General features: G+C 59.8%; 112 protein-coding genes, 4 tRNA genes and 1 pseudogene (1 of these 117 cut by a window edge). 73 read left to right on the top strand and 44 right to left on the bottom strand.

Annotation, left to right across the window (positions count from 1 at the left end; all coding sequences use genetic code 11):
* The first annotated feature begins 794 nt into the window (after positions 1 to 794).
* A complete protein-coding gene (locus AU074_RS10775; RefSeq protein ID WP_256576872.1) occupies positions 795 to 1643 on the top strand; it encodes a hypothetical protein in 849 nt (282 codons plus the stop codon).
* Positions 1644 to 1702: 59 nt separating this feature from the next.
* Positions 1703 to 3601 carry a hypothetical protein gene (locus AU074_RS10770; RefSeq protein WP_076014716.1) on the top strand — a complete coding sequence of 633 codons (1899 nt, stop codon included), beginning with the start codon at positions 1703 to 1705 and terminating at the stop codon, positions 3599 to 3601.
* On the opposite strand, the gene AU074_RS10765 is transcribed toward AU074_RS10770, so the two are convergent.
* Positions 3587 to 6895 carry an EAL domain-containing protein gene (locus tag AU074_RS10765; protein ID WP_076014708.1) on the bottom strand — a complete coding sequence of 1103 codons (3309 nt, stop codon included), beginning with the start codon at positions 6893 to 6895 and terminating at the stop codon, positions 3587 to 3589. The two genes, AU074_RS10770 and AU074_RS10765, sit on opposite strands and share 15 nt — an antisense overlap.
* A 63-nt stretch (positions 6896 to 6958) precedes the next feature.
* Complete coding sequence (locus tag AU074_RS10760) at positions 6959 to 7849, bottom strand: LysR family transcriptional regulator (protein WP_076014707.1); 891 nt, start codon at positions 7847 to 7849, stop codon at positions 6959 to 6961.
* A 145-nt stretch (positions 7850 to 7994) separates the two neighbouring features.
* On the opposite strand from AU074_RS10760, the gene leuC reads away from it, so the two are divergent.
* A complete protein-coding gene (gene leuC / locus AU074_RS10755; RefSeq protein WP_076014706.1) occupies positions 7995 to 9413 on the top strand; it encodes a 3-isopropylmalate dehydratase large subunit in 1419 nt (472 codons plus the stop codon).
* A 10-nt stretch (positions 9414 to 9423) separates the two neighbouring features.
* Positions 9424 to 10068, top strand: coding sequence for a 3-isopropylmalate dehydratase small subunit (leuD, locus tag AU074_RS10750; RefSeq protein WP_076014705.1), 645 nt, complete (start codon positions 9424 to 9426; stop codon positions 10066 to 10068).
* 2 nt (positions 10069 to 10070) lie between these two features.
* On the opposite strand, the pseudogene AU074_RS34465 reads toward leuD, so the two are convergent.
* Positions 10071 to 10160 (bottom strand): annotated as a pseudogene (locus AU074_RS34465) (outer membrane lipoprotein carrier protein LolA); the annotation flags it as partial.
* 39 nt (positions 10161 to 10199) lie between these two features.
* Here AU074_RS34465 and AU074_RS10745 point away from each other — a divergent pair.
* The 17 genes from AU074_RS10745 to AU074_RS10665 all read left to right on the top strand — a co-directional run bounded on the left by AU074_RS10745 (position 10200) and on the right by AU074_RS10665 (position 27177).
* Positions 10200 to 10964, top strand: coding sequence for a class I SAM-dependent methyltransferase (locus tag AU074_RS10745; RefSeq protein ID WP_076014704.1), 765 nt, complete (start codon positions 10200 to 10202; stop codon positions 10962 to 10964).
* Positions 10965 to 11017: 53 nt separating this feature from the next.
* Positions 11018 to 12100, top strand: coding sequence for a 3-isopropylmalate dehydrogenase (gene leuB / locus AU074_RS10740; protein ID WP_076014703.1), 1083 nt, complete (start codon positions 11018 to 11020; stop codon positions 12098 to 12100).
* 64 nt (positions 12101 to 12164) lie between these two features.
* Complete coding sequence (gene asd, locus AU074_RS10735) at positions 12165 to 13277, top strand: aspartate-semialdehyde dehydrogenase (RefSeq protein WP_010175747.1); 1113 nt, start codon at positions 12165 to 12167, stop codon at positions 13275 to 13277.
* A gap of 248 nt (positions 13278 to 13525) precedes the next feature.
* On the top strand, positions 13526 to 14536 hold the full coding sequence (locus tag AU074_RS10730) for an aspartate-semialdehyde dehydrogenase (RefSeq protein ID WP_076014702.1): 1011 nt from the start codon (positions 13526 to 13528) through the stop codon (positions 14534 to 14536).
* Positions 14537 to 14696: 160 nt separating this feature from the next.
* Positions 14697 to 17246, top strand: coding sequence for a FimV/HubP family polar landmark protein (locus AU074_RS10725; RefSeq protein WP_076014701.1), 2550 nt, complete (start codon positions 14697 to 14699; stop codon positions 17244 to 17246).
* 209 nt (positions 17247 to 17455) lie between these two features.
* On the top strand, positions 17456 to 18280 hold the full coding sequence (gene truA, locus AU074_RS10720; RefSeq protein ID WP_017478802.1) for a tRNA pseudouridine(38-40) synthase TruA: 825 nt from the start codon (positions 17456 to 17458) through the stop codon (positions 18278 to 18280).
* Between the two features lie 63 nt (positions 18281 to 18343).
* Positions 18344 to 18976 carry a phosphoribosylanthranilate isomerase gene (locus AU074_RS10715; protein ID WP_076014700.1) on the top strand — a complete coding sequence of 211 codons (633 nt, stop codon included), beginning with the start codon at positions 18344 to 18346 and terminating at the stop codon, positions 18974 to 18976.
* A 243-nt stretch (positions 18977 to 19219) separates the two neighbouring features.
* Positions 19220 to 20140: an acetyl-CoA carboxylase, carboxyltransferase subunit beta gene (gene accD, locus AU074_RS10710; RefSeq protein WP_076014699.1), complete on the top strand. Its 921-nt coding sequence runs from the start codon at positions 19220 to 19222 to the stop codon at positions 20138 to 20140.
* A complete protein-coding gene (folC, locus tag AU074_RS10705) occupies positions 20137 to 21444 on the top strand; it encodes a bifunctional tetrahydrofolate synthase/dihydrofolate synthase (RefSeq protein WP_076014698.1) in 1308 nt (435 codons plus the stop codon). Before accD ends, folC begins: the two co-directional genes overlap by 4 nt.
* The gene (locus AU074_RS10700) at positions 21428 to 22141 is read left to right on the top strand and encodes an SPOR domain-containing protein (protein WP_076014697.1); all 714 of its coding nucleotides are present in this window, start codon (positions 21428 to 21430) and stop codon (positions 22139 to 22141) included. Before folC ends, AU074_RS10700 begins: the two co-directional genes overlap by 17 nt.
* Positions 22142 to 22401: 260 nt before the next feature.
* On the top strand, positions 22402 to 22959 hold the full coding sequence (locus AU074_RS10695) for a CvpA family protein (RefSeq protein WP_003212681.1): 558 nt from the start codon (positions 22402 to 22404) through the stop codon (positions 22957 to 22959).
* Positions 22960 to 23000: 41 nt separating this feature from the next.
* Positions 23001 to 24506 (top strand): amidophosphoribosyltransferase, encoded by a 1506-nt coding sequence (gene purF, locus AU074_RS10690; protein ID WP_017478807.1) that lies wholly within the window; start codon positions 23001 to 23003, stop codon positions 24504 to 24506.
* Positions 24507 to 24692: 186 nt separating this feature from the next.
* The gene (locus AU074_RS10685) at positions 24693 to 25904 is read left to right on the top strand and encodes an O-succinylhomoserine sulfhydrylase (protein ID WP_076014696.1); all 1212 of its coding nucleotides are present in this window, start codon (positions 24693 to 24695) and stop codon (positions 25902 to 25904) included.
* Positions 25905 to 25915: 11 nt separating this feature from the next.
* Entirely contained in the window at positions 25916 to 26680 is a 765-nt protein-coding gene (locus tag AU074_RS10680) for an SDR family oxidoreductase (RefSeq protein WP_083676665.1), read from the top strand.
* A gap of 107 nt (positions 26681 to 26787) precedes the next feature.
* Positions 26788 to 26863, top strand: a tRNA-Val gene (locus AU074_RS10675).
* Positions 26864 to 26918: 55 nt separating this feature from the next.
* A tRNA-Asp gene (locus tag AU074_RS10670) sits at positions 26919 to 26995 on the top strand.
* 105 nt (positions 26996 to 27100) lie between these two features.
* Positions 27101 to 27177: transfer RNA gene (locus tag AU074_RS10665), tRNA-Asp, on the top strand.
* A gap of 164 nt (positions 27178 to 27341) precedes the next feature.
* Here the strand turns inward: AU074_RS10665 and AU074_RS10660 are convergent.
* Complete coding sequence (locus AU074_RS10660) at positions 27342 to 28625, bottom strand: FAD-binding oxidoreductase (RefSeq protein ID WP_076014694.1); 1284 nt, start codon at positions 28623 to 28625, stop codon at positions 27342 to 27344.
* A 184-nt stretch (positions 28626 to 28809) separates the two neighbouring features.
* Here AU074_RS10660 and AU074_RS10655 point away from each other — a divergent pair.
* Positions 28810 to 28886, top strand: a tRNA-Val gene (locus AU074_RS10655).
* Between the two features lie 109 nt (positions 28887 to 28995).
* Here the strand turns inward: AU074_RS10655 and AU074_RS10650 are convergent.
* The 10 genes from AU074_RS10650 to AU074_RS10605 form a co-directional block, all read right to left on the bottom strand.
* Complete coding sequence (locus AU074_RS10650; protein ID WP_076014693.1) at positions 28996 to 30132, bottom strand: tyrosine-type recombinase/integrase; 1137 nt, start codon at positions 30130 to 30132, stop codon at positions 28996 to 28998.
* Positions 30132 to 30365 carry a hypothetical protein gene (locus AU074_RS10645; protein WP_076014692.1) on the bottom strand — a complete coding sequence of 78 codons (234 nt, stop codon included), beginning with the start codon at positions 30363 to 30365 and terminating at the stop codon, positions 30132 to 30134. The genes AU074_RS10650 and AU074_RS10645 overlap by 1 nt, the downstream gene beginning before the upstream one ends.
* A 2-nt stretch (positions 30366 to 30367) precedes the next feature.
* Entirely contained in the window at positions 30368 to 30586 is a 219-nt protein-coding gene (locus AU074_RS10640) for a hypothetical protein (protein ID WP_076014691.1), read from the bottom strand.
* Positions 30587 to 30622: 36 nt separating this feature from the next.
* Positions 30623 to 30961, bottom strand: a complete 339-nt coding sequence (locus AU074_RS10635) for a hypothetical protein (RefSeq protein WP_076014690.1) — start codon at positions 30959 to 30961, stop codon at positions 30623 to 30625.
* 49 nt (positions 30962 to 31010) lie between these two features.
* Positions 31011 to 31781, bottom strand: a complete 771-nt coding sequence (locus AU074_RS10630; protein ID WP_076014689.1) for a site-specific DNA-methyltransferase — start codon at positions 31779 to 31781, stop codon at positions 31011 to 31013.
* Positions 31781 to 32098 (bottom strand): hypothetical protein, encoded by a 318-nt coding sequence (locus tag AU074_RS10625; RefSeq protein WP_143503573.1) that lies wholly within the window; start codon positions 32096 to 32098, stop codon positions 31781 to 31783. Before AU074_RS10625 ends, AU074_RS10630 begins: the two co-directional genes overlap by 1 nt.
* Positions 32099 to 32147: 49 nt before the next feature.
* Positions 32148 to 32696 (bottom strand): hypothetical protein, encoded by a 549-nt coding sequence (locus tag AU074_RS10620; protein WP_083676667.1) that lies wholly within the window; start codon positions 32694 to 32696, stop codon positions 32148 to 32150.
* A gap of 17 nt (positions 32697 to 32713) precedes the next feature.
* Positions 32714 to 33142, bottom strand: a complete 429-nt coding sequence (locus tag AU074_RS10615; protein ID WP_371916623.1) for a hypothetical protein — start codon at positions 33140 to 33142, stop codon at positions 32714 to 32716.
* Between the two features lie 80 nt (positions 33143 to 33222).
* Complete coding sequence (locus AU074_RS10610) at positions 33223 to 33582, bottom strand: hypothetical protein (RefSeq protein ID WP_076014686.1); 360 nt, start codon at positions 33580 to 33582, stop codon at positions 33223 to 33225.
* The gene (locus tag AU074_RS10605; protein ID WP_076014685.1) at positions 33579 to 34226 is read right to left on the bottom strand and encodes a DUF4406 domain-containing protein; all 648 of its coding nucleotides are present in this window, start codon (positions 34224 to 34226) and stop codon (positions 33579 to 33581) included. The genes AU074_RS10610 and AU074_RS10605 overlap by 4 nt, the downstream gene beginning before the upstream one ends.
* A gap of 72 nt (positions 34227 to 34298) precedes the next feature.
* Between AU074_RS10605 and AU074_RS10600 the strand changes: the two genes are divergently transcribed.
* Positions 34299 to 34535: a hypothetical protein gene (locus AU074_RS10600; protein ID WP_076014684.1), complete on the top strand. Its 237-nt coding sequence runs from the start codon at positions 34299 to 34301 to the stop codon at positions 34533 to 34535.
* A gap of 9 nt (positions 34536 to 34544) precedes the next feature.
* Here the strand turns inward: AU074_RS10600 and AU074_RS10595 are convergent, their stop codons facing one another.
* The 3 genes from AU074_RS10595 to AU074_RS10585 form a co-directional block, all read right to left on the bottom strand.
* Positions 34545 to 34922: a hypothetical protein gene (locus tag AU074_RS10595; protein ID WP_076014683.1), complete on the bottom strand. Its 378-nt coding sequence runs from the start codon at positions 34920 to 34922 to the stop codon at positions 34545 to 34547.
* 4 nt (positions 34923 to 34926) lie between these two features.
* Complete coding sequence (locus AU074_RS32770; protein WP_178106614.1) at positions 34927 to 35238, bottom strand: hypothetical protein; 312 nt, start codon at positions 35236 to 35238, stop codon at positions 34927 to 34929.
* A 65-nt stretch (positions 35239 to 35303) separates the two neighbouring features.
* Complete coding sequence (locus AU074_RS10585) at positions 35304 to 36056, bottom strand: phosphoadenosine phosphosulfate reductase family protein (RefSeq protein WP_076014681.1); 753 nt, start codon at positions 36054 to 36056, stop codon at positions 35304 to 35306.
* Between the two features lie 82 nt (positions 36057 to 36138).
* Here AU074_RS10585 and AU074_RS10580 point away from each other — a divergent pair, with 82 nt between their 5' ends.
* Positions 36139 to 36330: a hypothetical protein gene (locus tag AU074_RS10580; RefSeq protein WP_076014680.1), complete on the top strand. Its 192-nt coding sequence runs from the start codon at positions 36139 to 36141 to the stop codon at positions 36328 to 36330.
* Here AU074_RS10580 and AU074_RS10575 read toward each other — a convergent pair whose 3' ends face one another.
* The 5 genes from AU074_RS10575 to AU074_RS10555 all read right to left on the bottom strand — a co-directional run bounded on the left by AU074_RS10575 (position 36331) and on the right by AU074_RS10555 (position 38651).
* A complete protein-coding gene (locus tag AU074_RS10575) occupies positions 36331 to 36891 on the bottom strand; it encodes a hypothetical protein (protein WP_076014679.1) in 561 nt (186 codons plus the stop codon).
* Between the two features lie 57 nt (positions 36892 to 36948).
* Entirely contained in the window at positions 36949 to 37260 is a 312-nt protein-coding gene (locus AU074_RS10570; protein ID WP_076014678.1) for a hypothetical protein, read from the bottom strand.
* A gap of 81 nt (positions 37261 to 37341) precedes the next feature.
* Positions 37342 to 37656, bottom strand: coding sequence for a hypothetical protein (locus AU074_RS10565; RefSeq protein WP_076014677.1), 315 nt, complete (start codon positions 37654 to 37656; stop codon positions 37342 to 37344).
* Complete coding sequence (locus tag AU074_RS10560; RefSeq protein WP_076014676.1) at positions 37653 to 37934, bottom strand: hypothetical protein; 282 nt, start codon at positions 37932 to 37934, stop codon at positions 37653 to 37655. Before AU074_RS10560 ends, AU074_RS10565 begins: the two co-directional genes overlap by 4 nt.
* 405 nt (positions 37935 to 38339) lie before the next feature.
* Positions 38340 to 38651, bottom strand: a complete 312-nt coding sequence (locus AU074_RS10555) for a hypothetical protein (protein ID WP_076014675.1) — start codon at positions 38649 to 38651, stop codon at positions 38340 to 38342.
* 388 nt (positions 38652 to 39039) lie between these two features.
* Here AU074_RS10555 and AU074_RS10550 point away from each other — a divergent pair, with 388 nt between their 5' ends.
* A complete protein-coding gene (locus AU074_RS10550) occupies positions 39040 to 39357 on the top strand; it encodes a DUF1654 domain-containing protein (protein WP_076014674.1) in 318 nt (105 codons plus the stop codon).
* A gap of 50 nt (positions 39358 to 39407) precedes the next feature.
* On the opposite strand, the gene AU074_RS10545 is transcribed toward AU074_RS10550, so the two are convergent.
* Positions 39408 to 40256 carry an XRE family transcriptional regulator gene (locus AU074_RS10545; protein WP_076014673.1) on the bottom strand — a complete coding sequence of 283 codons (849 nt, stop codon included), beginning with the start codon at positions 40254 to 40256 and terminating at the stop codon, positions 39408 to 39410.
* An 88-nt stretch (positions 40257 to 40344) separates the two neighbouring features.
* On the opposite strand from AU074_RS10545, the gene AU074_RS10540 reads away from it, so the two are divergent.
* The 38 genes from AU074_RS10540 (at position 40345) to AU074_RS10370 (ending at position 68963) form a co-directional block, all read left to right on the top strand.
* Positions 40345 to 40524, top strand: coding sequence for a Cro/CI family transcriptional regulator (locus AU074_RS10540; protein WP_076014672.1), 180 nt, complete (start codon positions 40345 to 40347; stop codon positions 40522 to 40524).
* Between the two features lie 83 nt (positions 40525 to 40607).
* Positions 40608 to 41030, top strand: coding sequence for a phage regulatory CII family protein (locus tag AU074_RS10535; RefSeq protein WP_076014671.1), 423 nt, complete (start codon positions 40608 to 40610; stop codon positions 41028 to 41030).
* 68 nt (positions 41031 to 41098) lie between these two features.
* A complete protein-coding gene (locus AU074_RS10530) occupies positions 41099 to 41803 on the top strand; it encodes a phage regulatory protein/antirepressor Ant (RefSeq protein ID WP_083676664.1) in 705 nt (234 codons plus the stop codon).
* A gap of 11 nt (positions 41804 to 41814) precedes the next feature.
* Positions 41815 to 42591, top strand: coding sequence for a helix-turn-helix domain-containing protein (locus AU074_RS10525; protein ID WP_076014669.1), 777 nt, complete (start codon positions 41815 to 41817; stop codon positions 42589 to 42591).
* Entirely contained in the window at positions 42588 to 43271 is a 684-nt protein-coding gene (locus AU074_RS10520; protein ID WP_076014668.1) for a replication protein P, read from the top strand. The genes AU074_RS10525 and AU074_RS10520 overlap by 4 nt, the downstream gene beginning before the upstream one ends.
* Entirely contained in the window at positions 43268 to 43564 is a 297-nt protein-coding gene (locus AU074_RS10515; RefSeq protein ID WP_076014667.1) for a DUF1364 domain-containing protein, read from the top strand. Before AU074_RS10520 ends, AU074_RS10515 begins: the two co-directional genes overlap by 4 nt.
* Positions 43561 to 43992: a VRR-NUC domain-containing protein gene (locus AU074_RS10510; protein ID WP_076014666.1), complete on the top strand. Its 432-nt coding sequence runs from the start codon at positions 43561 to 43563 to the stop codon at positions 43990 to 43992. The genes AU074_RS10515 and AU074_RS10510 overlap by 4 nt, the downstream gene beginning before the upstream one ends.
* A complete protein-coding gene (locus AU074_RS10505; protein ID WP_076014665.1) occupies positions 43989 to 45269 on the top strand; it encodes a tyrosine-type recombinase/integrase in 1281 nt (426 codons plus the stop codon). The genes AU074_RS10510 and AU074_RS10505 overlap by 4 nt, the downstream gene beginning before the upstream one ends.
* A 19-nt stretch (positions 45270 to 45288) precedes the next feature.
* Positions 45289 to 45609, top strand: a complete 321-nt coding sequence (locus AU074_RS10500; RefSeq protein ID WP_076014714.1) for a hypothetical protein — start codon at positions 45289 to 45291, stop codon at positions 45607 to 45609.
* A 3-nt stretch (positions 45610 to 45612) separates the two neighbouring features.
* Complete coding sequence (locus tag AU074_RS10495) at positions 45613 to 46305, top strand: hypothetical protein (protein ID WP_076014664.1); 693 nt, start codon at positions 45613 to 45615, stop codon at positions 46303 to 46305.
* A gap of 129 nt (positions 46306 to 46434) precedes the next feature.
* A complete protein-coding gene (locus AU074_RS10490; protein ID WP_076014663.1) occupies positions 46435 to 46806 on the top strand; it encodes a chemotaxis protein in 372 nt (123 codons plus the stop codon).
* Positions 46806 to 47123 (top strand): hypothetical protein, encoded by a 318-nt coding sequence (locus AU074_RS10485; protein ID WP_076014662.1) that lies wholly within the window; start codon positions 46806 to 46808, stop codon positions 47121 to 47123. The genes AU074_RS10490 and AU074_RS10485 overlap by 1 nt, the downstream gene beginning before the upstream one ends.
* Before the next feature lie 13 nt (positions 47124 to 47136).
* The gene (locus tag AU074_RS34040) at positions 47137 to 47298 is read left to right on the top strand and encodes a hypothetical protein (RefSeq protein ID WP_159442629.1); all 162 of its coding nucleotides are present in this window, start codon (positions 47137 to 47139) and stop codon (positions 47296 to 47298) included.
* A complete protein-coding gene (locus AU074_RS10480; protein ID WP_076014661.1) occupies positions 47298 to 47612 on the top strand; it encodes an HNH endonuclease in 315 nt (104 codons plus the stop codon). Before AU074_RS34040 ends, AU074_RS10480 begins: the two co-directional genes overlap by 1 nt.
* A 180-nt stretch (positions 47613 to 47792) precedes the next feature.
* Entirely contained in the window at positions 47793 to 48269 is a 477-nt protein-coding gene (locus AU074_RS10475) for a TerS protein (RefSeq protein ID WP_076014660.1), read from the top strand.
* Positions 48269 to 49810, top strand: a complete 1542-nt coding sequence (locus AU074_RS10470) for a terminase large subunit (protein WP_076014659.1) — start codon at positions 48269 to 48271, stop codon at positions 49808 to 49810. The genes AU074_RS10475 and AU074_RS10470 overlap by 1 nt, the downstream gene beginning before the upstream one ends.
* Before the next feature lie 7 nt (positions 49811 to 49817).
* Positions 49818 to 51026, top strand: coding sequence for a phage portal protein (locus AU074_RS10465; RefSeq protein ID WP_076014658.1), 1209 nt, complete (start codon positions 49818 to 49820; stop codon positions 51024 to 51026).
* Positions 51013 to 51654: an HK97 family phage prohead protease gene (locus AU074_RS10460; protein ID WP_076014657.1), complete on the top strand. Its 642-nt coding sequence runs from the start codon at positions 51013 to 51015 to the stop codon at positions 51652 to 51654. The genes AU074_RS10465 and AU074_RS10460 overlap by 14 nt, the downstream gene beginning before the upstream one ends.
* Positions 51651 to 52859, top strand: coding sequence for a phage major capsid protein (locus AU074_RS10455; RefSeq protein ID WP_076014656.1), 1209 nt, complete (start codon positions 51651 to 51653; stop codon positions 52857 to 52859). The genes AU074_RS10460 and AU074_RS10455 overlap by 4 nt, the downstream gene beginning before the upstream one ends.
* A gap of 52 nt (positions 52860 to 52911) precedes the next feature.
* Positions 52912 to 53112, top strand: a complete 201-nt coding sequence (locus AU074_RS10450) for a hypothetical protein (RefSeq protein ID WP_076014655.1) — start codon at positions 52912 to 52914, stop codon at positions 53110 to 53112.
* Positions 53113 to 53412 (top strand): head-tail connector protein, encoded by a 300-nt coding sequence (locus AU074_RS10445; RefSeq protein ID WP_076014654.1) that lies wholly within the window; start codon positions 53113 to 53115, stop codon positions 53410 to 53412.
* Entirely contained in the window at positions 53412 to 53744 is a 333-nt protein-coding gene (locus tag AU074_RS10440; RefSeq protein WP_076014653.1) for a phage head closure protein, read from the top strand. Before AU074_RS10445 ends, AU074_RS10440 begins: the two co-directional genes overlap by 1 nt.
* A gap of 9 nt (positions 53745 to 53753) precedes the next feature.
* The gene (locus AU074_RS34150; protein ID WP_173860370.1) at positions 53754 to 53924 is read left to right on the top strand and encodes a hypothetical protein; all 171 of its coding nucleotides are present in this window, start codon (positions 53754 to 53756) and stop codon (positions 53922 to 53924) included.
* 3 nt (positions 53925 to 53927) lie between these two features.
* Positions 53928 to 54431, top strand: a complete 504-nt coding sequence (locus tag AU074_RS10435; protein WP_076014652.1) for an HK97-gp10 family putative phage morphogenesis protein — start codon at positions 53928 to 53930, stop codon at positions 54429 to 54431.
* Positions 54424 to 54810, top strand: a complete 387-nt coding sequence (locus AU074_RS10430) for a DUF3168 domain-containing protein (protein WP_076014651.1) — start codon at positions 54424 to 54426, stop codon at positions 54808 to 54810. Before AU074_RS10435 ends, AU074_RS10430 begins: the two co-directional genes overlap by 8 nt.
* Before the next feature lie 55 nt (positions 54811 to 54865).
* Complete coding sequence (locus tag AU074_RS10425) at positions 54866 to 55363, top strand: hypothetical protein (protein WP_046068872.1); 498 nt, start codon at positions 54866 to 54868, stop codon at positions 55361 to 55363.
* Between the two features lie 39 nt (positions 55364 to 55402).
* On the top strand, positions 55403 to 55732 hold the full coding sequence (locus AU074_RS10420; protein WP_076014650.1) for a hypothetical protein: 330 nt from the start codon (positions 55403 to 55405) through the stop codon (positions 55730 to 55732).
* A 92-nt stretch (positions 55733 to 55824) separates the two neighbouring features.
* On the top strand, positions 55825 to 55983 hold the full coding sequence (locus AU074_RS10415; RefSeq protein ID WP_371916622.1) for a hypothetical protein: 159 nt from the start codon (positions 55825 to 55827) through the stop codon (positions 55981 to 55983).
* 42 nt (positions 55984 to 56025) lie between these two features.
* Positions 56026 to 56361, top strand: coding sequence for a hypothetical protein (locus AU074_RS10410; RefSeq protein WP_076014648.1), 336 nt, complete (start codon positions 56026 to 56028; stop codon positions 56359 to 56361).
* 54 nt (positions 56362 to 56415) lie between these two features.
* Complete coding sequence (locus tag AU074_RS10405; protein WP_076014647.1) at positions 56416 to 59838, top strand: phage tail tape measure protein; 3423 nt, start codon at positions 56416 to 56418, stop codon at positions 59836 to 59838.
* Positions 59835 to 60287 (top strand): hypothetical protein, encoded by a 453-nt coding sequence (locus AU074_RS10400; protein WP_076014646.1) that lies wholly within the window; start codon positions 59835 to 59837, stop codon positions 60285 to 60287. Before AU074_RS10405 ends, AU074_RS10400 begins: the two co-directional genes overlap by 4 nt.
* Positions 60284 to 60766: a DUF1833 family protein gene (locus AU074_RS10395; RefSeq protein WP_076014645.1), complete on the top strand. Its 483-nt coding sequence runs from the start codon at positions 60284 to 60286 to the stop codon at positions 60764 to 60766. The genes AU074_RS10400 and AU074_RS10395 overlap by 4 nt, the downstream gene beginning before the upstream one ends.
* A complete protein-coding gene (locus AU074_RS10390) occupies positions 60766 to 61146 on the top strand; it encodes a nitrite transporter (protein ID WP_076014644.1) in 381 nt (126 codons plus the stop codon). Before AU074_RS10395 ends, AU074_RS10390 begins: the two co-directional genes overlap by 1 nt.
* Positions 61143 to 64160, top strand: coding sequence for a host specificity factor TipJ family phage tail protein (locus tag AU074_RS10385; protein WP_076014643.1), 3018 nt, complete (start codon positions 61143 to 61145; stop codon positions 64158 to 64160). The genes AU074_RS10390 and AU074_RS10385 overlap by 4 nt, the downstream gene beginning before the upstream one ends.
* A 56-nt stretch (positions 64161 to 64216) precedes the next feature.
* Positions 64217 to 66187 (top strand): SGNH/GDSL hydrolase family protein, encoded by a 1971-nt coding sequence (locus tag AU074_RS10380; protein WP_143503572.1) that lies wholly within the window; start codon positions 64217 to 64219, stop codon positions 66185 to 66187.
* A 31-nt stretch (positions 66188 to 66218) separates the two neighbouring features.
* A complete protein-coding gene (locus AU074_RS33185; RefSeq protein WP_143503571.1) occupies positions 66219 to 67856 on the top strand; it encodes an SGNH/GDSL hydrolase family protein in 1638 nt (545 codons plus the stop codon).
* A gap of 58 nt (positions 67857 to 67914) precedes the next feature.
* A complete protein-coding gene (locus AU074_RS10375) occupies positions 67915 to 68448 on the top strand; it encodes a glycoside hydrolase family 19 protein (protein ID WP_076014713.1) in 534 nt (177 codons plus the stop codon).
* On the top strand, positions 68445 to 68963 hold the full coding sequence (locus AU074_RS10370; protein WP_076014641.1) for a lysis system i-spanin subunit Rz: 519 nt from the start codon (positions 68445 to 68447) through the stop codon (positions 68961 to 68963). The genes AU074_RS10375 and AU074_RS10370 overlap by 4 nt, the downstream gene beginning before the upstream one ends.
* On the opposite strand, the gene AU074_RS10365 is transcribed toward AU074_RS10370, so the two are convergent.
* The 4 genes from AU074_RS10365 to AU074_RS10350 form a co-directional block, all read right to left on the bottom strand.
* Positions 68944 to 69300: a hypothetical protein gene (locus AU074_RS10365; protein WP_076014640.1), complete on the bottom strand. Its 357-nt coding sequence runs from the start codon at positions 69298 to 69300 to the stop codon at positions 68944 to 68946. The genes AU074_RS10370 and AU074_RS10365 overlap by 20 nt on opposite strands.
* 400 nt (positions 69301 to 69700) lie before the next feature.
* Positions 69701 to 70243: a GNAT family N-acetyltransferase gene (locus tag AU074_RS10360; RefSeq protein WP_076014639.1), complete on the bottom strand. Its 543-nt coding sequence runs from the start codon at positions 70241 to 70243 to the stop codon at positions 69701 to 69703.
* 199 nt (positions 70244 to 70442) lie between these two features.
* A complete protein-coding gene (locus tag AU074_RS10355; protein WP_076014638.1) occupies positions 70443 to 71615 on the bottom strand; it encodes a carboxylesterase in 1173 nt (390 codons plus the stop codon).
* A 175-nt stretch (positions 71616 to 71790) separates the two neighbouring features.
* Positions 71791 to 72126, bottom strand: a complete 336-nt coding sequence (locus tag AU074_RS10350; RefSeq protein WP_010175700.1) for a helix-turn-helix transcriptional regulator — start codon at positions 72124 to 72126, stop codon at positions 71791 to 71793.
* 58 nt (positions 72127 to 72184) lie between these two features.
* Here AU074_RS10350 and AU074_RS10345 point away from each other — a divergent pair, with 58 nt between their 5' ends.
* Positions 72185 to 73276, top strand: a complete 1092-nt coding sequence (locus AU074_RS10345) for an NADH:flavin oxidoreductase/NADH oxidase (protein ID WP_076014637.1) — start codon at positions 72185 to 72187, stop codon at positions 73274 to 73276.
* Positions 73277 to 73321: 45 nt separating this feature from the next.
* On the opposite strand, the gene AU074_RS10340 is transcribed toward AU074_RS10345, so the two are convergent.
* From AU074_RS10340 to AU074_RS10320, 5 genes are all read right to left on the bottom strand, one after another.
* On the bottom strand, positions 73322 to 74581 hold the full coding sequence (locus tag AU074_RS10340; RefSeq protein ID WP_076014636.1) for an FAD-binding oxidoreductase: 1260 nt from the start codon (positions 74579 to 74581) through the stop codon (positions 73322 to 73324).
* 3 nt (positions 74582 to 74584) lie between these two features.
* Complete coding sequence (locus AU074_RS10335; RefSeq protein ID WP_076014635.1) at positions 74585 to 76156, bottom strand: aldehyde dehydrogenase (NADP(+)); 1572 nt, start codon at positions 76154 to 76156, stop codon at positions 74585 to 74587.
* A gap of 177 nt (positions 76157 to 76333) precedes the next feature.
* A complete protein-coding gene (locus tag AU074_RS10330) occupies positions 76334 to 77281 on the bottom strand; it encodes a dihydrodipicolinate synthase family protein (RefSeq protein ID WP_076014634.1) in 948 nt (315 codons plus the stop codon).
* A gap of 38 nt (positions 77282 to 77319) precedes the next feature.
* Positions 77320 to 78246 carry a 4-hydroxyproline epimerase gene (locus tag AU074_RS10325; protein ID WP_076014633.1) on the bottom strand — a complete coding sequence of 309 codons (927 nt, stop codon included), beginning with the start codon at positions 78244 to 78246 and terminating at the stop codon, positions 77320 to 77322.
* Between the two features lie 30 nt (positions 78247 to 78276).
* Positions 78277 to 79893: an APC family permease gene (locus AU074_RS10320; RefSeq protein WP_076014632.1), complete on the bottom strand. Its 1617-nt coding sequence runs from the start codon at positions 79891 to 79893 to the stop codon at positions 78277 to 78279.
* A 211-nt stretch (positions 79894 to 80104) separates the two neighbouring features.
* On the opposite strand from AU074_RS10320, the gene AU074_RS10315 reads away from it, so the two are divergent.
* From AU074_RS10315 to AU074_RS10305, 3 genes are all read left to right on the top strand, one after another.
* Entirely contained in the window at positions 80105 to 80881 is a 777-nt protein-coding gene (locus AU074_RS10315; protein ID WP_173860371.1) for an AraC family transcriptional regulator, read from the top strand.
* A gap of 33 nt (positions 80882 to 80914) precedes the next feature.
* Complete coding sequence (locus AU074_RS10310) at positions 80915 to 81433, top strand: hypothetical protein (RefSeq protein WP_256576871.1); 519 nt, start codon at positions 80915 to 80917, stop codon at positions 81431 to 81433.
* Between the two features lie 63 nt (positions 81434 to 81496).
* Complete coding sequence (locus tag AU074_RS10305) at positions 81497 to 81922, top strand: GNAT family N-acetyltransferase (protein WP_076014631.1); 426 nt, start codon at positions 81497 to 81499, stop codon at positions 81920 to 81922.
* A gap of 3 nt (positions 81923 to 81925) precedes the next feature.
* Here AU074_RS10305 and AU074_RS10300 read toward each other — a convergent pair whose 3' ends face one another.
* On the bottom strand, positions 81926 to 82429 hold the full coding sequence (locus tag AU074_RS10300) for an SPOR domain-containing protein (protein WP_076014630.1): 504 nt from the start codon (positions 82427 to 82429) through the stop codon (positions 81926 to 81928).
* Positions 82430 to 82532: 103 nt separating this feature from the next.
* On the bottom strand, positions 82533 to 83078 hold the full coding sequence (locus AU074_RS10295; protein WP_076014629.1) for a DUF4410 domain-containing protein: 546 nt from the start codon (positions 83076 to 83078) through the stop codon (positions 82533 to 82535).
* Between the two features lie 332 nt (positions 83079 to 83410).
* Between AU074_RS10295 and AU074_RS10285 the strand changes: the two genes are divergently transcribed.
* Genes AU074_RS10285 through pcp form a run of 3 tightly spaced genes read left to right on the top strand, consistent with a single transcriptional unit; the run spans position 83411 to position 85726 of the window.
* Positions 83411 to 84124 carry a DUF969 domain-containing protein gene (locus tag AU074_RS10285; protein ID WP_076014627.1) on the top strand — a complete coding sequence of 238 codons (714 nt, stop codon included), beginning with the start codon at positions 83411 to 83413 and terminating at the stop codon, positions 84122 to 84124.
* On the top strand, positions 84121 to 85071 hold the full coding sequence (locus AU074_RS10280; protein WP_076014626.1) for a DUF979 domain-containing protein: 951 nt from the start codon (positions 84121 to 84123) through the stop codon (positions 85069 to 85071). Before AU074_RS10285 ends, AU074_RS10280 begins: the two co-directional genes overlap by 4 nt.
* Positions 85072 to 85078: 7 nt before the next feature.
* Complete coding sequence (pcp, locus tag AU074_RS10275; protein ID WP_076014625.1) at positions 85079 to 85726, top strand: pyroglutamyl-peptidase I; 648 nt, start codon at positions 85079 to 85081, stop codon at positions 85724 to 85726.
* Here pcp and AU074_RS10270 read toward each other — a convergent pair.
* The 5 genes from AU074_RS10270 to AU074_RS10250 form a co-directional block, all read right to left on the bottom strand.
* Positions 85719 to 87131 carry a heavy metal sensor histidine kinase gene (locus AU074_RS10270; RefSeq protein ID WP_076014624.1) on the bottom strand — a complete coding sequence of 471 codons (1413 nt, stop codon included), beginning with the start codon at positions 87129 to 87131 and terminating at the stop codon, positions 85719 to 85721. The two genes, pcp and AU074_RS10270, sit on opposite strands and share 8 nt — an antisense overlap.
* Positions 87128 to 87799 (bottom strand): heavy metal response regulator transcription factor, encoded by a 672-nt coding sequence (locus AU074_RS10265; RefSeq protein ID WP_063031680.1) that lies wholly within the window; start codon positions 87797 to 87799, stop codon positions 87128 to 87130. The genes AU074_RS10270 and AU074_RS10265 overlap by 4 nt, the downstream gene beginning before the upstream one ends.
* Positions 87800 to 87850: 51 nt before the next feature.
* A complete protein-coding gene (locus AU074_RS10260; RefSeq protein WP_076014623.1) occupies positions 87851 to 88108 on the bottom strand; it encodes a DUF2790 domain-containing protein in 258 nt (85 codons plus the stop codon).
* 111 nt (positions 88109 to 88219) lie between these two features.
* Positions 88220 to 88990 (bottom strand): alpha/beta fold hydrolase, encoded by a 771-nt coding sequence (locus AU074_RS10255; protein ID WP_076014622.1) that lies wholly within the window; start codon positions 88988 to 88990, stop codon positions 88220 to 88222.
* Positions 88991 to 89151: 161 nt separating this feature from the next.
* Complete coding sequence (locus tag AU074_RS10250; RefSeq protein ID WP_076014621.1) at positions 89152 to 89364, bottom strand: phage infection protein; 213 nt, start codon at positions 89362 to 89364, stop codon at positions 89152 to 89154.
* 243 nt (positions 89365 to 89607) lie between these two features.
* Between AU074_RS10250 and AU074_RS10245 the strand changes: the two genes are divergently transcribed.
* Positions 89608 to 90282, top strand: coding sequence for an HAD family hydrolase (locus AU074_RS10245; protein WP_076014620.1), 675 nt, complete (start codon positions 89608 to 89610; stop codon positions 90280 to 90282).
* A 60-nt stretch (positions 90283 to 90342) separates the two neighbouring features.
* Here AU074_RS10245 and AU074_RS10240 read toward each other — a convergent pair whose 3' ends face one another.
* A complete protein-coding gene (locus AU074_RS10240) occupies positions 90343 to 90603 on the bottom strand; it encodes a hypothetical protein (RefSeq protein WP_076014619.1) in 261 nt (86 codons plus the stop codon).
* A 169-nt stretch (positions 90604 to 90772) separates the two neighbouring features.
* On the opposite strand from AU074_RS10240, the gene AU074_RS10235 reads away from it, so the two are divergent.
* Positions 90773 to 91231, top strand: a complete 459-nt coding sequence (locus tag AU074_RS10235) for a DUF2214 family protein (protein WP_076014618.1) — start codon at positions 90773 to 90775, stop codon at positions 91229 to 91231.
* Between the two features lie 119 nt (positions 91232 to 91350).
* On the opposite strand, the gene csrA is transcribed toward AU074_RS10235, so the two are convergent.
* A complete protein-coding gene (gene csrA / locus AU074_RS10230) occupies positions 91351 to 91545 on the bottom strand; it encodes a carbon storage regulator CsrA (protein ID WP_003192511.1) in 195 nt (64 codons plus the stop codon).
* Between the two features lie 248 nt (positions 91546 to 91793).
* Here csrA and AU074_RS10225 point away from each other — a divergent pair, with 248 nt between their 5' ends.
* Positions 91794 to 92186 (top strand): penicillin-binding protein activator LpoB, encoded by a 393-nt coding sequence (locus AU074_RS10225; protein WP_076014617.1) that lies wholly within the window; start codon positions 91794 to 91796, stop codon positions 92184 to 92186.
* Between the two features lie 42 nt (positions 92187 to 92228).
* On the opposite strand, the gene AU074_RS10220 is transcribed toward AU074_RS10225, so the two are convergent.
* The 3 genes from AU074_RS10220 to AU074_RS10210 all read right to left on the bottom strand — a co-directional run.
* Positions 92229 to 92918: an endonuclease gene (locus AU074_RS10220; protein WP_076014616.1), complete on the bottom strand. Its 690-nt coding sequence runs from the start codon at positions 92916 to 92918 to the stop codon at positions 92229 to 92231.
* A gap of 4 nt (positions 92919 to 92922) precedes the next feature.
* Positions 92923 to 93174 (bottom strand): DUF1654 domain-containing protein, encoded by a 252-nt coding sequence (locus tag AU074_RS10215; RefSeq protein WP_008438695.1) that lies wholly within the window; start codon positions 93172 to 93174, stop codon positions 92923 to 92925.
* Positions 93175 to 93402: 228 nt separating this feature from the next.
* A protein-coding gene (locus AU074_RS10210) for an asparaginase (protein ID WP_076014615.1) crosses the window boundary here: on the bottom strand, positions 93403 to 93607 show its end. 884 nt of this gene lie beyond the right edge of the window; 205 of the gene's 1089 nt are visible here — the last part of the coding sequence; the start codon falls outside the window, past its right edge; its stop codon occupies positions 93403 to 93405.

The following is a 93607-nucleotide window of genomic DNA, read 5'->3' as shown; positions in this document are numbered from 1 at the left end:
ACGCCAGTTGTTCCCAACAGGCCAGTAACGCCAGGTGTTGATAACCAGGTACCAGTTGTTCCCAACAGGCCAGTAACGCCAGGTGTTGATAACCAGGTACCAGTTGTTCCCAACAGGCCAGTAACGCCAGGTGTTGATAACCAGGTACCAGTTGTTCCCAACAGGCCAGTAACGCCAGGTGTTGATAACCGGACGCCAGTTGTTCCCAACAGGCCAGTAACGCCAGGTGTTGATAACCAGGTACCAGTTGTTCCCAACAGGCCAGTAACGCCAGGTGTKGATAACCAGGTACCAGTTGTTCCCAACAGGCCAGTAACGCCAGGTGTTGATAACCAGGTGCCAGTTATTCCTAACAGGCCAGTAACACCAGTCGTTGATGACAAGACGCCAATCGCCCCCCGGCCTCCAGTAACGCCGGACGTGACGGCTCCAGGACCTGCAGAGAACGACTTTTTTGAGTCGTCCGGCAACCGCGGGAAACAGGCTTCCAACAACGATTGGCGCTTCAATCCAGGTCGTCGGATAAGTCGATAAAACGGCAACCTCTCAAGGTTTATCAAGGAAATTGCTTCCCGGTCGTCAAGACCGGGGGGCTTCTGGAAAAGAGTGGATTTATGTCTTGTTTACCTATTAGACAAAGGATGCAGGCAAGCACGGAGTATCAGCATCTGGCCTCGTGTCCAGTACGACCAAGGACGGTTTCGACGGACGAGAGGAAAGTTGATAGGGATCCTGTCCCGGCATTCAACAATAACGATCGAGGCGGCATTGGCGATGCAACAAACAACGGCCCGATGCTGACGAAGTTGCTCGAGGTCTTTACGCAGTTCTTTTCCCTGTTGCAACGTGTCCTGGCCGGGACGGATCCGACGAACACGGTTCCGACCCCGGTAACACCGTTGCCTATGCCTCCGGTGACACCCCTTCCGGTAACACCGTTGCCTATGCCTCCGGTGACACCCCTTCCGGTAACACCGTTGCCCTCGCCTCCGGTGATCCCCCGTCCTGTTTTACCGCTCCCTGATCCACGTGCACAGGTTCTTCGAGACCTTTCCAGCAAGCGTAATGGTGCAAAGCCCGACAATATCTGGAACGGTTTTCGCCAGGGCCCCGATGGTAACTGCGTGACGATTTCGGCGATCAAGGCGGCGATGATGAAGTTTGGGCAAAGCCCAACCGATATTTTCAAGTCTGTTCGAGGCGTAGGTGATGGCTATCACGTGGAGATGCGTGACGGATACAGGCTGGACCTGAAAAAGGATGAGCTGGAAAAGGCGACAAGGGCTTCAAGGTTTGTCCTAATGACTGACTCCGGCATGCTCAAGGACGCGCACTTCCTGTTTGCTGTCAGTGCCAAACGGGCAATGATGGAAAACAACGACGGGACTGCCGGGAGAAGTATTGAGGCCGCCATACACAGCCTTAACAATGGGGAAGATGAAAGAGGGGCGGGTGAAGGCTTCTTGCGGCTGGGCTTGCGCCAACACATGCGGACAGTCTCGGTAACAGCCTTTCGAGATAAGTCATTGATAGGGATGGTCAACAGGCAGCGTCACTCGGTGGCTGTGATTGACGGGTGTGAGGAGCTATACGGCAAGAAGGGGGGGCCGCCGCGTTTCGGAGATGCCATCGCGTTGGTCTGACGTTTTCGCAGGTTCACAACTGGATTCAGCGTGTGGTGGTGTTTCAGAGGGTTGTGAACATGAATATCTTGAACTCCGGTTTTGCGATGAGGGTCGGCCGCAACGTTTTTCATGGCTTGCAGGAAGCACAAGAAAGGCCGGTCGATATCGTCAATGCCTTCAGTTCTACCGAACGTAGATTTGCTGAGCACTTTGATACCAGTACTCATTCGGCGGTCATCAAGATGATGATGGTTACATTCGGGTCTCGCCGCGCCGATATGTTCAGCGAGGTCCGGCACGTCGGCGGCGGCTACGACATCACCCTGAAAGACGGCTACAAGTTGCATCTTGCTGAACATGAGCTGCGCCGCACCACGGCCGCGTCGAGGTTTGTCGGCAGCGATGCAGGGGCAATGGAAAATGCCAATTTTGCGTTGGCGGTCTTTATCAAACGCAAACAGTTGTCCAGCGCGGACAGCAGTATCAACAGCAACTTTGATGCGGCCTTGTCGACGTCTTTACAGGGAGAGACCACCTTTAATCTGCTCAAAGGCATGGGGATGAAGCAGTTTATGCGGCGTATACCTGCGCAGCAGCTCATCGGCAAGGACGCCGTTGGTGTTATGGAAACTCATGACTTTGGCGCCTCATTGATCCGTAATGGGGTGGCGCATCGGTTTGACCGTCAATACCGCCCCGACCGCCATTACGTCTATGTGTTGGACAACGCCGAGCAGGCGAGGCGCAACCCTGAGAAACCCTCCGGCATCCTGAATGGTTTTAATGCGGTTGAACCAAGGTTTGGCGAGTCGTTTGATGTCAGCAGCCACGCCGCCGTGATCAAGATGCTCATGCTGAGATTTGGCCAAAGCCCGGCGGATATGTTTGAGAAAGTCTTCCCGGCAGGAGGGGGCTATAACATCACGATGAAGGACGGCTTCGCGATTCACCTTTCCGAACAGGAATTGAAGCAGGCGAGCGATGCGTCCCGGTTTGCCGGACCTGACAGGCAGGCCCTGAACCAGGCCAACTTCATGTGGGCGGCCTACGTGAAACGCAGGCAACTGACCCGTTTTGATCCCGCGCCGGACAAATCATTTGGCAGGGCTTTATCAAACGCCCTGGAAGGCGATACGCCCTACAGGGTCTTGACGGGGCTTGGGATGGTCGGTTTTTTGCGGCTCGTTCCCCCCGGCAAGATGATGAAGCAAGGCGCTGTCGCGGTAATCAATACCTTCGGCTATTCGGGCGCCTTAGTGCTGGATGGCGTCCAGCACAGTGTTGGAAAACCAGCGTCTGTCGCCAGGTCGTATGGCTACATGCTCGCCGAGGAGGTGCCTGCCGGATTACCGATTGATTCAATTCCCACGGTTTCTCCGACGTCCGATGTCCCGGTGGGGATCAAGCCCGCCAATATCTGGAGCGGATTTTATCAAGGGGTCGAGGGTAATTGCGTCACGGTATCCGCGATCAAGGCGGCGATGATGAAGTACGGTCAAAATCCCCGGGGCATCTATAAAAGCATCATCCCGACGCGCGAGGGTTATACCGTGACCATGCGCGATGCCTGTACGGTGCGCTTGACCCATGAAGAGCTGAAAAAGGCCCGGGAAGGCTCACACTTCAAGGGCGCTGACCCCGGGTTGCTCAAGGACGCGACGTTCTTGTACGCCGTCAGTGCCAAGCGGGCGCAAATGGAGAATCACGAGTTTCGCGCCGCCGCCGGTTTCGAAGCGGCCATGGGCACGCTCAATGATGGCGAGAGCCCCGGTGATGCGCTGCAGCGGCTGGGACTGTATGCCTTTACACGGCAGAGCAGCGTCCAGGAACTGGCCAGCGGCGTGGCCGGTACGCTGGCAAACTTCGGGCACTCTGTAGCGGTTGTTGATGGCGTTTTTGATGATTACGGGGCCAAAACCTCACTGAAGACATCGGGCTGGATGCGTGACGATGGCATCGCACTAAAGTTGGTTTAACTGCAACGGCCCGGCCTGCACCAGCCGTTGCCGGAAACCCTCCATAGGCAGCGGCCGGCTGTGCAAATACCCCTGATACAAATGACACCCCAGCCCCTGCAAGAACGCCAATTGCTCGGTCGTTTCCACTCCCTCGGCAATCACCTCCAGGTTCAAGCTGCGGGCCATGGCCACAATCGCGCGGATGATTTCCGCATCGTTCGGATCATGGGTCGCATCGCGCACAAACGACTGGTCGATTTTCAGCGCATCCACGGGCAGGCGCTTGAGGTAGGTCAGTGACGAGTAGCCGGTGCCGAAATCATCCATCGCAAAGCTCACGCCGAGTTTTTTCAGGCGGCGCATCTTGCTGATGGTGTCGTCCAGATTCTGAATCACGATGCCTTCGGTGATTTCCAGTTTCAGCAGCGTAAAAGGCAGTTGGTGGGTGCGCAGGCTGCGCTCCACCCGCTCGACAAAATCGTTCTGGCGAAACTGCCTCGGGCTGATGTTCACGCACAGGCTGAAATTCAGCGGGTCCACCAGGCCCTCGGCGATCAGTTGCGCGAAGGTCCCGCAGGCTTCATCGAGGATCCAGGTGCCGACTTCCAGAATCAGCCCGCTGTCTTCCAGCACCTTGATGAATTCAGTCGGCGATTGCGCGCCCAACTGCGGGTGCTGCCAGCGCACCAGGGCTTCGGCGCCGACGATCTGGTTACCCCGGGCATCCACTTGCGGTTGGTAGTGCACGCTGAATTCACCGCGGGACAGGGCCAGGCGCAGGTCGGTTTCCATACGCAGCCGCTCGCTGGCGGTTTTCTGCATGCTGTTGTGGAACATCTGGATCGTGTTGCGTCCCGAGTCCTTGGCTCGGTACAGCGCGATATCGGCGCGCTTGAGCAAGTCCGCCGGGGTTGAACCGTGATCGGGTATCAGCGCCACGCCAATGCTCGGCGTGACTTGCAAGCGTTGGCCATCCAGAAACATCGGTTCGGATAACAGTTCGCGCAGGGTGTCGGCCAACTCCGAAACCTGGGCACTGACCTGCTGGCGCGAACCCTCCAGGCCGCTGAGCAGGACTACAAATTCATCGCCACCCAGGCGCGCCACGGTGTCTTCCATGCGCACGCTGGCTTCGAGGCGAGCGGTGACGATTTTCAGCACGGTGTCGCCCACCGGGTGGCCGAGGGAGTCGTTGATGTGCTTGAAGTGGTCCAGGTCGAGGAACAGCAGAGCGCCCCGCAGGTTATGGCGCTTGAGCAAGGCGATCTGCTGGCTCAGGCGGTCCATCAGCAGGGCGCGGTTGGGCAGGTTGGTCAGCGGGTCGTGATAGGCCAGGTGGCGAATCTGCGCCTGGGCGTTTTTCAACAGGCTCACGTCCCGGGCGGTCAGCAGCAGGCACGGGGTTTCATTGAGGGTGATGGGTTCCACCGACACTTCAACCGCCAGTACTTCGCCGCGCTTGTTGTGCCAGAGCATTTCCAGGTGATGAATGCGGCCCTTGATCTGCAGCTCGGCCAATAACGCAGCGCGCTGGTTTTCGTCGGCCCAGATGCCGATCTGATACAGCGTCAGGCCGATCGCCTCTTCGGCGCGGTAGCCGGTCAAGCGGCAGAAGCCGTCATTGACCTCTACATAGCGCCCGGTATCGCGTTCGGTGATCGACACCGCGTCGGGGCTGGAATGAAAGGCCTTGGCGAACTTCTCTTCGCTGGCCTTGAGCGCCGCTTCCGAGCGTTGCTGCTGGGTGATGTCCCGCAAGGTGGTGACGATGCAGGGTTGGTCGCTGACCTGGATCAGGCGGCTGGAGATCACGCAGTTAAGGGTTTGGCCGTTCTTGTGATGAACGGTGATTGCCACGTTGCTCAGGGATTGTTCGCGAATCACCTGCTCGATGCGTTGCAGGCGCCTGCTGGGTTCATCCCACAAGCCGATCTGTTCGGCGTTGTTGTTGAGCACCTCGGCGGCGGTCCAGCCGAAGGTCTGGGTGAAGGCCGGGTTGATCTCGATAAACTGGCCGGTCTCCAGGCGTGTCACGCAGATCGGGTCGGGGCTGGCCAGAAACAGGCTGGCGAACTTTTCTTCCGACGCGGTCAGGCGTTGTTCGCGCTCGACCTGGTCGGTGATGTCGAGCAGCGTGCCGGCCATGCGCAGGGGCACGCCCAAGTCATCGCGATACAGGCGGGCGCGGCTTTCCAGGTAGCGCGAACTGCCATCTTCCAGTTGCACGCGATAGGTCAGTTGGTAGTTGCCCGCCGGGCCTTCGCGCAGGGTCCGGTAGGCGTTGCGCATGCTCTCACGCTCTTCCTGGGGCATGCCTTCAAAAAAAGCCTCGAAGGATTCGTGGAACGGCTGGGGTTCCAGCCCGTGCAATTGCGCGGCGCGGGCCGAGCCGTAGAGCATGCCGCTGGGAATGTGCCAGTCCCAGGTACCCAGTTGTGCCGAGTCGAGGGCCAGGTCCAGGCGTTCCTGGCTGTCCTTGAGGGCTTGCTCGGCGTTCTTGCGGTCGGTGGTGTCGAGGAAGGTGCTGATCAGGTAGTCCTCGCCGTCCAGCTCGACTTTCTGGGCGCTGAGGGTGCCATCGTGGATCTGCCCGTTGCTGGCGCGAAACTGCACCTCCATGGTGATGGGGGTGCCTTTGCGCTGGGTGGCCTTGATCAACAGCGCGCGTTGTTCGGGGTGTACCCAGAGGCCCAGCTCCAGCGTGCTGCGGCCAATGGCATCGGCCAGCGGCCAGCCGAACAGGCTCTCGAAATACTGGTTGGCTTCGCTGATCAGGCCGTCCGCCTGGCGGGTCAGCAGGACCATCAGCGGGCACAAATGAAACAGGGTGGCGAAACGCTTTTCCGAATGGCTGAGGGCGTGTTCGCGCTCGCGCTGGTGGGTGATTTCGCGGATCACTCCGATCATCCGCCGGCGACCGGCCTTGTCCGGCAGCAGGCTGCCGTTGATTTCCAGCCAGTGCAGGCTGCCATCGGGCCATTGGATGCGGTGGTGCATGGCTTGGGCTGCGGGCTCGCCGGCCAGCACCGCATGAAAGGCCCGGACCACCTTGGCGCGGTCCTCGGGAGCCAGCAGGTCCAGGTACTCCAGGTCTTTAGGCAGTGGGTGGCGCGGGTCGAAGCCGAACAGGGCCTGGGTGCCTCGGGACCAGCTTATCCGGCCGGTATCGATTTCCCAGCTCCAGGCGCCCAGCCGGGCAGCGTTGAGCGCCGCCAGCAGTTGCGGCGCGCTGTCCCAGCTTTGCTCCGCCTCCTGTGGGTCCAGGGCGTAGATGCGAGGCAGAGGTGGCACGGAATTGACGGGGTTGCGCATTATCACAGGGCCTTGGCTCGATGGGCGTTCGGCGCGGGTTCATGGTCTACGGGCCACAGCGATTCATGCCTGATTCCCTGGCAGATCGACCTGTGCATCCAATAGGCTCATGAAAGCCCGCGCAGCGTTCGACAGCGTCCTTTCGGTGTGCACGATATAGCCTAGCTGGCGACTGAGCTGTATGCCCGGCAAAGCGATGCGTGCCACCTGATCATCGAGCATCGTGCGCGGCAACACGCTCCAGGCCAGGCCAATGGAGACCATCATCTTGATGGTTTCCAGGTAGTTGGTGCTCATGGCGATATTCGGCGTCAGGCCCTGGGCCTCGAACAGCCGCTGCACGATATGGTGGGTAAAGGTGTTGCCGCCGGGAAACACCGCCGGGTGCCGGGCGATGTCCGCCAGGTTGACGTTGCCGTTGCTGATCAGGCTGTGTTCCGGTGCCACCACGAAATCCAGCGGGTCGTCCCACACCGGGGTGGCGCGCACCAGTGTGTGGGGCTCCGGCGCGAGGGTGATGACCGCCACTTCGGCGCGGCCATGGAGGATTTCTTCGTAGGCCACTTCTGAATCGAGAAACTGAATATCCAGGGCGACGTTCGGGTATTCCCGGGTAAATGTGCGCAGTACGGGCGGCAGGCGATGCAGGCCTATGTGATGGCTGGTGGCCAGTGTCAGGCGCCCGCTGACTTCGCCGGTGAGGTTGGTCAGGGCGCGGCGGGTGTCGTCCAGCACGTTGAGGATCTGATAAGCCCGCGGCAGTAACGCTCTCCCGGCTTCGGTAAGGCCGACTTCACGCCCCAGCCTGTCGAACAGACGCACCTTTAATTGCTGCTCCAGGCCGGCGATGCGCTTGCTGATGGCGGGTTGGGTCAGGTGCAGGCGTTCGCCGGCACCGGAGAAGCTGCCAGTCTCGGCGATGGCAATAAAGGCATTGAGGTTGGCCAGGTCCATTGTGCTATTCCAGTTGGTAATCCAAAGCATAAAAAATATGAATTTGAGTTATTTAATGTAGCGCCATACCATCAGCCTCACAAGCCAAAGGGTTATTGAATCGTTCAAGGCCCGGGGCATAGAAACACCTGATGAGGACCGCGTGATGGCCGGCAAAACGCTTTACGACAAGCTTTGGGATTCCCATGAAGTGAAACGGCGCGATGATGGGTCGTCGCTGATCTACATCGACCGTCACATCATCCATGAAGTGACCTCGCCTCAAGCGTTCGAAGGCCTGCGACTGGCCGGGCGCAAGCCTTGGCGCGTCGACTCGATCATCGCCACCCCGGACCACAACGTGCCGACCACCCCGGAGCGTAAAGGCGGGATCGAAGCTATCGTCGACACCGTGTCGCGCCTCCAGGTGCAGACCCTCGATGATTACTGCGACGAATATGGCATCACCGAATTCAAGATGAATGACGTGCGTCAAGGCATCGTTCACGTGATCGGCCCGGAGCAGGGCGCCACCTTGCCCGGCATGACCGTGGTCTGCGGCGACTCCCACACCTCCACCCACGGGGCGTTTGGCGCGTTGGCGCACGGCATCGGCACTTCCGAGGTGGAGCACGTATTCGCCACCCAGTGCCTGGTTGCCAAGAAAATGAAGAACATGCTGGTGTCGGTGGAAGGTGAGTTGCCTTTCGGCGTCACTGCCAAAGACATCGTCCTGGCGGTGATCGGCAAGATCGGCACCGCCGGCGGTAACGGCCACGCCATCGAATTCGCCGGCAGCGCGATTCGCGACCTGTCCATCGAAGGCCGCATGACCATCTGCAACATGTCCATCGAAGCCGGTGCCCGTGTGGGCATGGTGGCGGCGGACGAAAAGACCATTGCCTACGTCAAGGGTCGCCCATTCGCACCGAGCGGTGCCGATTGGGACGCCGCTGTCGAAGCCTGGAAAGACCTGGTGTCCGATGCCGACGCGGTGTTCGACACCGTGGTTACCCTCGACGCCGCGCAGATCAAGCCGCAAGTCAGCTGGGGCACTTCGCCGGAAATGGTGTTGGCCGTTGATCAGAACGTGCCGGACCCGGCCAAGGAAACCGACCTGGTCAAACGCGGCTCCATCGAGCGCGCCTTGAAGTACATGGGCTTGAAAGCCAACCAGGCGATCACCGACATCCAGTTGGATCGCGTGTTTATCGGCTCCTGCACCAACTCGCGGATCGAAGACTTGCGCGCTGCGGCGGTGATCGCCAAGGGCCGCAAAGTCGCCTCGACCATTAAGCAGGCGATCGTGGTGCCAGGTTCGGGTCTGGTTAAGGCCCAGGCTGAAGCCGAAGGCCTCGACAAGATCTTCCTCGAAGCCGGTTTTGAATGGCGCGAGCCGGGCTGCTCGATGTGCCTGGCAATGAACCCGGACCGTTTGGAGTCAGGCGAGCATTGCGCGTCCACCTCCAACCGTAACTTCGAAGGGCGTCAGGGCGCCGGTGGCCGTACCCACCTCGTTAGCCCGGCCATGGCTGCTGCGGCTGCCGTCAACGGTCGTTTCATCGACGTTCGCGAATTGATCTGAGGAATACCCGATGAGAGCTTTTACCCAACACACCGGTTTAGTCGCGCCGTTGGACCGTGCCAACGTGGACACCGACCAGATCATTCCCAAGCAGTTCTTGAAGTCGATCAAGCGCACCGGTTTTGGCCCGAACCTGTTCGACGAGTGGCGCTACCTGGACGTGGGCTACGCCTACCAGGACAACTCCAAGCGCCCGTTGAACAAGGATTTTGTGCTCAACGCCGAGCGTTACCAGGGTGCCAGCGTGTTGCTGGCCCGGGAAAACTTCGGTTGCGGCTCCAGCCGTGAACACGCGCCGTGGGCCCTGGAAGAATATGGCTTTCGCAGCATCATCGCGCCGAGCTACGCCGACATCTTCTTCAACAACAGCTTCAAGAACGGCTTGTTGCCGATCATCTTGAGCGATGCCGAAGTGGATGAGTTGTTCCAGCAAGTGGAAGCCAATGTGGGCTACCAGTTGACCGTCGACCTGGCGGCGCAGACCGTGACCCGTCCGGACGGCAAGGTGTATCACTTTGAAGTGGACGCCTTCCGCAAGCACTGCCTGATCAATGGCCTGGACGACATCGGCCTGACCTTGCAGGACGGCGATGCGATTGCAGCGTTTGAAACCAAGCACCGGGCGAGCCAGCCTTGGTTGTTTCGCGACGCGTAACCCACTGTAGGAGCGAGCTTGCTCGCGAAAAACCTGAGATCGCCACGGGGTGTCAGATGCCCAGCGTCATCGTTGGCGACCTTCGCGAGCAAGCTCGCTCCTACAAAAAGCACAACAACGAGGAGCTTCCCATGACCAGCACCGCCCACACCCAAGTCGTGCAAAAACAATTCGGCGAACAGGCCTCGGCCTATCTGAGCAGCGCAGTTCACGCTCAAGGCACCGAATTCGCGCTACTCCAGGCCGAACTGGCCGGGCAGGGCGCTGCGCGACTGCTGGACCTGGGTTGCGGCGCTGGCCATGTGAGTTTCAACGTTGCACCGTTGGTTAAAGAAGTGGTGGCGTACGACCTGTCCCAGCAAATGCTCGAGGTGGTCGCGGCTGCTGCGGTGGACCGTGGCCTGGACAACATCCGCACCGTGCACGGCGCCGCCGAGCGCCTGCCGTTCGCTGATGGCGAGTTCGACTTCGTGTTCAGCCGCTATTCGGCTCACCATTGGAGCGACCTCGGCCTGGCCCTGCGTGAAGTGCGCCGGGTGCTCAAGCCGGGTGGCGTGGCCGCTTTTGTGGACGTCTTGTCACCGGGCAGCCCGCTGTTGGACACTTACCTGCAAACCGTGGAAGTGCTGCGCGACACCAGTCATGTGCGCGATTATTCCGCCGGCGAGTGGATGCACCAGCTCAGCGAAGCCGGTTTGCATGTACGCAACAGCAGCCGCCAGCGCCTGCGCCTGGAATACACCTCGTGGGTTGAGCGCATGCGCACCCCAGAGGTATTGCGCGCCGCGATTCTGGAGCTGCAAAAGGCGATGGGCCAGGAAGTGCGCGATTATTTCGAGATTCAAGCCGACGGCACCTTCAGCACCGACGTGCTGGTGGTGTGGGCCGAACGCTGATTAATTTTTCCCGACCTGCCCACGGGCGGGTCGCTTGATGAAATGAGGAACCCATGAGCAAGCAGATTCTGATTCTCCCTGGCGACGGCATTGGTCCGGAAATCATGGCCGAAGCGGTCAAGGTCCTGGAAGTGGCCAACACCAAGTACAGCCTGGGCTTCGAACTGAGCCACGACGTGATCGGCGGCGCGGCCATCGACAAGCACGGCGTGCCCCTGGCCGACGAGACCCTGGACCGTGCGCGCGCAGCCGACGCCGTGCTGTTGGGTGCCGTGGGTGGCCCGAAATGGGACAAGATCGAACGTGACATCCGCCCGGAGCGCGGCCTGCTGAAGATCCGTGCGCAACTGGGCCTGTTCGGCAACCTGCGCCCGGCGATCCTTTACCCGCAACTGGCGGACGCTTCCAGCCTGAAGCCGGAAATCGTCGCGGGCCTGGACATCCTGATCGTCCGCGAACTGACCGGCGGTATCTACTTCGGCTCGCCACGGGGCGTGCGCGAGTTGGAGAATGGCGAGCGTCAGGCCTACGACACCCTGCCGTACAGCGAGAGTGAAATCCGCCGTATCGCCCGTGTCGGTTTCGACATGGCCCGTGTGCGTGGCAAGAAGGTCTGCTCGGTGGACAAGGCCAACGTATTGGCGTCCAGCCAGCTGTGGCGTGAAATCGTCGAGGAAGTCGCCAAGGACTACCCGGACGTCGAGCTGAGCCACATGTACGTCGACAACGCCGCCATGCAACTGGTGCGTGCACCCAAGCAGTTCGACGTGATCGTCACCGACAACCTGTTCGGCGACATCCTGTCCGACCAGGCCTCGATGCTCACCGGTTCCATCGGCATGCTGCCGTCGGCATCCCTGGATGCCAACAACAAAGGCATGTACGAGCCGTGCCACGGTTCGGCGCCGGACATCGCCGGGCAGGGCATTGCCAACCCGTTGGCGACCATTTTGTCGGTGTCGATGATGCTGCGTTACAGCTTCAACCTGACCGACGCGGCGGATGCCATCGAGAAGGCTGTGAGCCTGGTGCTGGACCAAGGCCTGCGCACCGGTGACATCTGGTCCCAGGGTTGCACCAAGGTCGGTACGCAAGAAATGGGCGACGCAGTAGTCGCCGCGCTGCGGAATCTGTAATCTCTCGGGCCCGCTTGCAGATGTTGCTGCAAGGCGGCCCACTTTTGAACAAGGTGTAGTTGCGATGAAACGTGTAGGTCTGATCGGTTGGCGCGGTATGGTCGGTTCCGTGCTCATGCAGCGGATGCTGGAAGAGCAGGATTTCGATCTGATTGAGCCGGTGTTTTTCACCACTTCCAATGTAGGTGGTCAAGGGCCGTCTGTGGGCAAGGACATTGCTCCGCTCAAGGACGCCTATAACATTGAAGAACTGAAGACCCTCGACGTCATTCTGACCTGCCAGGGTGGCGACTACACCAGCGAAGTCTTCCCCAAGCTGCGCGAAGCCGGCTGGCAGGGTTACTGGATCGACGCCGCTTCCAGCCTGCGCATGCAGGATGACGCGGTCATCGTCCTGGACCCGGTCAACCGCAAGGTGATCGACCAGCAACTGGACGCAGGCACCAAGAACTACATCGGCGGCAACTGCACCGTCAGCCTGATGCTGATGGGCCTGGGCGGCTTGTTCGAAGCCGGCCTGGTGGAGTGGATGAGCGCCATGACCTATCAGGCGGCCTCCGGTGCCGGCGCGCAGAACATGCGTGAACTGATCAAGCAAATGGGCGCGACCCACGCTGCGGTTGCCGATCAACTGGCTGACCCGGCCAGCGCGATCCTCGACATCGACCGCCGTGTGGCTGAAGCCATGCGCAGTGAAGCCTACCCGACCGAGAACTTCGGCGTGCCCTTGGCCGGTAGCCTGATCCCGTGGATCGACAAGGAACTGCCTAACGGCCAGAGCCGTGAAGAGTGGAAGGCCCAGGCCGAGACCAACAAGATCCTTGGTCGCTTCAAGAGCCCGATCCCGGTGGACGGTATCTGCGTGCGCATCGGCGCCATGCGTTGCCACAGCCAGGCGCTGACCATCAAGCTGAACAAAGACGTGCCGATCGCCGATATCGAAGGGCTGATCAGCCAGCACAACCCTTGGGTCAAGCTGGTGCCGAACAACCGCGATATCAGCATCCAGGAACTGAGCCCGAATAAGGTGACCGGTACCCTGAATGTGCCGGTTGGCCGTCTGCGCAAGCTGAACATGGGGACTCAGTACCTGGGCGCGTTCACCGTCGGCGACCAACTGCTGTGGGGTGCGGCTGAGCCGTTGCGTCGCATGCTGCGGATCTTGCTGGAGCGGTAATCGCTGCTGGTAATTGGAAACCCGCGCTCTGGTGACAGGCGCGGGTTTTTTATTGCGCGCTCGGGCCTCTTCGCGAGCAAGCCCGCTCCCACATTTGATCGCATTTCAACTGAAGAAACTCGGTCGAATGTGGGAGCGGGCTTGCTCGCGAAGAGGCCATCAGCCACACCACAAGCCCCAGGTTAATTGCCTCACCCCCAACCACCCGGTAAAGTGCCGCTCCCCCCGCAATGCCCGAGGCAGCCCCCATGACCCAGACCTTTGATATTGCCGTGATCGGCGCTACCGGCACCGTTGGCGAAACCCTGGTGCAGATCCTCGAAGAGCAGGACTTCCCGGTAGGCAACCTGCACCTGCTGGCCAGCAGCGAGTCGGCCGGGCATTCGGTGCCGTTTCGTGGCAAGAACGTGCGGGTACGGGAAGTCGACGAATTTGATTTCAGCAAAGTCCAGCTGGTGTTCTTCGCCGCCGGCCCTGCGGTCACCTTGAGTTTTGCCCCGCGCGCCACCGCCGCTGGCTGCACGCTGATCGACCTGTCCGGCGCCTTGCCGGCCGATCAGGCGCCGCAAGTGGTTCCGGAAGCCAATGCCCACGTCCTGGATGGCCTGAAAAGGCCCTATCAGGTCAGCAGCCCAAGCCCATCGGCCACCGCCCTGGCCGTGGTGCTGGCGCCACTGCGCGGCTTGCTGGATATCCAGCGCGTCAGCGTCACGGCCAATCTCGCTGTTTCCGCCCAGGGCCGTGAAGCGGTCGCCGAACTCGCCCGGCAGACCGCCGAATTGCTGAACGTGCGCCCGTTGGAGCCAAAATTCTTCGATCGGCAGATGGCCTTCAACCTGCTGGCCCAGGTCGGCAAGCCTGACGCCCAAGGCCATACCGCCCTGGAAAAGCGCCTGGTGCACGAATTGCGCGCGGTGCTGGAAATGCCTTTGCTAAAGATTTCCGCAACCTGCGTTCAAGCCCCGGTGTTTTTTGGCGATAGCCTGACTGTGTCACTGCAATTGGGGGCGGCGGTCGATCTTGCCGCCGTCAACCTTGCCCTGGACTCGGCGCCGGGTGTCGAGCTGGTGGAAGAGGGCGATTACCCCACGGCGGTTGGCGATGCGGTCGGTCAGGACGTGGTCTACGTTGGCCGGGTGCGTGCCGGTGTCGATGACCCGGCGGAACTAAATGTGTGGCTGACGTCAGATAACGTACGCAAAGGCGCCGCACTTAACGCCGTACAGCTGGCGCAGTTGTTGATAAAAGGCCTTGTGTAAAAGATACTTGGCGGCAATTTGTAGATTGATTCTAGCCAAGCGCTATGCTTGGCCCCAAGCTGGAAAGATTGCGCGTCGGTGACCTATCGGCTCGCCATGCCTTATGGCAGCGGTTACCACCCTTCTCGCAGGCCGGGGAGTGTTCAAAAAGGATGAGGCTATGGTTCAAGTTCGCAAACTGGTGTTAGCAATAGCGGCCGCCTCGGCGCTGTCCTCCGGTATGGCGCAAGCACTGCAACTTGGGGAGATGACTCTCAAGTCGAAGCTGAACCAGCCGCTGTCGGTGGAGATCGAGCTGCTCGACGTCGGTGGCCTGACCGCCTCCGAGATCACCCCCAGCCTCGCTTCGTCCCAGGCCTTCGTGGATGCGGGCGTTGATCGCCAGGCTTTCCTGAATGACCTGACCTTCACCCCGGTGGTCAACCCGAACGGCCGCAGTGTGGTGCGTGTCACCTCCAGCCAGCCGTTGCCTGATTCCTATGTGCGTTTCCTGCTGCAGGTGCAATGGCCCAATGGCCGCCTGATGCGCGACTACAGCGTGTTGCTGGACCCGGCCAAGTTCGACCAGTCGACCCCGACGGCCGGCGCGCCTGCACCTGCACCGCGCCTGACGTCGCCTGTGACGTCGGCTCCGCCAGTCACCAAGCCCAAGGAACTCACCACAACTTCCCACGACACCTTGTGGGAAATCGCCGCGAAGAACCGTAACGGCGCCTCGGTGCAGCAAACCATGCTGGCCATTCAGGCACTGAACCCTGATGCCTTTGTCGGCGGCAACATCAACCGCATGAAAACCGGCCATGTCCTGCGCCTGCCAGATTCTGGGCAAAGCACCAGCCTGCCGCAGCCCCAGGCGGTTGCTGAAGTGACTGCGCAAAATGCGGCGTGGCGCGAGGGGCGTCGCGGCGCCAATCAGCCCGCCGGCAAGGCGCAACTCGACGCCACCAAGCGTACCCAGGCCGGTAACGCACCTGCGCAGACCAATACCAAGGACAACTTGAGCCTGGTTTCCGCCGAAGCCGCCAAGAAAGGCGTGAAGGGCGGGGCTGGTGATAGCCGGGCCTTGAACAACAAGCTGGCGGTGACCCAGGAAAGCCTGGATTCGACCCGTCGCGAGAATGAAGAACTGAAAAGCCGCATGGCTGACCTGCAAAGTCAGCTGGACAAACTGCAGCGGCTGATCGAGCTCAAGAACAATCAATTGGCCAAGCTGCAGACCCCAGGTGGCGCTGCGGCGCAGCCTGCTGCCACGGCCGCGATGCCGGCTGAAGTGGCTGCACAACCGGCCGCGCCGGTTGCGGCAACCCCGGCGGCAACCCCCGCGGCTGCGCCGGTCGAGACGCCGATCAAGGCTGACGCGGTGCCTGCTACCACCGAAGGTAAATTCAACGACCTGCTGACCAACCCGATTGTGCTCGGCGTGATCGGCGGCGCGGCGGGTTTGCTGGTGCTGTTGCTTCTGCTGCTGTGGGCGCGTCATCGCAATGCGCGCCTTGAAGAAGAAAAGCACCTGCGCATGGCGCGGGCCCTGGCTGAAGAGCCGGAATTTGCGCCGAACATTGATCACGATCTGCCATCCGACAGTTTCGAAGGCCTTGATGTGCCGCCGCCGAACGTCAAGCTGGCTCCAGCTCCAGCTCCGGCAGCAGTGGTTGCTCCGGTGATTGCACCGGTTGTCGCTCCTGTTGCTGCTGAGCGCCCGGCCGACGCCCTGGCTCAAGCCCAGTCGCACATCGACCGTGGCCACCTGAACCAGGCCGCTGAAGTACTGGAAGATGCGATCAAGCAAGAGCCAGCCCGCAGCGACCTGCGCCTCAAACTGATGGAAGTCCACGGTTTGCAGGGCAACAAGGAAGGGTTTGTCACCCAGGAGCGCCAATTGGTCGCCAATGGTGACAACCATGCCCAGGTTGAACAGCTGAAAAGTCGCTTCCCGGCCATGGCCGTGCTCGCGGCTGGCGTCAGCGCTGCCGTTGCTGCGGCCGCCCTCGACGCCCAATACGTCAAGGACCTGCTCAAGGACGAACCCGCGCCGCCTGCTCCTGCGCCGGAACCTGACGCGTTTGACACCGACTTCGACCTGAGCCTGGACGATCTGGAAGCCGCTTCCCCGGCCGTGGTCAAGCCAGCGTCGGACGACCTGAGCTTTGAGTCGGTGCTGCAACAGCAGACCGAGGCCAAGGCCAGCGAGGAAGACCTCTCGGACTTCGACCTGGACCTGCAGCTCGACCCGCCATCGTCGACCCAGTCCGACGACGAGTTCCTCTCCGGTCTCGAAGACCAGATGAAGGGCCAGCCACCGGTAGAGCCGCCGACCCTGACACCAGCCGACCTGGACGACCTCGAGCTGCCGGAAGATTTCGACCTGTCCCTGGCCGACGAACCCGAGGCACCTGCCGCGGCCAAGCCGGATGCATTCGCCTCGGAACTTGACGACGTCAACGCCGAGCTGGATCGCCTGTCGCAAAGCCTGGAGCATCCGCCCATCGAGCCGTCCTTCACCGAGGCAGACGCAGCATTGGGTGGCGATGAGCCGGAATTCGACTTCCTCTCCGGCACCGATGAAGTGGCGACCAAGCTTGACCTGGCCCAGGCCTACATCGACATGGGCGATGCCGATGGCGCGCGGGACATTCTTGGCGAAGTGCTTAAGGAAGGCGACGACGGTCAAAAAGGCGAAGCCAAGGAAATGCTCAGCCGGCTGGCTTGATCCCTTCCCCCTGTAGGAGCGAGCTTGCTCGCGAAGAACTCCCAGGCACCGCGTTCATCCAGGATGGGCGCGTTATCGTTAACGACCTTCGCGAGCAAGCTCGCTCCTACAAAAAGCCCCAAGCTCGGCGCGCGGCCTTATAATGGCCGCCTTTGCGCAACTCATCAGGCTCTCAGTTCTTGGCAAATATAGATAACGCGGCCGCCGAAATGGCGGCCGCAGGCTTTTTCAGAATCGCCCTGGGCGTGGAATACAAAGGCTCACGCTATCGCGGCTGGCAGCGCCAGGCCTCCGGCGTGCCGACGGTGCAGGAAACCCTGGAGAAGGCCCTGTCGAAAGTCGCCGACTCACCGGTGTCGCTGATGTGTGCCGGGCGTACCGACGCCGGCGTGCATGCCTGCGGGCAAGTGGTGCACTTCGATACCCAGGCCGAGCGCTCGATGAAGGCGTGGGTGATGGGCGCCAATATCAACTTGCCTCACGACGTCAGCGTCAGTTGGGCCAAGGTGATGCCGGCGGATTTTCATGCGCGCTTCAAGGCCATCGCCCGGCGTTATCGCTATGTGATCTACAACGATCAGATCCGCCCGGCCCATCTCAACGAAGAAATTACCTGGAACCACCGCCCCCTGGACGCCGAGCGCATGGCCGAGGCCGCCCAGCATCTGGTGGGTATCCATGATTTCAGCGCGTTTCGTGCCGGCCAGTGCCAGGCCAAGTCGCCGATCAAGGAAGTCCATCATCTGCGGGTGACGCGCCACGGCAAGATGATCGTGCTGGATATTCGCGCCGGCGCCTTCCTGCACCATATGGTGCGCAATATCGCCGGGGTGCTGATGACCATCGGGACCGGCGAGCGTCCGGTGGAGTGGGCCAAGGAAGTGCTGGAAAGCCGGATTCGTCGCACCGGCGGCGTCACGGCGCATCCGTTCGGCCTGTACTTGGTGGATGTGGAGTACCGCGACGAGTTTGAATTGCCGCAGCGGTTCATCGGGCCACACTTCCTCACAGGTTTCAGCGAACTTGGCGGCTGACGCCCTCAAAAGCATTTGTTACCATCCGGGACTTTCTCGGACACGCCCTGAGGTTTAATCGACATGTCTGCCGTTCGCAGCAAGATTTGCGGGATTACCCGCATAGAAGACGCGTTGGCGGCGGTCGAGGCGGGGGCCGATGCCATCGGTTTCGTGTTTTATGCCAAAAGCCCGCGGGCGGTGAATGTGTTGCAGGCGCGGGCGATCATTGCCGCGTTACCGCCGTTCGTGACCACTGTCGGCTTGTTCGTCAACGCCAGCCGTTGCGAGCTGAATGAAACCCTCGATGCGGTGCAGCTGGACATGCTGCAGTTCCATGGCGATGAAAGCCCTGATGAGTGCGAGAGCTATCAGCGTCCGTATATCAAGGCGTTGCGGGTCAAAGCCGGCGACGATATCGCTGCGGCATGCGCTGCCTACACCGGGGCGCGCGGGATTCTTCTCGACACCTACGTCGAAGGTGTTCCCGGTGGCACCGGTGAGGCGTTTGACTGGTCGCTGATTCCCGAAGGCCTGAGCAAGCCGATTATCCTGGCGGGCGGCCTGAATCCGGGCAATGTCGCCAGCGCCATCCGGCAGGTTCGGCCTTACGCCGTTGACGTCAGCGGTGGGGTAGAGCAGGCCAAAGGCATCAAGGATCACGCAAAGATTCGCGCATTCATGCAGGCCGTGCGCGACAGCAGTGGCACGATGTGACGGCTGGCAGTCTGCCGCCGTCCATAACTACCACTGTGTAAAACAGCCCGGCGCCGCCTGTGGGAGGCCCGGAAATGAAGTGGCAACCCTGCACTGCAGGTTGTCTGGAAGGCTGAGGGCACAGGCAGGAAATGGCAGGTCGAACGTCTGACCCCGTCCAGTTTGTGTCATCGCCACATATGAATTTAGCTCAAGGGCATACGCGGGGCTGTGTTCAAGCCACCGGTACTGGAGAAAGAAAGCATGAGCAACTGGTTAGTAGACAAACTGATCCCCTCGATCATGCGTTCCGAGGTGAAGAAAAGCTCGGTTCCTGAAGGTCTTTGGCACAAGTGCCCATCCTGCGACGCGGTGTTGTATCGCCCGGAGCTGGAAAAGACCCTGGACGTTTGCCCCAAGTGCAACCACCACATGCGTATCGGCGCCCGCGCCCGCATTGATATCTTCCTCGACGCCGATGGTCGCGCTGAACTGGGCGCTGACCTGGAGCCGGTTGACCGTCTGAAATTCCGCGACGGCAAGAAGTACAAAGACCGCCTGACCGCTGCCCAGAAGCAGACCGGTGAGAAGGACGCGCTGATTTCCGTCAGCGGCAAGCTGCTGGGCATGCCCGTGGTGGTTTCGGCCTTCGAATTCTCCTTCATGGGTGGTTCCATGGGCGCCATCGTCGGTGAGCGTTTTGTACGTGCCGCCAACTACGCCCTGGAAAATCGCTGCCCGATGATCTGCTTCGCAGCCTCCGGCGGCGCGCGGATGCAGGAAGCGCTGATCTCCCTGATGCAAATGGCCAAGACCTCCGCGGTACTGGCGCGTCTGCGTGAAGAAGGTATTCCGTTCATCTCCGTGCTGACCGACCCGGTCTACGGCGGCGTTTCCGCCAGCCTGGCCATGTTGGGTGACGTGATCGTCGGTGAGCCAAAAGCCCTGATCGGTTTCGCCGGCCCACGTGTTATCGAGCAAACCGTTCGCGAAAAACTGCCGGAAGGCTTCCAGCGCAGCGAGTTCCTGCTGGAGCACGGTGCGATCGACATGATCATTGCCCGTTCCGAGCTGCGTCCACGCCTGGGCAACCTGCTTGCCCAGATGATGGGCCTGCCGACGCCTGTGTACGTTGCGCCTAAAATCGAGCCGATCATCGTGCCGCCGGTGCCTGCAAACATATGACCCAACGTACCCTGGGCGAATGGCTCGCCTACCTTGAGCAGTTGCATCCGTCAGCCATCGACATGGGCCTGGAGCGCTCGCAACAGGTAGCGGCCCGCCTCGGGTTGGGCCGGCCGGCGCCGCGCGTGATCACGGTGACCGGCACCAACGGCAAGGGCTCCACCTGTGCCTTTGTCGCGGCCTTGCTGCAAGCTCAGGGCCTGAAGGTCGGCGTGTACAACTCGCCGCACCTGCTGCGCTACAACGAGCGGGTGCAACTCAATGGTGTCGAAGCCACTGACGAGCAACTCTGCGAAGCCTTCGCCGCACTCGATGCCGGGCGTGGCGAGATTTCCCTGACTTATTTCGAGATGGGCACCCTGGCGGCGTTCTGGCTGTTCGAGCGTGCGCAACTCGATGTGGTGGTGCTGGAAGTCGGCCTGGGCGGGCGTCTGGACACGGTCAACGTGGTAGATGCTGACCTTGCGCTGATCACCAGCATTGGTGTCGACCACGCCGACTATCTGGGTAACACCCGTGAGTCCGTGGCCTATGAAAAGGCCGGGATTTTCCGCCAGGGCAAGCCTGCACTGTGCGGTGACCTGGATCCGCCGCATACCTTGCTGGACAAGGTGCGCGAGCTGGACTGTCCGTTCTTCCTGCGTGGACGTGATTTCAATCTCGAGATTGGCGACCTGCATTGGCAATGGCGCGGGCTCGATGCGCGCGGCCAAACCGTTGAATTGCGCAACCTGCCGCTGCTGAACCTGCCAATGGAAAACGCCGCGCTCGCGCTGCAAGCCTATTTGTTGCTGGATTTGCCCTGGCATGCGGAGCAGATTGCCGCTACGTTGCAGGCTACTCGTGTGGTGGGGCGTCTTGATCGGCGCAGCTTCGACTGGAAGGGCAAGCGCCTGAACCTGCTGCTGGATGTGGGGCATAACCCTCACGCCGCCGAATACCTGGCCAAGCGCCTGGCACGTACGCCGCCCGTCGGTCGCCGCCTCGCGGTGTTCGGGTTGCTGTCTGACAAGGACCTGAACGGTGTGGTTGCGCCATTGCTGGGTGACATCCAGGCCTGGGCGGTTGCACCGCTGGATACGTCCCGCAGTCGTCCCGCTGTCGAGTTGCAGGTTGCGTTGCAGAACCTTGGCGCGTCGGTGACGTCCCATGCAAGCGTGACAGCCGCCCTGGAAGCCCAGTGTGCGGTTGCGACGCCTGAGGATGAGATTCTGTTGTTCGGATCATTTTATTGTGTTGCCGAGGCACTCGAGTGGTTGGCCCGGCGCTCCACGGAGGAAGCTGCACATGGCATTACTGGATAGCGCATACAAGCAGCGAATGGTTGGAGCCCTGGTTCTGGTGGCGTTGGCGGTGATTTTTCTGCCGATGCTGTTTTCCCGCCAGGACGAGCAGCGCCAGGTGACCGTCGAGGCCCCCGCTGCGCCCCAGGCGCCCGCGGTGCCTCAGGTTCAGGTTGAGCCGGTGGTGGTTCCCGAGCCGCAGGCGCTGCCGGAAGAAGAGCCGGTGCCGACCGATGACGAAGTGGCTGCGCAGCAGGCGCCGTCGATGCCGATTCAGCCGAGCGTGCCGGTGGTGAAGCCTGCACCGGCTGCACCGGCTGCTCCGGCAGTCGCGGCCAAGCCTGCACCGGCTGCACCGGCTGCTCCGGCAGTCGCGGCCAAGCCTGCTGCGCCGGCACCAGCGCCAAAACCTGTGGCGCCGCAACCGGCTGCACCGGGCAAGCCAGACGTCGGTCAAAGCCGCATTGATCCGAATGGCCTGCCGATCAGTTGGTCGATCCAGCTGGCCAGCCTGGCTAATCGCGAAAGCGCCGAAGCGTTGCAGAAAACCCTGCGCAGCCAGGGTTACAACGCCTATATCCGCAGTGCTGACGGCAAGAACCGGGTATTTGTCGGACCGCTGATCGAGCGCGCCGAGGCGGATCGCCTGCGTGACTCGCTGGATCGCCAGCAAAAACTCAAGGGTTTTGTGGTTCGCTTCCAGCCTGAAAAAGGCTAAGGCTGCAAGGATTCAAGCTGGAGTGCGGTCAATGTGGGAGCGGGCTTGCTCGCGAATGCGGTGAATCAGTCAGCAGATTTATTGGCTGGCCCACCGCCTTCGCGAGCAAGCCCGCTCCCACAGGTGTTTTGGGTGTGCCGCGACAGGTCGGTTTCCATTCCCCTATAACTCATTGATTTCAAATGCACAGCCAATCACAGCTTACCGATAGCCCGGCGCTCTGCTAAAATGCGCCGCCTTATCCGTCTGTAGGCTGAACTGTGCCATTTACCTGGGTTGATTGGGCGATCGTTGCAATCGTCGCCATCTCCGCTTTGATCAGTCTGAGCCGCGGCTTCGTTAAAGAAGCATTGTCGCTGCTGACATGGATCATCGCAGGGGTTGTAGCCTGGATGTTCGGCGGTTCATTGTCCGTCTACCTGGCCGGATACATCGAAACACCTTCGGCTCGCGTCATCGCGGGCTGCGCCATCATGTTCATCGCCACATTGTTGGTGGGGGCAATGGTCAATTATCTTATCGGCGAATTGATACGCGTCACCGGCCTCTCCGGGACCGATCGATTTCTCGGCATGGCCTTCGGCGCCGCGCGTGGCGGCTTGCTGGTGGTTGTGGCGGTCGGGCTGTTGAGCCTGGGGCCGGTACAGCAGGATTCGTGGTGGCAGGAGTCTGTACTCGTGCCAAAATTTCTATTGGTTGCAGATTGGTCCAAAAACCTCATTTTGGGGTGGAGCAGTCAGTGGCTGGCCAGCGGGATCAGCGTACCCGCTGATCTTCCGTTCAAGGAACACCTCTTGCCGGCCAAAACGCCTCAGTAAGTTGTGTTCAGTCAAGATTCATTAAGTAGGGGTTGCGTCGCATGTGTGGCATCGTCGGTATCGTCGGTAAGTCGAACGTGAATCAGGCGCTGTATGACGCGCTAACCGTCCTCCAGCACCGCGGCCAGGATGCTGCCGGTATTGTGACCAGCCACGACGGCCGGTTATTCCTGCGCAAGGACAATGGTCTGGTGCGTGACGTGTTCCATCAGCGCCACATGCAGCGCCTGGTCGGGCACATGGGCATTGGCCACGTGCGCTACCCGACAGCGGGCAGCTCGACCTCGGCCGAAGCCCAGCCGTTCTACGTCAACTCGCCGTATGGCATCACCCTGGCGCACAACGGCAACCTGACCAACGTTGAACAGCTGGCCAAGGAGATTTACGAATCTGACCTGCGCCACGTCAACACCAACTCGGACTCCGAAGTCCTGCTGAACGTGTTCGCTCACGAGCTGGCCCAGCGCGGCAAGCTGCAGCCGACCGAAGAAGACGTGTTCGCTGCCGTGACTGACGTGCACAACCGTTGCGTCGGTGGTTATGCCGTCGTAGCGATGGTGACCGGCTACGGCATCGTCGGTTTCCGCGACCCCCACGGCATCCGTCCAATCGTGTTCGGCCAGCGTCACACCGACGAAGGCGTCGAGTACATGATCGCCTCCGAAAGCGTGTCCCTGGACGTGCTGGGCTTCACCCTGATCCGCGACCTGGCGCCAGGCGAAGCGGTCTACATCACTGAAGACGGCAAGCTGCACACCCGTCAGTGCGCGCTGAACCCGAAACTCACCCCGTGCATCTTCGAACACGTCTACCTGGCGCGTCCGGATTCGATCATCGACGGTGTTTCGGTGTACAAGGCGCGTCTGCGCATGGGCGAGAAGCTGGCGGACAAGATCCTGCGCGAGCGTCCTGATCACGACATCGACGTGGTTATCCCGATTCCGGATACCAGCCGCACCGCAGCGCTGGAGCTGGCGAACCACCTGGGCGTGAAGTTCCGCGAAGGCTTCGTCAAGAACCGCTACATCGGCCGTACCTTCATCATGCCCGGCCAGGCCGCTCGCAAGAAGTCGGTGCGCCAGAAGCTCAATGCGATCGAGCTGGAATTCCGCGGCAAGAACGTGATGCTGGTGGATGACTCCATCGTGCGCGGCACCACCTGCAAGCAGATCATCCAGATGGCCCGCGAAGCCGGTGCGAAGAACGTTTACTTCTGTTCTGCCGCGCCTGCCGTGCGTTACCCGAACGTGTACGGCATCGACATGCCGAGCGCCCACGAACTGATCGCCCACAATCGTTCAACCCAGGACGTTGCGGACCTGATTGGCGCCGACTGGCTGATCTACCAGGACCTGCCGGACCTGATCGAGGCCGTCGGTGGTGGCAAGATCAAGATTGATGAGTTCGACTGCGCGGTGTTCGACGGCAAGTACGTCACCGGCGATGTCGACGAGGCCTACCTGAACAAGATCGAGCAGGCCCGTAACGATTCCTCGAAGATCAAGACCCAGGCGGTCAGTGCGATCATCGATCTGTACAACAACTGAGTAGACACTGGCCCTGATACCGGTGGCTGATAATGTAGGAGCGAGCTTGCTCGCGAAGGTCATCAACGATAACGCGGGCATTCTGAATGAGCGCGTTATCCTTGAGCTCTTCGCGAGCAAGCTCGCTCCTACAGGTTATCCCTGGGGCGTTTGAATCGTTAAAGCATTCGAGTTGAGGAGTAGAGCATGAGTCAGGAATGGGATGCCGGTCGCTTGGACAGCGACCTCGATGGCGTAGCTTTCGATACCCTGGCTGTGCGCGCCGGCCAGCACCGCACCCCGGAAGGTGAGCACGGTGACCCGATGTTCTTTACCTCCAGCTATGTGTTCCGCACTGCCGCCGACGCCGCTGCGCGTTTTGCCGGTGAAGTGCCGGGCAACGTGTATTCGCGCTACACCAATCCTACCGTGCGTGCGTTCGAAGAGCGTATCGCCGCGCTGGAAGGCGCCGAGCAAGCTGTCGCCACTGCCACCGGCATGGCCGCGATTCTCGCGGTGGTCATGAGCCTGTGCAGCGCCGGCGATCACGTCTTGGTGTCGCGCAGCGTGTTTGGTTCGACCATCAGCCTGTTCGAGAAGTACTTCAAGCGCTTTGGCATTGAAGTCGACTACGTGCCGTTGGCGGACCTGTCCGGCTGGGATGCGGCCATCAAGGCCAACACCAAATTGCTGTTCGTCGAGTCGCCGTCCAATCCGTTGGCCGAGCTGGTAGACATCGCCGCATTGTCCGAAGTGGCCCACGCCAAGGGCGCAATGCTGATCGTCGACAACTGCTTCTGCACCCCGGCGCTGCAACAGCCGCTGAAGCTGGGCGCAGACATCGTTGTGCATTCGGCTACCAAGTTCATCGACGGCCAGGGCCGTTGCATGGGCGGCGTGGTTGCCGGTCGCAGCGAGCAGATGAAGGAAGTGGTGGGCTTCTTGCGCACCGCCGGCCCGACCCTGAGCCCGTTCAATGCCTGGATCTTCCTCAAAGGCCTGGAAACCCTGAGCCTGCGGATGAAGGCCCATTGCGCCAACGCCCAGGCCCTGGCCGAGTGGCTGGAACAGCAGGACGGCATCGAGAAAGTCCACTACGCTGGCCTCAAGAGCCACCCGCAACACGCGTTGGCCCAGCGCCAGCAGCGAGGTTTTGGCGCGGTGGTGAGTTTCGAAGTCAAGGGCGGCAAAGAGGGCGCGTGGCGCTTTATCGATGCAACCCGCCTGATTTCCATCACCGCCAACCTGGGTGACAGCAAGACCACCATCACGCACCCAAGCACCACGTCCCACGGGCGTCTGGCGCCGCAGGAGCGTGAAGCGGCCGGTATCCGCGACAGCCTGATCCGCATTGCCGTGGGCCTGGAAGACGTTACTGACTTGCAGGCCGATCTGGCCCGTGGGTTGGCTGCCCTGTGATCGAGTGGTCCATGGAGGCGGCGGGCGCAAGTAACGGGCGCGTCGCATTGGTGACTGGCGCGGCGCGGGGCATCGGCCTGGGGATTGCCGCCTGGCTGATCAGCGAAGGCTGGCAGGTGGTGCTTACCGACCTGGATCGCGAGCGCGGTTCCAAGGTGTCCAAGGTGCTGGGCGACAACGCCTGGTTTATCACCATGGACGTGGCGGATGAGCGGCAGGTTGCCCTGGGCGTGGCCGAGGTGCTCGGCCAGTTCGGGCGCCTGGATGCGCTGGTGTGCAATGCGGCGGTGGCCGATCCACGCAACATCACCCTGGAAAGTCTCGACCTGGCTTACTGGAACCGCGTAATGGCGGTCAACCTCAGTGGGCCGATGCTGCTGGCCAAGCACTGTGCGCCGTATCTGCGGGCCCATGGTGGTGCCATCGTTAACCTGGCGTCGACCCGGGCCCGTCAGTCGGAGCCGGATACGGAGGCTTACGCGGCGAGCAAGGGTGGTTTGCTGGCCCTCACCCATGCGCTGGCCATGAGCCTTGGGCCGGAAGTGCGGGTCAATGCCGTCAGCCCGGGCTGGATCGATGCCCGTGACCCGGCTGCACGCCGTGCCGAGCCGCTGACGGATGCCGATCACGCCCAGCACCCGGCGGGCAGGGTAGGCACTGTGGAAGACGTGGCGGCGATGGTGGCATGGTTGCTGTCGCGCAATGCCGGGTTTGTCACGGGGCAGGAGTTCGTGGTCGACGGTGGCATGAGCAAGAAGATGATTTACAGCGAGTAGGGTGGGTCACGGTCTTGAAGTGATTTTGTCTTTTTCAGAAAAACTTCAAGCAGGCTATTGACTTAGGTCCGCTACCTGCGTAAATTTCGCGGCCTCAACGAAGCAAAGGGTGATTAGCTCAGCTGGGAGAGCATCTGCCTTACAAGCAGAGGGTCGGCGGTTCGATCCCGTCATCACCCACCACTTCTTGAGAGTTTTGCCTTCGGGCAAGACGCAACGTTAAAGGTTGCACCGACGCGCAGCGGTAGTTCAGTCGGTTAGAATACCGGCCTGTCACGCCGGGGGTCGCGGGTTCGAGTCCCGTCCGCTGCGCCATATTTTCCAGGTCTGATGTTTCAGATTTGAGATTGAACAGCCAAGGCTGATCAGTCAGATGTTTGAAGACGGTTGAAGGTGACACTTCAGCAGTCTGAGCGATACGCAGCGGTAGTTCAGTCGGTTAGAATACCGGCCTGTCACGCCGGGGGTCGCGGGTTCGAGTCCCGTCCGCTGCGCCATATCTGTTCCAGGGCCCACTGAACGCCCTGAGACGCCAAAGCAAGCCGCTGGCTTGGTTGGATCGATAGCAAAGACCCTGGTCGAAAGACCGGGGTTTTTTGTGTCTGCGATTTGGCTCGGAGCTTGGTGTGCGGGGCCGGCAAGCCAGCCCCGCGATCCGGGATTAGAACCCCAGCTTGTCCCGCAGCCCGTAGTACCAGGCCCCCAGCGCCGCAAACGGCGTGCGCAACAGTTGCCCGCCTGGGAACGGGTAGTGTGGCAGGTCGGCAAACGCATCAAAACGCTCAGCCTGGCCTCTCAGTGCTTCCGCCAGCACCTTGCCCGCCAAGTGGGTGTACGTCACGCCATGGCCGCTGCAGCCCTGGGAATAGTAGATGTTATCCCCCAGGCGACCGACCTGCGGCAGACGCGACAGGGTCAGCAGGAAATTGCCGGTCCAGGCGTAGTCGATCTTCACGTCCTTGAGCTGCGGGAACGCCTTGAGCATCTTCGGCCGGATGATCGCTTCGATATTCGCCGGGTCTCGCGCGCCATACACCACGCCACCGCCGAAAATCAGGCGCTTGTCGCTGGTCAGGCGGTAGTAGTCCAGCAAGTAATTACAGTCCTCGACGCAGTAATCCTGCGGCAGCAGCGTCTTCGCCAGCTCATCGCCCAGTGGCGCGGTCGTGATGACCTGCGTACCGCACGGCATCGACTTGGCTGCCAGCTCCGGTACCAGGTTCCCGAGGTAAGCATTGCCCGCGACGATAATGAACTTGGCCCTGACCTTGCCGTGGGCTGTATGCACCACCGGATTGGCGCCGCGCTCAATGCGAATCGCCGCCGACTGCTCGTAGATCGTGCCGCCGAGGGATTCCACCGCAGCCGCTTCGCCCAGCGCCAGGTTCAGCGGGTGAATGTGCCCGCCGCTCATGTCCAGCAGGCCGCCTACATAGTTGTCACAGGCGACCACTTCGCGAATGCGGCGCTCATCCAGCAACTCCAGTTGGGTGTGCCCGTAACGCTCCCACAGGCGCTTTTGCGACTCCAGGTGGCCCATGTGCTTCCTGTTCAGGGCTGCGAACACACCGCCGTCCTTCAAGTCGCACTGGATCTGATACTTGGCCACACGCTCCCGAATGATCTTGCCGCCTTCAAACGCCATCGCGCCCAGCAACTGCGCCTGCTTGGGGCCGACACTGCGCTCAATCACATCGATATCACGGCTGTAACTGTTGACGATCTGCCCACCGTTGCGGCCCGACGCGCCAAACCCCACCTTGGCGGCTTCCAGCACTGTCACGCGAAAACCGTTCTCCAGCAGGAACAGCGCGCTGGAAAGACCGGTATAGCCAGCGCCAATCACACACACATCGGTTTCGACTTCACCTTGCAGCTCAGGGCGAGGAGGTACCGCATTCGCAGACGCGGCGTAATACGACTGGGGGTAGGGGGTGTTCGCCATCCTGGAACCTCTGTTTTATATTTTTTACGAGTGCGCCGATCCTACCTGAGTTGAAAATCCGCTGCCAGCCACCGGAAAAATACCGTCGTGCCGCGCACAAATAAAAAATTCGCATATTCATAGGCTTAGCTGCAAAAAAGGTGTTGACACCCCTCGGGAATTCCGTAGAATGCCGCCTCACAGCAGGCACGTAGCTCAGTTGGTTAGAGCACCACCTTGACATGGTGGGGGTCGTTGGTTCGAGTCCAATCGCGCCTACCAAACAAAATCCGCTCTGCTGGGCGGTCTAGAGGGGGCACCGGAAACGGTGACCCCTTTTTGCTTTCTGCGATTTGCAAAACTTTTGCAAAACTTTTGCAAAACTCCCACCTCAGAACGCCAATTCGGCGCCCACCTCCAGATACTCGATCTTCTTTTCGTCGTGCCCCTCCTGATAGTGCTTCGTCATCTTCTCGTCCGCGTGCCCCATGAGCGCCTGGATGTATTCCTGTGGGAATTTCTGCTGCTCATACAGCCAGGCACCCAATGCGCGGATCTCGTGAAAAGTGGGTCGCTCACCGGCCGGCACATGGTCGTAGGCATGCGCTGCGTCCCTGGCTTTGCTGAACTCCTTGGTCAGGTAGTCAGGCGTCACCGATGTCCAGTGGTCCTTGGCGTCGATCTGTTCCCGACGGCGGGCCTTGGGCTTGTAGTGGATCAGGTATGGCGAAGCGAGCGGCGAGCGCAGGCATTCCCCGACCACCTCCCGCAGCGCTGCACCCATGGTGATTTTGAGGTGCACCGGGTTCTCATAACCCTGGGTCTTCCCAGGGGAGACGGTCAGCGTGTTCTTTTCCATGTCGGCCGCTGACTTTAGCCAGGTGACGATGTCGTCCCGGCGCTGAAGGCTGGCCAGGGCCAGGCGGATTGCCCGCTTCAGCCAGGGCGGCGTGGTCACTGCCTCGATGATCAACTTCAAACCGTCAAACGTGTGGCGCTGTCGCTTCTTCTCGGCTTCTTTCTTCACCAGAGTCAGTTCTGCGTTGTTGCGCTCGGCCAGGCCCTTGGCTACCGCAAAGGCAAAGATCTGCACCCACAGCCCGCGGTGCTTCGTGTAGGCGTTGTTGCTGAAGTTGTCGAGGTACTCGGCCATGGCCAGCACGTCCAGCTGACCTATTAGCCGGTCGCCCAGATCCTGTCGGTACCGCTCAAGCTTGAACTTGATTTCCTCCAGGGTGCGCACGGCATATGACCGGTCCGGCAGCCACTCTTCTTCGAATCGCGTGAGCAGGTTGCTCACGATAGGCAAGCGGTCGCCGGTCAGTACAGCCAGAAGCGAACCGTCATCGACGACCAACTCGGCGAACTTGAGATTAGCCGCCCGGGCCAGCTTGATTGCCTCCTCCAGAGGGCGGTTGATGCTGGTCATCACGCCGGTGACCGGGTTTCGGTACCGCCAGTACTTCCCGTTTGGGTACAGGTTGGCCGGCAGCTTTCTGTTCTGTAGCGTGCGGGGCCGGGCCGCCATCACCCGAGCTCCAGCATTTTGGCCAGCAGCGGGTCACTCGACCCCATCACAGCCGCCTGCACGTCGACGAAATACATCCCTCCTTTCACCTCCCCAATCACTTCGCCATCCTCAATCCATTTTTTCAATTGCTGCAGGCTCGGCTTTCCGCCGACGTACCGCAACTTCCTGTATTCGCCGGCCTCCATTAGGCGCGGCAGCTTGACCGTAATCTGCGCCAGGACTTTTGCCATAGCTACCTCCCGCAGGCCGTGGGCCGCGCTGTCTTGATGATGTGAACTACCAGGCTGAAGGTGATCAGCATCCAACCGCAGGTGCCGGCGAAGGCGTAGAGGATGTCGGCTGTTTCGCCGTCCGCCAGAAGGAGCGGGGCGATCCAGAAGAACCAGCAGCCGCTGCCGATCAGGTACAGCAAAGCGCCCAGCAGGATCAGGGTGAGTTTGAATGCGAACATGTGGTGTCCTTGCCGCGCTGGGCGGCAGAAGGTGGGTTAGGGTTTGGCGATCTCGTTCCAGCCGCCCTGGCGATGTGTTTCGTGGTAGGTGTCAACGCCGCGGTGCTTCCCGTGACTGATGCGGCAGAGCTTGCAGATCCGGGAATCACCAAAGTCGCCGTACTTCACCATCTCGAACCTGGTCCAGCGATGGCCGAATGGCTTGCAGATCGCAGTTCTGGCCGTCATCACGATGGCGTTCCAGAGCTTGGGATGCTTGGAGTGCAGGTCGTTGTGGATGTGGTTAAGCCGCATCCCCATGCGCCAGCGCAGCGGCCGGCTCTTGTCACCGTTGCGGAACGGTTCGGTGATGAGTTTTCCGATTTGTTTGAGCACAGGAATACCTCGCCCGCCGATCACCGGCAGGCATGTAGGGGGATTGGGGTTAGGCTGTTGCGAACAGATCGATTTGCGGTACCGGTGCGTCGCGCTCGGTAATTGCGTCGGTGATGCGCTCGGTAGCGGTAACGTAGATCTCGCGGTCCTGCTCAATGCCGATGAACTGCCGACCCAGCCGCATGCAGGCCACGCCGGTGGTACCGCTGCCCATCGTGTTATCCAGCACCACCTGACCACGCTGCGTGTAGGTGTTGATCAGGAACGACATCCAGGCCACAGGCTTCTGCGTCGGGTGAAAGCTGCCGGTCTGCTTGTCGCTGGAGAAGAACTGCACCGAGCGCGGGTACCGCTCTGTCGAATCGTATTCCGTCAGGGCCAGGGCCTTGCCGTAACACTCCGAGTTGACTGTCTTACGTTTTGCCGTCTTGCGCTCATGCCCCCCCGTCATTTGCGGGTTGTACACCGGCTGTTTGCGGTAGAAGACCTGGGCGCTTTCGTGAGCCCGCAGCGGTTGCTTCTTGGCGTTTAGGAATCCGGTTGCGTTGCCTTTCTCCCAGATCCACTCATACCGGTAGAGCCTGGGGTTGCTCGCCACCAGCATCGAGGCAAACGGCTGGGCAGCGCACAGCACGATGGCGGCCTCTGGCTTGGCGATCCGCAAGTACTCCATCCAGAGTGGCTCGAGCGGGATGATGGTGTCCCAGGCGCACTGGGTGGTGCCGTAAGGAAGGTCGGCCAGCACCATGTCGACGCTGGCATCTGGCAACTGCTTCATGACCTGGAGACAATCGCCAAGATAGAGCTGGTACTCGATCATTAATTCGACTCCCCCGCGATTGTGATGCCAGCAGCTTTAATGGCCATGAAGCAGCCATTGCGCATGCGTATCTTGGCGTGATGGGCATCAAGGAAGCTGTCGTCGATTGCGTCATCTGGCGGTTCCGGCGAAGGGCCGACCGTTGGCAGGTCCACCACCAGCATCTCGCGGGACCGCTTGAACCAGTGCCAGGCCTTGGCAATGCACGGGTCACCGTAGCTGCCGTTTGAGAGGCGACAGTTTTTTACCAGGGCCGGGAGGCGGTGTGCATGGGCGCAATAGTCGGCCTCGAACTCATCTTGCATTGTCTGTTTCATGGCCTGGGCCCCTTGTAGATGAAGACGTAGGCGAACCAGAGGGTGGTGATCATGGCGTCACCCGCTGGCCGAGCAGCACGTCGGTGACGATTTCCCAGAGCTGAGCCGGTGACCACTGGTACCGGTCGAAGTCGGTGTCTGGTTGTATGCCGTAGACGCAGGTTGAGTGGGCGCCGGCCGGATACTCGCCGCGTTTCGCCATGATCGTGGCGACTCGGCCATCGCCGCCGGGCTCGGTGCGGTGGTAGTGGTATGCCCGGGTGTTGTAGTCGTTGCCGGCTTCCACGGTAATCGTTCCATCCGGTATCAGGTGCGCGCGGCCGTCTGGCGTCCACGGCCTGCCGCCACCTGGTGTGCGGGCGCCCTCGTGCAGATACAACACGAAGCCGCCTTCGTCGCTGCGCTCCAGCTCAAAGCAGTGATTGATCTGCTTGCCGACGATCACTCTGGAGGTGAAGTTGAAGCGGTGGTCGTGGATCGCCGAGTATTTGAAGCAAGCACGGCGCGGCAGTTCTGGGTGCCAGACATGCAGCCGTTGGCCGCCTTCCAGCTGCACCTGCACAAAGCCCAGGCCGTGCAGGGTGATCTTGTCGGTCATTACGTCGTCGATGATGCTCACGGCGTAACCTCCCGGCGCGCCCACTGCACATAGGGGCCGTCATCCGTATCGAAGATCCCCATCAGGAACCACTCAGGGCCTGGCGATTCGGGATTCCAGGCGGTGCACGCGGCATCCTCGTCAGGTAGATCCTCGAGTTCGTCGCCAGAGTGCCAGCCTTTCAACTCCAGTCCCTGTTCCTTGACCCAGGCAATGTAGGGCGCCGGGTCTTCGCCTTCGCCAAAGCTCGGGATGTTTGGGTGATACCACCAACCATCCGCATCGCGCTTCACCTCGACCGGCCCGAACGGCTTGCTGCCGCTATGCGCCTCGCAGGGAGTGACGTAAACCACGTCGGAGTAGTGCCCGCCGCCAGAGCTGAATTCCATCTTGCAGCCGCACTTGGCGGGCTCGCTGTTGACGAACGTAATCTTTTGTTCAGGCATGACTTCGTCCTTGCCGCTATAGCGGCTGACTTTGAAGGGGGAGGGGTTACAGGTTTTGCGGGAGGAGTACGGATGTACTCCTATCGAGGTTCTGCTGCATCGCTAGTGATCGGCACGGCCCTGGCCGCGATGTCTCGAATCACCTCAATAGACGGAGTTGGCATGTGCATCCCATCGTCAATGAATGCCTCCGCCCTCCCGTGAATTCGGGTCAGCGCAGTGGTAAGCACATCCGCCCGCTCATCCGCCGCGGTCAGGCGCCGCTGCAGTTCCTTCTCCCGACGTTCCGAGGCTACGCAGCGTTCGGCCGCGTCTAGAAACAGGCGAGTAGCGTTATCGAAGTCTTCGGCCATGACTACCGTTGGCTGGAAAACCGCCTTGCATTCACCCTCAACACCGGGCAAGAAGCCTTTCAACTTCCAGCGCTTTACTTCGCTCATACATCCTCCCTCGTTACCAGATCATGGGCATTCACAACCGTCATGCCGAGGCGTTCGGCGATCAGGACTTCCAGCTTCGCGCCTTGCGATTTCTCCCATCCCGGCAGCAGCGCGATCACGCCGCAGAGGCCCAGGCGCGTCAGGTCGTAAGCCATGTAGTCGGCCCACTGCGCGCCCTCGACGATGCCGTGGTCTGCTGGGTTCTCGACTTCGTAGCCTTGGGCGCGCAGCTGGTCGGCCACGGCGTTGAAGGCGGGGTAGTTGAAGTCCGCGATCCCGGTCATGGGTCCGGCGACGTACACGCGGTTGGCGCGGGTAGCCTGGAGCGTTACACCTGACACTGCTGGCGCCGATGAAAAGTCATGCCAGGTGTAAACCTCGAACTCGCCGGGGCGCAGGCCAAGGTGGCGACCATCAGGCATCACTGCTGCCACGGCACCATGGCTGTTTGTCCATGCGTCGTAGATGTTGTTCTGCGCTGCCAAAGGAACGGTTCCCTTGATGTAGGCGAGTCCAATTCCGGGCATGGGGTCGGCAGTGACGCTCTTCACCATTCGCACTGTGCGCGGCACGCGATCGCCAAACGGATAGCTGTTGCTGCGCTTGTGCAGAGCTGGGCAGTCGATACGGTTTTCTGTAGGCATGGGGAGTCCTTGCCGGGCCATGCCCGGGCGGTGTGGTGCTACGATGGCCCCTTCCTATAAATGGGCTGGACCATGACAAAGCACGATATTTACGATGAGATCGAAGGCTTTCAGGTTTGGAACTACATGGAGTGCGACAAGGACGAGGAAGGCCGGGAGACCTGGCGTATCAACGTCGAGGTGAAGCGCGGTGGTGAGGTGGTGGTGCCGGTTGTTGCGGGTGACCGAACCTATGTTGACCGTGGCCTGGCGCAGGTTGCTGGCCGCGAGGACGGAGCCAGGCTTATTGCTGGGCGCGTAGCTCGCTAATCAGTGCTGTCAGGCGGCGCAAGTCGCCTCCGGCACCCAGTCAGCAAACCCAATCTTTGGCGCACCAGTTTTGGCATTCAGGATCGGCTTTTTCTTGGCGTCGACCAGGACGGCCTTGGTCCTGATCTTCAGGTCGCGACAGACAATGCTCTTTCGGGCCATGTCCATGAACTGCTGTGCGTACTGGGGGGCGTCGAACATCGGCGACAGGCGCACGCATTTTTTGCCTGCCATGATCTTGGCCACCCGAACCTCCACCTCGGCCTCCCACTGCGAAACGGTCAGGTCGATGCGCTTGCCGCCCTCATTTTTGAAGGTGGGCGTGTGCTCTTTGGCCTCTTCGCGAGCCCAGTTCTCGCTCATTCCAAACACTGCAAAAGTGGTCATGGCCTTACTCCAGGCAATCGAGGGCTTTCTGAAGAAGCTTGCTCACCGGCAGATCTTCGTGCTCGTCGTGATTCATTGCGCGCTTGATGTAGGTGCGAGCCTCTTCGGCATAGTCTCGAAGGCGATCCAGCTCGTCCTCAGCATCATCAGCCTGGCTTTCGAGCATGCGGATATCATCGCGAAGACTTTCAGCTTCGGCACCTGGATCAATGCACTGCGCGGTAAGGCGGCGGGTAAGCTCAGCGGCGGCGGCTGGCTCAAGCGCCGCATAGTGCAGGCACCCTTCGTCGCTCAAGGCACTTGCAGGGATGCTCATGGGTAATCTCCAAGCGTGCGCCTGCCTCGCCGGCTGGCGTGATTGTTAAAATTAAATTGAGTCTGTCAGGCAGAAAGCTCGACCAAGGGGATGCGGCTCATGTGCATCGTGTACCCGGTCTTCTTCTCCAGATCGCTGTATTGCTGGAGCAGTTCAGGCTGGTGCTGGCGCCCGTTCCTGAGATCACCTTTGCTGGCCATGATGCAGAACACGCAACTCAGGCGGTCATTGCCCAGGGCGTACGCATAGTGCGGCTTCTGGCCGGCACGCTCGATAATGTTGAACACCTCGGCTTTGGACATTTCATGCACTGGCAGCCACTCGTACCAGGTGTGCACTGAATTGCTGATAGCCATGCGGCTGAATGCCTGCCGTTTGGCGCGCCCGGGTGACTCTTGGGCGCGCAACCCCAGGCAGTTCACGATCACCTTGAAACCGCCAGCCTTGGCGTAACGCCGAACCTCGCGCTGGATGGGGCCGCGCTTGAGATCGCTCGTACATTGGCGGGTGGATGCCGACGGCCAGCTCGGCACCTCCGGCCTGCCTTCAAAGCGGCGCTCTACCATTTCCAGCAGCGTCTTGGTGGCAGTGGCCACGATGAATGGCAGACCTGCTGCGTCGGCTTGATCGCGCGCAAGCTCCATCGCGCCAGGCCACTCCATGGCACCCAGCGAGGCGTGCACTACGACCAGCTGCGTCATAGGCACCACCTCTAACAACTTGATCAGCTGGACTTGCGAGTCCTTGCCTCCGGAATGGTTGGCGACAAAGAGCGCGCCGGAAGCCACCAGGGCCTCAACGTCAGAATTGAGTTTCATGGATACCTCGCCGGCTGGCGTGATTCAGTGATATGGGGTATTACGGGTGACCGGCATGGAGCCGGATCAAGGAGAGAATCAGATGGGTATCGAAGAAATGCAGCACGACGAATTCAAGCCAACCTGCCCAAAGTGTGGGGGCATCGAATTCGCAGCCGTATATAACCGCTATGTAGCCCGAACCGCCCAACCAATTAGCATGATTATCTGCGCTGACTTGAAGTGTCAGGCCGTTGCAGGTGTGTTGCCTACTGCTGAAGTTTTTCCAGAGTAACTACGCCGCTTTGCGCTGCCCTAGGACAGTCTGGCGTGCAGCCTCAAACTCGCTGCCGAGGATCTCGGTGGCGCCTTCGATGTTCTCGTGTCCATCCTCAAGCCTGAGGCCGAGGCTCAGGTACACAACCTCATCCAGCTCGAAGAACACACCGCCGCACATCCACAGTGCCCCCGGGTTCAGGCCGATCGCCTCCCAGGCTTCGTCCATATCGATGCTGGCAGGGCAATGTTCCTTCCAGAGAGCCGACAGGCGCTCATGCTCGGCGACCTGAGTGACGCGCGCCTCCTTTGGCGTTCCTTTCGCAGGCTTGGAGCTGGAGCGGAGCGAGCGGTACCCGTATTGGTCGGGGCGGCACCAGTGCACGTCCAGTTCGCGGCTATCACTGAGTTTCACGCCGCCGACGTAGCTCCGATTACCTGACCGCATCGGCGAGGCCGCACCACCAAACACTTGGCCAAGCTTGGCGCGCTGGGCGTCCCACTCTTTGCGCTTGGTTTCCCAGGCGATGACCGCCGCAACCACGGCAGGGGCTGTGGTCTTGTACATGTAGTTGCTCATGGCTTATCTCCAGTCAGGCGCCGCCCTCCGGTTACCGGATGCAGCAAGTAGGGTGGGTTATGCGGGTTCGATGCCGGTCTTGCGGAACTCTTCAAGCTGTCGCGACTGCTTTTCAGTAACCTCGAAAACAGGTCGCGACATGGTGGTGAAGCGGGCAGATTCTTCGGCGGGCGCTGCTGCCAGGTTGATCAGTAGCGTCGAGACCGTCTCCTGCCACTCTTCAAAGTCGTGACGTTCGCCCAGCACTTGAAGCGCATCATCGAGCGCTTTCGAGACAATCAGCGTTCGCTTCTCGGCGCCGATCCGGTCGAGCAGCGCCTTCTCTTTCGCGCGCTTGTCCCGCTGGATCTGCGCGTTGTTCTTGGCCATGGCCTACCTCTTCGATTTCATGTGCTGGCAAATCAAGCCATGCCTGACGACGGCGTTGCCGCACCTGGTTGTTGATGCGCTTCACGGGCTGTCGGCGAACTTGAAGCCGTTTTCCTGAGCGATCAGCCTGGCACGCTTGCTGTCGGTACCGAACTCTTTGGCGGCCTCGATTGCAGTCATTCCGGTTTCAGCCAATTCCTTCAGCCTGGGCGCATCCTTGTCGCGGGCAGCCTTCAGCTTGATGCTGCGGGTGCTTTTGATCGGGCCACCGACTTCACCGCTGACGCCGCTGGCAATTTGCTCGGCCTTGTTGCCGGCGCCGAAGAATGCGTCCATCTGGCGATGCAGATCCGCGATCACTGTGTCGCGAGGGTTGGCCATCGGTACGCCGATCACTGCGCACCGCCTGAAAGCGTTACCTTCACGCCATCTGCACGAGATTCCAGCTCCTGGGCAAAGTTGCTTGCTTCCTTCCAGGTCCAGCGGAAGCCCTTCACCTTGGCGGTGGAGCGCTCCACGATGTGGTAAGCGTTGCCGCGGGTGATGACCTGGAAGCGAATCTGTTGCACGGGCTGCTCCTTGCCGATCAGGGCATAGAACTCGGCGGTGGCAATGCGGGAGCGAACTCGCAGGGCCGCAACCCCGTCGACTCGCTGTTGAACTGATGCGTGCATGGCGGATACCTCAGTGGGTTGCGTTTATTCGTCAGCAGCCTGACCGCCTGCTGGTTGCCGCTGGGCGCAGGGGAGGGTGCTGACGAATAAAGGCGAGCCGTAAAAAAGCCCAGTCGAAACCGGGCTTTTACCTCCTACGTAACAAGCCAGCGGGGCCATCTGGGCTGCGCTGGTATCTGTGCGTTTACATGGCTGCCAATCCTCCGCTGTTCGCTCACTGGGAAGGCAGTGGCCACCTATTGAGTCTGCATCGGAGATCGCTCGAATCTGGCTGGCGAGTAAACCGTCTTCGCCGCGTTGTTCGTCGCTCTGGCTCGGGTAAAGGTGGCCACCCTGCTATCTCGGGGCAGTCAGCCGAGCGATCTCCGATTCAGCCTGCGCTTCGGCACGCAGGTGACCGGGCAGTTAACGACAGGCTGTCGTGGCGCTGGTTGTTCCAGCTTCGAGCTTCAAAGCTTTTTTCAAGGCTCTATCGAAGCTCTTGAAATAGAAGACTTTCTCCGGTTTGAATACGCCGCCAATGATGATCATTGTGGCTGCCGGATCGTCCGGGCCTCGGCCGCCCAAGAAACCACGCGGACGAGTATCTGCGATCAATATCCCGCCCTTTGCCACTTTCTCGCCGAAGTTCAGTACGGTTACGCCTGCCTTTTTGCAAGCCTCCTGACGCTCAGGCTTGAGGGCGAGCAGGCCGCTCTGATGCGTGTACAGGTTCATGATTTTTCCTCGGTTGTTTTCCCAATGCACCCGACCGAACCTCAGCTGGGTGCATCAGTGAAAATTTCCGTCCAATTACCGCCGGAAGGGGCGGGGCGCATTGCTTGCCGGGTCGTTCACTCGGTTCTGGCGTTTCACCATCGGGCAGCCGTACAAGGTTTTCCCTGTCGTTGGCAGGCTTTCGGGCCTGTCTGCTCGCCGGTCGCCGGTAGAGGCAATGCGGTCTGTTGTTTGTTGCGCTGGCTGTTAAAGAGCGGTGGTCGCCGTGTACTTGCTGAGAAGCACAAGTCGGCTTGCATTTATAAAAGCATGCTTGTGTACTGAATGCAAGCACGCTTGTGTTTATTTTGCTTACTGTACGTATGTACAGCATTCTTGGGAGGTGGTTATGGCTAAGCAGAAGGGAAGTCCAGCAGGATCACCGCGGGTAGAAATGACGGGCATGGAACGGCTGGGTTTGAGGGTGTCGTCGATGATCAACCACCCCGTGGCGCAGGCGCAGCGCTGGGTGACGATTCATCGCCTGGACACGGACGGAGATCGAGAGTGGGAAGAGGTGCTGGGCGTGATCGCCGAAACCGACGAGCTTGAGTTGACTCTCAATGACGACGGCAGCGTGACGGTGAGGTGGGAGCAGCAGGAACTTGAGGTGGTGGGGAGGGGCGAGGTTGAGTTTGAGCAGGAAGAAGAGGCGGCGCCTTTCTAGCGGGCAATAAAAAGCCCGGCGCTGGCCGGGCTTTGATGAAGGGCATGGTCTTATACCGGCAGTCCGTTCCACACGTACAGCACGCGGGCCAAGATGTGGGTGTCATCTACCCTGATATCCTCCGGGTCGTGGTGCTTGTTGTCCGAGATCATCTTGAAACGATCTTTACCTTTCTTCTGCAAGCGCTTCACGTAGAGCATCTCGTCGTGCGAGAAGAGGTATATGCCATCCCCGGTGAACTCCCGGATGGTGATATCTACCAGCAGCGGGTCGCGATCTTTGATTGTCGGCGCCATTGACTGCCCCCACCCGGTGATCATCTTGAGGTGGAAGTGCTCTTTGAACGAAACTCCCATCTCCCTCAAGTGTTTGGGGCTGACCCGTATATCCTGAAGCATTTCTGGGAATTCGTGCGGGATCTGGCCGCCGCCCATCGCTGCGCGCACGTCGTAGTGGGCAATCCATACTTCGTCGCCGACTTGGCCGGCCCTGGTGAAGTCGACCTTCACTACATTGGTCAACTTCGACTCAAGCGCCACCTCTTCTACCACCTCGGCGATTCTCGCTCGTGCGTCTTCCGATAGGCCTCGGCCGTGCTTATCGAGCATCTGTTTGACCAAATCCGCCGAAGAATACTTGCCGACCTTTGGAGCGCCCGCAGCCTTCCGGCTCGGCGGCTCACCCTTGCCTGACAGCAGCCAGTCGACCGTCGTGTCATAGCCTTCAGCGATCGCTACCAGGTTTTCGTTCTTAATGTTGCCGGTATCACCGGCAAACCACTGACGAACAGCTTCGTAGCTGACCCCGCAGGTGGTCGCTATATCCCTTTTGAATCCTCGCGGCCCAATCTCTGGCTTTCGCGCCAGGACAAGTTTCGCAATCCGATCAGTAATTTTCATGCAAGCAATCTACAAGTTAGCTTGGCAAGCATGCTTGCTTAGTAAACACAAGCATGCTTGAATTGCCGTATACCCAAAGGAGTCAGCCATGAACCGTGCCGACGCAATTAAACATTTCAAAGGAATCGCGCCCCTCGCTAAAGCGCTCGGCATCACATACGAGGCTGTCCGGCAGTGGGGCGATGAGATTCCAGAGCTCCGTCAATACCAGCTTGAGCATGTGACCGGCGGCCAGCTGAAGGCCGACAAGAAGAAAACTGCTGCATAAGGCGTCCCTGTCATTGATCTGTTGAGCGAATGATCGCCGTACCTGGCGCCCGCTACCACGGAAACAAATTTGAGGTTTTACGAATGGAAGATTTCTTGAGGGCTTGCCACACCACCATCAAGGAAAGTGGGGCAGAAGAACTGGCCGGGAAGATGTGCCTGGCACACGTGAGCCTGCTGCAGCGCTCAAACCCGGACAACGCGGCTCATCACCTGACCATCGAGCACCTGTTCGGAATCCTGCTTCACACCGGCGATATGCGCCCCCTCCTGGCTCTTTCAGACCAGTTCGGCTTTGAACTGGTAGCCCGCGAGAAGCCCGCAGCCAAGCCACTTATGGTTGCGCTCGGCCACCTGTCCGCCGAATGCGGTGACGTGGGTCGATTGATCTTCGATGCCGCCGCGGACAACCACATCAGCCAGCACGAAAAAGCACAGGGCGAGAAGGCCATTCAGGAAGCGATTGATGCGCTGCATGTGCTGCGCGAATCGCTGAAGGCCGCCTGAATCCCAGACATAAAAAAACCGCCTGGCAGGGCGGTCCTTTCAACAGCAATTTAACTTGTGGGGCCATTATGAACACACTTGTTGCTCCAAGCAATACAGTCAGCATGTCGAGCCGGGAGATCGCCGAACTCACCGGCAAGCAACACAAGGATGTCATCCGCGACATTCGCGTGATGCGCGATGCCCTGGAGAAGGATGGCGCAAATCTGCGCCATCTTCAGGAAGAAAAGGACGGGCGCGGTTACACCGCCGAGTTCCAACTTGACCGCGTGCTCACCGAGACACTTCTGACCGGGTACAGCATCCCGCTTCGCCATCGTGTCGTGACACGTCTTGGCGAACTCGAAAAGGTGTCGCGACACACCATATCGATGCCTTCCAACTTTGCCGAAGCCCTCCAGTTAGCTGCCGATCAAGCCAAGCAGAACGCTTCGCTGCACCTGGTCATCCAGCAGCAGGCCCCGAAGGTTCAAGCCCTTGAGCTTCTTTCCGCTACCGCCGGCTCAATCTGCATTACCTCGGCAGCAAAGCAGCTGGGTGTCGGCCCGCTGAAGCTCTTCAAGTGGCTCAGCGACAACCGCTGGATCTACCGCCGCACATCCTTCGCCGCCTGGTCTGCCTACCAGCCTCGCCTGACCTCAGGCCTGCTCGAGCACAAGCTGGTCACGGTAGGGAAGGGCGCCGAGGAAGACCTGAAGGTGGTGGAGCAGGTCATGGTCACCCGTAAAGGCATCACCACTCTCGCCGAACAACTCCAAGGAAACTCGCTGTGAGCGTTCAAGCTATGTCATGGGCGCTTTCTTTGCCCGTGCAAACCCTCAAAGACTCCAGCGCTCGGCATGTGCTGCTGTGCCTGGCCAACTACGCCGGTTCGAACGGCACTGGGGCCTTTCCGTCTGCCTCTACCCTGGCCCAGGACACCGGGCTTTCCGAGCGCACAGTCCGTTACAAGCTTGACGACCTGGAACAGTCCGGCCTAATCAAGAAGGGCAATCAGGCCATCGCGGCGGTGCACATTGATCGCCATGACCGTCGTCCTGTCGTCTATGACCTCCAAATATTGCGGGGTGCAAATCCTGCACCCCGTGCAAAACGGGGTGCAGATGACGCGGCGGGGTGCAAACCACAACAGAACGGGGTGCAGCCTGGAACAGAACGGGGTGCAGCAGCTGCACCCAATCCATCACTTAACCATCAAGGAACCGAAGAGCAGCAGCAGCGCGAGCTTTCGGACTTGATCGATGAGCAGGATCGCCAGGCGCTGGAGCAGCAAGATGATCGCCAGCGCTTCGCCATGTTTGCCGACTTCGTGCCGTCGGACGAGGCGCTGCAAACTCAATTGAAAATCGCCGGGCTACCGGCTGACTCCCTGACCGCTGAACTGCTGTCGGGCTTCAAGGGTTTCTTCGTCGCCAAAACATCCGTTCTCGATACCGCCGCTGGCTGGTGTTTCAAGCTGTCTGGCTGGATCAAACGAGAGCGTGCCCAGGCCGCCGGAGCGTCCACCAGTGAGGAAAGCATGGCCGGTGAAGACTGGGCCGCGAAGGGGGTGCGCCTGTGAACCGATCAAACAAACCTGTTGTGGCGAGCCAGCTGGTAGCGCGCCGTCAATGCGACCCCGCTTACCAGGGTCCAGATCAATCCCCAGTCGTGGTGGCTGTTGACCCGGCAACCCAAGCAGTTATCGACGATCTGTTCCTCCGGTTGCGCGGCGCGTGCGGCGCCTGGCGCCAGTCCTGGCCGACCGAGGCTGTCATGAACGCCTCGAAACTTGAGTGGCTGGGCGAGTTCATGCGCTCCGGAATTACTCGAATGGAGCAGATCGATCACGGCATGCGCGTCGTGAGTGCAAGCAAATCGGCTTTCGTGCCTGCCCCGGGCGTTTTCGTCAGTTGGTGCTTCGCCCCTGAGGGTCTGGGGCTGCCCAGCGTCGAGTCTGCTTACGCCCAGGCCCTTCGAAACTGCCACCCAGCTATGCGTGGCTGCGAAAAGTGGTATCACCCGGCCATTTACCACGCCACGGCGGCTGCGGGCTTCCACAGTCTCTCGCTGCTGTCTCGTGAGCTTGGATTGGCGAGCTTCGAAAAGCACTACCTGATCCAGTGCCGGCGCATCTGGCAGGGCGAGCAGTTGAGCCCGGTGCCGGTGGCGGAGGTGGGTCTGGAGCCCCGGATAACTCCGGAGGTTGGGAAAAAGGCGCTGGCCGATCTGCGTGCCCGCCGCGCCGGCGGTGCCCAATGAGCAAGCTCACCAATGCTGCCCGCGATCGCGAATGCCAGGTTCGGCTCCCGGGTTGCGGTTGCGAATCCTCCACCACGGTCCTGGCGCACTACCGATTGTCCGGCACCTGCGGCGTGGGCATGAAGCCCAACGACTTCCAGGGCGCCTGGGCTTGCGGTTACTGCCACGACATCGCCGATGGTCGACTCAAGGCGCCTGTACAGCTCACCCGTGAAGAGGTCCGGCTGTATCTCGCCGAGGGCGTCATGCGCACCCAAGACATCCTCATTCGCGAAGGGAAGGTGAAGCTTTGAAGCCATTTGCTGTGAAGCCATTCAACCCAGCACCCAAGCGTGCCAAGGCCGTCGACCGGGAAGGCCTGGAGCAGGCCGCGCTGATGAAGGAAATCGCGCTGCGTTACCCGGTCGCATCCAAGCTGATTTTTCACGTCCCGAACGGCGGGCACCGGCACAAGCTGGTAGCGATGAAGCTGAAAGAGCAGGGCGTGAAGGCCGGTGTTCCCGATCTGGTGCTGCCGATGGCTCGCGGCGGGTACTTCGGCCTGTACATCGAATTCAAAGCCCGGGCGCCGTATGACGCCGCCGTCTCCCCGGCTCAGGACGCCTACCTGCAGGCGCTGACTGATCAGGGTTATCTGGCCATCGTCTGCCGTGGGCACGTCGACGCCATTGAGGCAATCCGGGCTTACCTACTTCAACCCCAAACCAAGGCTGCCGCATGACCCAGACACTGCTCACTTCGTTTACCGACGCAGAGATCCGGCGCCAGGCCGGCAACACCGATATCCGTGACCTGCGGGATGCTCGGTACCCAGGCGTGTATTTCCGCTTCCATCAAAACCGGGAGCGTGGCGCCTGGCACCTGGTGGTGGGCAAGAAGTGGGAGAAGATCGCCGGGTTTCCGGAGCTTCCGGTGAAGGGACTGATCAGCGCTCTGCCAAAGATCCGCGAACGCCTGGCCGCCGACCCGAAGGCATCAGCCGCCGCGGGCACGTTACAGACGGTTGGTCAGTTGCTGGACTGGTTCACTGCTCGCCAGTCCGTTGACCGCAGCCTTTCAGCCAAGCGCCGTTCCACCAACACCTCGATCATCTCGTGCCATCTGAAGCCACGGCTCGGCACCCTGGCGGTGGAGGATGTTGATCGGTCAACGCTCGACAAGCTAGTCATGTGGCCGATGCAGGCCGAAATGTCCCTGTCCTATGTCAGGCTGATGTGGGGCGTACTGGTGGTCGCGTTTCGCCAGGCCGAGAAGCTGCGCCTGATCACCACCAACCCGATTGCAGGATTCAAGTTCACCGACTTCACCAAGGCGCGTATCCAGCCCAAACCGTCACGCCTGCGCGCCGTGCAACTCGAGGAAGTGATCGGGCAACTGGCCGAAGGGTTCGACCAGCACCCGCAGGACTGCATGCTGGCCTTGATGATGCTGTGCCACGGCACCCGCTCCGGGGAGACCAGGCAGGCGCAGTGGTCCCACCTGACCCTGGGCGAGCAGGGCGAGTGGTTTATCCCCACCGAGAACACCAAGACTCGCTGCGAGCATCACCTGCCGCTGACCCACCAGGTGTGCGCATTGCTGGAGCGATATCGCGATTGGCAGTCAGCCAAGGGCTACAAGGGCACCTACATGTTCCCGGCACGCAACCGTGGCCCGATCAGCGACAGCCAGGCATGCGCCGCGTTCACCCGGCTGGGCAAGGGCGAGTGGACCAGCCACGACCTGCGCAAGGTTGCCCGCACCGGCTGGACTGATCTTGGCGTCGACTTCCTTATCGGCGAGATGCTGGTGAACCACACGATGACCCGCAACGTGCAGACCTACATCCACACCTCTGCCGAACTACTCAAGCGCGAAGCCCTGAACAAGTGGCACGACTGGCTAGACGGGAAGGGCTTCAGCCTTATTCACCGCTCGACAATGACTAGAAACGGAAATTCGCATAATGCAGCCGAGGCCTTGAATGGCGCGGCTTCTAGCCAAATCCAGAAACCATAAAAGGCGAGGTTTAAAAATGATGAAAAAGCAGCATGGCCCCGCCTTCAAGGCTCAGCAGATCACGGTCGCACAGTGCACCACCTGCAAGGGCCGGACAGTGGTGAGAGGCGTGTTCCACGAATTGCCTTGCCCCCAATGCAACGCATCAGGTTGGGTGTCTGCCGAAACTGGCGATGCCTTGCCGCTCGACGTCCTAGTCACTCAGTTGGGGCTCATGCTGCACCGGGCAAACACCATGCTGGGTTTCATGGGGGAAATGGTTCCGACGAGTGCCGAATCCAGGCAGTACAACCAGAACAACCGCCGTGGCCCGGGTGCCACCAACTTCACAGGGGACTGACCGATGATCTATCAAAGCGTACTTGGCGGCGTCGTTTCGGCCCTCGCCGCTGAAGCCATCGACAACACCAGCAAGCAGGCCTGGCAGAAGCTGTACAGCCCGCACGAAGAGCAGCAGCGCGACCTGCGCTCGTTGTTCGGCACGGCGCCGGGCGAATCAATCGACCGCACCCAGGCTGATTGCTGGGTTGCTGCTCGACTGCACCACGGACTTGAGAAGCACCATATGGATGCTCTGGTCGCAAAATACAGCACCGACAAAGGCAAGAAGGTTCAGGCGATCGCCGACCTGCGTGTGCGCATCCAGTCTCCAGCGCCGGCGCTGTTCGTATTCAAGGCTGTCACGGCCTGGGCAGTTCCTAAGCTGAAGGGCGCCGACCAGAAGGGGCCGCAGACGGTGACAGTGACCATCCCGGTTGATACGCCTGACTGGCGCCGGGATTCGATGATCGCCTCAGCCGTGGCTGCCGAGCGTGCAGCGAAGAAGCGCCTCGAGTCCCGCGCCGCTTCAATGGTCATCCTGCCCAAGAGCTTTTATGACATGAACACCTGGGACGTTGAAGGGAGACCTGAATCCACGCGTCGTGAGTGGAGGCGCAACATCTACGGCGCTCTGGATACCCTGGTAAACGAGGCGCTTTGCATCGCCGGTGAGATCTTTGACTTCGAGGGTTTGATTATTTCAGATGCTGCTTAATCAGGCGTTGACAGTGTTCCATCGTTCCGTCAGTATTTATCCCATCCTGTCATTCCTGCGCGTTTAGAGGACTGACACAAATTTTGAGCCCCGCCACTGTGCGGGGCTTTTTCGTTTCTGGAGTATCGGATGGATCCTACTGACCTCGGCCCAGGCACGGCTACCTGGCTGGGCGGTAGTGCCACTGTCGTGCTGGGCGGGCTGCTCTGGCTTCGCAAGTTCCTATCTAAAGACGCGACTGATCGGGCCATGGATAGCGCCGATATCGGTACGCTGCGCCGGCTCAATGAGCTGTTGAACCAAGAGCGCTCGGCCCGCAAAGAGGCCGAGGCCCGCGCTGATCAGTTCGCGAAAGAGCGGAACGATCTCGCCGCTGCCGTTGGCAGGATGGAAGGGAAGATCGAAGCCCTCACCAGCCAGGTCGGACAACTCACCGAGCGCGTCACGCTGCAGAGCGAAGAGATCCACCGCCTGCGCACCAAGCTTGGAGGTATCGCCTGATGGACAGATGCGCACTGGAATTCATTGCACGCCGGTGGTGGAGGCGGGCTGAGGTCTGGGCCATTGCTGTGCTGCTGGTTGGTGGTGGTGCTGTGCTTGGATACCAGGCTGCGTACTGGGCTCTAGCCGATAAGCAGAGCAACCAGATCACGGACATTCGCAAGGCCTACGACACAGCCATGGAAGAGCGGGATAAGCGCCTTGAAGAGCTGACCCGCAAGACTGGCACCGCCGCCGACAAGGCTACCAAGGCTGCGACTACAGCGGCCCAGGCAGCGGACAAGGCGGATGAGGCGCTCAACCGCGTCGGGCAGTGAGCTGGAGGTGGTGATGGCTAAGGTAAGCGTAACGATCAAGGTTGTTCGGCGTTGGTGGGTGACTGAAGTTCTCAGCCTTGCCATCTGCTACTGCTGGCTGACCGGTCGCGATGAGATGCCCGAGGCATTCATTGATTGGCTAGTGACTCACGGCTTCAAGCTTGAGGTGGAGTGATGGCGAGCACGTCACCATGGCACCACCTGTACAAGACCAAGCGCTGGTATCGGCTTCGATGGCATCAGCTACAGGCCGAACCTACATGCCGCCTATGCCGTGCTTTGGGTACGGTTGAGGCAGCCAATACCGTCGACCACGTCAAGCCCCACAAGGGCAACGAGGATCTGTTCTTCGACGCATCGAATCTGCAAAGCCTTTGCAAGCAGTGTCACGACGGAGCCAAGCAGAGGCAGGAGAGGACCGGCATCTTGCCTGGTCATGACGTGTCAGGCATCCCGGTCGACCCGAACCATCACTGGAACCGCAATTGATAAAAACTATCAATTCGGGCCTTGTAGCACGTCAATCCCCCGACTTGTAGCACGCCAGTGCCCCAGGGGGCGGTAAAAATATTGAGAATGCCGCTGGACGGGACCGCCCTCGACTCTCTTCTTCATCCCTAACCCGGAAAACGCCGCCAAAACACATCGCGGCCAGTATTGAGAAAATCTATGACAGCCAAGCGTAGCCGCTCCGATAGCGCGACATCGGCGGTTGCCGCTATGCGGGCTGCCAGTGTCGGACCAATTAAGCCGCCGAGGTTCGTCCATTTACGCAAAGGCGACAAGCCTTTTTGGGATTCCATTGTGCGCGCGCGCACGCGTGATAGTTGGACAGACTCTGATCTGGTCCTGGCCGGTAACCTCGCACGGTGCCTTTCAGACATTGAACGCCTGCAAAAGGAGATCGATCTGGAGGGCGATGTGTTGAAAAACGACCGGGGCACGCAAGTCATAAACCCCAAGCACAGCCTGCTAGAAACGCTGAGCCGTCGAGCCGTGTCATTGAGCCGGACGCTACAGGTTCACGCGCAGGCTACGCAGGGGGATTCTCGCGACCAAGGTAAGAAGGCGACCAAGCAGCGAGAGGCCGAGAAGGTTCTTGCAGAGCAGGACGACGAGGATCTCATTCCGAGGGCTATGCACTGATGGCAGTCAAGCGCAGGACGCGTGGCGAAAAGGTCATCGCCTTCATTGAGAAATACTGCCGTGTGCCGGAAGGTCAGCACGTTGGCAAGCCCCTGGAGCTTGATCCATTCCAGAAAGATTTCATCCTGGATGTCTACGACAATCCTGCCGGCACCAGCACTGCGTTCCTAAGCATTGCCCGGAAGAATGGGAAGACGGGCTTGATCGCCGGTATTCTTCTGGCCCACATCGTTGGACCCGAGGCGGTGCAGAACTCTCAGATCGTATCGGGAGCAATGAGTCGTGAGCAGGCCGGTCTTGTGTTCAAGCTGGCTGTGAAGATGATCCAGCTCAACCCAGAACTGCAGTCTTTGATTCACATCGTGCCAAGCAGTAAGACGCTGATCGGTACGCCGCTTAACGTTGAGTACCGAGCGCTTTCTGCCGAAGGTAAAACGGCCCACGGCCTGTCGCCCATCCTGGCGATCCTCGACGAAATTGGCCAGGTACGCGGCCCACAGAGCGACTTCATTGATGCGATCACGACAGCCCAGGGAGCCCACGCGGCTCCCCTGTTGATTGCGATCAGTACCCAGGCCGCGCAGGACAGTGACCTGTTCAGCATTTGGCTTGACGATGCAGAGAAGTCGCAAGACCCGCACATCGTCAGCCGCGTCTACCAGGCGCCCAAGGACTGCAAGGTTACCGACCGCGAGGGTTGGAAGGCTGCAAACCCGGCGCTTGGTTCGTTCCGTTCGCTGGCAGATCTTGAGAAGCAGGCAGAGCGCGCAGACCGGATGCCGGCTTCGGAGAACACGTTTCGAAACCTTTGCCTGAATCAGCGGGTGTCGACGGTTTCCGTCTTCGTCTCCAAAGGTGTTTGGGTCGGCTGTGGCGATGATCCAGATAGCCCTGATGGCATGGACCTGTACGGCGGCCTTGATCTTTCGTTCAGGACTGACCTCACAGCCTTCGTCGTTATCGGCAAGCGCGACGGCAACTGGAATGTGTGGCCGTTCTTCTGGACGCCTGAGCAGGGGCTAGCTGAGCGCGCCAAGCGCGACAGAGAGGCCTATGAGGTGTGGGCGCTGGAAGGGCTACTCCTGACTACGCCGGGCGCGACTGTCGACTATGCGTACGTTGCTGCTGACATAGCTCGGATTCTTGCCGAGCTTGGTGGCGATATCCAGGCCATTGCATTCGACCGATATCGGATCGATCTCTTCAAGCGTGACGCCGAGGCCCAGGGCGTAACCCTACCCCTGGTTGAGTATGGCCAGGGGTACAAAGACATGACGCCGGCCATCGATGCGCTGGAGTCTGAACTCCTCAACGGGAGGCTAAGCCATGGTATGCACCCAGTGCTCACGATGTGCGCATCCAACGCGGTGATCCAGAAAGACCCGGCGGGCAACCGCAAGTTCGCGAAGGACAAGGCTACCGGCCGCATCGACGGAATGTCGGCCCTTGCTATGGCGTTCGGCGCAACTCTCGGCGCTCCCGAAGAGGTCAAGGGCGACATCGACCACTATCTCAAAAACGGATTCTCCGGACTTCTATAGGCTCACTATGGCTTCTCGCTGGTACAACCCGATGAGCTGGAGTTTCTTCGGCTTCAACGATCCAAAAACTGGCCAGTACATCGAGGTCAATAACGATATCGGTGGTCAAACGCGCTCTGGTGAAGTTGTTACACCCAAGAAGGCAATGGCGATTCCCATTGTCTGGTCCTGCGTAAAAATACTGAGCGAGACGGTATCGGGGCTTCCTTTGAAGCTCTACGACGACCTCCCAGCAGGTCGAGCACTTGCCAAGGGTAACAGCCGTGCGGCGCGCTTACTGGCTAAGCCAAACCCGTACATGACGATGCTCAACTTCATCAAAGCCATCATCGTCAACATGGCGCTGCGCGGGAATGCTTTTGCACTGATTGAACGCAACGACGCAGGGGAGTTCATCGGTTTTATCCCGCTGAGCGCCGACTCTGTCGAAGTGAATACCGACGATGACCTGATTTATTGGGTGACCTTGAAAGGTCAGCGATTCCCGGTATCTCCCGAGTTCATGTTGCACTTCAAAATATTCAGCGCCGACGGAATCAACGGTTTGTCCCCGGTTGAGTTTCAGAAGGAAGCGATGGGTCTGGCCAAAGCGGCTCAGAGTTGGTCATCGCGGTTTATGCGTAAAGGCGGCTTCACTGGCGGGTACGTCATCTATGACAACTTCCTGACCGCCGAGCAGCAAGCTCAAGTACTCGACAAGTTCCCCAAGATCCGCGACGGCGATGTTGAGGACATTGGAAAGATGGGGCTGCTTCAGGGTGGCCCGAAGATTGTCCCTGCTGGCATGTCGCAGAAAGATAGTCAGTTCATTGAGTCGCAGCAGTTCCAGGAAGAAGCCCTTGCGGGCATCTGGGGCGTGCCGCTTTACCTGGCCAACCGCGCTGGCAAGACATCAATCATGGGCTCCAATCTGGAGCAGCAAACTAGCGGCTTCATCACCTTCGGCCTCAGCCCCTACATCAAGGCGATCGAGGACGAGATCAACGACAAGCTATTCGCCGGAACCACACAATTCGTCGAGTTCGTCGTCGAGGGAATTCTGCGAGCTGACAGCGCTGGTCGGGCGACCTACTACGGTAGCGCCCTGGGCGGCTCTGGCGGATCCGGCTGGATGACCATCAACGAAGTTCGGCGCAAAGAAAACCTTCCTCCGCTGGTTGGCGAAGAATACGACCGGGTTACCCGGTGGGAGATGCAAACAAATGTCAAAGATTGAAGTCCCGTTTGAGCTGAAAGGGATGGATGACGCGGGCAACTTCGAAGGTTACGCCGCGGTGTTCAACAACATCGATCTGGGCGACGACGTGATTCTGCCCGGCGCATTCACGAAGGTGAAGACAACTCGCGGGGGGCGTCTGAAGCTGGCGCTGTTCCATGATCTGACCCGGCTTGTCGGGTCTGCATCTTTCACTCAAGACGACCATGGCCTTTACCTCAAAGGCAAGATCAACCTAGCCGTGAGCTATGCCCGTGACGCATACGAGCTCATGAAGGAAGAGACGCTGGACAGTATGTCCATCGGCTTCAACACCATTAAGGCCACGTTCGAAGAGCGCGACGGTCGCACTGTGCGACTGATCAGCGCCGCCGAACTGTGGGAAGCCTCGATAGTGCCCTTCGGTATGAATCCAGAGGCAAAGGTTACCGACGTGAAGTCGGATATCAGACTTTTTGAAGCAGCCCTGCGCGAACGCATGGGGCTCTCGCAAAAGGAGGCGGCAGCAGTCGCCTCGCTCGGCTATTCCGCCGTACACCGTGATGGTGGGACGGCGGCCACGGCGATCGTGGATGAGCTGAAAGAAATATCCAACCTGTTCAAAAATCAATTTGGAGTTCAGCCATGACCGCTGATGTTAAAGAAATTCGCGAAGCCCTCGAAAAACAACTCTCCGATGGCTTCGGTGGACTGCAACAAAAATATGACCATGTGTCGGCAGAGCTCGAGAAGGGTAACGCCGCAACCAAGGACATTAAGTCCCAGATCGAAAACCAAAAGGGTGAGATCGAGCGCGTTATCGAGCAGGTGCAGAGGCTCGAAGAAAAGGGTGTTCGTCTGCGATCCCCGGGTGGTGAGCAGAAGGGCTTCATCGACTTCGTCAAAGGTAACGACGATTACAAGGCGCTCCTTGATAAGAAGCAGGATCGCGCTGAAATCGAAGTTACCAAGTCGGCAATGGCGAACATGTCCGAGGTCAAGGTGACCAGCGCCGGCCTGGTGGCGCCTCAGTACGATCCAGTCATTCAGGATAAGCCACGGCAGAACCTGGTGATTCAGGATCTGATTCCTTCGACACCGGTCACCGGCACTTCCTTCACCTACTTCAAGGAACTGCTGCACACCCTGGGTGCAGGCATGGTCGGCGAGGGCGAAGCGAAGCCATCGAGCGACGTGACCTTCGAAGAAGCCACCGACACCATCAAGAAGATCGCGGTCTGGATGCCAGTAACCGACGAGGCTTTGGACGACGTGCCGCAACTCTACAGCTACATTCAGGAGCTTTTGCGCTACGACCTGAAGCTGAAGAAAGAAGGTCAGATCCTCAAGGGCGATGGCATCGGTAAAAACATGAACGGTATTATGACTCAGGCTACTGCTTTCAACGCGGCGCTGAGCAAGGCGAATGATACGGCTATCGACACTGTCCGCCGCGCCCTATATCAGGTTGGCAAGCAATCCAAGCGTTCGGCTGACGCTGTGGTGATGACCGATCTGGACTGGATGAATATCGAGCTGGAAAAGGACGCCCAGAACCGCTATCTGTTTGCCAACCTGCAGGGCTTGGTTACTCCGATCCTGTGGGGGCGCCCTGTTGTGGCCTCCGACAGCATGGACGAAGGCGATGGTTCCACCACCGGCGGCGAGTTCCTGACAGGGTCTTTCGCGCAGGGTGCGCGGATCTATGACCGAATGGCGTTCACCATCAAGGTCGGCATGATCAACGACGACTTCATCAAGAACAAACGAGCCATCTTGGTCGAGGAGCGTTTGGGTCTGGCTGTACGCCGTCCTTACGCCTTCGTGAAGGGGCGCTTCAAACCTCAAGCTTGATTGTGTCGAATTGACCCCGGGGCCTGACGGCCCCTTTTTTGTGGAGAAAGTTATGAAAGTCAAAGTTCTGTGGGGCTTTGAAGGCGATCCTGACAAGGTCAAAGTGAACAACGGCCGAGTTTCTGCCGGCGAGGTAATCGACCTGGACGACGAAGAGTACGCCCATCGCTTGATCGGTAAAGGGCTTGCCGCGCTCGATGACGGTACTGCCCCGAAAGCCAGCAAGCAGTCCAAGCCCAACGAGACCAAGTAAATGATCGACCTGGCGCGCGTGAAGCTCCACCTGAAGGTGGACGGCGACGAGGAAGACACGCTCATCACCGGTTACTTCGAGGCGGCCAAGTTCCACGTTGCCATGCACTGTGACCGGGAGCTGGTGGAAGACGAACCGTCCGAACCAGAGCAGATGGGGTTCACGCCTGATGTCGAGCAGGCGGTGCTACTGCTCGTTGGCCACTGGTACGCCAACCGCGAGGCCGTCGTGATCGGCACTATTTCATCGGCAGTTCCTTTGGCCGTTGACCGTCTCCTCTGGTACAGGAAGCGATTCTGATGAGAGCAGGCCCCCTGCGTCACCGCTGCACTATGCAGAAGCCAGACCGAGCGCCAAACGGTTCCGGGGGCTTCATCGTCACCTGGCCCGAGGTCGGCAAGCTGTGGGCAGAGATCACGATGCCCACCGGTCGAGTCGCCCCAGTCGCTGAAAAGCTCACCCGAGTCGTAACTGCCGAGATCCGCATCCGACCCCGGGTAGACGCGGTAGCCGGCAACCGCCTGGTGTATATCTCGAAAGGGGTCAGCACCACCTATCTAATCGAGGCGGCGTTGATCGACAACGAGAACACCATGCTTCGGCTGCTGTGTTCGAACGTACCCAATCCATAGAGGTGAATCATGAAAGTTATTGCCTTGGGCAACCTGTCCGGCGCCACCGGCGACCGGGAGAAGGGCGATGAATTTACCGTCGACGCCAAGCTTGGTGCCGACCTGGTGGCGCGCGGTCTGGTAGAGCCTGCGGTAGAGACTGCACCTGCCGCTGAAAAGTCCGCCAAGGCCAAGGAGTAGGCCATGGCCGCCCGCCGATCACGCATGTCCGGCGACTTCAAGTTGCGCCGGTTGCTGCGTGCCATTCATGCCACGACGGAAAACGAGCTGGCGCCGGCAATGCTGGAGTCGGCGAACCAGATACTTGAATCAATGCGCGAATTAGTGCCCAAGGATACTGGCGCGGCAATGGGTGCGCTCAAGGTGTTTGTGTCCCAAAGTGGACTTGATGCACAAATTGGTATTCGCGGCAAAAAGGACAACCGGGAGTTTTTCTATCTTCGGTTTTACGAGTTTGGCACCAAAGGCTACAAGGGCAACAAGCGTTCGGGGGGCCGTAATCGTCGAAAGACCAACAAGAGCGACGGGACCAACTTCTACGGTAAGTTCCCTGATATCCCGGCTCGACCTGCGCACCCATGGCTGCGTCCGGCTCTGGATTTGAATCGAGAGCATGTACAGTCAAACCTGAGTGCAGCGATCGCCCGCGCGCTGGCCAAGGCAAGCAGAGGGGCTTCTGATGGCTGACCCGTCCGTAGCATTGCAGGAAGCATTGTTCGCCAGGCTGGAGGCTGAAGTTTCGTGTCCCGTCTTCGACGGCGCACCGATGGATACCGAAATGCCTTACGTCTCCTTTGATCGGGAGATTTCCACGAACATGACGCCGATTGCTGGCAGGAAGCGCGAGCGCCGCCTGATCTATCTGTCGGTCTGGTCTGACTCTCACGGGCAGGCAGAGGTGAAGCGCATCAATGGCGAGATTGTGGCGGCTCTGGATGAGCGCCGCTTGCCGTTGACTGTCGGCCGGGCCGTATCGGTCAGGGTCGAGCAAGCCGACGCACAGCGTGAGCCTGACGGCGTCACGTACCAGGGATCGATCACGATCCGCATCATCACCACCCACTAAACCCAACACCCGGCCGCACCGCGGCTTTATCCAATGTGCCCTTGGAGGAACCCCCATGGCCGAAGACAACCTCAATACAGCCGCCGGCTGCCGGATCGGTATCGGCAGCAAGAACGGCGCGGACACCGAAGCGCTCTACAAGGCTGACACCTATGTCGATATCGGCGAGGTGGAAGACCTGGGCGAGTTCGGCGACACGTTCAGCTCTGTGACCTTCACCTCGCTGCGCGATGGCCGTGTACGCAAGTACAAGGGCACCGCCGATGCCGGTGACTTGACCCTGGCCGTCGGCCTGGATAACGGTGACCTGGGCCAGGCCAAGCTGAAGATCGCTCACAAGGATCGCAGCAAGGGCGACTACAACATCAAGATCACCCTCAACGACGGCGATCCTGATGCCACCCCGGCGCTGCTGCCGACCACCTTCTATCTGCGCGGCAAGGTGATGAACAACACCGTCGCCGCCGGCGCCGCTGACAACGTGGTGCGCCGCAACGTCACGATCGGCATCAACTCCGACATCCTGGAAATTCTCCCGGCTGCCGCGGCTTAACCCGAGGGGCTTCGGCCCCGAACCCCAAGGATTTGACGCATGAGCAAGACCCTTTTCGGTACCGTCGACATCACCCTCGACGGTGAGACTTACACCCTCAAGCCTACGCTTGGCGCGGTGCGCACCATTGAGGCCCACTTCGGCGGGCTGCGCGGCGCATCTCAGGCGCTCAATGCCCTGAGCATCGACGGTTGTGCGGTGATCATCGCCGGCGGTGCCGGGCTGACCGGCAAAGCAGCCGAGGCCGTTGCTGAGCAGGTTTGGCAGGCTGGCGTCATTGACGTCAGTATTCAGCTCAATGCCTACCTGGCAGCGCTGTACAACCCCAAGGGCCCCGACGCGGGAAAGGAAAAGCCGGCGGCGGCGTAAGTGCTGTCGAGAACGGCAGCTACGTCGACCGGCTCTACGCGGTGGCCACCGGCTGGCTGGGCTGGGCGCCCGAATTGGCCTGGACCACACCGATGCCCGAACTGTTCCTGGCCATGGACGCCAAGATCGAGTGGGCCCAGATGACCAACCCGTTCGGTGGAGGGAAGACCAAGCCCAAGCCTGATAAGCCATCGCCTTCAGCCGTTGCTGACAAGCTTCGGCAGGCGCTCACAGGCAGGCACGCGGCATAGCATTTTGATAGTCTTCACCAATTAAAGGCGAGGGATTGACGAATGCAAAAGCTGATATTGGTGCTTCCTATTTTTTTGCTGTTGGCGGGGTGCGGACAGTCGGAGGCGGATAAGGCAAGACAAAAGGCTGAATTGACCGAGATACGATATCAGCGCGTAGCCAGGGAGTTTGTGTCCGGAGTCTTGAAGGATCCAGACAGCGCTGAGTTTCGTAATCAGCGGGGATTTTGCGGCGAGGTTAACTCGAAAAATTCATTCGGTGGATATGTCGGCTTCAGGAGATTCATTGCGGCGACCAAGGAGATGGTGGTTTTTGCGGGGGACGATCGGATGACCTCAAGTGACTTTGAGCAAGCTTGGTCCAAGCACTGCCGTTAAATTTTTTAAATTTACCACCCGCTACGGCGGGTTTTTTTATGTCTGGAGAAAAGCATGGCTGACACCGACGTACAGGGGATGCTGATCCGCATTGAGGCCACTACGGCGCAGTTGCGTCAGGAACTCGCTCGGGCAGACTCCAGTGTCGGGGATGCGTCAAATCGGATAGACAGAAATCTGAGGCGTGTAGATAACGCCTTTGATCGTGCTGGCAATAGCGCGCAGAGTGCTTCTGGTTTGATCAAAAGCGCTTTGGCGGCAGCGGTTGGAGCTGCCTCGCTCGGTAAAATCATCGAAACTGCCGATGCGTACAGCCAGATGTCAGACCGCATCGGCATGGCCACCGGAAGTGTTGGCGAATACAACCTGGTGCAGGATCGGCTGCTGGAAACAGCGAAGCGCACCTACCGACCTCTGGCAGAGGCGCAAGAGCTCTACATCCGTACTTCCAGCAGCTTGAAGTCCATGGGCTACAACACCAGCCAGGCGCTGGACGTGATGGATAGCTTCAGCTTTCTGCTGGTGACGAACTCGGCCTCGGCAGATAAAGCCAGTTCAGCCATCGATGCTTATTCCAAGGCGCTTCAGACAGGCAAGGTTGAGGCTGATGGGTGGCAGGCGATACTCGGCGCAATGCCGAGTATTGTTGAAACCCTTGGCGCTTCCACTGGGCGCAGCGCTGAAGAGATTAGTATCCTTGGCGCCCAAGGCAAGCTCAGCCTGGACTTGTTGACCGAGGGCCTGCAGAAGTCAGCTCAGGCGAATGGTGAGCTTGCTGACGGCATGGGTATTGCTGTCCGCGACGCTATGCAGAATCTCTCAAATGCCTTCACCGTCTACATCGGGCACCTCAATGAGGCGACTGACTTTACAGGGCTTCTTGGGAAAGGTATCGCGGCGGTTGGTGACAACTTTGAGATTCTTGCTGATATCGCGATCGTCGCGGCTATCGCTTCGTTAACCAAGTACGCCGCCTCTGCAGCAAACTCTGCCGCTGTAGCGACTTACTCTGCTTATCGGGATGTAGCGGCGCGAAAAGCTCAGGCGGAAGCCGTACTTCTCGCATCACAAGCTGAGCTTCGAAAGGCTCAAACGTCGGTAGTCCTGGCTCAACGTGAAGCGATAGCCGCGAGAGGCACGGCAGTACAAACTGAAATGTCGCTGCAACTTGCCCAAGCTCGTATGGTTGAAGCAAGAGCAACTGCCGCAGTTACAGCGGCTCAGGCTGGGTTAACCAGGGCATCGGCAGGGATGCTCGGCATTCTCGGGGGCCCTCTCGGTGTTGCAGCGCTGGTGCTTGGTGCCGCAGCGGCGTTCCTTGTCCTTCGCGATAACACAGGGACTCTGGAAAAGAAGCTTGGTGATTTAGCCGATCCTATCGACAAAATCGTAGAACGCTTCGAAAAGCTGAACAGGGCAACGCAGTCCGTGACGCTGCGCGAGCTTGAAGCAAATATCGGTGACATGCAGACAAAGCTCGGGCAGATGTCAGGGGCTATCGCCGACAAGTTTGAGAATGACCTTCGAGGGATGGGGGCTGGCGGCGCAGAAGGCCTTATGGCCGGATTGACGTCGTTGCCGGCTGACGCGCAGAAGGCTTTGGAGTTGGTGCGCCAAGCGTCCAAGGACCAGGCGGAAGGGGTTGAAGTCGACTGGAAGTCGGTTGCTGATCAGCTCCGTCTCATCCCGGGTGTTACTGAAGCTATGGCTGTTGCCATAGAAAAGAATCAGGAGAAGGTCACCGATCTTAGTGCGGCCTTGCAAGAGCAACGGGCAGTACTTGCGAAGCTCACGGGCGCAGTAGACGACAATACTCGCGCAGAGACAGAGAACGCTGCAGCAAAGGCCGGCGCCGCTCAGGCAGGTCAGAAGTATCTTGATCAGCTGTTGAAGCAGCTTGCGACTGCTCAGGACAAAACCAGTCTCGAAGCTGCAAACCGTTTCATTAGAGAAAACACACTTCTAACGGATGGCATGGTTGTCGCCATTCGCTCAGCTGCTGCGGCGAAGGATGCCCAGAAAGCCGCTGACGATGCGGCAACGAAGGCCAAGCAGAAGAACAACAGCGTTACCGAGTCGGCAGCGAAGAAGCAGGTCAAGGACTTCGCCACCGCCGAGGAGGGCTACAAGCGCCAGATCGACCTGATCAACACCACCGGCAACAAGCAGAATGATGCCACTGAGGTGATGAAGCTTTCCTTTGAACTCCAGGAGGGCAAACTCGGCAAGTTGAGTGACGCGCAGAAGAAAAAGCTCCAGGGCATGGCCGCCGAACTTGACGCTCTGAACAAGCTGAAGAAGGCCAACGAAGACGACCTGAAGCTGACGGCGTTCAAGAACGCCCAGGCGCTGACGACTCAAACCACAAAAGATGGATTTGACCAAGAGCTGGCTGGCGTCGGGATGGGGGATAAAGCCCGGGATCGCATGCGGGCTGACATGGCTCTGCGCCAGAAGTACGCCACTGACGTAGCCGCCCTCAACGAGCAGCGTAACACTGGACAGATCACGCCCGAGCTCTACGCCAACGAAACCAAGGTTTTGCAGGACGAGCTGAACAAGCGGCTACTGTCGCAGCAAAACTTTTACGCTGCTACCGATGAGCAGCAAACCAACTGGATGAATGGCGTCAACGAGGCGTGGGCGAACTATGCCGATGCCGCTCGTGACTATTCAGCCCAGGCCGCAGACTTCACCAACACAGCGTTGGAAAGTGCTACTGGAGGGCTCGCCACTTTCTTCTCCGACGTTGCAACTGGAGCTGAAAGCGCGGGCGATGCTCTGGTAGATATGGCCACCAACTTCGCAAAGTCGATCATCAATGCCCTCGCCCAGATGGCGGCTCAGTGGTTGGTCTACCAGGCGGTGCAACTGCTGGTGGGGAAAACCACTCAAGTTGGTGCGGCCTCTACGATGAGCGCCAATGCTCAGGCGATGTCTCTGCAGGCTGGACTTGCTGCGTACGCATCGACCGCTGCGATACCTATCGTTGGCCCGCTGGCAGCACCCGCCGCGATGGCGACAGCACTATCGGTAACTGGTCCATTGGCATCAGCCGTCGGCATGACCGCCATGGCCGGCGCTGTTGGCGGGTTTCAGGAAGGCGGTTATACCGGCAACCTTGGTGTTAGCCAGGTGGCGGGTGTTGTCCACGGCAAGGAATACGTTTTCGACGCAAAGGCAACGGCACGTATTGGTGTTGGAACTCTTGAGGCAATGAGCAACGGACGCCCGGCTTTTGTAAACCAGGGTTCGGGTGGTTCTGGTTCTGGTTTCGAGCCTGATTCGTTGCCGGTGTCTGCGCCTTTGGCACCCGTAGTTAACGTGATCGAGGATTCCAGCAAAGCCGGGCAGAGCCAGTCTCGTCAGGTAGATGGGCGCTGGGTGATCGATCAATTCGTTGCCAACATTCGCGACAACGGCAAGGGCGCAAAAGCCATTCAAGACATGCTGGGGATGGGGAGGGCAGCCCGATGAAGAAATATCCTACTGAGCTGCCGCTTCCAGTCGCTGATGGCTATGGCTTCAAGCCTGTGAGCCCGTTCATTCGAACCAAAATGAATACAGGTAGATCTCGTCAACGGCGAGCTTATGCGTCGGTCCCAACGGAACTGACTGCTGATTTCATTTTTGAAGATGATCTTGAGGCGCAACTGTTCGAGTCATGGTTTGAGGATGTCCTTGTATCCGGGTCTGAGTGGTTCGAGTGCGATCTGAAATCCCCGCAGGGAATCAGGCCGTACAAGGTCCGTTTCACCGATATGTATGAAGGACCAAACCTGGACGGCGGTTACTGGAGGTTCCGGGCGCCGCTTGAGTTGTGGGAGCGCCCGATCCTCACCGGCGGCTGGGCGATCTACGCGCCGGAGTACATCACCGGCATGAACATCATCGACCTTGCGGTCAATAAGGACTGGCCACAATGACAAGCTTTGTACTGAACCGGCTCTACTCTAGTGGTGGGCCGGAGATTCTGCACGGAACCCTGGAGGTGACCGACGGGGTAGCCCGCCACTTTCTAACCAACGGTTTCGAGGATCTGCTGGTTGGCCTGGAGACGGGCGGCACTGCGACCTTCCTGGCTTGTGGCATTTCCATCGCTCTCCCGAAACGGGGTAGTGACGGAAAACAGGACCTGAAGTTTGCCCTGTGCAACATCGACGGGAGTGTCTCCGGCTTCCTACGGGCCGCCTTGAAAGACCGCAGGGAGATAAACCTGGTGTACAGGGAGTACATCAGCACTGACCTGGCCTACCCGTCGAAGATCCTTCGCTACAAAGTCAAGAGCGGGTCTGTCACAGCGACCGAAGCGCAGATCGTGGCCGGCTACTTCAACCTGCTGGAAACCCTCTGGCTTCGATTCAACTACACCGGCGAATTCGCCCCGGGCATGCGGTACCAATAATGATCGATCACGACAAATACCCATCGGGCAAGTACCGCGAGGGCGGGAGAGTGTGGCCGTTTGTTGACTGCTACGGCCTGGTGCTGGAGGTCCGGCGTGATCTTGGGTTACCGGACTGGCCGGAGTGGGCTTTTATCCGCGCCGGCGACGGCTCCATGGTCGAGGTGGCTGGCAAGTGGTTCCCGACGCTAACGCCGTGCGAGCCGGAAGAGGGTGCCTTGATTGCCCTGTACGAAGGCAGCGAGATGCGCCACGTCGGCGTGGTCGTTCGCGTCGATGCCTCCCTTGAGGCAATGGAAATCACCGAGAAGCACAACGTCATCTGCCTGCCTTTGCACAGGCTCAAGCGCCGCTTCGTGCGAGTGGAGTACTACAAGTGATCGAGATCTACCCATCCCGTATTGGCGTTAAAAAAGGCGACTGCGTTCCGGTGGAGGCTCACCAAGTAAAAAAGCCGATTACCCTGGCAGCCTGGCTTTACGCCAACGTCGAAGATTTCGATATCGACGCGGTTCATCCAATCTGTATTGAGGTGGATGATGCGATTGTTCCTGTGGATCAGTGGCAGTCGCGGGTAGTTGGCTCAGAGACTGCCGTGAAGATATTCCCGGAGGCGAGAGCGGCGGCTGCCGCCGTCGCGGCCTGGGTCGCTGTGGCGCTGGCAGCTGTTTCCATCATCATGGTCATGAGCATGCCGAAGGCCAAGGCTGCGAAACAGCAGCAGGGCGATGACCTTGATCTGGCCACGGCCACTGGCAACCATGCGAAGCTGAATTCGCCGATTCGCGAGATATTGGGAAAGGCCAAGGTGTATCCAGACCTTTTGGTTCCGCCGGTATCGAGGTTCGTGAACAAACGCCTGATGCGAACCAGCCTGTGTCTGTGCGTAGGCCGTGGCCGGCATCTTCTTCCGTCCAGCACGCTCAAGATCGGTGACACCCCGGTAGCTGCGTTCGGTTCTGACGTGACCTTCAATATCTACGAGCCGGGCGCATCACTCGCAAATGATCCCCGTGCTCAGAACTGGTACCCGGTAGGCGAGGTTGGCGGGACCAACGCCGGTACAGCCGGCCTGGACCTGGGCAGTACGGCTCCCTCGGAATCTACAGCGCTGGCTGACTCCATACTGATCAGCGGCACAACGATCTCTCTGCTGGGCAACAGCCCGCGCTTCCCGGACAACTGGGCCGCCGGCACCGTGCTCACCCTGGTCACGCCTGACACCTTCACGGTTTCCTCTGCTGGCGGGTATAGCAGGATCGCCGGCGCGCTCACGGACCTTTCGCCGTTCGTTGGCATGAAGGTGACGCTGCGCAGTGATACCGATCTGGATCTGATGGTGGCGAGCGTAGCGCCCTACGTTCCGCCGGTGCCTGGTGTAGGTGGATCGCCTTCTTCTGTATCGGCCAGCGCCTCACCATCCACCTACGACTTCAGTGCGAGCGCTGTGGTCTGGACTGTGACCTTCCAGGGCGTCACCAAAACCGTCTCGCTGAATGCGAATTACGGAAGTATGAGCGCCCTGGTGTCGATCATAACGTCGCAGCTCTCGGGCATCGGCCTGGTGGCTCAAGACAACTCCGGCCGTTTGCGCTTGATTGAGCCGCTGAGCCCCTACAAGGGCGGCACTATTTCGCAGACCAGCGCGCCTGTGCCGATCTTTGGTTCCGGCCCGACGTACGTGGTGGGTACCGCCTCGACTGGCGGCTCTGCTGAGCAGCAGGCATCCATCACCTTGCAGTTCGACAACGGTACGCCTTTCACTGGGATGGCCGTTGGGCAGCAGCGCTTGGCTTTGGGGTACCGCGGCTTCCGCTACAGCGTTGTCTCGATTGACGGGCTTAGCGCCTCGATTCGCCGAATCAATGACCTCGGTGCTATTGATACAAACTGGGGTGGATTCAATGCTCGAACCCTGCTGGACTTTTCATTTACCGGGCCTGGGGGCACCGTCAACTGGATCGGACCACTCATGGGATGCCCTGAGAACGAACTGGCAACCATGGCCGAGTACGACGTCTTCTTCAACAACGGCCTGTGCTACTACAGCAAGCAGGGGAACATCAAAGTTTCCTCGAAGTCGGTTGAGGTTCGCTGGCGGGATGCGGCCATTGGCGGGGCCTGGACGACGATTACCCACACCTACGTAGAGGCAACGCCAGACCAGATCGGTTTCACCCACCAGCTGGTTTTCCCGTACCCGCTGCGTCCAGAGTTCCAGATGCGCCGGGTTGAGCCGCTTATGGGGGGCCAGGCTCGGGAGTCCATTCAATGGCTTGGCCTGCGCACGCTCTTGCCGTGGCCATCGTCTTACCATGGCGTGACCGTTATTACCATGGATGTGCGCGGCGGCGATCGCCTCAGCGCTCAGTCGGAGCGCCAGGTTAACTGCGTTCCAACCCGGATCTACGACAGCGCTCCGATGCGCTCAATCAAAGGCGCAGCCCTGCACGTCTGCCAGAGCCTGGGCATTGATGAGTCATTGATCGACATGGATGCGCTCAACACGGTTGACCAGGATTACTGGACGCCCCGCGGCGAGCTGTACGACATGTCCCATGAAAAGGCAGTGCCGGCCCGGGAAATGCTGCAGGGGATCTTCACGGCCGGCATGTCCCATTTGTCGAACGGCAACGGGCTGCTTAGCGTGAAGCGAGAGGGCATCCAACCCCCGCGGGGAGTCATCACGCCGCATGAGATGGCCAGCGAATTGACGGCAAGCTTCACCGCACCCAGCCCGGACGACTTCGACGGCGTCGATGTCGAATACGTGGACCAGTACACCAATCGCAAGGAAACGGTGCCGTGCCGATTGCCTGGAAGCCTTGGACTCAAGGTGGACAAGATCCAGCTGGATGGAGTTTCCGATCGCGACTACGCCTGGCGAATTGGCATGCGGCAACTGCGCAAGTACCAGTTCTCCCGCTGGGCTTACTCCGTGGATACGGAGTTGGACGCACTGGTGTTCGAGGACATTGATCGAATCACGCTGGCCGACGACATCCCCAACACCACCAGCAGCGCACTGATCATGGAAGTGGAGCAGGTGGGGGACAGGTACGTGCTCACGCTGAGCGAAGAGATGGACTGGACGATGGTTGCGCCCCGGGCGGTGATTCGCCGCCACGACGGAACGGTCACCAGCTTGTTCGAACCGCAGGAGGCGGGCTTCCACCAGGTGCTGGTGCCGCTCAGCGCGATCGACTTCGACATCATCACCGACCTCAGCATTGAGCCGGCCCGCTTCCTGTTTGGACCAAGCGAGCAGGTTGGGTACCCGGCGATGATCACAGAGATAGCCCCGAACCAGGACGGAACCTGCGCGGTTACTGCGAGCGAGTATTCACCCGTGTTCTACGCAGATGACGACAACTACGCGCCTGCAGCGGCGTAGCAAATAACCTTCCAAGGCCCGCCGCTGAGCGGGTTTTTTTTGCCTCGGGGAAAACCATGGCCTATGAAACCGGAAATCCTGTGGAGCCCAACGGCTCTACGGACCCTCGCGACCTACGTGACAATGCGCAGATTATCGACAAGATCGTGAACAGTTCCGACCTGACTGTGCTGGGCAGGCTCGGGAAGGTTCTGAAGACGATGGCGGGGATGTATGTCGAGTTCACTCAGTTCCTGCTGCGCTCTGGGCTGGAGTCGGTGTATCTGGCCTACGGCCCTGGCGTCGTGGTCGAGCGTGCAACTCAGCTGGTTCAGCGCAACGGTGAGCTTTACCGCGCTATCAACCAGGCGGACTTGCCTCTCACCCTCACAGGTAACTGGACTACGGACGCACCGAAGTTGTTCGCTGCCGGCGATGCCGGGCTGCGGGCAAACCTGAGCAGCCCAACCGGGACAAGCTACGTTACCCGGGGCGCGCAGACGCTTGAGCAAAGCCTTGCGCAGAATGATGTTGTCGTTGCTCAGGCCAAGACCGATATCGCTGTAGTTTCGAAGCGTACCGAGACGGGCGTCAACGGCGATCGCCTCTTGCGAACCCGCATCCGCGCGGCGATGGGGGATGACACCTCGATCGTATTCCTGGGCGACTCCAACTTCCACGGGGCCGCGTCGCTGGATGCCTACCGCAATAGCGCGGTCAATCTCCTGAAGCGAATGATCAACCAGGACTTCGGGCTCACCAGCTACGGGTTCACCCCGCTGATGTCGATGGGCTCGGGCACGCCGAATGCGACTCAGGATCTACATGAAATCGCCTGGACCCGAACTGACGGAGCGGCTCACACCTGGACCGCGCGCGAGGGGGCGGCGGGCTCCTACGTCATGCAGGGACTGTCATGGGTATCGGTCCAGGCCGGCAATATCCTCAGCAGCACGATCCCAACGTTCCAGCGCAAAGCATTTATCTGGTGGATCGGCAACCCTGGTGGCGGCACCTTTGATGTAAAAATCAACGGCACGACCGTCGTCACCGTGAATACCAACTCTGCCACCGTCACGCTGCTAAACGTTCAGGTGGTTGATATTGTTGATAATGGAAAAGGCTCGTGCAAAATCGAGTGTGTCACTACGAGCGCTGGAAAAGTCGAACTGTGCGGCTTCAGCTACAACGCCTACGTCAATGCCCTGACAGTGAACAATTTCTCCAACTCGGGCCGCCGGCTCCGCTGGCTGGATGAACTGGCGATCAACAGCATGCTGATGCGCTGTGCGTGCTTGGTGATGGGGCTAGGGCTGAATGACTACGGTGACAACAAAACCGACCCGGCGTACTTCGCTGCGTTCAAGCAGCGGATTGACTGGCTGATCCTGTACGCAAACTTCTATTCCGTGCCCGTGGTGGTGTGCGACCACGTCTGGCTGGGTGACGCCGATGACGTGACACGCAAGGAGCTCGCGCGCCTGGCAAAAGAGACTGGAGGCGTATACATCCCGTTCCCTGAGATGTTTCAGAAATCCGACGCGCCTACCACTGACGCATACCGTGTCAGCGAACTGAAGCTGTTCTCGGATGGCGCTCATTGGAATGTGGCCGGGCACAAGTTCGAAGCGGAGTCTGTAGCAAAGTGGCTGGGACTTTCCTGCTCTTCCAAAAAAGTCGCACTGGACAATTACGACTGGTGGTACCCGATCGCCTTCGGCTCAACTGGAGTGACGAATACGGGCACGAACTCCGACACAGTCACAGCCGTAAGGAACTCCGGTCCGTCCAATGCCGAACTGCGTGTGTCTGTCTCAGGCATCTCTCTCAATACTCAGCGAGGCATGTGGACGGCTTGGCCAACCCGCGCCGGGATTATTCAGTCATACGCCATGACTCATCAGCTTCTCCCGAAAACAGACGGAACGTCGCGCGGTACCTTCGTCCTTGCTGCGGGCGGCGCTGCCACGGCGAACCCGAACGGTTCTAATGACATCGCCCAGCACACAATGTTTGTCAGTTTCCCCACGGCTGACCATGGAGCCTGACCAAGTATTTTTAGATTAATGGCTTTTTGATATGTACAATCTCCAAACGACTATTTGGGGGTTGTACATTTTGAAAATAACTAGGCGTTCGTTACTGAAGGCAGGATCTGCGCTTGCCATTTCGGCGAAGGCGTCTTCAATTTTAGCTGGTGATTTAAATGGAAAACCAACCCCTCTTGATCCTAAAGCTTCAAATCTAAGAATTTCTCAGCAAGCTAAATCCAGGCTGAGAAACTCTGATGCGCCCACAATCACATTTCTAGGCGATTCTAATAGCCACGGCGTAGGCGCTGTAGATATTTATCGTAATAGCTATGTCAATATCATAAAGCGGCTAATTAATTACGAACATGGTTCAGAGAACTATGGATTTGCTCCGCTGATGTCAACTGGAACCGGTGATTATTTTTCACAAGATATTCACGAGATATCATTTCTTGCTGAAGGTGGAAGAAAGAACTCATGGATATCATGCGAAGGAAGGTCAGGGTCGCATGTTCCTCAGGGTCTCTCATTTGTATCTTTTGAATCGGGGAATATAATTGCAACAACTGTTCCCACATTTCAGAGAAGGATAAAGATCTGGTACATTTCAAACAATGATTGTGGGTCATTTATTGTCAGGCTAAACGGCAATGCCGTAACCGTGGTGAACACTTATAGCCAAGACTTAAGTCCACTGTCTTCAGTCACAGTGGATCTTTATGATGGGCATTATGAGGCGGAGGGGTTGCCTTTTCCAGCGTTGACGCCAGGTCTATGCAGAGTGGAGTGTGTAACCAATTCAGAAAAAAAGGTTGAGATATGCGGATTTAGCTATGTCTCTAGTGAAAAGTCACTAACTGTAAATAACTTCTCAAATTCTGGCAGAAGACTTTGCTGGATCGATGATTTAGCAATAAAGAAAATCATTGAAAATACAGATGTTTTAGTCATGGCTCTTTCATACAACGATGCTTTTGACAACTCAAACGACGAATCATATTTTTCTGAATATAAAAGCAAGATTGATTCTATAATAAAGTACGCTAGGCAATTTCATGTTTCAGTTATCGTGGCAGATTTTATCTGGGATGAGGTGGCTAGCAATTTCACTCGAATAGAGTTGAGGCGTCTTGCTCAGGAATCGGATGGGATATACATTCCTTTCCCGGAGATATTTAGCCCTGATGGATTGACCCCGTCGTGGCGATACCGAATGAATGAAGTTAAGATGTTCTTTGAGCCAGCGCATTTAAATATTTATGGCCACGAATGTGTATCTGATGTTCTTGGGTCATACATGGGGCTTGGATCAACGTCCAAAGAGTTTGCGCTATCTAGCTGCGACTGGTGGTTCCCTCTCAAACTTCTCGGGACAGGGATACAGAACTCAGGGGCTGATTCGGATAGCGTTTCAGCTGTTCGCAGTATAGCCAAAGGACTGGGATCGCTGCGGCTAGGAATAACCGGGATAAACTCAAACATAAAGCGTGGCCTATGCCAACAGTGGCCATCAAGGTCAGGCATTTCAGGAGTCGCCACCACCACTCACCCTCTTGAGGCGCGTCTAGATGGAAGTGCACAGGGTCTTGTAGAGGTGTCATCATCCGGGCAAATAACCGCATGCCCAAACAACAACAATTCGAATAGCACGCATAATATACTTGCAGTATTCAAAACCAAATAACTCGTTTCTATAAAGAGCCCAGCCTTTGCGCTGGGCTTTTTTTCGCCTGGAGAAAAGCATGCCGATCACCGAGCAGCAGCTGCTGCATATCCTCCCGAACGCCGGCCGCCAAGCCGGCGTTTTTGTTCCTGTGCTGAACGTGGCCATGGCCAAGTACGGAATCGTCACACGACTGCGCATTGCGGCCTTCATCGCCCAAGTCGGGCACGAGTCGGGGCAGTTCCGCTGGCTGAGAGAGTTGTGGGGTCCCACACCGCAACAGGCAGGGTACGAAGGCCGCGCCGATCTGGGCAATAAGGTCAATGGCGATGGCTTCAGGTACCGTGGCCGTGGCCTGATCCAGGTCACCGGCCGGGCCAACTATGCTGCGTGCGGCGAGGCCCTGGGCCTGGACCTGATCAATCGCCCGGAACTGCTCGAGCAGCCGCAGTACGCGGCAATGTCGGCGGCGTGGTTCTGGTCCTCCCGTGGACTGAACACCCTGGCGGACCAGAGCGATTTCCTGAAGATCACCAAGCGCATCAACGGTGGCACCAACGGGCTGGCTGACCGCCAGGCGCTGTACGACAAGGCGCTGAAGGTGCTGGCATGACGCCGGTGCAGAAGCTGGTCGGCTTGGCAGTGCTGATCCTGGTGCTGATGGCGACCGCCGCCGGCGTGACTTGGCAGGTGCAGGACTGGCGGTATGACGGGAAGCTGGCAAAGCAGGCGGGCCAGTTCCAGACAGACCTTGACGCGATCGGGAATGCCGCGGCCGCTCAGGCCCGCGCAGAGCAAGACAAGCGCCTGGCCACCGAGCAGAAACTGGCCGCCGCCGACCAACAACACTCCAAGGAATTATCCGATGCCCAGCGCAACCAGGCTTTGCTGCGTGACCGCCTTGCTACTGCTGATGTCCGGCTGTCAGTCCTTCTCGACGCCACGGATTCAGCCAGTGGCTGCGACGTGCCTGCCACCGCCGGCACCGTCGGCGTGGTTCATGCAGGCCGTCGAGCCCAACTTGACCCAGCGCACGCGCAACGAATTATCGCCATCACCGACGACGGGGATAACGCCGTGATCGCGCTGCGGGCTTGCCAGGCGTACGTCAGGGCTGTGGCCCCCTGAGCACGCTCAACTCCAGCAGTAGCCGCTGATTCTCCCTGAACAGATGGTCGCGCTGCTCGGTAATAAGGTCGATAGGGCGAAAGCTCCCTGTCTCAGCAGTCTCTTGGTTCTTCCCGGATATGCCTTCTAAAGCGTCCTTCAGAGATCGCTCGGCCCGAGCTTTGGCAACAAGCAGCGCATCATTCATTTGCACCAGGCCAGCGATATTTGCCCTGGACTTGGACAGGTGGCGCTGTAGGTCGCTTATCTCGTCCTCGAGCATGGCCGCGTGATGCTTGTACATTTCCAGGGGCGTAGGGCATCCAAGCCACTCGCAGGTGTCTTCATCGACGTTCATGGGGTGTGTTTCCGAATGCTGTATGCGCATACAGTAATCGAGGTTTGAAGGTTGTGCGATTTGAGGCGACGAGCTGTAGGGGTTTTGGGTTGGTGTGCGGTCGGCAGGACGCCGGGAAGGGGGAGATACTGTAGGAATATACAACGCTAAGTTATTGATTCTTATAGGATGAAACGTGGACTTTGGCACCCTCCGAAATGGTGTATTTTTACATATGGATCAACAGGTTACTGATGTTCCGGGGTCACCTTGACATGGTGGGGGTCGTTGGTTCGAGTCCAATCGCGCCTACCAAACAAAATCCGCTCTGCTGGGCGGTCTAGAAGGGCTCACCGAAAGGTGGGCCCTTTTTTGTTGCCTATCGTTTGGGTATGCCTCTACAAAAAACCAGGCAACCCTTTCAGGTTCGGTTGGTATTCAAGAGGGCGTACATTTCAAAATCCCCGGGGCTGCCCCGCACCATACGGAATGACCTCAGCGTTCCCTCGTACTGAAACCCGCATTTTTTCAGGACGTTGGCCGAGCGAGGGTTCGTCACGAGAACGGTGCCTTGTACTCGCACAAAACCATATTCCAGGAATGCCCACTGAGTTATCGCAGCGCACACTGCGCTGGCAATGCCTTTGCCCCAGTAAGCAGGTGAGAGGTCATAGGCTATCTCCGCGCTTCGGTTCGTTTCGGAAATCGTGTGAAAACCGATTGTGCCGATGAGTTCGCGGTCTGCCCCTTGAGTGATAGCCAGACGCCTGTTTGAAGAAGGACGGGGCGAGTCCAGTTCGTCAAATAATGGCAAAAGGTCATTCTCGTTTTTCAAATCCCAGCTTGTGTGTTGAATGACTTCTCTTTGTGAAAGGTAGGCATACCACGCGGGAATATCTGATCGCTCCAGTTGTCGCAGGGAGATATCCAGATGGTCCACGGCAGGAGGTTTTTGAATTCGCATGTTGGCGCTGATCCTTAGCCTGGGCGCAAAGCAGTCAGGGTAACGCCGTTGCATGCCATTTATGAAGGCGTACCGCTTTGGCGCTGCCTGACTAAAATCACAGGCAAAGAAAAGCCCGCGATGGGGGCGCGGGCTTTAGGGTTTCACCAGGAGCAGGCAAACCATAGGTGTTCATCTGTGAAAGGAATGTGAAAGGGTTTCAGCGTCCAACGCTCTCGCTCGCCAGAGCCAGGTTACCCAGCACCTCACCAATCAGCCCAAGCTGCCAGTTGAAGTACGGATTGAACGTCAACCGCGCGTGCATCTTGCCCGGCTCGCGATAACCCCAGTCCGAATACCACACCTCTGACCCTTGCTCGCAGGCGCGGGTGGCGTCTTCCGTCTGGCCGTTCCAGCAAAACCGCAGGCTGCCCTGTTCGCCGTAGAGCGCGTTGTCGGGTGAGAACAGCAACCCCATGTGCGAGAACTGGCTGATCCGCAGTTCCGGCACGTAGTCGGTGCGCGCTTTCACCCGCTGTGTGTCCCAGGCGCTCTCCGGCAGTGTTCCGTACCAGGCCAAGCGGCTGTGGGGGTTACTGAAGCGCTGTTGGAAGGTCTCCAGCACATAGTTCGTATCGAGCACTGAGTCGTGGGCTGCGACGGCAATGAACACCGGCTTGTCGTAGGGACGACGCTCCAGGTCCTGGCGGGCCAGCCGGCTGCTGCGGTAGAACTGGGCGAAGCCATTGGTGGGGACGGTCATGTAGCGCACCAGGCTCTGTTGTGGCCGGCTTGCGTCTGGCGCCAGCAGCCACGGGCGTGCCCAACTGATCAGGGGTGTCAGCCAGTCGTAGGTCATGCTGGACTGGAAAGCGGGGGAGAACAGCAGCAGCCCGGCGACGTCGTCGTGTTTGTAGGCGTAGTCGAGAACCAGGTTGGCACCGGTGGAGAAGCCGCCGAGGTAAATCTCGCCCACTTCTGCGCGAAGTATCGCGGCCTGTTCGTCCACCACCCGGCGCCAGTCTTCCATACGTACTTGCAGCATGTCGGCCGGTTGTGTGCCGTGGCCGGGAAGCAGCACGGTCCTCACCAGGAAGCCGCGGGCAGCCAGTGCGCTGCCGATATCGTGGAACGACCACGGAGAGTCGCCCAGGCCGTGCACGAGAATGATCCCGCGTTTGGGGGTTCCCGCCGGGCGCCATTCCTGCGGCGCGTTCCAGTTGAGTTCGGCTTCCCTGTCGCTGCCCTGGAAGTCGCGATGCTCCCGCAGCCATTGCAAGGTATCGAGGCGATATGACTCGAACGATTTCTGGCCCAAAGGCATGGCCGATTCGGCGATGGCGCTATTGGCAAATAGAAGGGCAATGATCGCAAAGGCGGCGCTTCGCAGCATCGTGCGCATGGAAAAGGAGTGGGTGTTGTTCAAGGCGGGTTCCCGGCGTCGCGTAACCGTAAAGTCATGCACGATAATCACCGGGCTGCCGCTGCTGGTAGTGCAAAACCGTCGCAAGACATTTCGCCTGTAACGCTGGCCGGCGCAGGAAAAGGCGCCACCGCAGCGTGCATGCTCACTGCTGGGAAAGGATCGCCTGTACCAGCCCCGGAAACCGGCTGTCCATTACATCAGTGCGCAACGAGTTCATATGGGTCGTGCCAACACTGCGGGTGTGTACAAGCCCCGCATCCCTTAACACCCGGAAGTGATGGGAGACGCTGGATTTCGGCCGTCCGCCGTCCAGCTCGCCGCAGGTGGCCTCGGTGACGCCAGCCAGGCAGCGAACGATTTCAAGCCGAACAGGGTCACTTAACGCGTAGAGCACGCGTTCGAGAATCAGGTCTTCGGCATTGGGGTGTTTGAAGGCTCGCATGAAGCGAATGATAACAGGGCTATCGCTTAACACCATAGTTCGATTAACATCGAACAATCGAAAACTACCCCACCTTCGCTTCAGGAGACTTTTCATGGCTGCATTATTCGAACCCTACAAGCTGAAAGACGTGACGTTGCGCAACCGGATCGCTATCCCGCCGATGTGCCAGTACATGGCTGACGACGGCATGGTCAACGACTGGCACCACGTGCACCTCGCCAGTATGGCCCGTGGCGGCGCGGGTCTGGTGGTGGTCGAGGCGACCGCTGTAGCGCCTGAAGGGCGCATCACACCTGGCTGTGCGGGGATCTGGAGCGACGCGCATGCGCAAGCCTTCGTGCCCATGGTCAACGCCATCAAGGCCGCAGGTTCGGTTCCTGGCATCCAGATTGGTCACGCCGGTCGTAAGGCCAGTTCCAATCGTCCGTGGGAAGGGGATGACCATATCCCGGCTTCCGATGCCCGGTCCTGGCAGACCATTGCACCCTCGGCCATCCCTTTTGGCGCACACCTGCCGAATGTCCCTCGCGCCATGACCCTGGAAGACATCGCACGGGTTCGCCAGGACTTCGTCGATGCTGCTCGCCGTGCCCGTGACGCCGGTTTTGAATGGATCGAACTGCATTTCGCCCACGGTTACCTGGGCCAGAGCTTTTTCTCCGAGCATTCCAACCAACGCACCGATGCCTACGGTGGCAGCTTCGATAACCGCAGCCGTTTCCTGTTGGAAACCCTTGCCGCAGTGCGCGAGGTATGGCCAGAAAACCTGCCACTGACCGCACGTTTTGGGGTGATCGAATATGACGGTCGCGACGAGCAGACCCTGACGGAATCCATCGAGCTTGCCCGTCGTTTCAAGGCCGGTGGCTTGGACTTGCTGAGCGTCAGCGTCGGTTTCTCCACGCCCGATGCCAACATTCCGTGGGGCCCGGCATTTATGGGGCCGATCGCCGAGCGTGTGCGTCGCGAGGCCGGTTTGCCGGTGACTTCCGCCTGGGGCTTTGGTACGCCGCAACTGGCAGAAGGTGCGTTGCAGGCCGGGCAACTTGACCTGGTATCGGTAGGGCGCGCCCATTTGGCCGATCCACATTGGGCGTACTTTGCGGCCAAGGAACTGGGGGTCGATAAGTCTTCCTGGACCTTGCCCGCGCCTTACGCGCACTGGCTGGAACGTTATCGCTAAGTAGCACCAACAGACGGGCGGCCCCGAATTTGGGTGCCGCTCCTTTCAGAAACGACTCAGCCGATAGGGTTCCAGCGCCGGCAAGCCGTGGCTGCAGGACCCAGGCGACACCAGTTGGCCAATCAACTCCGCCGTCACCGCCGCCTGCGTCAGCCCCAGATGCTGATGCCCAAACGCAAGCAAGACCTTGCCATCGCACAGCTTGTCGATAATCGGCAGCGAGTCCGGCAGGGAAGGGCGAAACCCCATCCATGGCGTCGCGTCCTCAGCACTCAAATCACGACGAAACAAACCCTGGCTCAGCCGGTGTAACCGCCACGCGCGCTCCATGTTCGGCGGGCGATCGAGGCCTGCAAACTCGACGGTACCTGCCAGCCGCAATCCTCCATCCATGGGCGTCATGATGAACTTGCGCTCCAGTGACGTGACGGCGAACGGTAGCCGCCCATGCTCATTGGGCAGCATCAAGTGATAGCCGCGCTCTGTATCCAGCGGGATCTTTTTGCCGGTCAGTTCGGCGGTCAATTTGGCCGAATGCGCACCGCAGGCGATCAACACCTGACGCGCCGCGACCACGCCTTGGTCAGTCCTCAGCGAAACACCATGCTCGCCCAACTGCCCACCCAAAACCGGTTGCTTGAGAAATTGCACACCACAGGCCTTGGCCGCTTCCACCAGTTCGCAAACCACCCGGTAAGGATCGAGAAAATGCCCGGTGCGGGGAAAGAACAACCCGCCCTGAATTCCTTCGCTGAGTTGCGGCGCCACCTCCTGTACCGCACTGGCCTGCCAGTAATCCACCGGCACTGCTTGCTGGCGCATGCGTGCCTGCAAGGCGTCCATGGCCTGACGGGAGTCGGGGCGCTCGAAGATCAGCAATGAGCCGTCTTCGCGCATCAGTTCGGTACGGTCGATACTTTCCAGCAGACGGTGCCAGGCGCCCAAGCTGCTTTCATTCAGCGCGCGGATGCCGGCGACGGTACGCTGGAATGGCGCCGAACGCAGATTCAACAGCAGCCGGGTAAACCATGGCAGGGCGCGCGGCAGGTATTTCCAGTCCAGGCGTAGCGGGCCCATCGGGTCCATGAGCATGGCCGGCAAGCGGCTAAGGATCGACGCATCCGCGATGGGAAACACTTGCTCGGTCGCCAGGTGACCGGCGTTGCCGAACGAAGCCCCGTGGCCGGGTTGCTGTTGGTCGATGACCACCACTCGCCGCCCCTGGCGTGCCAGTTGCAATGCGCAGGCGACGCCGATGATCCCGGCCCCGACCACGGCGATGTCTGGAATGACGTTATCGGTCATGGCCTAGGCTTCTCTCTGACCGTCGAGCAGGCGCCGCAGCAGCAATGGATTGCCGTGTTGCAGCGCCGTCGGCAGCAAGCCATCCGGGAAGTCCTGGTAGCACACCGGCCGCAGGAATCGCAGGATCGCGGCCGTGCCCACCGAGGTGGTGCGCGAGTCTGACGTTGCCGGGAAAGGCCCGCCATGCACCATCGCATCACACACTTCCACGCCGGTCGGCCAGCCGTTGACGAGCAGGCGACCGGCCTTGCGTTCCAGGGTCGGCAGCAGCGCGTGGGCGGTTTGCAGATCGTCGTCATCCAGATGCAAGGTGGCGGTCAACTGGCCTTCCAGGTGTTCACTGACCTGGCGGACTTCATCGGCGTTGGCGCATTGCACGATCAAGGAGGCGGCGCCGAATATCTCGGCCTGTAAGCTGTGGTTGGCGAGAAAATCTTGTGCGTGGGTCACGAACAGGTGGGCCTGGCCCTGGTTCGGGCCTTGTGCCGCCAACCCTTTGCCCGCGACATGAGCATGCTTGGCCAGGGCGCTGACACCGTCGTCATAAGCCTTGAAGATTCCCGGTGTAAGCATGACCTGGGCAGCGCTGCGCTGAAGCAGATTGGCGGCGTTGTCGATGAAGTGGTCCAGCGCCTGCCCCGCAACGGCAATCACCAGTCCGGGATTGGTGCAGAACTGGCCGGCGCCTTGGGTCAGGGACGCGACAAACCCTTGCGCCAATGCTTCACTGCGCGCGCTCAACGCGGCGGGAAACAGGTAGACCGGATTGATCGAACTCATCTCCGCATACACCGGAATCGGCTCGGGACGTGCCTGGGCCGCCTGGCACAAGGCGATGCCACCGCTGCGCGAGCCGGTGAAACCCACGGCCTTGATGCGTGGATCGCACACCAGCGCGATCCCGACTTCGCGGCCCGAGCCGTACAACAGCGAAAACACACCGTCAGGCAGACCACATTGCTGAACGGCCTTGGCCACCGCGCGGCCCACCAGTTCGCTGGTGCCAGGATGCGCACCGTGTGCCTTCACGATCACCGGGCAACCGGCCGCCAGTGCCGAAGCGGTATCACCGCCGGCCACTGAGAATGCCAGGGGAAAATTACTCGCGCCGAACACCGCCACTGGTCCCAAAGGTACCTGGCGCTGACGCAGATCAGAGCGGGGCAGGGGCTGGCGATCCGGCTGAGCGGAATCAACCCGCACATCCAGCCATTCACCCGCGCGCACCGTGCGGGCGAAGGTGCGTAATTGGTGACAGGTGCGCCCGCGCTCGCCCTGGATGCGTGGGCGGGGCAGGCCGGTCTCGGCCATCGCCCGTTCAATCAGCTCATCGCCCAGGGCTTCGATTTCGTTGGCAATGCTTTCAAGGAATTCGGCGCGAGCCGCCAACGGCGTTTCGCGGTAGCTATCGAAGGCGCTCCATGCCAACGCACAGGCTTGTTCGACATGCTCGGCGGTGCCGCCGGCGTAGGCGGGTTCCAGCGCAATATCGGTGGCCGGATTGATCGCCCGGATTGCCTCGCGGCTGCCTGGAATGGAGTGCTGACCAATCAGCATGGTGCCCGTCAGAGTCATGGCGTAGTCCTGAGAAAGTAAAGAGGGGCAGACAAAGAGAATCTCTGTAGGAGCTGTCGAGCCAGAGCGAGGCTGCGATGCAGGCGCTGCGGTCTGGCAGGTACACCGCGTTGATCCCATCGCAGCCTCGCCGGGGCTCGACAGCTCCCACATTTATCTTTGCTGCCTTGAATAGTGTTAGGCGACGTTCTGCTCGGCCGACCAGTTGGCGTACCACTGGCGGAACAGCGCGTACTGGTTCTCGGCATACCGACGTTGGGCATCGCTGAGGGCATCGGTCTCGTTGAAGTGCAGGGTGTATTCCTGGTCGCCGTTGAGCACCATCAGATGTTTATAGAACAGCACCAGGTCGCAGCCTTCGTCGAAGGACGACAACACCGCCAGCGCCGATTCCAACTCCCGTGCCTGGCGGCGCGCGGTGGCGTCACCCTTGGCGGCTTTCTTGCTCAGGGCCACCAGTTGCAAAACTTCCCGTGGCAGCGCGTTGCCGATGCCGGTGATCGCGCCAGTGGCGTTGCAGTTGACGAAACCGTGGACCACCTGGGTGTCCACGCCGACCATCAAGGTCACGGCATCATCTTTGGAGGTGATGTGTTCGGCCGCGTAACGCAGGTCTGCCGCGCCGCCGAATTCCTTGAAGCCGATCAGGTTCGGGTACTCGCGACGCAGCTCAAAGAACAGATCGGCGCGGGTGGCGAAGCCGTAGTAAGGGCTGTTGTAGATCACCGCCGGCAGGTTCGGCGCCGCCTTGAGGATGGCCGCAAAGTGATCCTTCTGCGCCGTCGCCGAGGCGCCACGGGACAGCACACGCGGGATGACCATCAAGCCATGGGCGCCGACTTTCGCCGCATGCGCCGCGTGGGCCACCGCTTCACGGCTGTTGACCGCGCCGGTACCGACGATGGTCGGTACCCCGGCAGCCACCAGACGCGCCACGCCTTCCTGACGCTCGGCTTCCGTGAGCAACGGCCAGTCGCCCATGGAGCCGCAGTACACCACCGCGCTCATGCCGATATCGATCAGTTCGCGGCCCTTGGCGACCAGTGCGTCAAAGTCCGGTTTGCGCTCGGCAGTGCACGGGGTCATCAGGGCGGGGATGCAGCCGGTGAAGATGTTGGTGTTCATGGTTTCAGCTCCAGTTTGATTGAAGGGGCGGGGGCGGTTCAGATGCCCCACGCGAAGGGATCCTGTTCGTCGATCAGCAAGGTGCTGTCGGCGGTCATGTAGGCGCGGCCGGTGATGGAAGGGCGCACACGTTCGCCTTCCCATTCGTAGCTGCCTTCGAATTGGCTGCCGGTGATGCTGGCCTGCACCCACGGCTCACCGGCGGCGAGTTTGCCGTCGGCCGCCAGGCACGCCAGCTTGGCGCTGGTGCCGGTGCCGCAGGGCGAGCGGTCGTAGGCTTTGCCCGGGCACATGACGAAGTTGCGGCTGTCGGCCTGGTCGTCGTCGGCGAACAGTTCGATATGGTCGATCAGGGCGCCGTCTTCACCGTGGATGCCCTGGGCCTCAAGGGCTTTGAGCATCGCCCAGGTGTAATCGGTCAGGGCTTCGACGTTGTCCATTTGCAGCGCTTGCCCGTGCTCGGAAACCAGGAAGAACCAGTTGCCGCCCCAGGCAATATCGCCGTAGACCCGACCATGTCCAGGCACTTCCACCGGTACCTGTTGGCGATAGCGATAGGCAGGCACATTGCGCAACGTCACCGCACCGTCGGCATGCAACGTGGCGCTGACCGGGCCCACCGGCGTGTCGATCTTGTGCACGCCCGGTGCGATCTGCCCCAAGTGATGCAGCGAGGCAACCAGGCCGATGGTGCCGTGGCCGCACATGCCGAGGTAGCCGGCGTTGTTGAAGAAAATCACGCCGCAGGTGGCATCGGCCGAGACCGGCGCGCAATACAGCGCGCCCACCAGTACATCGTTGCCACGGGGCTCCAGCAGGCACGCCCTGCGCCATTGGTCATGCTGGGTGCGCAGGTTGTCGAGCTTGTCGACCATGCTCTCGCCGGCAAGCTCGGGGAAACCTGTCATCACCAGGCGCGTGGGTTCGCCGCCGGTGTGGGAATCGATGATGTGAACTCGTTTCATAACACTATCCATTCAGGGGTGGGCTGATGTTCAGGAAGCCAACTGCACGCGGCCGATGTCGGGCTCAGGCACTTCACTTTCGTCATCTTCGGTTTCCAGGCGAACCAGATGCGCCGGCACGCCGGTGGCCACGCCCCAGTAATAAATCCCCAGTGCACAAGCGGCGACGACCACGGTGTCGAACGGATGGCTGAGGATGCCCAGGCCACCAAAGCTGCCGAGCTTCGACAGGATGATGGTCACGCCGTAGAAGCCGATCAGCCACGCAGAGGAGCGAACCTGGCGGCCGAGGCTGAGGTGCAGGGTCGGCACAAAACGGCCGCACAGCAGGTACACCACGAACATCAGGATTTGCAGGCCGAGAAGCCACGACACAGTGCTCCAGCCCGACCAGTAGACGATCAGCGCGGCGATGATGAACGACAGTGGGCCGAGCACACCCATCCACTTGACCCGGAACGGGCGCGGCAGGTCAGGCGCATTGCGGCGCAGTGCGGCCACGGACACCGGCGCCACGGCGTAGCTCAACACCAGTGCGGCGGACACTACGTTGATCAGCGCTTCCCACGACGGGAAGGGCAGGGTCCAGAACACCGACAAGCCAAAGGTCAGCCACAGCGCCGGGCGCGGGATGCCGGACTTTTCATCGATGCGCGTGAAGATCTTGAAGAAGGTCCCGGTTTGCGCCCAGCCGTAGATCACCCGCGGCGTGGCGTTCATGTAGATGTTGCCGCAACCGCTGGGGGAGATCACCGCGTCGGCCACCACCAGGTAAGCCAGCCAGCCCACACCCAGGGCGAGGGCGATATCGCGGTACGGCAGGGCCAGTTCCTTGGCGACGCCGGCCCAGCCGTTCGCGAGCATTTCGGTGGGAATGCCGCCGAGGAATGCGGTCTGCAACAACACGTAGATTGCGGTAGAGAGCAGCACCGACAGGATCAGCGCAATCGGAATGGTGCGTTGCGGGTTTTTCACTTCGCTGGCCACCGAGATGATCGGCGTCAGGCCCAGGTACGCGAAAATCACCCCGCCGGCGGACACGGCCATTTCAATGCCCGACAGCCCGAACGGCGCGAAGCCCTGGGCGTGGAAATTTTCCGGTTTGAAGAAGGTGAACAGCACGCCGATCACCAGCAACGGCACGATGAACTTGAACACGCTGACCAGGTTATTGGCCATGGCGAAGGTCTTCACGCTGCGGTAGTTGAGGGCGAAAAACAGCGAGAGCAGCGCAAACTGCACGAACCAGCCGAGGATCGTCGGGTTGCTGGAACCCGCCTGCGTCAGCTCGGGAAACCAGGCTGCGGCGTATTGGCGCGAGGCGACCACTTCAATCGCCACCAGGCTTGAAAACGCGATCAGCGTGATAAAGCCCATCAGGTAGCCCAGCAGTGGGCCGTGGGAGTAAACCGGGTAGCGCACCACGCCACCGGCGCGGGGTAATGCCGCTCCCAGTTCGCAGTACACAATGCCCAGCAGCAGCACGGAAAACCCGCCCAGCAACCAGGAAAAAATCCCCGCCGGCCCGGCAATGGCTGAGACGTGACTGGCCGCGAACAACCAGCCCGAACCGAAGATCGCTCCCAGTCCGATAAAGGTGAGGTCGATCAATGAAAGCTGTTTCTTGAACTTGCCTTGGGCTGACATGGCGGCGCCTTCTTGTGGGTTATTGGATAGGCATGCAGTGGCCATACAGTGAACCCATCAATGGCGCCGCGATTGATGTTTTGCGCAGGCTGATATGACGAAATCAGCACAGTTTCGAGCGCTCGACATGGCGGCGCCCATGGGGCAATCTGCTCGCCAGGCACCGCCCGCCGGGCGCCTGGCCTGTCCGCTGAAAGCAGGAGAAAGCGTCATGATGCAGAGCGCGTTCGCGACCCTTTGCCAAGGGAGCGAGGCCAACCGCCCGCACACCATCGAAGAATTACTGGCCAGCGTAGGGCTGTTGTTGCCGATGCTGGACGTGATTCCGAATGCCGCGATTTTTATCAAGGACGTGCAGGCGCGCTACGTATTGGCCAACCGCACCTTGGTGCAACGGTGCGGGTTGAAGCACTTGCAACCGCTGCTGGGGAAAACCAGCGCCGAGGTCTTTCCCGCGCAGTTGGGGCCTGGCTATACCGAACAGGATCGACGGGTGCTGGAGCAGGGATTTGTCCTGGAGGACCAGCTGGAATTGCACCTCTACGGCACCCGCGAGCCGGGCTGGTGCCTGACCCACAAATGGCCGCTGTACAGCCGTGACGGTGCGATCATCGGCCTGGCGGGCATCTCGGTCGACCTGCAAACCGCCAGCGAAACCCACCCGGCCTATCAACGGCTGGCGGCGGTGGACGAGCACATCCGGGCGCATTTCAATCGGCGTGTCACCCTGGGTGAATTGACGCGGATTGCCGGGATTTCAGTGGCGCAACTGGAGCGCTACTGCAAGCGCGTGTTCCACCTCACGCCGCGCCAGATGATCCAGAAGGTGCGCCTTGAGCATGCGCACCGGCTGCTGCATACCGAGCTGCCGATCACTGAGGTGGCGTTGCAGTGTGGGTATACCGACCACAGCGCATTTACCCGGCAGTTCAAGGCGTTGACCGGGTTTACGCCGCGCCAGTATCGTCAGGCGACCAGTGTGCGGTGATGTCTAATTGATATTGTCTGGGTACAATCGCCCATGGCCAACGTCGGCCGGGCTGTTTTACAGGGAGGTTTGTCTTTGAAAAAGATCTTATTGGCGCTGTGCTGCAGCTTGAGTGCCGGTTGTGTAGGTTTCTATCAACAACCTGCCGCCACTGCGCCCCACGCAACGCTCGAAGCCATCCAGGGGCCTAACACCCTGTTGAACGGCGGCGTCCAAATGTATTGGGCCTATTACGATCCGGGTTGCAACGATACGGCAGAAACCGGCGTGCTCGGCACTCGCAAAGGCGAGGTCAGCGAGCGGTTTTTACTGATCCCCGATCGACGGATCTACGTAAATGTCATGAGCAGCGGTGGCGCCAACAAAGAGGGCGCCAACGCTCTTCGCAGTTGCGCAAACCTGGTCAGTTTTATCCCTGCCGTTGGCGCGACTTATCAAGTTATCCAGTCCGTGCCGGTGAGTGGCTGTGTGGCGGATATCACCGACAAAACTACCGGGCGCTCGCCTGATTCGTTCAGAAGAGAAGCGGTCGTGGGTGGGTGTTCGCCTTGACTAGATGAGCTGCGTGCCCGTCTTCAAACGTGGGCGTCTTCAAACTATCAGGAGTTCAGCGAGATGGAATCAGGGATAGAGTTATCTTTCGACATTACCGAGCAAGAGCGCCAGGCCATCCTTCAGCCGCTCCGGGCATACAACATCAGCCAATGCGGCGAGAACCCGTTCGAAACCTTTGGGCTGTTACTGCGTGATCCCGCCAGCCAGGAAGTGGTGGGCGGCCTCTACGGGAAAATTTCCTATGGCTGGATGTTCGTTGAGCTGTTGAGCGTGCCTGAGTCAATGCGCACTCAAGGCATGGGCTCGCGGCTGATGCACGCGGCTGAGGAGCTGGCACGGGAGAAAGGGTGTGCGGGGATCTGGCTGGATACCTTCAGCTTTCAGGCACCCGGGTTCTATCGGAAACTGGGTTTCAGCGAGTTCGGGCATATTGCCGAGTACCCGCCAGGGCACAAACGCCACTTTTTCGAGAAGCGTCTGGGTTGAGGGCTAGCGGGTCACCGACCGCCAGGTCACCAAGCCGTCCAGGCCGTGATCGGACTTCAAGTACCTGAGCACATTCTGCGCCTGGGCCTTCTCTTCAAACGGGCCGACAAAGGCATGAGGCGGCTCATCGAGCACGGTGGGCACATCGAGCGCTCGCAGTTGCGCAACCAGTTCGCCAAACGCTTTGTCGGTATCGGCGGTAAGGCGCACCACCCAGCCGCTGCGATATTTCAGGGCGATAGGTTCCACCTCGGCGCCACAGTGTTTGCATTGCGCGGCGGTTGCTTTGATCGGGCTTTCACACGCGGGGCACGGGCGCAGGTCTTCGTGTACCAGGGCGTCCACACCGGTCTTGGGAACGCGCGGCATCAGCAGGAGGGCGATCAGGGGGATCACCGGCACGAACAGCCCAATCGCAAACCATCTTGGCCCTGACCTGCCGCGCTGACTGGCCAGGTAGGCAGTCACAACGGTGAGTGCCAGCCATAGGGAAAGGTAAATGCTCATGTGCACGTCCTTGTCTTGATTTAGCAGGAGCGATGGCGGCGCTGAGCCTGTTCAGCCCCGCGTCGCCATCGGCAGCGCGAGCAACATGGATGCCGCCAGGTGCTTACTGCGCCTTGGCGTTCTTGATGTCCGCAATCACCTGCTTGGCAATCGCCTGGACCTGCTTCTGCGTCATGGCCGACGCCACGCCTTCCCAGGCCGATGACTCGGTTTCATAAGTCCGTGCGCCCAGCGGTGCGCCGGATTTCAAGTCGCAAAAGTCAGCTTTCGAGAACACCCAGGCATTACCCACCAATGCTCCAGCAGCGTAGCGGCTGCCAGCCGTCAGGTAACGAAACTTGCTGACGTTAATGGTGATGCCAACTCCGTCTGCACTGCCGGTGTTGATGGTGGGTGTTTCCTTGAGGCTATAACCGGCCTGTTGCGCCTCGGTTTGCAGGGCCGCGCCCCATTGTTGCTTGAGCAGTGGCCAGTCCTGGTTTTGCTCGACAGTGGTGTTGCCCTTGAAGCTCACGACCAGGTTTTGTTTAGCCGATTCCGGGATGGCCAGGGTGTCTGCACCACCGCTTTTTACCTTGGCTGCGCAGCCACCCAGCATCGAGAGGGCAACAGCGAACGACAGGGCGTAAAGCGCCTTGGAGGTTTTCATTGAATTTCCGTATCCACAACAATTGAGAAAGGGGGAGGCCACCGCATCGGATGGGGCGGCTACGATGCTTGAACCTCCCGCCGTCTGGCAAGCGATGACTGCCAAATGCCCTCTAACGCTTCAAACACCCACAAACTTTATTGGATTGCAGCAACAATTTTTCTTGTTGGACACCTCCCTCCCCAAGCAGCAAAGATGCCGCCACTGACGCTCGACCTTCCAGGTCAACAATAAAAAATCGAGCCGGGCTGCACGCCGTTTTCTTGCAGTGAACCCTTTGTTCACTACCTGCTTTACTGGCGCCGCAGCGCGCACTTAAGGACCTCACCACCATGCAAACTGTTGTGAACCTATGGCCGCTGATTGGCGTACTCGTCATCGTGGTCGGCTTTGTGTTGCGCTTCAATCCGCTGTTGGTCGTCACGGCGGCAGCGATTGCCACCGGGTTTGCCGCCCACTTCCCGCTGGAAAAGATCCTCGCCACCATGGGCGACGGCTTTCTCCAGACCCGCGCCTTGCAATTGATCCTGTTGTTGCCCCTCGCCGTCATCGGCTTGCTGGAGCGCCATGGCTTGCGCCTGCATGCGCAAAACTGGATCGCGCGCTTTGAGCGGGCCACGGTCGGGCGCTTGCTGATCATCTACCTGTTTGTGCGTGAATCCACCGCGGCCATGGGCCTGACGAGCCTGGGCGGGCACCCGCAGATGGTGCGCCCGTTGCTGGCGCCGATGGCGGAAGGCGCGGCGGAAAAGCGCTATGGCAAACTTCCCGACAAGCTTCGCCACAAGGTCCTGGCCATGTGTGCCGCGACCGACAACGTGGGGCTGTTTTTTGGCGAGGATATCTTCGTCGCCTTTGGTGCGATTGCGCTGATGCACACCTTCCTGCTGGGTTCGGGGATTGATGTCGAGCCTCTGCACATTGCGGTCTGGGGCATCCCGACGGCGATCTGCGCCTTCATCATTCACGCCATCCGCTTGCACCGCTTTGACCGAATGCTGACCCGAGAGCTGTCACCGGCCAACAAAGCGGAGGCGGCGCAATGATCATTTCCATTGAATACCTGTACTGGCTGGCCGGCATTCTGTTGGTGATCACCTCCGGGATGATCCTGATGGATCGCACCCACCCCAAGCGCTGGTCGAGTTCGTTGTTCTGGCTGCTGTTTGCCATTCCGTTCCTGGTGGGGGAGCGTCTGCCCTCGGTGGTGGTCGGCGTGGGCGTGGTGGTGATGGCAGTCATCGCGGGCCTGGGCGGCGTAGGCCGCGGCGCGCATGCCCAGTTGCATGACAAGGCCGCACGGGCCAGCGCTGGTCGCCTGGGGCATAAATTGTTTATCCCTGCATTGGCCATTCCGTTGACCACGGTGATCGGCTCGGTATTACTCAAACACACCGAGATCGGCGGCGTGCCGCTGCTGGACCCGAAGAACACCACCTTTGTTTCCCTGGGCATCGGCTGCCTGATTGCACTGGCGCTGGCCTGCTGGCTGACGCGGGACACCCCGGTGCAAGCCCTTCGCGAATCCCGGCGCCTCACCGAAGCGCTGGGCTGGGCGATGGTGCTGCCGCAGATGCTGGCGATGCTCGGGCTGTTGTTCAACGAAGCGGGCGTGGGCACGGCGGTTGCGCACATCACCACCACCTACATCAACCTGGATTACAAGCTGGTTGCGGTGATGGTGTATGTGCTGGGCATGGCACTGTTTACCGTGATCATGGGCAATGGTTTTGCGGCCTTCCCGGTGATGACCGGCGGCGTGGGTGTGCCGGTGCTGGTGGGCATCTACGGCGGCAACCCGGCGGTGATGGCTGCCATCGGCATGTTCTCCGGTTACTGCGGTACGCTGATGACACCGATGGCGGCCAACTTCAATATTGTCCCGGCGGCGTTGTTGGAGCTGCCGGATAAAAACGCGGTCATCAAGGCACAGATGCCGACGGCGTTGATGATGCTGGTGGTGAATATTGTCCTGCTCTACCTGCTGATGTGAGGCTGTAATGCGCACTGTATTGCTGACGGGTTTCGAACCGTTTGGCCAAGACCTTATCAACCCGTCCTGGGAGGCGGTACGCCTGTTGGAGGGTGTGCAGTTGGGCGCTGATGTGCGGATTGTCGCGCGGCAGTTGCCCTGCGCCTTTGCCACGGCGGGCGAGCGTCTGGCTCAGCTGTTGGCCGAACATCGCCCGCAGATGGTCATTGCTGTCGGGCTGGGCCCCGGGCGCAGTGATATTTCCATCGAGCGGGTCGCGATCAATCTCAACGACGCGCGGATTCCGGACAACCTGGGTGAGCAACCTATCGACACAGAGGTGGTGCCCGGCGGCCCTGCGGCCTACTTCGGTACCTTGCCGAGCAAGGCCATGGTGAGGGCCGTGCGCGAAGCCGGCATTGGGGCCAGCGTGTCGCAAACCGCCGGCACTTTCGTGTGCAATCAGGTGTTCTATCTCTTGCAGCACGCGCTCGCCGGGTCAGCGGTACGCAGCGGTTTCATCCATGTGCCGTGGCTACCTGAACAGGTGGCGGGCCGCGTGCCCGAGCCGGCCTCGATGGCATTGCCGATGCAGGTTGAGGGCTTGCGGATTGCGCTGCTGACCGCCTGGAATACCCAGGTGGATATCGCTGAAGCGGGTGGGCAAGTCAGCTGAGGTTTTCGGCTTCGCGTCCCGGGAAAAACAACGCGAAGCACGTCACACCGTCCTCGCTGCTGACGCTGTAGCGCCCGTTGTGCAACTGCATGATGGTCGCGACGATGGACAGCCCCAACCCGTTGGAATGCGCCGATCGCTCCCGGGATTCATCCACCCGATAAAACCTCTCGAACAACCTCGGTAAGTGCTCCGCCGGGATGGTTGCCCCTTGGTTGGTCACTGTCAGGCTGATGCCTTCGGCGCTGGGTGTGGCCTGGATCAGCAGTTCAGAACTTGGCGCTCCATATTTGATGGCGTTGGCGCACAGGTTGGCCAGGGCACGGCGCAATAGCATCGGTTCGGCCCAGATCACACCGGTGCCCTGGGCCAGGATGCTGATGTCGACATCGCCCGCCGGCCCTTCGAAGTAGTCGGCCATGCGCTCCACTTCATCGGCGGCATTCAGTTCCTGGCGTTGGCGCAAGGCGCTGGCGGGGTCGGTGCGGGCCAGGAACAGCATGTTGTCGAGCATGCGCGCCAAGCGTTCAAGCTCTTCGACATTGGAGGCCAGCAGTTGCTGATAGGCCTCGACGCTGCGGTGTTGTTGCAACGCCACCTGGGTTTCCCCCAGCAAGTTATTGATGGGCGTGCGCAGTTCGTGGGCCATGTCGGTGGAGACCTGCCCCAGTTGCACAAAACCCTTGGCCAGGCGTTCGAGCATGGTGTTGAACGAGTCAATCATCGGCAGCAGTTCTTTCGGTGCGCCCTGGCTGTCGAGGCGCGCGGCGAGGTTGCCGACACCGATGCCCTGCGCATGCACCGCCAGGCGCCGCAACGGCAGCAAGCCGCGATGCACCATCAGGTAACCGACCACCGCGAGTACCAACGCGGCGATGCTGGCGAGGATATAGACACTCAGCCGGTAGCTGGCGAGCACGGCGGTGCGCTCGGTCATCAGGCGCCCGGTGGTGACTTGCAGGCTGCCCAGGTCGCCGGAATCGATGGTGGCAGCCAGCATGGAGAAGGGCACTCCGTTGACGCCAGGCAAATGCTGCACATCGGAGAAGTCCAGGGCATGGTTCCGGGGCACCGGTGTCACGGCGGGCATATCGATGTTGCCGGGGTTCACCTCCAGCAACGGCTTCTGCCCCGGCGCGGCGATGCTCAGCACCGATTCGCGATTGCCCAGCATGTTCTGGAACAGCTCTGGCTTGGTCTTGATCAGGTCCAGGGTGTTGCTGTCGTTCAGCAGATTGCGCAGTTGGTCGACGCGGTAAATCAACGCGGCGTCATCGCGGCGGATCAGTTCGCGCTCAAGCTCGCGGTACAGCGCCACGCCGAGGGTCGCCAGCAGGGCGAACGCCAGCAAGGCAAAGATCAGCGCCAGGCGCAGTGTCAGGGAGTAATGCCGAGGCTTGCTCATGGCTGCGTATCGAAGCGGTAGCCGATGCCGCGCACGCTGTGGATCAGCTTGAGCTGGAACGGGTCGTCGATTTTCAGGCGCAGGCGGCGCACGGCCACGTCGACCACATTGGTGTCGCTGTCGAAATTCATGTCCCACACCCGCGAGGCGATCAGCGAGCGCGACAGCACCTGGTCCTGGTGGGTGGCAAATAAGTGCAACAAGGCGAACTCCTTGTTGGTCAGGGTGATGCGCACGCCGCCGCGGGTGACGCGGCGCTTGAGCACGTCGATCTGCAGGTCGGCGATCTGCAGTTGTTCTTCTTCACGACTTGGCCCGCGCCGGGTCAGGGTGCGCAGGCGCGCCACCAGTTCGGCGAAGGAAAACGGCTTGATCAGGTAATCGTCGGCGCCCAGTTCCAGGCCCTTGATGCGGTCGGCAATGTCGTCCCGGGCGGTGAGGAACAGCACCGGGGTGTCGGCCTCCTTGCGCAGGCGACGCAACACTTCCCAGCCGTCCATTTTCGGCATCATCACGTCCAGCACGATCACGTCGAACGGGGTTTCCAGGGCCTGGTGCAAACCGTCCACACCGTCGCGGGCGAGGCTCACGGAGTAGCCCAGTTCCTGCAGACCGTTAAGCAGGTAGTTGCCCGCCTTGGGCTCGTCTTCGACTACGAGGATATTCATGGGAGTTGCCCTGATGATGTGCCGGTGTTTCGTGGCGCAAGTGTAGCCCGATCAATTGTCATTGGGGCAGCCGATGCCCTGTACCTGATAGTCCAGCACGTGTTCGCGGCCCTGGCTGTCGAGGTAGTCGAGGCGGGCGGGGACGATGCCGCACTGGCCGTAGGTGTCGGTGCTCGACAGCACTTTGGCCACGTCCATGTGCATGAAGAAGCCGGGCGTGTCATGGATCACCGAGGTAGCGGCAGCGGTACCGGCAAAAGCCGAACCGGTGGCGAGGAGGGCAGCAAAGCCGAGGATAAACAGTTTCATGGCGGTATCTCTCTTTAAGGGTTGGCTGCCGGTATCCGGCAGTGAGTTCACAGTAACCAGGCGACACAAACAGCCAACCAACAGGATGATGACAAGGTTGTAATGAAGGGCTTAAGGCTGGCGACCGGAAGCTTCGAGGATCAGGTCGGTGATTTCCTTGGCGTGGGAAACCAGCGACAAGTGGCTCGACGGCACCTCGATGGTGGTGGCGTTCATGCGTTTCGCGAGGAAGCGTTCCAGGTCCGGGTTGATGGTCTGGTCGTTGCTGGACACCGCATACCAGGACGGCTTGGTGTGCCAGGCGGCGTTGACGGTGCGGCCGCTGAACAGGGTCTTGGCGATCGGCTGTTGTACGGCGTACAGCTCCATGGCCTTGGCGTGGGGCACGTCGGCGGCGAAGTACTTGAGGAAGGCGTCCTGATTCAGGGTCAGGTAGCCGTCGTGCTCCACCACACCGGCACGTACGGGTGTGCTCGGGTACTTGGCGGACAGGGCGACGAAGTCTTCGTTGGCGTCCGGAGCGCGGGCGGCGACGTACACCAGAGAGCTGACCTTGGGGTTGACCCCGGCGTCGCTGACCACGGTGCCGGCGTAGGAATGGCCGACCAGCACGGTAGGACCGTCTTGTTGATCGAGTACGCGATTGGTGGCGGCGACGTCATCCGCCACCGAGGTCAGCGGGTTTTGCACGGCGGTTACATGCAAGCCGGCGGCCTGCAGGCGGGTGATCACTTCGGACCAACTGGAACCGTCAGCCCAGGAGCCGTGCACCAGTACCACGTTGTTGGCTTTCACCGGGGCAATCGGGCCGGCCATGGCGGTGCCGGTGCCCAGCATCAACAGGCTGGCGGCGATCAGGCAGAGTTTGCTTACAGGTTTCATCGGGCGGGCTCGCTTCTTTATCAGTGGGAAGTTGGGTCACCGGCTGTGGGTGACTGACGACTTCACTGTATGAAGTGAGGGTGCTGGCAACACTGACAGCTTGATGACAAGTTTGTAATGCAATGGGCAGCCCGGAGCTGCCCTTGTTGGGCGAAGATTCATCAGACAGTACGGGCTGCCTGCAGGCGTTCAGCGCCACCTTCCGCCAGGCCGCGTTCGTGCAGGCGATCGGCGCCGCCCTCGGCGAGCAGGTGGGATGGCTGGTCCTTGACCGCGGCGGCGTGGGTGTTGGCCGACGCCATGGATGACAGCCCGAGGCCCGCGACGACAGCCAGGCCGAATACCAGGGACGAAGCTTTCGAGCGTTTGAACATGATGAGTCTCCTACGAGTGAGCCAGCCGGATTGGCTGGTGGTCGTAGTTAATCCCCGGGGTGTATCCGCCATGTGTGCCCGGGCGTGGCGAAATGCAGGTTCGCGTATCCAGGCAGGCTTTCCATACAGTCCGATACAAACCACGGGAAGGTTTACAGCGTTTGGGGCGATCCGTAGATTGCATCGGGCAAGTGGTTCGTCAGCACCCAAGACCGGGTGACGAAAACATGAGGAAGCCGAGCAGTGTCCACCCGCGATTCAGCTGTATTCGCCAACCGTTACCGCGCCTTCCTGTTCGATATGGATGGCACGCTCCTGAACTCCATTGCCGCTGCCGAACGGGTATGGGCGACCTGGGCTGAACGCCACGGGCTGGACGTCGCGGCCTTTCTGAAGACCATTCATGGCGCCCGTGCTATCGATACCATCACCCGCCAGGCATTGCCCGGGGTTGACGCGCAGGCGCAGGCGCAGTGGATTACCGAGGCTGAACTCGAGGATGTAGAAGGGGTGGTGGCGATTGCCGGCGCGGTGGAATTTCTCAACGCGCTGCCCGGCGATCAATGGGCGCTTGTCACGTCCGCACCCAAGGCACTGGCTCTGCGCCGCATGCAGGCGGCTGGAATTAACCCGCCGGCGGTGTTGGTTACCGCGGAGGATGTCGCCAGTGGCAAGCCGGATCCGGCCTGTTATGTGCTCGGTGCGCAACGCCTGGGAGTGCCGGTGCAGGACTGCCTGGTGTTTGAAGATGCCAGCGTCGGGATTCGTGCCGGAGAGGCGGCGGGGGCCGATGTGATGGTGGTGACCTCGACGCACCATACGCCTATGGTCACGGAACACCCCTCGATTGCCGGGTACGAGCATTTACAGGTTTTGCGGGACGAATCCGGGATGTTGCACCTGCAACGCCTGACGTAAAAAAGGCCGATCCGGTTAACCGGATCGGCCTTCTTCATAAACGGACGGCTCTACAGACGGTCAGGACGAGGCTTTCCGGCGATCACTGCGATGGGTTCGTCGACACAGCTTTCGATGAATGGCTGCCTGAATGGGCTGGAGACAGAAGACAAACAAGTACGCGCCCAGGAACAGCGTCAGGTCCAGCCAGGTGTAAGCATTCTCGGAGATGCCTTCCATTTCGTACCGCACGGCATACTCCAACCCGAAAAAAACCACGGCGATCAGCCCGGCGATCACCCAGGACTTGGATAAGTAAGGCTGTTTAACAGGACGCCTCATCAACGTGCTCCTCGGCGCGCTGCAGACTGTAGGGGTTTTGTCACGAGTTTCGGCTCTGGAATACTCAACAAGTTCCATTTGTATGCAAGCTGTTTCATGCGTAGAGGGCAGCCAGCGGCTATTACTGTGAAGTGTTCCTGCCGTCCGTCACGCAAAGGGAGTACGCCTTATGTTCGTTCAGTGGTTACTTGCAGCCGTCCATTTACTGGCATTCGCTATGGCGTTGTCGGCCGTGCTCGCCCGGGGCAAGGCGTTGCGCTGCCTGGTGGAGAGTGAACCATCCACCGTGCGCCGCGTATTGATCACGGACAACATCTGGGGAGTTAGCGCCCTGGTGTTGTTGGTAACCGGTGGCCTGCGAGCCTTTGGCGGCTATGAAAAAGGCGGTGATTATTACCTGCACCAGCCGTTGTTTCACGTGAAGATGACGCTGCTGGTATTAATTTTGTTACTGGAGCTCGCGCCGATGATCCGCTTTATCAAATGGCGCATCGCCTTGGCGCGCGGCACGCACCTCGATTTTCACCGGGCAGGTCTTTTTGCGCGCATCAGCCACCTGCAAGCGTTGCTGGTTGTGCTGATGATGATTGCGGCAAGTGGTATGGCACGCGGCGTCAGCTTGGGGTGACGCTGGCCTGGCGTTGGAATAGAGAATAGGACGCGCTGGCCGCGGGAAGCCGCGAGCAGGCTAAAGGAGGTTTTCGCCAGCCGTTACAGTGAACGAAAGGGCTGGCTACTGGAGGCGCTTCAAGGTGTCTGGTTTTTATCCGGAGCCGTCAGGCCCGCCTGGATACGTTGGTAGATCTCCTCGCGATGCACGGCAACGTCCTTTGGAGCATTGATGCCGATTCTTACTTGCTGGCCGCTAACGCCCAGGATGGTGATAGTAATGTCATCACCGATGTTTATGCTTTCACCGACTTTGCGGGTGAGTATCAGCATGGACTTCTCCTTGATTGCTTTGAAGGACACATGTTTCAGACAGGGCAGATGTCGGATGTGTGTAGCTTACTGCGAAGCGCTTCCCTGTGGCTGCCTCTTTTAGGACGCATAGAGGCGGCATTAATTCCCATGGCGCCATCATACAGGTCTGCGATACATGATTCGCATTGTTTAAGCCAACGTTTATGACGGCCAGAATAGACAGTGAATGATAAAGTCGCCTCTTTGATCCTCTAAGGAGCAGGGTAGTGCGTAAAGTAGCGATGGCAATTGCGGTGTTGGCATTGGCCGGTTGCGGTGAAGGTAAAAGTGTCGATGCGCCCAAGGCCAGGCCCGCCGCTGCCGAGGCGCCCGCCCAGGCCCAACCAGCGGTCGGTGCGATCGCCTCTCAAGAGTGGGATGTATGGGTGGGGCCGCCGGATCACAAGCTGCAAGCGATAACTGACCTGACCGCGTGGTTGCTGGAACACGGTTTCAGTTTCTATCTGACGAAGGAAGACGGTAAGGACCAGGTACTGCTGGGGCCGTTCAGCACCAAGGCCGAGGCCGAGGCCAAGCAGGTGCAGTTGACCGAGAAACTGGCCACTGCGAAGAAAAATGACACCGTGTCCGAGGTCATCGAACACAAGGTTGCGCAGTAAAGGACCGGCAAGCGGGAGTCCATGAGGCTCCCGTTTTTACGTTCAGCCGCAGGCTTTCAAGTTCACCGGGCCGACAAATTCATTGCCGCGCCCCATCACGCACGCCACGGTTTGATTGCGCTGGCGCTCCCAGGATTGTACCGGGTAGGTCTTGTTCCAGGCTTCGTACAACTGGCGGTCCTGCTTCGACAAGCGCAGGCCATACTGCTTGCTCATATAAAAGTACGTACGGGCGATCATGCCGCGAATGGACGGGCGGGGCATGACTTTCTTGGCCTTGAAGTCCACCTGGGTCAGGCACGATCCATATTGACCGCTTTGTACCGGCAGCCAGCCAAAACTGAAATTGTTTCGGTCGCCATTGACCTCGCCGATACTCGGCACCAGGTTGTGCAGGTCGGCTTCAGCGCGTTTGTACACCGCATCCTTGCGGGTGCAGTTCTTGCGTCCGCCGTCCTGCCAGCACTGGCGCTGATGACCGATCTGCCAGGCCGGAACAATGTGTTCCCATTCAATACGCGCCGCCCGGTTGGCGTTCTTGCGCGGGACATAGCCGCAGGCTTTCAGGTCAACCCGGTTACCGTTGTATTTGCAGCCGCAATAGAACTCCGTGGATTGCGGTTCATACAGCTTCCAGGCGATTTTCTTGGCTTCGCTGAACGTCTTGGGGGCTTGGGCTTGAGCGGTGACAGCAAAAAATACACACAACAGGCTGATAAAACGGACACTCATTGACTCAATCTTCCTTCGGCACTACCCAGAAAATCTGCACGCCACCGTCATCGCGATAAGCGAGGGTGACGTTGTCGTTTTCTGCGATTTCCTCAAGTAGTCGTGCCCACTCGTCTTCCGGTTCCTCAGGCAAACGGAAGATCAACGCCGCCTTGTTTTTTTGAGCGTTGGTGGAATTGATGATTTTTTGCACACGAACGGCCAGGCGTTGATAGGCGTCAGGCGCTGCTGGTGCTGCGGAAGAGGGCTTTGCCACGGAGTATTCCTTATTAGGCTGTACGTGCATACAGTATTTAGCTGTGGGCAATTTCGCAACTGCTTAAAATCCAAGAAGTTCTTCTGACAATGGTTTTGCCGATTTGGTGTAGGAGGGCTTTGTTTTTCAAGGGTTTTTTGCGCGGGGGTAAAGCGGGGTGAATTGCAACCGCTCGCGGTGCGCCACGAGCGGGATGGCCCAACCGTTAATGGTCAGGCCTGGGATCGATCAATATTCCCAGAACATCCGTTGCAGTTCCTTGCTGTCCTGAGTCTTGGTCAGGGCGACCATGGCCAGGATGCGGGCTTTCTGCGGGTTCAGATCATGGGCAACGACCCAGTCGTATTTGTCGTCAGGCTGTTCGGCGTTACGCAGAACGAAACCGCCGGCATTTACGTGGGAAGAGCGAATGATCTGCACGCCTTGCTTGCGC

Source organism: Pseudomonas sp. ATCC PTA-122608, from assembly GCF_001952855.1.
Classification (GTDB): Bacteria; Pseudomonadota; Gammaproteobacteria; order Pseudomonadales; family Pseudomonadaceae; genus Aquipseudomonas.
This window is presented reverse-complemented; position numbering and strand designations above follow the sequence as displayed.

Coding starts and splice junctions, on each gene's coding strand:
- AU074_RS10775 (WP_256576872.1), top strand. CDS start 795: ATGCTGACGAAGTTGCTCGAGGTCTTTACGCAGTTCTTTTCCCTGTTG.
- AU074_RS10770 (WP_076014716.1), top strand. CDS start 1,703: ATGAATATCTTGAACTCCGGTTTTGCGATGAGGGTCGGCCGCAACGTT.
- AU074_RS10765 (WP_076014708.1), bottom strand. CDS start 6,895: ATGCGCAACCCCGTCAATTCCGTGCCACCTCTGCCTCGCATCTACGCC.
- AU074_RS10760 (WP_076014707.1), bottom strand. CDS start 7,849: ATGGACCTGGCCAACCTCAATGCCTTTATTGCCATCGCCGAGACTGGC.
- leuC (WP_076014706.1), top strand. CDS start 7,995: ATGGCCGGCAAAACGCTTTACGACAAGCTTTGGGATTCCCATGAAGTG.
- leuD (WP_076014705.1), top strand. CDS start 9,424: ATGAGAGCTTTTACCCAACACACCGGTTTAGTCGCGCCGTTGGACCGT.
- AU074_RS10745 (WP_076014704.1), top strand. CDS start 10,200: ATGACCAGCACCGCCCACACCCAAGTCGTGCAAAAACAATTCGGCGAA.
- leuB (WP_076014703.1), top strand. CDS start 11,018: ATGAGCAAGCAGATTCTGATTCTCCCTGGCGACGGCATTGGTCCGGAA.
- asd (WP_010175747.1), top strand. CDS start 12,165: ATGAAACGTGTAGGTCTGATCGGTTGGCGCGGTATGGTCGGTTCCGTG.
- AU074_RS10730 (WP_076014702.1), top strand. CDS start 13,526: ATGACCCAGACCTTTGATATTGCCGTGATCGGCGCTACCGGCACCGTT.
- AU074_RS10725 (WP_076014701.1), top strand. CDS start 14,697: ATGGTTCAAGTTCGCAAACTGGTGTTAGCAATAGCGGCCGCCTCGGCG.
- truA (WP_017478802.1), top strand. CDS start 17,456: ATGGCGGCCGCAGGCTTTTTCAGAATCGCCCTGGGCGTGGAATACAAA.
- AU074_RS10715 (WP_076014700.1), top strand. CDS start 18,344: ATGTCTGCCGTTCGCAGCAAGATTTGCGGGATTACCCGCATAGAAGAC.
- accD (WP_076014699.1), top strand. CDS start 19,220: ATGAGCAACTGGTTAGTAGACAAACTGATCCCCTCGATCATGCGTTCC.
- folC (WP_076014698.1), top strand. CDS start 20,137: ATGACCCAACGTACCCTGGGCGAATGGCTCGCCTACCTTGAGCAGTTG.
- AU074_RS10700 (WP_076014697.1), top strand. CDS start 21,428: ATGGCATTACTGGATAGCGCATACAAGCAGCGAATGGTTGGAGCCCTG.
- purF (WP_017478807.1), top strand. CDS start 23,001: ATGTGTGGCATCGTCGGTATCGTCGGTAAGTCGAACGTGAATCAGGCG.
- AU074_RS10685 (WP_076014696.1), top strand. CDS start 24,693: ATGAGTCAGGAATGGGATGCCGGTCGCTTGGACAGCGACCTCGATGGC.
- AU074_RS10680 (WP_083676665.1), top strand. CDS start 25,916: ATGGAGGCGGCGGGCGCAAGTAACGGGCGCGTCGCATTGGTGACTGGC.
- AU074_RS10660 (WP_076014694.1), bottom strand. CDS start 28,625: ATGGCGAACACCCCCTACCCCCAGTCGTATTACGCCGCGTCTGCGAAT.
- AU074_RS10650 (WP_076014693.1), bottom strand. CDS start 30,132: ATGGCGGCCCGGCCCCGCACGCTACAGAACAGAAAGCTGCCGGCCAAC.
- AU074_RS10645 (WP_076014692.1), bottom strand. CDS start 30,365: ATGGCAAAAGTCCTGGCGCAGATTACGGTCAAGCTGCCGCGCCTAATG.
- AU074_RS10640 (WP_076014691.1), bottom strand. CDS start 30,586: ATGTTCGCATTCAAACTCACCCTGATCCTGCTGGGCGCTTTGCTGTAC.
- AU074_RS10630 (WP_076014689.1), bottom strand. CDS start 31,781: ATGATCGAGTACCAGCTCTATCTTGGCGATTGTCTCCAGGTCATGAAG.
- AU074_RS10625 (WP_143503573.1), bottom strand. CDS start 32,098: ATGAAACAGACAATGCAAGATGAGTTCGAGGCCGACTATTGCGCCCAT.
- AU074_RS10620 (WP_083676667.1), bottom strand. CDS start 32,696: ATGACCGACAAGATCACCCTGCACGGCCTGGGCTTTGTGCAGGTGCAG.
- AU074_RS10615 (WP_371916623.1), bottom strand. CDS start 33,142: ATGCCTGAACAAAAGATTACGTTCGTCAACAGCGAGCCCGCCAAGTGC.
- AU074_RS10610 (WP_076014686.1), bottom strand. CDS start 33,582: ATGAGCGAAGTAAAGCGCTGGAAGTTGAAAGGCTTCTTGCCCGGTGTT.
- AU074_RS10605 (WP_076014685.1), bottom strand. CDS start 34,226: ATGCCTACAGAAAACCGTATCGACTGCCCAGCTCTGCACAAGCGCAGC.
- AU074_RS10600 (WP_076014684.1), top strand. CDS start 34,299: ATGACAAAGCACGATATTTACGATGAGATCGAAGGCTTTCAGGTTTGG.
- AU074_RS10595 (WP_076014683.1), bottom strand. CDS start 34,922: ATGACCACTTTTGCAGTGTTTGGAATGAGCGAGAACTGGGCTCGCGAA.
- AU074_RS32770 (WP_178106614.1), bottom strand. CDS start 35,238: ATGAGCATCCCTGCAAGTGCCTTGAGCGACGAAGGGTGCCTGCACTAT.
- AU074_RS10585 (WP_076014681.1), bottom strand. CDS start 36,056: ATGAAACTCAATTCTGACGTTGAGGCCCTGGTGGCTTCCGGCGCGCTC.
- AU074_RS10580 (WP_076014680.1), top strand. CDS start 36,139: ATGGGTATCGAAGAAATGCAGCACGACGAATTCAAGCCAACCTGCCCA.
- AU074_RS10575 (WP_076014679.1), bottom strand. CDS start 36,891: ATGAGCAACTACATGTACAAGACCACAGCCCCTGCCGTGGTTGCGGCG.
- AU074_RS10570 (WP_076014678.1), bottom strand. CDS start 37,260: ATGGCCAAGAACAACGCGCAGATCCAGCGGGACAAGCGCGCGAAAGAG.
- AU074_RS10560 (WP_076014676.1), bottom strand. CDS start 37,934: ATGCACGCATCAGTTCAACAGCGAGTCGACGGGGTTGCGGCCCTGCGA.
- AU074_RS10555 (WP_076014675.1), bottom strand. CDS start 38,651: ATGAACCTGTACACGCATCAGAGCGGCCTGCTCGCCCTCAAGCCTGAG.
- AU074_RS10550 (WP_076014674.1), top strand. CDS start 39,040: ATGGCTAAGCAGAAGGGAAGTCCAGCAGGATCACCGCGGGTAGAAATG.
- AU074_RS10545 (WP_076014673.1), bottom strand. CDS start 40,256: ATGAAAATTACTGATCGGATTGCGAAACTTGTCCTGGCGCGAAAGCCA.
- AU074_RS10540 (WP_076014672.1), top strand. CDS start 40,345: ATGAACCGTGCCGACGCAATTAAACATTTCAAAGGAATCGCGCCCCTC.
- AU074_RS10535 (WP_076014671.1), top strand. CDS start 40,608: ATGGAAGATTTCTTGAGGGCTTGCCACACCACCATCAAGGAAAGTGGG.
- AU074_RS10530 (WP_083676664.1), top strand. CDS start 41,099: ATGAACACACTTGTTGCTCCAAGCAATACAGTCAGCATGTCGAGCCGG.
- AU074_RS10525 (WP_076014669.1), top strand. CDS start 41,815: ATGTCATGGGCGCTTTCTTTGCCCGTGCAAACCCTCAAAGACTCCAGC.
- AU074_RS10515 (WP_076014667.1), top strand. CDS start 43,268: ATGAGCAAGCTCACCAATGCTGCCCGCGATCGCGAATGCCAGGTTCGG.
- AU074_RS10505 (WP_076014665.1), top strand. CDS start 43,989: ATGACCCAGACACTGCTCACTTCGTTTACCGACGCAGAGATCCGGCGC.
- AU074_RS10500 (WP_076014714.1), top strand. CDS start 45,289: ATGAAAAAGCAGCATGGCCCCGCCTTCAAGGCTCAGCAGATCACGGTC.
- AU074_RS10495 (WP_076014664.1), top strand. CDS start 45,613: ATGATCTATCAAAGCGTACTTGGCGGCGTCGTTTCGGCCCTCGCCGCT.
- AU074_RS10490 (WP_076014663.1), top strand. CDS start 46,435: ATGGATCCTACTGACCTCGGCCCAGGCACGGCTACCTGGCTGGGCGGT.
- AU074_RS10485 (WP_076014662.1), top strand. CDS start 46,806: ATGGACAGATGCGCACTGGAATTCATTGCACGCCGGTGGTGGAGGCGG.
- AU074_RS34040 (WP_159442629.1), top strand. CDS start 47,137: ATGGCTAAGGTAAGCGTAACGATCAAGGTTGTTCGGCGTTGGTGGGTG.
- AU074_RS10480 (WP_076014661.1), top strand. CDS start 47,298: ATGGCGAGCACGTCACCATGGCACCACCTGTACAAGACCAAGCGCTGG.
- AU074_RS10475 (WP_076014660.1), top strand. CDS start 47,793: ATGACAGCCAAGCGTAGCCGCTCCGATAGCGCGACATCGGCGGTTGCC.
- AU074_RS10470 (WP_076014659.1), top strand. CDS start 48,269: ATGGCAGTCAAGCGCAGGACGCGTGGCGAAAAGGTCATCGCCTTCATT.
- AU074_RS10465 (WP_076014658.1), top strand. CDS start 49,818: ATGGCTTCTCGCTGGTACAACCCGATGAGCTGGAGTTTCTTCGGCTTC.
- AU074_RS10460 (WP_076014657.1), top strand. CDS start 51,013: ATGTCAAAGATTGAAGTCCCGTTTGAGCTGAAAGGGATGGATGACGCG.
- AU074_RS10455 (WP_076014656.1), top strand. CDS start 51,651: ATGACCGCTGATGTTAAAGAAATTCGCGAAGCCCTCGAAAAACAACTC.
- AU074_RS10450 (WP_076014655.1), top strand. CDS start 52,912: ATGAAAGTCAAAGTTCTGTGGGGCTTTGAAGGCGATCCTGACAAGGTC.
- AU074_RS10445 (WP_076014654.1), top strand. CDS start 53,113: ATGATCGACCTGGCGCGCGTGAAGCTCCACCTGAAGGTGGACGGCGAC.
- AU074_RS10440 (WP_076014653.1), top strand. CDS start 53,412: ATGAGAGCAGGCCCCCTGCGTCACCGCTGCACTATGCAGAAGCCAGAC.
- AU074_RS34150 (WP_173860370.1), top strand. CDS start 53,754: ATGAAAGTTATTGCCTTGGGCAACCTGTCCGGCGCCACCGGCGACCGG.
- AU074_RS10435 (WP_076014652.1), top strand. CDS start 53,928: ATGGCCGCCCGCCGATCACGCATGTCCGGCGACTTCAAGTTGCGCCGG.
- AU074_RS10430 (WP_076014651.1), top strand. CDS start 54,424: ATGGCTGACCCGTCCGTAGCATTGCAGGAAGCATTGTTCGCCAGGCTG.
- AU074_RS10425 (WP_046068872.1), top strand. CDS start 54,866: ATGGCCGAAGACAACCTCAATACAGCCGCCGGCTGCCGGATCGGTATC.
- AU074_RS10420 (WP_076014650.1), top strand. CDS start 55,403: ATGAGCAAGACCCTTTTCGGTACCGTCGACATCACCCTCGACGGTGAG.
- AU074_RS10415 (WP_371916622.1), top strand. CDS start 55,825: ATGCCCGAACTGTTCCTGGCCATGGACGCCAAGATCGAGTGGGCCCAG.
- AU074_RS10410 (WP_076014648.1), top strand. CDS start 56,026: ATGCAAAAGCTGATATTGGTGCTTCCTATTTTTTTGCTGTTGGCGGGG.
- AU074_RS10405 (WP_076014647.1), top strand. CDS start 56,416: ATGGCTGACACCGACGTACAGGGGATGCTGATCCGCATTGAGGCCACT.
- AU074_RS10400 (WP_076014646.1), top strand. CDS start 59,835: ATGAAGAAATATCCTACTGAGCTGCCGCTTCCAGTCGCTGATGGCTAT.
- AU074_RS10395 (WP_076014645.1), top strand. CDS start 60,284: ATGACAAGCTTTGTACTGAACCGGCTCTACTCTAGTGGTGGGCCGGAG.
- AU074_RS10390 (WP_076014644.1), top strand. CDS start 60,766: ATGATCGATCACGACAAATACCCATCGGGCAAGTACCGCGAGGGCGGG.
- AU074_RS10380 (WP_143503572.1), top strand. CDS start 64,217: ATGGCCTATGAAACCGGAAATCCTGTGGAGCCCAACGGCTCTACGGAC.
- AU074_RS33185 (WP_143503571.1), top strand. CDS start 66,219: ATGTACAATCTCCAAACGACTATTTGGGGGTTGTACATTTTGAAAATA.
- AU074_RS10375 (WP_076014713.1), top strand. CDS start 67,915: ATGCCGATCACCGAGCAGCAGCTGCTGCATATCCTCCCGAACGCCGGC.
- AU074_RS10370 (WP_076014641.1), top strand. CDS start 68,445: ATGACGCCGGTGCAGAAGCTGGTCGGCTTGGCAGTGCTGATCCTGGTG.
- AU074_RS10365 (WP_076014640.1), bottom strand. CDS start 69,300: ATGAACGTCGATGAAGACACCTGCGAGTGGCTTGGATGCCCTACGCCC.
- AU074_RS10360 (WP_076014639.1), bottom strand. CDS start 70,243: ATGCGAATTCAAAAACCTCCTGCCGTGGACCATCTGGATATCTCCCTG.
- AU074_RS10355 (WP_076014638.1), bottom strand. CDS start 71,615: ATGCTGCGAAGCGCCGCCTTTGCGATCATTGCCCTTCTATTTGCCAAT.
- AU074_RS10350 (WP_010175700.1), bottom strand. CDS start 72,126: ATGGTGTTAAGCGATAGCCCTGTTATCATTCGCTTCATGCGAGCCTTC.
- AU074_RS10345 (WP_076014637.1), top strand. CDS start 72,185: ATGGCTGCATTATTCGAACCCTACAAGCTGAAAGACGTGACGTTGCGC.
- AU074_RS10340 (WP_076014636.1), bottom strand. CDS start 74,581: ATGACCGATAACGTCATTCCAGACATCGCCGTGGTCGGGGCCGGGATC.
- AU074_RS10335 (WP_076014635.1), bottom strand. CDS start 76,156: ATGACTCTGACGGGCACCATGCTGATTGGTCAGCACTCCATTCCAGGC.
- AU074_RS10330 (WP_076014634.1), bottom strand. CDS start 77,281: ATGAACACCAACATCTTCACCGGCTGCATCCCCGCCCTGATGACCCCG.
- AU074_RS10325 (WP_076014633.1), bottom strand. CDS start 78,246: ATGAAACGAGTTCACATCATCGATTCCCACACCGGCGGCGAACCCACG.
- AU074_RS10320 (WP_076014632.1), bottom strand. CDS start 79,893: ATGTCAGCCCAAGGCAAGTTCAAGAAACAGCTTTCATTGATCGACCTC.
- AU074_RS10315 (WP_173860371.1), top strand. CDS start 80,105: ATGATGCAGAGCGCGTTCGCGACCCTTTGCCAAGGGAGCGAGGCCAAC.
- AU074_RS10310 (WP_256576871.1), top strand. CDS start 80,915: ATGGCCAACGTCGGCCGGGCTGTTTTACAGGGAGGTTTGTCTTTGAAA.
- AU074_RS10305 (WP_076014631.1), top strand. CDS start 81,497: ATGGAATCAGGGATAGAGTTATCTTTCGACATTACCGAGCAAGAGCGC.
- AU074_RS10300 (WP_076014630.1), bottom strand. CDS start 82,429: ATGAGCATTTACCTTTCCCTATGGCTGGCACTCACCGTTGTGACTGCC.
- AU074_RS10295 (WP_076014629.1), bottom strand. CDS start 83,078: ATGAAAACCTCCAAGGCGCTTTACGCCCTGTCGTTCGCTGTTGCCCTC.
- AU074_RS10285 (WP_076014627.1), top strand. CDS start 83,411: ATGCAAACTGTTGTGAACCTATGGCCGCTGATTGGCGTACTCGTCATC.
- AU074_RS10280 (WP_076014626.1), top strand. CDS start 84,121: ATGATCATTTCCATTGAATACCTGTACTGGCTGGCCGGCATTCTGTTG.
- pcp (WP_076014625.1), top strand. CDS start 85,079: ATGCGCACTGTATTGCTGACGGGTTTCGAACCGTTTGGCCAAGACCTT.
- AU074_RS10270 (WP_076014624.1), bottom strand. CDS start 87,131: ATGAGCAAGCCTCGGCATTACTCCCTGACACTGCGCCTGGCGCTGATC.
- AU074_RS10265 (WP_063031680.1), bottom strand. CDS start 87,799: ATGAATATCCTCGTAGTCGAAGACGAGCCCAAGGCGGGCAACTACCTG.
- AU074_RS10260 (WP_076014623.1), bottom strand. CDS start 88,108: ATGAAACTGTTTATCCTCGGCTTTGCTGCCCTCCTCGCCACCGGTTCG.
- AU074_RS10255 (WP_076014622.1), bottom strand. CDS start 88,990: ATGAAACCTGTAAGCAAACTCTGCCTGATCGCCGCCAGCCTGTTGATG.
- AU074_RS10250 (WP_076014621.1), bottom strand. CDS start 89,364: ATGTTCAAACGCTCGAAAGCTTCGTCCCTGGTATTCGGCCTGGCTGTC.
- AU074_RS10240 (WP_076014619.1), bottom strand. CDS start 90,603: ATGAGGCGTCCTGTTAAACAGCCTTACTTATCCAAGTCCTGGGTGATC.
- AU074_RS10235 (WP_076014618.1), top strand. CDS start 90,773: ATGTTCGTTCAGTGGTTACTTGCAGCCGTCCATTTACTGGCATTCGCT.
- csrA (WP_003192511.1), bottom strand. CDS start 91,545: ATGCTGATACTCACCCGCAAAGTCGGTGAAAGCATAAACATCGGTGAT.
- AU074_RS10220 (WP_076014616.1), bottom strand. CDS start 92,918: ATGAGTGTCCGTTTTATCAGCCTGTTGTGTGTATTTTTTGCTGTCACC.